The sequence below is a fragment of the Natronobacterium haloterrestre genome, from assembly GCF_900112205.1.
GTDB classification, from domain to species: domain Archaea; phylum Halobacteriota; class Halobacteria; order Halobacteriales; family Natrialbaceae; genus Natronobacterium; species Natronobacterium haloterrestre.
The window spans coordinates 1-86,414 of record NZ_FOKW01000014.1 but is presented as its reverse complement, the minus strand read 5'-3'; the positions used below and the strand labels follow the sequence as shown (position 1 = coordinate 86,414).

The 86,414-nt window shown below is 56.5% G+C and carries 74 protein-coding genes, 13 tRNA genes and 3 pseudogenes; 54 read left to right on the top strand and 36 right to left on the bottom strand.

Annotated elements, in window-relative coordinates; genetic code table 11:
- The first annotated feature begins 91 nt into the window (after positions 1-91).
- The 5 genes from BM113_RS20115 to BM113_RS22055 are packed head-to-tail and all read left to right on the top strand — an operon-like array spanning position 92 to position 10,513.
- Positions 92-1,813: a hypothetical protein gene (locus BM113_RS20115; protein WP_177209238.1), complete on the top strand. Its 1,722-nt coding sequence runs from the start codon at positions 92-94 to the stop codon at positions 1,811-1,813.
- Positions 1,813-2,454 (top strand): DUF7680 family protein, encoded by a 642-nt coding sequence (locus BM113_RS20110; protein WP_089789766.1) that lies wholly within the window; start codon positions 1,813-1,815, stop codon positions 2,452-2,454. Before BM113_RS20115 ends, BM113_RS20110 begins: the two co-directional genes overlap by 1 nt.
- A 4-nt stretch (positions 2,455-2,458) precedes the next feature.
- Positions 2,459-5,350, top strand: a complete 2,892-nt coding sequence (locus BM113_RS20105; RefSeq protein ID WP_089789765.1) for a DUF1156 domain-containing protein — start codon at positions 2,459-2,461, stop codon at positions 5,348-5,350.
- 17 nt (positions 5,351-5,367) lie between these two features.
- Positions 5,368-9,318: a helicase-related protein gene (locus tag BM113_RS20100; protein WP_089789764.1), complete on the top strand. Its 3,951-nt coding sequence runs from the start codon at positions 5,368-5,370 to the stop codon at positions 9,316-9,318.
- A 43-nt stretch (positions 9,319-9,361) separates the two neighbouring features.
- Positions 9,362-10,513 (top strand): PDDEXK family nuclease, encoded by a 1,152-nt coding sequence (locus tag BM113_RS22055; RefSeq protein WP_143095874.1) that lies wholly within the window; start codon positions 9,362-9,364, stop codon positions 10,511-10,513.
- Between the two features lie 53 nt (positions 10,514-10,566).
- On the opposite strand, the gene BM113_RS20090 is transcribed toward BM113_RS22055, so the two are convergent.
- From BM113_RS20090 to BM113_RS22480, 3 genes are all read right to left on the bottom strand, one after another.
- Positions 10,567-11,637 (bottom strand): hypothetical protein, encoded by a 1,071-nt coding sequence (locus BM113_RS20090; RefSeq protein WP_143095873.1) that lies wholly within the window; start codon positions 11,635-11,637, stop codon positions 10,567-10,569.
- A gap of 103 nt (positions 11,638-11,740) precedes the next feature.
- Positions 11,741-12,646: a hypothetical protein gene (locus BM113_RS20085; protein ID WP_089789761.1), complete on the bottom strand. Its 906-nt coding sequence runs from the start codon at positions 12,644-12,646 to the stop codon at positions 11,741-11,743.
- 108 nt (positions 12,647-12,754) lie between these two features.
- A complete protein-coding gene (locus BM113_RS22480; RefSeq protein ID WP_177209237.1) occupies positions 12,755-12,955 on the bottom strand; it encodes a hypothetical protein in 201 nt (66 codons plus the stop codon).
- A gap of 145 nt (positions 12,956-13,100) precedes the next feature.
- Between BM113_RS22480 and BM113_RS20075 the strand changes: the two genes are divergently transcribed.
- The 5 genes from BM113_RS20075 (at position 13,101) to BM113_RS20055 (ending at position 26,548) form a co-directional block, all read left to right on the top strand.
- Entirely contained in the window at positions 13,101-16,289 is a 3,189-nt protein-coding gene (locus tag BM113_RS20075; RefSeq protein WP_177209236.1) for a PD-(D/E)XK nuclease family protein, read from the top strand.
- Positions 16,282-19,929 carry a UvrD-helicase domain-containing protein gene (locus tag BM113_RS20070; RefSeq protein ID WP_089789759.1) on the top strand — a complete coding sequence of 1,216 codons (3,648 nt, stop codon included), beginning with the start codon at positions 16,282-16,284 and terminating at the stop codon, positions 19,927-19,929. Before BM113_RS20075 ends, BM113_RS20070 begins: the two co-directional genes overlap by 8 nt.
- 133 nt (positions 19,930-20,062) lie before the next feature.
- Positions 20,063-24,943, top strand: coding sequence for a sacsin N-terminal ATP-binding-like domain-containing protein (locus tag BM113_RS20065; RefSeq protein ID WP_089789758.1), 4,881 nt, complete (start codon positions 20,063-20,065; stop codon positions 24,941-24,943).
- Positions 24,944-25,247: 304 nt separating this feature from the next.
- Positions 25,248-26,129: a ParA family protein gene (locus BM113_RS20060; RefSeq protein ID WP_089789757.1), complete on the top strand. Its 882-nt coding sequence runs from the start codon at positions 25,248-25,250 to the stop codon at positions 26,127-26,129.
- Positions 26,126-26,548 (top strand): DUF7970 domain-containing protein, encoded by a 423-nt coding sequence (locus BM113_RS20055; RefSeq protein ID WP_089789756.1) that lies wholly within the window; start codon positions 26,126-26,128, stop codon positions 26,546-26,548. Before BM113_RS20060 ends, BM113_RS20055 begins: the two co-directional genes overlap by 4 nt.
- 134 nt (positions 26,549-26,682) lie before the next feature.
- Here BM113_RS20055 and BM113_RS22050 read toward each other — a convergent pair whose 3' ends face one another.
- Positions 26,683-27,033 (bottom strand): hypothetical protein, encoded by a 351-nt coding sequence (locus tag BM113_RS22050; protein ID WP_143095872.1) that lies wholly within the window; start codon positions 27,031-27,033, stop codon positions 26,683-26,685.
- 480 nt (positions 27,034-27,513) lie between these two features.
- Between BM113_RS22050 and BM113_RS20050 the strand changes: the two genes are divergently transcribed.
- From BM113_RS20050 to BM113_RS20035, 4 genes are all read left to right on the top strand, one after another.
- Positions 27,514-28,767 (top strand): tyrosine-type recombinase/integrase, encoded by a 1,254-nt coding sequence (locus BM113_RS20050; RefSeq protein ID WP_089789755.1) that lies wholly within the window; start codon positions 27,514-27,516, stop codon positions 28,765-28,767.
- Between the two features lie 697 nt (positions 28,768-29,464).
- Complete coding sequence (locus BM113_RS20045; RefSeq protein WP_089789754.1) at positions 29,465-30,094, top strand: hypothetical protein; 630 nt, start codon at positions 29,465-29,467, stop codon at positions 30,092-30,094.
- Complete coding sequence (locus tag BM113_RS20040; protein WP_089789753.1) at positions 30,087-30,557, top strand: hypothetical protein; 471 nt, start codon at positions 30,087-30,089, stop codon at positions 30,555-30,557. The genes BM113_RS20045 and BM113_RS20040 overlap by 8 nt, the downstream gene beginning before the upstream one ends.
- A gap of 2 nt (positions 30,558-30,559) precedes the next feature.
- Positions 30,560-32,233 carry a ThiF family adenylyltransferase gene (locus tag BM113_RS20035; RefSeq protein WP_089789752.1) on the top strand — a complete coding sequence of 558 codons (1,674 nt, stop codon included), beginning with the start codon at positions 30,560-30,562 and terminating at the stop codon, positions 32,231-32,233.
- A 153-nt stretch (positions 32,234-32,386) separates the two neighbouring features.
- Here BM113_RS20035 and BM113_RS20030 read toward each other — a convergent pair whose 3' ends face one another.
- From BM113_RS20030 to BM113_RS20020, 3 genes are all read right to left on the bottom strand, one after another.
- Positions 32,387-33,610 (bottom strand): competence protein CoiA family protein, encoded by a 1,224-nt coding sequence (locus BM113_RS20030; protein ID WP_245758126.1) that lies wholly within the window; start codon positions 33,608-33,610, stop codon positions 32,387-32,389.
- Positions 33,611-33,678: 68 nt separating this feature from the next.
- On the bottom strand, positions 33,679-34,542 hold the full coding sequence (locus BM113_RS20025) for a hypothetical protein (RefSeq protein WP_089789751.1): 864 nt from the start codon (positions 34,540-34,542) through the stop codon (positions 33,679-33,681).
- A 222-nt stretch (positions 34,543-34,764) separates the two neighbouring features.
- Complete coding sequence (locus tag BM113_RS20020; protein ID WP_089789750.1) at positions 34,765-35,064, bottom strand: PadR family transcriptional regulator; 300 nt, start codon at positions 35,062-35,064, stop codon at positions 34,765-34,767.
- Between the two features lie 136 nt (positions 35,065-35,200).
- Here BM113_RS20020 and BM113_RS20015 point away from each other — a divergent pair, with 136 nt between their 5' ends.
- The 3 genes from BM113_RS20015 (at position 35,201) to BM113_RS22750 (ending at position 36,003) form a co-directional block, all read left to right on the top strand.
- Positions 35,201-35,368: a DNA-binding protein gene (locus BM113_RS20015; protein WP_004048632.1), complete on the top strand. Its 168-nt coding sequence runs from the start codon at positions 35,201-35,203 to the stop codon at positions 35,366-35,368.
- Between the two features lie 75 nt (positions 35,369-35,443).
- Positions 35,444-35,782, top strand: a complete 339-nt coding sequence (locus BM113_RS20010) for an exodeoxyribonuclease VII large subunit (protein ID WP_245758125.1) — start codon at positions 35,444-35,446, stop codon at positions 35,780-35,782.
- A complete protein-coding gene (locus tag BM113_RS22750; RefSeq protein WP_245758124.1) occupies positions 35,779-36,003 on the top strand; it encodes a hypothetical protein in 225 nt (74 codons plus the stop codon). Before BM113_RS20010 ends, BM113_RS22750 begins: the two co-directional genes overlap by 4 nt.
- A 75-nt stretch (positions 36,004-36,078) precedes the next feature.
- Here the strand turns inward: BM113_RS22750 and BM113_RS20005 are convergent, their stop codons facing one another.
- A complete protein-coding gene (locus BM113_RS20005) occupies positions 36,079-36,534 on the bottom strand; it encodes a MarR family transcriptional regulator (RefSeq protein ID WP_089789771.1) in 456 nt (151 codons plus the stop codon).
- Between the two features lie 324 nt (positions 36,535-36,858).
- The gene (locus tag BM113_RS20000) at positions 36,859-37,212 is read right to left on the bottom strand and encodes a DUF8105 family protein (RefSeq protein ID WP_089789749.1); all 354 of its coding nucleotides are present in this window, start codon (positions 37,210-37,212) and stop codon (positions 36,859-36,861) included.
- A 76-nt stretch (positions 37,213-37,288) separates the two neighbouring features.
- Between BM113_RS20000 and BM113_RS19995 the strand changes: the two genes are divergently transcribed.
- The gene (locus BM113_RS19995; RefSeq protein ID WP_089789748.1) at positions 37,289-37,699 is read left to right on the top strand and encodes an SGNH/GDSL hydrolase family protein; all 411 of its coding nucleotides are present in this window, start codon (positions 37,289-37,291) and stop codon (positions 37,697-37,699) included.
- Positions 37,700-37,821: 122 nt separating this feature from the next.
- On the opposite strand, the gene BM113_RS22745 is transcribed toward BM113_RS19995, so the two are convergent.
- The 8 genes from BM113_RS22745 to BM113_RS19955 all read right to left on the bottom strand — a co-directional run bounded on the left by BM113_RS22745 (position 37,822) and on the right by BM113_RS19955 (position 43,425).
- Positions 37,822-38,865: a hypothetical protein gene (locus tag BM113_RS22745; RefSeq protein WP_177209235.1), complete on the bottom strand. Its 1,044-nt coding sequence runs from the start codon at positions 38,863-38,865 to the stop codon at positions 37,822-37,824.
- A 78-nt stretch (positions 38,866-38,943) separates the two neighbouring features.
- Positions 38,944-39,696, bottom strand: a complete 753-nt coding sequence (locus tag BM113_RS22535) for a hypothetical protein (RefSeq protein ID WP_218149975.1) — start codon at positions 39,694-39,696, stop codon at positions 38,944-38,946.
- Positions 39,693-40,268 (bottom strand): hypothetical protein, encoded by a 576-nt coding sequence (locus tag BM113_RS22470; RefSeq protein ID WP_177209234.1) that lies wholly within the window; start codon positions 40,266-40,268, stop codon positions 39,693-39,695. Before BM113_RS22470 ends, BM113_RS22535 begins: the two co-directional genes overlap by 4 nt.
- Before the next feature lie 260 nt (positions 40,269-40,528).
- Complete coding sequence (locus BM113_RS19975) at positions 40,529-40,951, bottom strand: DUF7344 domain-containing protein (protein WP_089789747.1); 423 nt, start codon at positions 40,949-40,951, stop codon at positions 40,529-40,531.
- Positions 40,951-41,295 (bottom strand): DUF7344 domain-containing protein, encoded by a 345-nt coding sequence (locus BM113_RS19970; RefSeq protein WP_089789768.1) that lies wholly within the window; start codon positions 41,293-41,295, stop codon positions 40,951-40,953. Before BM113_RS19970 ends, BM113_RS19975 begins: the two co-directional genes overlap by 1 nt.
- A 32-nt stretch (positions 41,296-41,327) precedes the next feature.
- A complete protein-coding gene (locus tag BM113_RS19965) occupies positions 41,328-41,639 on the bottom strand; it encodes a hypothetical protein (protein ID WP_089789746.1) in 312 nt (103 codons plus the stop codon).
- 231 nt (positions 41,640-41,870) lie between these two features.
- Entirely contained in the window at positions 41,871-43,070 is a 1,200-nt protein-coding gene (locus BM113_RS19960; protein WP_177209233.1) for a tyrosine-type recombinase/integrase, read from the bottom strand.
- Positions 43,063-43,425 carry a hypothetical protein gene (locus BM113_RS19955; protein ID WP_143095871.1) on the bottom strand — a complete coding sequence of 121 codons (363 nt, stop codon included), beginning with the start codon at positions 43,423-43,425 and terminating at the stop codon, positions 43,063-43,065. Before BM113_RS19955 ends, BM113_RS19960 begins: the two co-directional genes overlap by 8 nt.
- A 390-nt stretch (positions 43,426-43,815) precedes the next feature.
- On the opposite strand from BM113_RS19955, the gene BM113_RS19950 reads away from it, so the two are divergent.
- Both BM113_RS19950 and BM113_RS23130 read left to right on the top strand, forming a co-directional pair.
- Positions 43,816-44,472, top strand: coding sequence for a hypothetical protein (locus BM113_RS19950; RefSeq protein ID WP_007143057.1), 657 nt, complete (start codon positions 43,816-43,818; stop codon positions 44,470-44,472).
- 207 nt (positions 44,473-44,679) lie between these two features.
- Positions 44,680-44,847 carry a DUF7563 family protein gene (locus BM113_RS23130; RefSeq protein ID WP_449406648.1) on the top strand — a complete coding sequence of 56 codons (168 nt, stop codon included), beginning with the start codon at positions 44,680-44,682 and terminating at the stop codon, positions 44,845-44,847.
- A gap of 15 nt (positions 44,848-44,862) precedes the next feature.
- Here BM113_RS23130 and BM113_RS22740 read toward each other — a convergent pair whose 3' ends face one another.
- The 4 genes from BM113_RS22740 to BM113_RS19925 all read right to left on the bottom strand — a co-directional run bounded on the left by BM113_RS22740 (position 44,863) and on the right by BM113_RS19925 (position 48,157).
- Complete coding sequence (locus tag BM113_RS22740) at positions 44,863-46,095, bottom strand: DsbA family oxidoreductase (protein ID WP_245758122.1); 1,233 nt, start codon at positions 46,093-46,095, stop codon at positions 44,863-44,865.
- A 3-nt stretch (positions 46,096-46,098) separates the two neighbouring features.
- Entirely contained in the window at positions 46,099-46,983 is an 885-nt protein-coding gene (locus BM113_RS22735) for a hypothetical protein (protein ID WP_245758121.1), read from the bottom strand.
- A gap of 185 nt (positions 46,984-47,168) precedes the next feature.
- Entirely contained in the window at positions 47,169-47,567 is a 399-nt protein-coding gene (locus tag BM113_RS19930; RefSeq protein WP_089789742.1) for a hypothetical protein, read from the bottom strand.
- Positions 47,564-48,157: a hypothetical protein gene (locus BM113_RS19925; protein WP_143095870.1), complete on the bottom strand. Its 594-nt coding sequence runs from the start codon at positions 48,155-48,157 to the stop codon at positions 47,564-47,566. The genes BM113_RS19930 and BM113_RS19925 overlap by 4 nt, the downstream gene beginning before the upstream one ends.
- A 541-nt stretch (positions 48,158-48,698) precedes the next feature.
- On the opposite strand from BM113_RS19925, the pseudogene BM113_RS23125 reads away from it, so the two are divergent.
- The 4 genes and pseudogenes from BM113_RS23125 to BM113_RS22730 form a co-directional block, all read left to right on the top strand.
- Positions 48,699-48,836: pseudogene (locus BM113_RS23125) on the top strand (DUF7558 family protein); the annotation flags it as partial.
- A gap of 49 nt (positions 48,837-48,885) precedes the next feature.
- Positions 48,886-49,476, top strand: coding sequence for a DUF7437 domain-containing protein (locus BM113_RS19920; protein ID WP_089789740.1), 591 nt, complete (start codon positions 48,886-48,888; stop codon positions 49,474-49,476).
- On the top strand, positions 49,473-49,982 hold the full coding sequence (locus tag BM113_RS19915) for a PIN domain-containing protein (protein ID WP_089789739.1): 510 nt from the start codon (positions 49,473-49,475) through the stop codon (positions 49,980-49,982). The genes BM113_RS19920 and BM113_RS19915 overlap by 4 nt, the downstream gene beginning before the upstream one ends.
- A pseudogene (locus BM113_RS22730) lies at positions 49,973-50,272 on the top strand (DNA-binding protein); the annotation flags it as partial. The gene BM113_RS19915 and the pseudogene BM113_RS22730, both read left to right, overlap by 10 nt.
- A gap of 268 nt (positions 50,273-50,540) precedes the next feature.
- Here BM113_RS22730 and BM113_RS19905 read toward each other — a convergent pair.
- The 3 genes from BM113_RS19905 to BM113_RS19895 form a co-directional block, all read right to left on the bottom strand.
- The gene (locus tag BM113_RS19905) at positions 50,541-51,959 is read right to left on the bottom strand and encodes a DUF5677 domain-containing protein (RefSeq protein ID WP_218149973.1); all 1,419 of its coding nucleotides are present in this window, start codon (positions 51,957-51,959) and stop codon (positions 50,541-50,543) included.
- A gap of 169 nt (positions 51,960-52,128) precedes the next feature.
- Complete coding sequence (locus BM113_RS19900; RefSeq protein ID WP_089789738.1) at positions 52,129-52,803, bottom strand: hypothetical protein; 675 nt, start codon at positions 52,801-52,803, stop codon at positions 52,129-52,131.
- Between the two features lie 77 nt (positions 52,804-52,880).
- Positions 52,881-53,381, bottom strand: a complete 501-nt coding sequence (locus tag BM113_RS19895; RefSeq protein WP_089789737.1) for a hypothetical protein — start codon at positions 53,379-53,381, stop codon at positions 52,881-52,883.
- Positions 53,382-53,539: 158 nt separating this feature from the next.
- Between BM113_RS19895 and BM113_RS19890 the strand changes: the two genes are divergently transcribed.
- Positions 53,540-53,833 carry a hypothetical protein gene (locus BM113_RS19890; RefSeq protein ID WP_143095869.1) on the top strand — a complete coding sequence of 98 codons (294 nt, stop codon included), beginning with the start codon at positions 53,540-53,542 and terminating at the stop codon, positions 53,831-53,833.
- Between the two features lie 16 nt (positions 53,834-53,849).
- Here the strand turns inward: BM113_RS19890 and BM113_RS19885 are convergent, their stop codons facing one another.
- Positions 53,850-54,299 (bottom strand): hypothetical protein, encoded by a 450-nt coding sequence (locus tag BM113_RS19885; RefSeq protein WP_089789735.1) that lies wholly within the window; start codon positions 54,297-54,299, stop codon positions 53,850-53,852.
- A 130-nt stretch (positions 54,300-54,429) separates the two neighbouring features.
- Here BM113_RS19885 and BM113_RS19880 point away from each other — a divergent pair, with 130 nt between their 5' ends.
- The gene (locus tag BM113_RS19880) at positions 54,430-54,708 is read left to right on the top strand and encodes a hypothetical protein (RefSeq protein ID WP_089789734.1); all 279 of its coding nucleotides are present in this window, start codon (positions 54,430-54,432) and stop codon (positions 54,706-54,708) included.
- A 5-nt stretch (positions 54,709-54,713) separates the two neighbouring features.
- Complete coding sequence (locus tag BM113_RS19875) at positions 54,714-55,148, top strand: hypothetical protein (protein WP_143095868.1); 435 nt, start codon at positions 54,714-54,716, stop codon at positions 55,146-55,148.
- 730 nt (positions 55,149-55,878) lie between these two features.
- Here BM113_RS19875 and BM113_RS22465 read toward each other — a convergent pair.
- The gene (locus tag BM113_RS22465) at positions 55,879-56,049 is read right to left on the bottom strand and encodes a hypothetical protein (protein WP_177209232.1); all 171 of its coding nucleotides are present in this window, start codon (positions 56,047-56,049) and stop codon (positions 55,879-55,881) included.
- A gap of 333 nt (positions 56,050-56,382) precedes the next feature.
- Here BM113_RS22465 and BM113_RS19870 point away from each other — a divergent pair, with 333 nt between their 5' ends.
- Complete coding sequence (locus BM113_RS19870) at positions 56,383-57,783, top strand: hypothetical protein (protein ID WP_089789732.1); 1,401 nt, start codon at positions 56,383-56,385, stop codon at positions 57,781-57,783.
- Positions 57,784-57,786: 3 nt separating this feature from the next.
- On the opposite strand, the gene BM113_RS19865 is transcribed toward BM113_RS19870, so the two are convergent.
- Positions 57,787-59,142 carry an ApeA N-terminal domain 1-containing protein gene (locus BM113_RS19865; RefSeq protein ID WP_143095867.1) on the bottom strand — a complete coding sequence of 452 codons (1,356 nt, stop codon included), beginning with the start codon at positions 59,140-59,142 and terminating at the stop codon, positions 57,787-57,789.
- Positions 59,143-59,265: 123 nt separating this feature from the next.
- Here BM113_RS19865 and BM113_RS22045 point away from each other — a divergent pair, with 123 nt between their 5' ends.
- Positions 59,266-59,550, top strand: a complete 285-nt coding sequence (locus BM113_RS22045) for a hypothetical protein (RefSeq protein WP_143095866.1) — start codon at positions 59,266-59,268, stop codon at positions 59,548-59,550.
- A gap of 17 nt (positions 59,551-59,567) precedes the next feature.
- Here BM113_RS22045 and BM113_RS19860 read toward each other — a convergent pair whose 3' ends face one another.
- Entirely contained in the window at positions 59,568-60,371 is an 804-nt protein-coding gene (locus BM113_RS19860) for a DUF6036 family nucleotidyltransferase (RefSeq protein ID WP_089789730.1), read from the bottom strand.
- A complete protein-coding gene (locus BM113_RS19855; protein WP_089789729.1) occupies positions 60,368-61,294 on the bottom strand; it encodes a MarR family transcriptional regulator in 927 nt (308 codons plus the stop codon). The genes BM113_RS19860 and BM113_RS19855 overlap by 4 nt, the downstream gene beginning before the upstream one ends.
- 1,197 nt (positions 61,295-62,491) lie before the next feature.
- Here BM113_RS19855 and BM113_RS19845 point away from each other — a divergent pair.
- Positions 62,492-63,322 (top strand): type IV toxin-antitoxin system AbiEi family antitoxin domain-containing protein, encoded by an 831-nt coding sequence (locus BM113_RS19845; protein WP_089789727.1) that lies wholly within the window; start codon positions 62,492-62,494, stop codon positions 63,320-63,322.
- Between the two features lie 182 nt (positions 63,323-63,504).
- The gene (locus BM113_RS19840; protein WP_089789726.1) at positions 63,505-64,761 is read left to right on the top strand and encodes an RNA-guided endonuclease InsQ/TnpB family protein; all 1,257 of its coding nucleotides are present in this window, start codon (positions 63,505-63,507) and stop codon (positions 64,759-64,761) included.
- Positions 64,762-64,792: 31 nt separating this feature from the next.
- Here BM113_RS19840 and BM113_RS19835 read toward each other — a convergent pair whose 3' ends face one another.
- Positions 64,793-65,281, bottom strand: coding sequence for a winged helix-turn-helix domain-containing protein (locus BM113_RS19835; RefSeq protein WP_049919535.1), 489 nt, complete (start codon positions 65,279-65,281; stop codon positions 64,793-64,795).
- Positions 65,282-65,396: 115 nt separating this feature from the next.
- Between BM113_RS19835 and BM113_RS19830 the strand changes: the two genes are divergently transcribed.
- The 20 genes from BM113_RS19830 (at position 65,397) to BM113_RS19745 (ending at position 74,460) form a co-directional block, all read left to right on the top strand.
- The gene (locus BM113_RS19830; RefSeq protein WP_089789725.1) at positions 65,397-66,197 is read left to right on the top strand and encodes a DUF8170 family protein; all 801 of its coding nucleotides are present in this window, start codon (positions 65,397-65,399) and stop codon (positions 66,195-66,197) included.
- Between the two features lie 712 nt (positions 66,198-66,909).
- Positions 66,910-66,985 (top strand) — tRNA-Gln (locus tag BM113_RS19825).
- Positions 66,986-66,991: 6 nt separating this feature from the next.
- Positions 66,992-67,065: transfer RNA gene (locus BM113_RS19820), tRNA-Asp, on the top strand.
- A gap of 252 nt (positions 67,066-67,317) precedes the next feature.
- Positions 67,318-67,390, top strand: a tRNA-Pro gene (locus BM113_RS19815).
- Positions 67,391-67,394: 4 nt separating this feature from the next.
- Positions 67,395-67,481: transfer RNA gene (locus BM113_RS22460), tRNA-Ser, on the top strand.
- A gap of 547 nt (positions 67,482-68,028) precedes the next feature.
- The gene (locus BM113_RS19810; RefSeq protein ID WP_089789724.1) at positions 68,029-69,246 is read left to right on the top strand and encodes an RNA-guided endonuclease InsQ/TnpB family protein; all 1,218 of its coding nucleotides are present in this window, start codon (positions 68,029-68,031) and stop codon (positions 69,244-69,246) included.
- Between the two features lie 125 nt (positions 69,247-69,371).
- Positions 69,372-69,453 (top strand) — tRNA-Leu (locus tag BM113_RS19805).
- 42 nt (positions 69,454-69,495) lie between these two features.
- Positions 69,496-69,578, top strand: a tRNA-Leu gene (locus BM113_RS19800).
- Positions 69,579-69,582: 4 nt separating this feature from the next.
- A tRNA-Tyr gene (locus BM113_RS19795) sits at positions 69,583-69,654 on the top strand.
- 4 nt (positions 69,655-69,658) lie between these two features.
- Positions 69,659-69,781 (top strand) — tRNA-Thr (locus BM113_RS22455).
- A 34-nt stretch (positions 69,782-69,815) separates the two neighbouring features.
- A tRNA-Glu gene (locus tag BM113_RS19790) sits at positions 69,816-69,888 on the top strand.
- Positions 69,889-69,991: 103 nt separating this feature from the next.
- Positions 69,992-70,062 (top strand) — tRNA-Met (locus BM113_RS19785).
- A gap of 12 nt (positions 70,063-70,074) precedes the next feature.
- The gene (locus tag BM113_RS19780) at positions 70,075-70,479 is read left to right on the top strand and encodes a hypothetical protein (RefSeq protein WP_089789723.1); all 405 of its coding nucleotides are present in this window, start codon (positions 70,075-70,077) and stop codon (positions 70,477-70,479) included.
- 42 nt (positions 70,480-70,521) lie between these two features.
- Positions 70,522-70,597, top strand: a tRNA-Glu gene (locus tag BM113_RS19775).
- Between the two features lie 425 nt (positions 70,598-71,022).
- Positions 71,023-71,097: transfer RNA gene (locus tag BM113_RS19770), tRNA-Arg, on the top strand.
- A 113-nt stretch (positions 71,098-71,210) separates the two neighbouring features.
- Positions 71,211-72,740 (top strand): TROVE domain-containing protein, encoded by a 1,530-nt coding sequence (locus BM113_RS19765; RefSeq protein ID WP_089789722.1) that lies wholly within the window; start codon positions 71,211-71,213, stop codon positions 72,738-72,740.
- Positions 72,741-72,760: 20 nt separating this feature from the next.
- Positions 72,761-72,833 (top strand) — tRNA-Gly (locus tag BM113_RS19760).
- A 59-nt stretch (positions 72,834-72,892) separates the two neighbouring features.
- Positions 72,893-73,186: a hypothetical protein gene (locus BM113_RS19755; protein WP_089789721.1), complete on the top strand. Its 294-nt coding sequence runs from the start codon at positions 72,893-72,895 to the stop codon at positions 73,184-73,186.
- A 71-nt stretch (positions 73,187-73,257) separates the two neighbouring features.
- Positions 73,258-73,932: a MarR family transcriptional regulator gene (locus BM113_RS19750; RefSeq protein WP_089789720.1), complete on the top strand. Its 675-nt coding sequence runs from the start codon at positions 73,258-73,260 to the stop codon at positions 73,930-73,932.
- 204 nt (positions 73,933-74,136) lie between these two features.
- The gene (locus BM113_RS19745) at positions 74,137-74,460 is read left to right on the top strand and encodes a DUF6788 family protein (RefSeq protein WP_089789719.1); all 324 of its coding nucleotides are present in this window, start codon (positions 74,137-74,139) and stop codon (positions 74,458-74,460) included.
- 91 nt (positions 74,461-74,551) lie between these two features.
- On the opposite strand, the gene BM113_RS19740 is transcribed toward BM113_RS19745, so the two are convergent.
- The 5 genes and pseudogenes from BM113_RS19740 to BM113_RS19720 form a co-directional block, all read right to left on the bottom strand.
- On the bottom strand, positions 74,552-75,829 hold the full coding sequence (locus BM113_RS19740) for a Cdc6/Cdc18 family protein (RefSeq protein ID WP_089789718.1): 1,278 nt from the start codon (positions 75,827-75,829) through the stop codon (positions 74,552-74,554).
- Positions 75,830-77,028: 1,199 nt separating this feature from the next.
- Positions 77,029-78,567, bottom strand: a pseudogene (locus BM113_RS19735) (type B DNA-directed DNA polymerase); the annotation flags it as partial.
- Between the two features lie 272 nt (positions 78,568-78,839).
- Entirely contained in the window at positions 78,840-79,217 is a 378-nt protein-coding gene (locus BM113_RS19730) for a hypothetical protein (protein ID WP_089789717.1), read from the bottom strand.
- Positions 79,218-79,249: 32 nt separating this feature from the next.
- Positions 79,250-79,570 carry a DUF8156 family protein gene (locus tag BM113_RS19725; protein WP_089789716.1) on the bottom strand — a complete coding sequence of 107 codons (321 nt, stop codon included), beginning with the start codon at positions 79,568-79,570 and terminating at the stop codon, positions 79,250-79,252.
- Between the two features lie 2 nt (positions 79,571-79,572).
- Positions 79,573-80,412, bottom strand: a complete 840-nt coding sequence (locus tag BM113_RS19720) for a hypothetical protein (RefSeq protein ID WP_089789715.1) — start codon at positions 80,410-80,412, stop codon at positions 79,573-79,575.
- A gap of 1,080 nt (positions 80,413-81,492) precedes the next feature.
- Between BM113_RS19720 and BM113_RS23120 the strand changes: the two genes are divergently transcribed.
- Both BM113_RS23120 and BM113_RS19710 read left to right on the top strand, forming a co-directional pair.
- Positions 81,493-82,338 carry a hypothetical protein gene (locus BM113_RS23120; protein WP_089789714.1) on the top strand — a complete coding sequence of 282 codons (846 nt, stop codon included), beginning with the start codon at positions 81,493-81,495 and terminating at the stop codon, positions 82,336-82,338.
- Positions 82,339-82,974: 636 nt separating this feature from the next.
- Positions 82,975-84,273 (top strand): DUF2971 domain-containing protein, encoded by a 1,299-nt coding sequence (locus tag BM113_RS19710; RefSeq protein ID WP_143095865.1) that lies wholly within the window; start codon positions 82,975-82,977, stop codon positions 84,271-84,273.
- A 101-nt stretch (positions 84,274-84,374) separates the two neighbouring features.
- On the opposite strand, the gene BM113_RS22725 is transcribed toward BM113_RS19710, so the two are convergent.
- A complete protein-coding gene (locus BM113_RS22725; RefSeq protein WP_245758119.1) occupies positions 84,375-85,487 on the bottom strand; it encodes a winged helix-turn-helix domain-containing protein in 1,113 nt (370 codons plus the stop codon).
- 264 nt (positions 85,488-85,751) lie between these two features.
- Here BM113_RS22725 and BM113_RS19700 point away from each other — a divergent pair, with 264 nt between their 5' ends.
- Positions 85,752-86,330, top strand: coding sequence for a DUF8170 family protein (locus BM113_RS19700; RefSeq protein WP_143095864.1), 579 nt, complete (start codon positions 85,752-85,754; stop codon positions 86,328-86,330).
- Positions 86,331-86,414: the final 84 nt, after the last annotated feature.

Below are 86,414 nucleotides of genomic sequence, written 5' to 3'. Positions count from 1 at the left end.
GACGCTCAGAAGATCCACAAGCAACGACCGATCCTTCAAGAACAGCTCGCTACCACCATCCAACCGACCGCTGAGGCTTAGCTAAAGACCAATGGACGTCGCGTGTTACTTCCTCTACGAGGAAGAGCGCCTCCGATTCAAGCAAGAACCAAACCTGATCCGGATCATCGACCAGCGGATCGAGTCTACCCCCGAAGCGAGCGCTCATTCGCGTTTCCAGAACCGTCTCACCTCGAAGGAAATCGGCGATGGTGGCTTCCAGCCGGTGGAGTTCCCTGAATCGCCGGCGGACTTACCGGATACCCCGGATACGCCGAAGCTCGCTGTGATGCATCCGGACACCGCTGCTGTCGAAGACGGCGGCGATACGCCGCCGAACCGGGTGACTCAGCTCTACGAGCAGCAAGCCGCAAAACACGAGGGAGAGACTGAGACGCGAATCTACAAGAACTACGCTCTGTTCCTCGCCCCTGACGCTGATCGAATGGATGCTGCAATCGATGAGGCTCGGCGTCTCGAGGCTATAGAGGCCCTGCTTGATAGCCCTGAACAGAAAGCCGACCTCTCCTCGGAACAAATCGAGGAGCTTCGAGAACGGAGCGACGAGGCACAGCTGATGCTCGGAGAGCTCGTTCGGAACGTCTACCGGCACCTCTACTACCCTGACCGGGACGGGCTTACCCACATCACCATCGGTGCGACCGAATCCAACGGCGGGACGACACTGGTCGACGCTGTCCAGACAACGCTCGAGGATAAGATCGTGAAACGCGACGCCGGCGCTCGTGGGTCGGCTCACGTCCAACAGAAACTCTGGCAGCAGACTCAGGACGCTATGTCCACCGAAGCGCTGGTCAACCAATACGCGAAGAAGCCGGGGCTGGATTACCTCTTCAGCACGAAACCGATTCGAGAGACTGTCTCTTCTCTCGTTAGTGACCACGGGTACGCATACTGGGATGGCGAGTCTGGGACGGCGTACTGGGCCGGGACGACAGAGCCGTCGACGTGGCCACACCCGGAACCGTTCGCGGAATCCCCCGATGTCGAGACCTCGATTCGGGACAGCGAGGTCCAGATCGGAGGCGCCTTCGTCGTTTACCGAGAGATCGACGCGCTCGTCGACGACCACCTCGACGAAATCGACCGGCCAGAACAGACGATTGCCACTTGTGCTGAGTGTGGGGCGGAGGTTGAAAACCCAGAAGGCAGCGAACCCTACTACTGTGAGGAACACCAGTCCGATACGACCTGTCGTTCCTGCGGCAAAGAGGTCGATAGCGAGCAGCTGCTGGACGAACGAGGTCGATGCCAGGAGTGCCAACCCGAGGAATCCTGGGAGGCGAGTAAGAAGATGATGTCCGCTTCACGAGCATTCTCGGAAGTTCGTCGCGATGCGGAATCGAAGGCCGGGACTGACCGGACGCCGCTGATCGAAGAAGTGACAATCCAAGTCGGTGGAGAGGATCCCTTCCAGGCGGCCAAGTTCGTCAGCCAGCGTCCCGGATTCAAAGCCCGTGAGGACGCGGTGACGGTTCGAATGCAGTACGAAACCCGGACTGACGACGGGACGTACAGCGCAGAATTCACGGGGTCACCGAGCCGATTCCGGGACGTGATCGACCAGCCCGGCTCGTTCGGCAATGATCGAGAGACCATCCAGTTCCGCTTCCAGTTTGACGAGCCCGAACCAATTACTGACGAGGGTGACGACCTCCTCGCTGCCCTCGATAATGACCTCGATGCTGGTAACATCGACGTCCGGGTCGAAGGGCGTGGCCCGATTCGAGCGAGCTCGGAGGTGACGGTCTGATGGCGAGTCGCGGTTCGGAACTTGAGACCTCACCCGCCGAGGGAACAGATGAGGACCGGCTGGTTCGCTACGGAACGAGTATGTTCGGTGGCCGCCCGACGTTTACGCTTGTCCGACGAGAGACAGACGGTGGCGGAGAGTGGACACTCCACGAACTACTCCCTCGCGAACAGGCTGAAGCCCGCCGTGATCGTCTGGAGCGGGATGGTCGTTCGTTGAGTATCACACCAGTTGAGGATCTCGTCACGGACATCGCTGGGGACGACCTCCTTTCCAAGCTCGATGGCTGGACGTGGGATGAGTGGGCCGGCGCAAAGGTCGCACGGCTTGACCCGACCCGCGTCCGTGCGCTCCAGGATGTCGTCCGGGAGGCGATTGAAGGCACACCAGGAGATTCATCAGAAGTTCTCACTGGGGGGGCTGGGTTCGTGTTCCTACCCGAAACGGCAGGTGTCCGGCTTGCTGTTGCGTTCCGTGGCGTGAAGCCGATCCAGCGTATCGACCGGATGCGGTCGCTGGCTCGAGGCGTTGCACGGATGAGCGATGAGGAGTGTTACTACTGGTACGCAAAGTGTCGGTCTCCGTCGAGTCCGAACGGCGAAAAGGCCCTTCGAGTGTTGCTGACGGACCACATCAAATAGAACAATGAACGAGAACGAGTCTAACCCGGATGCTGTTGAAGGACAGAATCTTGCAATAGAGGGGAAACTCCCGCTGAAAGCCGTAGGGATAGAGAACCTGAAGGAGGCAAATCCCAAACATATGCCTCCCCATCGCTACCTTCACCCTTGGTTTGCCCGCCGCCCTACACCTGCGGCTAGGTTAGCGACTTTGGCCTCAATCCTCCCAGAAGATGTTGATTCTGATCAAATACTTAGCTGGATTCAAATTGGCCCCAAAGAAGGAATTGAAGGGGATATCTCGGAGTACGTTGAACAAAAGAAAGCTAGTGAGGGCGATAGAAGCGGTTCTCTGGGCGACCATTACGGTTATCCACGTCCATTTACACAATCTCCGAATAAAAAAGAGAGAGATGAAATCCATGAAATACTGGAAGAGACGTGGGATGGTGAACTTCCAACCGTCTTAGACCCTTGTGCGGGTGGAGGTGTAATTCCATACGAGGCGATCAGATACGGTTTGCCGACTAAAGCTAACGAGCTAAACCCCGTTCCATCGGTAATATTACAGGTATTGTTGAATTACGCACCAAGCGTTGGGTCATTAAAAGACGATTTAGAGCGGTGGAGCCAGCGTATTGATAATCTCGCGGAGGAGAGACTGGAACAGTATTTCCCCTCGGAAGGAGAGCATGACTCCGTTGATTCTTATGTCTGCGCTCATGTCGTTACTTGTCCCGATTGTGGGACAGACATACCGTTAGTTTCGAAGTGGTCCATTCGTACCCGAAGGAGTGCAGATACGGTTATCTCTGTTCCTGAAGTGGATGAAGATGGCTCGATTGAGTACGATTGTATCATTGAGCCGACGGAGGAGGAACTAGACGGATTTGATCATAAACAGGGGACAGTTTCTCGAGGTGGTGATGCTGAGTGTCTAAATTGTGGGATAGTCACTGAATCGGAGGATATCGTAGATATGCATCAAGACGGGGAGTTCAGTTATGACATTATCTGCGTCCGTTATATGGACTCCTCTGGTAACTACAGCTTCCGAGCACCTAATGAAGCTGATTATCAAGCTTTAGAGAGCGCTGAAGAACGTATTGAGTCTGATTTTGATCTTGCGTCCTTCTTGACTACTCCTCTACCAGAAGGCGAAAAGACTCGAGAACCACGGGAACATGGGATTCATGAATGGAGAGATATGTTCACTCCACGCCAGCTGGTTTCTCACTATGAGTATTATAGGGCGTTTGAAGATAGGAAAGACGAAATTCAAGAAGAGCATCCGGAAGATGAAGCAGAGGCGCTTCTGACTGTTCTCTCCTTAGTCCCGGGTAAACTCGTTGACTATAATTCCCGCTTTTCACCGTGGCATACTGGGAAAGGATATCCCTCAAACGCAATGGGGGGCAAACACCTGTCCCTTGCTAAATCGTTTGCAGATATCAATATGTCAGTCGGTGGTATGGGGAGCTATCAATCTGCTATTAGGAAAATAATTGAATCTTATGAAGAACTAGTATCTTATCTTCCCGATGATGCTTCTCCCGCGGAACTATCTACGGGTGATGCTGCGAATCTACCTTATCCGGATAACGAGATCGAGGCAGTTGTGATAGATCCTCCCTATTATAGCAGTATCATGTATGCTGAATTATCGGATATGTTCTACGTCTGGATGAAGGAATATTTGGACGACGTCTATCCTGACCAGTTCCAGTCAGATCTCACAAACAAGGATGACGAAGCGGTTGCGAATCCCAGCCGATTTGAAGGTATTGCGGGCGGCTCTGATTCTAAGCGAGAACTAGCAAATAATGAATATGAGCAGAAAATGAGTGAGATATTCTCAGAACTATACCGCGTTCTCAAGCCTGGTGGAGTAATGACCGTGATGTTCACTCATAAAGAAACAGATGCTTGGGACACCCTCACTAAATCCTTAATCAACTCTGGGTTCACAATAACATCAACACACCCGATTTCTAGTGAAATGCCGGCTAGAATCGACACTCAGGATAGCGGATCGGCTGATAGTACTCTGTTGCTTACTGGACGGAAGACTACCCAGGGCTCATCCCCACTTGATAGCGATGTGCCGACTCTTTGGAGCGATGTGCGCGCCGACACAAGGTTAGCCGCGAAAGACGCTGCACGAGACCTTCTTGATTCAGGCCTCTCTCTCACGAAGACTGATGTTATCATTTCTGCATTCGGGCCAACTCTAAAAGTGTACGCTGATGCCTATCCTGTTGTTGATGATCAAGATGAACCAGTACCACCGCGGCGTGCATTAGAGGAAGCGCGTGAAGCGGTGACACAGATTCTTGTCGATGAGTATCTAGAGGGGGAAGGTCTTGGTGAATTGGACGACATTACAGAGTGGTATGTCCTCTCGTGGCTTGTTCACGAGTCAGATACATTCAACTACGACGAGGGGCACCAATTAGGACTCGGGATTGGGGTTGATATCGACGATATCAAGCGATCAACCAAACTCTGGCGAAAGCGCCGAGGAGACATCAAATTGCGCGGTTACGACGATAGAGTTCAGGATATAACTCTCCCAAAAGAGGACCGGTCTAGCCGGAAACCAGTCGATCCAGATGCTATCTCATTCACAATTGCGCTGGATGCGGTTCACGCGGCGATGCATGTTTACGAGAAGCAAGGTGAAGACGTTGCAATTGATTGGCTCAAGGAACGGAATTTCGATACGGATGCTCCGTTCAAAGCCACTTTAAAAGCACTCTTGCAGGTACTCCCCCAGGATCACTCTGAATGGGAAGCTGCTCGCGACCTCGCCTTAGGCCGGACCCACGATGCGCTTGGTCTGGAATTCACCCCCACCGATTTCACTGACCCCTCGGAAAACACCCTAGAACAGAGCGAACTCGGTGACCACGCCTAACTCGAAACCCCTCCAGTATGACTAATCTACGTGACCGCGAGTGGCAGTCGATCTACGAGAGCAAGCCCGAGCAGGGGCGAGCCCACTTAGTCAAGGACTTCTACGAGCCCGCACTGGAACGCAGCCAGCAATACGACCGGATTGCGGGCTACTTCTCCAGTACGGCACTCGCGGCTGCTGCCAACGGCATTCACGCCCTCGTCGAGAACGATGGTGAAATGCGTCTCATCGTCGGCACCGAACTCTATGAGTCAGACCGTCCGGTTCTAGAGACGCTCACCGACCGCCTCGAGGAAAACCTCGAGGACCTCGATGACGAACGTCTGGATGCGAACCTCCGTATTCTCGCGCGTCTCCTCCGCGAGGGCCGGATCCACATCAAGGTCGCCTATCCACGCTCTCCCTCTCACGACTGGGAGATCTTCCATCCGAAAGTTGGACTCTTCCACGATAGCGACGGAAACACGATTTCGTTCGAGGGCAGCGTCAACGAGACGGTCGGCGGCTGGGCTCGCAACTACGAGCGGTTCAAAGTCCACCGTTCGTGGATTCCTGAACAGGCGGACTACGTCGCCGGCGACGAGGAGACCTTTGAGCGACTGTGGAGTGATGAACACCCCTTCGTCGAAGTGTATGACCTCCCCGAGGCGATCGAAGAGGACATCATCGACTGGAAAGCCCCAGACACCGAGACCGATCTCCAAGAAGCGATTCAGATCGCGAACGGTACTGCTCCGCCGACGGAGCGCGACAAAGCGAACATCATTCAGGATGGTCCGCTCTCACCCGGTGGACTCGCACTGGCCGAGGAAGCGAGCACGATCACGCCGTGGCCCCATCAACGAGTTGTCTCGGACACACTCGTCAATACATATCCACAGAGCTTCTTGCTGTGTGACGAGGTGGGGCTCGGGAAGACGATCGAGGCCGGTCTTACACTCTCCCGGCTTGGACTCACCGGGGAGCTTGAAACCGGGCTGTTGCTGGTTCCGGCGAGTCTGCAGCGGCAGTGGCAGGAAGAACTCTGGGAGAAGTTCAACATCAACGCCGTCCGATTCGACCGGGACACAGCGGGCGATCACGTATTCCGAGACGTCCGCGGTCGCGACCACTATCCACCATCGGCAACGGACCTCGACCTCACTGGAGAGCGCGAATGGGCGGACAGCCCCATCTGGCGGTTCCTCTACGAACAACAGTCGACTGATACCGACGCATCGTCGCCGCTGGATGGGCCGACGGTCGTCATTATGTCCTGGCACACGGCTCGTCTCGACGACCGGTGGGATCAGGTCGCTCCCTTAGACCGGGTTTCCGACCGGTCTCGGGACGTCATCCCGGCAAGCTGTCGCGGACGCGACCACGATACGGAAGACCGGATGGGCGTGTGGGACGCCGTCATCGTCGACGAGGCGCACAACGCCCGGCGTGGCAGTAATTTCTACGCTCTTCTCGAACAGCTTCGCGATTATACGCACGCCTACTACCTGCTGACGGCTACCCCGATGCAATTGCACTCTGGCGAACTCTACGACCTGATGCAGTTGCTGGATCTTCCGGGTGGTTGGGATAACCGGGATACCTTCATGGAGTTCTTCGAAACTCGAGACGGCCTGTCGCAGGCCCTCAACGAGGTTCTCGACAACCCGAGTTCAGAGTCCGACGAAGCGGAGGCTTCCTGGGACACGCAAGCCACGCTCGATGGACTGGAACACCAAGACCGGCTCCCGACGGACCGGCCATTCTCCTCAAAAGTCTTCCAGCACCTTGCAGACGAGCTCGAGATCAATGAAGACGGACAGGACCGTGCCATCGCCAAAGAGCGTGTGCTGACCGCGTGCCGGCTCGCACGAGCCTATGGAGACGCCTACGACGGCTACCTCGACCATGTCGACGAGGCGATGGCAGATTATGACATCGACCGCTTTGAGGCGAGCGAGGATACGAAACTCAAACGACTCCTCTATCCTGAAGACGCCGACGAGTGGTTGATGGCGTCCCGCAGCGACCGACAGGACGCACTTGACGAACTTTCCCCGGGCGGTTGGCGAGTCATCCGCGATGTTCTCTCGGAGTCCACACCCGTCGACGCGCTCATCCACCGGAATACACGGGATACACTACGGAAGTACGAGGCGGTCGGTCTCCTCGATACGACCGTCCCGAACCGGAATCCCGAACAACGGAAAATCGAACTCACCGAGGAGACACGGGCGGTCTACGACCAGATCGACGAGTACACACGTGAGTTCTACAAACGAGCCCAACAGACTGACGAAGCCCAAACACGCGCCATCGGGTTCGTGATGACCACGTACCGGCAGCGACTTACTTCGAGTGTCTATGCGATCAGTCAGAGCCTGAAACACCGGCTTGAGACACTCCGGGCGCAACGAACCGTGCTTGCCGGTCGGGAGCGCGCTCGTGACCGGGACTATGGTGATGCGGAGCAGGTCGTCCTCGAAACGCTACAAGACGCAGACCTCGACGACGGGGACGTTCTGGATGAACTCGACGCTAGTAGCGACGACCTGGACCTCTCTGAACTTATCCCGAGCGTAACTGAAGAGGGGAAACAGCTTATCGAGGAAGAAATCGAGGCTCTGGAAGCGTTCGTCAACGACTTAGACTTGGTTGATACAGACCCGAAGATTCAGCAGCTGTACAACGACCTCGACGAGCTGGACCGGGCTGGCCACAACCGGGTGATTGTCTTCACGCAGTACGCGGACACAATGGACTTCATCCGGGACAGTCTCGCGGACCTTCTAGGAGCGACAATCGCGACGTACTCCGGTCGTGGCGGCGAGCTGTACGACCCCGATTCTGAAACTTGGGAGCATGTCGGGAAAGAGCGCGTGAAGCGTGAATTCTCACGTGATGATGGGCAGGTCGATATCCTCGTCTGCACCGACTCCGCGAGTGAGGGGCTAAACCTCCAGGAGTGTGGGGCGCTCATCAATTACGACCTGCCGTGGAATCCGATGCGAGTTGAACAGCGTATCGGTCGGATTGACCGCATCGGCCAACGATTCGACGAGATTCGTATTCTCAACTACAGCTACGAAGATACGGTTGAGACGGACATCTACGATCGCCTTGACGACCGGATTGGGCTCTTCGAAAACGTCGTCGGTGAGATGCAACCCATACTCTCCGGCGTCAGCCAACAGATTCGGGATGCGACCTTGAACGCGGACAGCGCTGACGACCAGTCTGCAGTCGAATCAGCTGACCGCGAGTTCTCTGAAGAACTCGAAGAACGCGATCAGGGCGACCGCGTCGATGTCGGAGAGTCACTCGAGGACGTCGACGACCTCGTCGCTCAGGACGTCGTCGACGAAGCAAAACTTGATGCGTGGCAGTCCTACAGTCACCCGGATCTCGTCGATGTCGGCGAGGAGGAGTACGAGTATCAACCCCCGTTTGAGACACCGAGTCTCCAGTCAGTGTTGGTCGATAACGACGCTCTTGCCGAGGCCGGTGTCGAATTCACCCCGGTTCACGAGATTGACTTCGAGTACGATGACGGGGACTTCGACTTTGCGGACAGTACATATCGCCTCTCAGTAGGTGACGCACCGATTGAGGTCCCGGCCGGGGATGGGGAACAGACGATTGCACAGGCTATTGCGACTGGTGCTGACGAAGTGGCGGTGACGTTCTCTGCTGTATGTGCTGACGAGTTCCCATCGGTTCAGCATCTTTCACCAGGCCATCCACTTCTAGGACAGCTCCTCACAGTACTGCAGGATGTGAGTGAGGATACGTCGCGACTCCAACAGCGAATCGTGACTCGACCCGATCAAGACCAAGAGCCAGTCGTGTGTGCGTGGGGGCGGGACGGCGTGTTTACCCGGATTGCAGGCGATGGGACTGTGGCTGAAAATGGACCGATGGATTCCCTTCCGACGTGGTGTGATCAATTCCTCGATAACCGAGAGAAGTCAACAAGGCAACCACAGTAGCTGGGTAGTTTTGTAAGTATGGACTTCCCAGATGAACCAATAGATGCCAAATACTGCTCTTGAAGCAAATCTCCGCGCTATCGGGGATGGTGCGAGACTGGAACAGTTAGCTGTTGACTTGCTTGGTCGTGAAGGATACGACGTCGATCCAACCGGCGTGAGGGGTCCGGATGGTGGGAGGGACGCACTTCTCGAGCGTTCGGGAAAATCTGGCGTGCTCCACTGTAGCGTGACCTCGAGTAATATCGAGGAGAAGATTCGTTCAGACGCTGAGTCAGCTGCTGACTACCCGGAAGAGTTTGATTTCTTCATATTTGCGACCACCACGGAGATTGCCGGGGTCAAACGGGACCGATTAGAGAACGAGTTGGCGGATACGTACGGCTGGCGCGTCCACATCAAGGATTTTGCCCGATTGAGAAAAGACCTGATGGATATCGACAACCACGATCTCGCCCAAGAACATCTCCATGTTGACCCTCAGAATGCTCTCGACGATCCAGAACAGGATATTGACGAATTATATGAAGCTCAACTCGACCGATTACGGGAACGTCAGCCTCGTCACGGCGAATTAGTTGATGAAGAACCGATTGTGGCGGTCCATGTCATTCCCGTTGAGTCGGTTTCGGATCCTCCTAGAATGATCGCACCCGATCTCCCTGACCCACCAAAATTCCGGTCACGGTCGGCTGGATCAGAAGGTTTCGGTGATTTCGCAATTACAGCTCCGTATACGGAGCTGTCTGAAGGAAAATTTTCCGAGTACGTCTGTTTAGACGGTAATGGGTGGGTAGAAGCTGTAACAACCAAGCTGACTATGGAGCGGAACGGGAGGCACGGGATAGCGTGGTTCATCGATAAAGAGATCGTCTCTCTAATGGATCGACTCCGAGGAATGTACCAGACTGCGGGCATCTATCCGCCGTTGTACGTTTATATCACGATAATCGATGCAGCGAACTATCCGATTGAAAAACCACAACGAGTTGTCGGCCCAGACACCACCCGTCCGATCAGCGAGAATGCCTTCCAATTGAAACGAGTGGAGATTGAAGATTGGGACTCTAATATCGCGCTGGCCCTCCGCGAACCCCTCTATCAGCTCTGGAACCGTATTGGCTGGCGGAACGGTTCGATACACTATTCGCAAAATGAGGATGGTTCTATTGAGTGGGAGCCGTATGAATCATAAACGAGACTGCTGAACCGCGCATCCGCACAAATTCAGTAGAAGAGAAAACGGTTCTATTCTGGTTGTTCTTCGTCAAAACCGAAGAGCTGTGATTTTGCGTGCGTTTCTCCTCTGATGGCTTTTTGTGCTGCTGCAACAGCATCCTGTAGATTACTGTCTCCCTTCAAATGTGAGACCGCCTCTTCAGGAGTAGTCACACCAATTCGATACTCCGCACTGTTTACGTACGAATTGAGTGTCCGAGCCTTCATGATGGAGAATAATAGCTTCTTGCTCAAGACCTCAAAGTCGATATCCATAATTTGCACTCCAAATCGAGAGTGGATTCCGTGGATGAGGTCATTTCTGTACTTCCACGCTTCACGAATCACCTCTTCTTCTTCCGGGGTAAGCAGTGGAGCGATATTGTCGATTTTACCGGAGAATCCGCAGTGCATATACGACTTCTTGATTTCTTTGTCGTTGCCTTGCTCCAGGTGGTATCGGTTTACTAGTTCGACGATTTCTTCGTCGACAATTGAGTACGCCACAAACAGCGGTGCGTACACCGTTTCATAGAACTCGCCCTGTTGAAACGTATCTGAATCATCATTCCAGTACTCATGCCACTCTTCGATTTCGCCGCTCTTCGCGAGGAGATTCAAAATCGCTGCAAACAACCTTGGTGCAATATCTGTTGGGCTGTCCCCGACTCCTCGAGCAGATGGCTCAGAATCGAGGATGGGGAGACTCATCTCGTCCTGATAGGTGATGTTCAGAGTTCGTTCCATCCCCGGTGACAGTCGATACACGGGGAGATATTCATCTGATCCGTATAGGGACCCCACTTTCTCCATTCCGAATTCTTCCTCTACACGACCGAAATTAAGCAATATTTGGACTTTCTGACCGTCATCGAGGGTTGGCAGCTTGGAGAGGGTAGGGATTACTTCGTCGACATTCCGATATCCAGACCCAAGGTGTCTGTATTCCCACCGATTTGTGCCCTCCTTGTTTGTCACATACCGTATGACGTACTCTGTCTCATCGTCACAGATATCTGAATGTGGGACGCGACCGTGTCGGATACCTTCTACGTAGCGTATATCATATCCATCACTGTCCTGTTTGTACTCAATATCCATCGTACTCTACGAATCTATTGTGTAAAAGGGATATAAGCATCCGCCGCATCCCTCCTGTGATCTCTGCTCTCGATAGACATCGGAAGGTTGTGCGGTGGCCGGGTTAGCGTTCCAGTGCTTCTCTGAGGTCACTTCCAGGAGAACCAAAGATGTCGTCGAACTCATCGGGTTGATCCTCTGCAAATGTTCGTAGTTCCTCTCTTGATGTGATCCCGTATTCGAGCGCTAGGTAATCCTTGGTCGCCGCCCCAATTCGAGGGAGTTCGGCGAGATCGTCCTCGTATTCCAGTTGATGCGCTTCCAACCATTTGTGAGACTGTTCAAGGGCTTCCTCGGGAGTGAACGACTCATCAGGTCCCGCTTCGATCGAGCGACCTTTCCGATACCAAGCGTTCCGCTCTGCTTCTGGCGCGTTGCACGTGACTGTAGTACTACCGTCCGGCGCCGGACTGATAGTGAGGTTGAATCGCCCAGCCGAAACCCATCGAACCCGGTTTGAGGACGCCTCTACGAGGTCCCATCCAGTGAACGAGTCCTTTGGATTCAGTTCCTGTAGCGGGCCTGTATCACCGAATGAGCTCCCCGACGAGAAGCCATCGAGATAGTTCGTCGCTATACTGGAGACGATATCACGGTCCACACCGGTGTCTTTGGAGATATCGATCGGATCTGCTGTCCCCAGGAGGTCGTCGACCGTTGTGTATCCTGCGTCAGCAAACGCCACGAGCCGGTCAGGATTCATTAGGTCCTCGTGATGCAGCTGGTCATCAATCCCTGTTTCCTTGAGGTGGTGAAGATACTCTTGGGCGACTGAGTCCTCGAAGCGGACGTTCCCAGCTTCTATTCTGTTCGCTTTGAGCGCTTCGATGAGTGCTGAGAGGGAGTATGAGGATTTGAACAGTGGATTCCACTCTTCCTCGTCATCGTCAAATACCTCTATATCGGTTTCTGGTCTGAAGTAGATGGGCCGATTGGCGTTGGCAAATTCGAGAAGTGAGATTGACACCATTCTCACTGATGGCTGACTGACTCTTAGATTAAATAGATATACCTCTCAAGCGAGGGTCACAATAGAGATATTATTCTGACAGCCAATCCAGTGAATAAGTTCGATCATCTAGCGGATCAGGTCGCCGAGGAATTCGAGGCGCACAGGCAGCCGGACGAATTCAAAGACGTATCGCTTGTCAGTGACAACAACGATCCAGACCGATCCACGCTGATCGTACACGTCGGTAGAGAGGACACCGATACGCTGGCCGATGAGATCGATGCTTTCCTGCAAGAACGGGTTGCTCGAACTCAGCGTGAACGACACTCGGACGCAGATGTCCGGGTGCTAGTGGCCGTCGACTGAGTTCACAGTCCTCTCTGATTTATTTTGGCCGCTCTCGAAAAACCATCCTAAGCTGACAGTCTCGCCAAGAGTGAAGTATAGCCGATATCTTGGTAGGGAGTGTTCGATGGATTCAACGCTTCTCACCGGCCCGAAACACGCCCGGTTGGAACAACGAGCATTTCAGCGGGCTGACGACATAGCCACCGATTCGCTGGGGAGTATTCTCTACATAACGCGGAACGACGCACGTCGGAGTACGGTCGAGGACGGCTGGGCCGCTTCGCACGAACCTCTCCTTCTTCGTGCCGAGACCCTCGACGCGGTCGTTCGTGAGTGGTACGAGCATCTCCACGGCCCTGTTCAACCCCTCTCCGGGCAGTTGAATCGCCGGCTCGCGGAGTACGCGCTTGACAGAACGACAGCCGAAACAGATGGCGCTCTCGCCGGCGAACCGGCCTCAGCCGCTCTCGCAGATTCGTTCAGTAGCCGTTTCTCACTCTTCGATGACGCCGGCGTCCGGACTTCCGAGGCGCTCGCAACGGAGTTTGAGGGCTCAGCCCTCGATGACCGTATCGCAGTAGCTACTGTCGACGCTTACCGCCACTACCAGGACCTCCATGCCGACTACGTCGATGAGTGGGTCTGTACCCGAGGAGAGATGTTCGACGCCGTAGCGACGACAGAGCAGCCATTATCGGATTTCTCTCCGGAGGTTGACGTCGTCGTTCTTTCCGGGTATCACGAGTTCCGCCCCGTCGAACGCCGCTTCATCGAACGCCTCGTTGACGAACTCCCGGTGATTGCACTGCTGCCGCTCCATCAGGATGGTCGGAGCGGAGTCGACGCCGTTGCGGAAGACGCTCTGGAGGTCTACGAAGCGCTCGACTTTGAGATAGTGGAACTCGAGCCGGTCGACCAGTCGGGGCAGACCTTTGCAACGATCACCGAGTCACTCTATCGCCCGAATCCCGACACCGTCCCTGTTCCAAACGCCCTCCGGTGGCGGGAACTCCCGACGCCCGAGCGCGAGATTCGTTTCGTCGCTCGCGAACTCCGAACCGAGTTAGCCGATGGCCATGATCCCGACGATTTGGCTGTCGTCGTCCCGGGAACGGAGGTCTATTCGGGGTATGTTGAGGACACGTTCGATACGTTCGACATTCCGCACGTCACGACTGCTGCCTCACAGCTGAACCGGACGTTCACCGGGAGCGTTGTACACGATCTCCTGAACCTCGCCGAACCCGACCCCCGTGCTGAGGATCTCACGTCCCTGTTAGCGAATCCACTGGTCGACGTCGTCGACACCGATCAGGCCAACGCTGTTACGGCAGCTGCTCGCCGGCGTGACACGGTTTCTGTGTCACCCCTCCTCGATGACGTCGACGACCAAGCGGCGGCACTGATCGAGGAGCTGCTGGCCACGCTAGAGACGCTCCGAACAGACGACGTCGAGGACGCAACCGAGACACTCCGTCGACTGTTAGACGACCGGTTCGACCTAGAGGCGGCGACGGAGGACTACGCCAGCGACGCCGAGCAAGCCGTCGAACAGCGGGCCTACGATCTCGTGGACGAGGTCCTCTCCTCGTTCGAGTCTCTGGCGGCGGTCAGTAGCGACCTTTCCCCATTGGCATTCTTCACCCGTGCGTTCGATGGTGTGCCGATCCGGGTTTCGCAGCGTGCTGCTGGCGGCCACGTCGAAGTGATGGGGTTGCTCGACGCCCGGATGCGCTCGTTCGAGAAGGTTTTTCTCGTGGGACTGACGAGCGAGCACTTCCCGGTGACGCCGGAACGCCCAGCCTTCTTCGAGGAGATGACCGAGGCCCATCCGCGCTTCGCCACCGGCGACGAGCGACTCCGTGGCCGCTATCTCTTCGCGACGCTGCTCGCGAACGTCGACGAACTCACGATCACCACACCAGAGACGGGCGACGACGAGTCCGCAGTCGTCCGGTCGCCGGTCCTCGACGAACTCCAGCGCGTGACCGGCATCGAACCCGAAGACGGCGTCGACGACCGCGTGGGCTCCCGCGAGGACCTGCAGCGGCACGTCGCTGCAACGGCCGACCGGCGTACGGCAGTCAGCCGCGCCGGCGACCGAGGTGACCTCTCCCCCGAACAGACCAAGCGTACGGATCGGGGACTCCACTGTGCGGACAACAGGGGAACAGCTGGCCTCTCCGAACACAACGGCGTGTTAGAACCCGAGACAGTCGATGAGGTATACCCTCCGTCGGAACGAGAACCCTACAGCGCGAGTCGAATCGAACGATACGTCGAGTGTGGGTTCAAGTTCTACGCTGACGAAGTACTCGGAATCGAGGACCCCGATGACGTCGAGGTCGTCCCCACGCCCCTCGAAACTGGGTCGTACGTTCACGATGTCCTCGAACGGTTTTTCGCGGATCTGCAGGACGAGACCGAGGATACTGTCGATCTCACGGACTTCGACCGGGACGGCCTGGCGACGCACCTTCGCGAGATCGCCGTCGAGGAACTCCGGGATGCTGACTTCGAGTACGACGGCCTGTTCTACGAACGGTGGAAGGCGGAGCTGTTCGCGGGCCTGGGTGACGGCGAGAACACCCCTTATGAGGCCGGGAGCAAACCCCACGACGCACCAGAACAGGGATTGTTCGCTACCTTCCTCGACAACGAACTCTCGCGGGACGGCGCCGCCCGCCCACATCTGTTCGAGGTCCCGTTCGGCGAGGGGCTTCCCGACTCAGATGCGGGACCGTTCACGGTTGAGCGACCGGACGGCTCGACCGTCTCGATTCGTGGATACATCGACCGCGTCGACGTGAGTCGGGATAGCGAGCAACCGACACTCACGCTCTACGACTACAAGACTGGGCGAGCACCATATATGACGAAGACCACCGGCGGCACGAAGTTCCAACTTCCCATCTATTTACTTGCAGCCGCCGAGGTCGTCGACGGTGATCTGTTCGAGGAGGGCTCGCTCTCGGCGACGTACTATCAGGTGCGACCCCCCAACGACCTCAAGGTTCCACGCGGGGTTGAGTCGAAGTTCGATTCCGAGGTCGAACTCCGACGTTTCCTGAACGATGTCGTTCCGGAGTGGTTGGGTCAGGTCGACGAGGCGATCGGAAACGGACGGTTCCACACGACGCTTCTGTCGGCCCGTGGAGCGAACTGCCGATACTGTGACTACAGTCGGGCGTGCGATGTCCGCCATCACCGCAAGCGGGAGTTCGTCGACGAGGTCCACGAGGACGACGCTGCGTACGTTCCACTCCGTGTTCGTGACGACGAGGACATCGAGGCGGTGATGAGCGATGACTGAGGAACCCGTGGAGATTCAACTCACAGAAGAACAGGAGGACGCGCTCGTCCAAGGCCGGAACGTCGCGATTACTGCCGGCGCCGGGACGGGGAAGACGACGACGCTCACCGAGCGGTACGTGACAATACTGGCCGAGAACCCGTCGCTCACGCCGGAGAATATCGTCACGATCACCTTCACGCGAAAGGCTGCTGCCGAACTGACCGAGCGCGTTCGTGAGGAGGTGTACGATCGGCTCGAGGCTGTCGACTCACCAGAGGCCTACCACCGTTGGCGAAATGTCCTCGATGACCTAGAGGACGGCTACGTCCACACTATTCACGCGTTCTGTACGCGGCTCTTGCGAGAACGGGCCGTTGAGGCTCCGGTCCCGCTCGGCTTCGCCGTACTCGATGAAGACGGCGCCGCGACACTCCAACGCGAAGTCGTGACGGAGTTCCTCGAACGCAACCAGGACAATGAGGACGTGAAGCTCCTTGCTCAGCTCTGGGGCCGTGACCAGCTGGTCGATGTACTCGCTGGACTACTCGATGAGCGCCCACAGAGCGAGGCGGTCCTCGAGGCGTGGCGTGATGCGGAGGTCGACGAATACGTCGATATCTGCTGGGAGGTTGTCTGTGATCTCGACGCTGCCGACGCTCGACAGACGCTGTATGCGGACGGACTCCTTGAGCAGCTACGCACGGTCGCGGACCGCGTCGACCGTGAGGGTGCTATCGCCGACAATGATGGTCTTCGGGCCTATCGGACCTTTACCGAGGTCCCGACGACACTCCCTGACGACCCCGAGGAAAGCGATCCCCGTGACTGTCAGAGGGCAATCCTCGAGCTGTACGAGGCTTGTGAGAAGAAAAACGGCGGCCTGTACAGCAGTTCGGGGTACGTCGTCGGTGACCGGGACGATTGGAGTGAGTACGGTGACGTCTACGACGACCTGAAGGACACCATCGACGCGGTCATCGCGGCCGTCGAACCGCACGCGGATGCAGTCGAGACGACGCCCGGAGAACTGGAAACGAATAGTGCTCACTACGCGCTCGCTCTAATGCGCGTCTTCAACGATGTCCTCGCAGCCTACACCGACGAGAAGGATCGCCGCGATACGCTTGATTTTCCCGACGTGATCGAGACGACACTCGAGTTCTTGCGAGCTAACGATGCCGTCACGGAGCGGCTTCAAGAGCAGTTTGCGGCCGTGATGGTCGACGAGTTCCAGGACACGGACCCGCGCCAGTGGGAGTTAGTCAAGCTCCTCACGGGTGTCGACGAACAGGCAGCGTCGAACGTCTTCCTGGTCGGCGACGAGAAACAGAGCATCTACGGATTCCGTGGGGCCGACGTGACGACGTTCGGGGATGCGCGCAGAGAACTCCAGACCGTCAACGAGGCCCGTGGGGTTGACGATGTTCTCGACAGCGATGCCGAGAGTCCGACCGCCCTCGAACTCTCCGGGAACTTCCGGACGCTGGACGAGCCGTTGTCGTTCCTGAACGAACTCTTCGAGTACCTGTTCCAGCCGGAAGGTGATACCCATGAACCCTACGAAGCGCCACCGCAGGAGTTGTCCACGCAGCGCGACCAGGTCGAAGACATTGAGGGACTCACCGGCAGCGTTGAGTATCTCGCTGTCCCCGACAACGCCGACACGGCGGCGGAGCTCTTCGGCGATGACCATCCGGTTGCGGAAGGCGCGCTCGACCACACAATCGAGGCCGAGGCGCAAGCGCTCGCTGCTCGACTGACCCACCTATTTGACGATCCGCCGACAGTCCAAGACCCCGACACGGGTGTTCATCGCGACGCTACGCCGGACGATACGGCAATCCTCCTCCGCCGGCGAACCCATCTGGATCGGTATCAACGGGCCCTCGAGGAATACGACGTTCCCTACACTGTCGTCGGTGGCGTCGGGTTCTATGATACACCCGAGGTCCAGGCGCTCACGAACCTGCTTCGAGTACTCGGTGACCCTCAGGACGATGTCTCCCTCTATGGGGTGCTTCGATCACCGCTGTTCGGATTCGCTGATGATCGCCTCGCACCGGCTGTCGCCGAGGCTGATTCAGTGTGGGACGCGCTCGCCAAGACGGACGATCCACAGCTCGCGGACGCGTTTGATCTCCTTACGGAGTGGCGGACTCTTAGCGGCTGTGCGACGCCGTCCGAAGATGGCGTACTCCCGTGGAACCGCCTGCTGTCCCAGGTGATCGACGACACCGGGTATCTGGCGAGTGTGAGTGCTGACGAACGCGGTCAACAGGCCGTCGCGAACGTTGAGAAGTTCCGCGATCAGGTACGCACCTGGAGTGAGAACGGTGTTCACACAGCTGCCGGATTGCTCCATCGTATTGACCGACAGGCCGAGATCGACCCCCGTGAAGGAGAAGCCGACATCCCGGGGGACGTCGAGGGTGTTCGGATCATGACGATCCACTCCGCGAAGGGACTGGAGTTCCCGATTGTCACCGTTCCTGATCTCGGGAGTAGTCTCAACTTCGGGCGGTCCGTCGATGACCATGGATACGTTCGACTCGTCGAGGGCACCGATGACGCGCCGCCAGTTCCGGCTGTCAGTGGTCCGAATCCGGATGATGCGTTCTCGATCGAGAAGACGGCCATCCACGAGTACGCCGACCGACAGTCACGTCCCCAGGAGCGATCGGAGTCGAAGCGACTTCTCTACGTTGCGTGTACACGGACTCGGGATCACCTTTTGCTGTGTGGTACCCACGAGTTTGGATACACCAATGACGGCAACATTGAACTCGGCGAGGTAGCCGCCTTTGAGGAGGCTGACCGATGGCGGGACTGGCTCCAACCCCTGGTGCTTGATGACGACCTTCTCGACCAAGCGATTCACAGCGACCAGGCAGGCGGTCAACTTGGCGCGGCTAGGTATAATGTTCGCACGCCGTTGCGACCGACTGAATGGAAAACTGACGAATCGACCGCGGAATCGACCCCCGAGATAACGATTCCGACACCACCAACTCAATTACCGGCAGTTCGTGTCGCTGCGACGACCCTTGTGAACGGGGTCGCGGCTGCCTCTGAAGACGGGCACACCTACTCGGAAACAACTGAGACAGACTCAACAGGACTGAGTCCGACAACATTTGGGACTGTTGTCCACCGGATCAATGAACTCCAGCCACCGCGAACGGAGTGGGATGATTTGATCTACCGGATCAGTGGGATGGCTGGTGAAGAACCCACGGTTACTGATATTGACGAGGCTATTGCCCACGCCGATGACGCGGTTGCGTTCGTCGACAGCGTTGAGGCTAACGTCACTCTCCAAGAGACCTACGACGAGTACTCCGTTGTTGCCCGACTCGATGATACGCGGATCGTTGGAGACATCGACCGGCTGCTCGTCACTCCCGAGTATTACTATATCATCGACTACAAGACGAATGACTGCTCAGCTACGCCGACTGATGAGTTAGCTGAACACTATCGCCCCCAGATGCTCGCCTATGCGCTCGCGCTCTTCCAACACGATTCCAGTCGAAGGGTTAAAGCATCACTCCGATTCACCGATACCGGCGTCACAGAGGATTTTGAGTGGTCGGTTGACCAGATAAGAGAGATCGAATCAGAACTCCGCTCAATGGTTAAAATGCTCACATCGGGCTGATGGTCATTAATCGGGTAGTGCTTCCGACGGATACAAGAAACACCGAAGGTTGATCTCGTCAGAGACTTGCTTTTCGTTTGTACCGTCGTGATAGCCGGCATTCTTATATAAAGAATTCCTGATATAATAGGTCATGGAAAGTACGCCGCCGTCGGAGGTATCTTTTCTCAACGAATTCCGCAAAGACTCTGTGGATAGCCTTGAGACAAGTCCCCGATTTCTCCATTCCCAATATGAAGAGGAGAGTCAGAATAGCGAGGATTACTCCCGCCGATTCATTTATGAATTGATCCAGAATGCTGACGATGCACTTGGCTCCACAGAAGGGCGCGATGCAGTCGCGAGATTCGAACTAACTGACGACTATCTCTACGTAGCGAACACTGGGCGAAAGATTGAGCAGCGAGATGTCGACTCGCTCTGTACGATGGGTGTTAGCGGCAAATCCGTCGAAGACGGTGAACACGAGACGATCGGACACAAGGGACGCGGATTCACGTCAGTCCTCGAGATCACCGATCGCCCTGCAGTATATTCGACGGGTATCAGTTTCAGGTTCGATCCGGAGAGGAGTGCCGATTGTCTTGAGACCGCGATCGAAAAACGCGATGGGATGACTAAAGACATGGTTCCGGTCCTCTGCCTCCCATTTCCTGTTTCGGAACGGCCAGAAGAAGTTGACCAACTCCTCAACACGGATCACCATCCCTGTGGGTTTCAGACGGTATTTGCACTCGAACTATTCGACGGTGTTCGTGAACAGGTTGAACGTGACCTGCGCAACATCGATAGAGAGCTGCTACTGTTCCTACAAAATGTGGAGAGGCTCGAAGTTGCGATCGGCGACGAGGAGTTCAGCTGGACACTTGATCGCGACAGCAGACAGGTCGACGATGTCAAAGTCACACGAGTCAGTATTAATGGACGTGGAGCGTTGGAGTCAGATGAATCATCTGAACCGACACAGTACGTTGTCTTCCGTCGACCATCACTCAAAATCCCTGAGAGGATTACGAACAAACCTGATGAGACGATAACGCACGCGGAGGTCGGTATCGCACTTCGGTACGTGAGGCGGTCAGATGGCGTCCATCTCCGACCGTTTCAAAGTCGACCGATGTTCCACGTCTTTCTCCCAACAGAGTTGCAGTCCCCAATCCCAGTTCAGATCAACGGTGCGTTCAACACCAACATGTCACGCGAGCAAATACCGCTGGATTTGGACGCTGAAAATCAATATAACGCTTTCCTGCTTGCGTCCGCGCTCGATCTCTTTCCCGATACTGTTCTCCCGCTGGCTCGAGATACGGCGACGACTGCGAGCGATTTGCTCGATTGTTTCTCACTGCCGTGGTCAGAGATACCGGAGAGTGCGCCGTCGTTCGTCCATGAATTCGCAAAGCAACTGCGAGAGATGGTCATGGAGATGGAGTGGCTTCCCACCGTACTCGGTTCAAAATCTCTTGGCGCTACATCCTCACTCGTACCCCCCGCCGACACACGACTTCCACCCGGGAGTGATTCTCATCCCGATCTAGCCCGAGATATCGCGTCTTTGTCTTCGGTCGGACGAGCGGGCAAGACTGGGGCCGTTGACACACATATCCCCCACCAGTCGGTGCTTGATCCAGTCCATCATACGATGCTCAAGCGATTAGGCGTCGAGGTCGTACCAGATACTGACGTTCCAGCAATGCTCGAAGCTGCAGCGGCAGATGTATCGATTCGTTCCTACGAAACCGTCGGCCAGCGTCGTATGGTCGATCCGATAATCGATATCTTACTTCGAGTTTACGAGAGTCACATCGATGAGGAGGCTGATGCGTTCAAAGACGCCTGTGCGAACGCCGAATTGTTCCCGATAGATTCTCCCGATGGGCCAGGCGTCGAACGCGTACAAAAGAACGAAGATCGGTTGTTCCTCCCGCCCGAAGACGGCCCGAGTCACCTGCCCGTCGATAGGTTCCAGTTCTTCGCGAATACGGTATACCGGCCTGACGGCTGGACGGGATCACGTGGGGGCAGTGGCCGATCTGACGACTTCAAGGCAGATCTTCAACAACTCTGGCCACTCGACGAGTTTCGATTCGATACGTTCGCCCAGGGCGTGATTATCCCGAAGCTGCCGAGCCCTGGTCGGACGACGGGTCAGGAGGACGTCGAATCGCTGGAACGACTCGAAGTGCTCGAACTCGTCCAACAACTTGGCGTGGACTCAGTTGATCCTGAGTCACCACTACCGTACGAACAGCGTACCAAAACGGACCTCTTTCCGCTCTGTCGACTTCCGGTCCCTACACGTGAGGGTGGTTGGAAACCGGCGCACAGCGTGTATTTCGGAGCAGCGTGGCAATCTGAGGTCCCAGAACATGGACGGATCGAACCGTTGCTTCAAGCGGCCGACATCGATGCATCGTTTGTCGCTCCGCCGAGCCGATTCATCGACAAGAGCAATGACTCCGTTTCGGAAGACGAGGGAACAGAATCCGACGAGAGCTCCCAATCGCCCGAAACTGCTTGGTGGGAGTTTCTCACTTGGCTTGGCGTCCGCGAGCACGTCCATTTGACACCACTGTTCGGACCAAGTCAACAGCAGTACTATTCCGAGGTCAAGGACTTCACAGCGCCGGACCACCCCTCCGCACTGGATACCGTCGATTCGACTAGATGGCAAGAGTATCGCGAGTATCTTCTCGAATCGCTAGACGAGTATCCTTTCGAGGAGTTCAGTAGTAAGTCCCTTTATAGCCTCCACGGGTTCGAGAACATCGATACGTTCGTCGCAAAAGCGAGAGCGGATGCCTCGTTCGCTGGTCGCCTCTTCAGTCACCTCGAGTGTTGGTGGGAGACGCCACCCGGCGGTGCAACTGATCTCTCGCGGTATTCGGATGTTGTGGTTGGTCTCAACCGCACCAGCTACAGTAACGTCATCGATCGAGGAAACGGCATTCCTACCTCTCAGGAACGACACGCCATCGGACGGAACCTATGGCTCTGGCAGCTCCGATCGCGTCAGTGGATTCCGACTGATAGTGGTTCGTACCGCCCTACAGCGGTCTGGCAGGAGTCACGAGCAACCCAACGCGTAGCACTTCAATTGGGTCGTGACGACCAGATCAACCTCCTCCCCGTGATTACGATCGGTTCAGACGACGACGAGTCAGTACTTGCCGATCAGCTCGGAATCAGATCGGATCTAGACACTGAGCTCCGACCGGAGGACGCTCGTCGCGTCGTTGAGAATCTGGCGACGTTCATCAGAGAACAGTTCCCTGATGACGAACGCTCCGAACGGATCGGCGCAGCGAAGCGCTCCATCCAGACGGTGTATCGGAATCTCACCCGTCGGCTTCCGTCGACACAGCAATCGGTGACAAAACTCTCCGACGAATGGGAGGATGCGCGGGAAACCCTTGCGGAAACAGCAGTCGTCGCAAAGTCTGACAACGGGTTCGATCTTCATCCGGCTTCCGAGACCGTATTTGTTCGTTCGGATAGTGCCTTCCAAGAAGCACGCTCACTGGGGGCACCGACGTTTCTGCTCTCTGAGCGTGATGCGGGGGCATTCGGTGACTGGTTTGGCTTACAGGATTTCACGACTCACCTGGTTCGCGAGATCCAGATGGGCAAAGAGAGCGACGAAACCTCGAAACTACATCGGTGGTTGAGCCGTGCAGCGCCGTATCTACTAGCCCGACTCGAGGCAGACCGACCAGAGCAGGCTGATGACGATCTCCGTGCGCTTCGAACGTTTGTCGATAACGTCTGCGTCGTCGAGGAACTACAGGTCGTCCGCCGTCTCGAACTCGACCATCGGAGTCTCCCCGAAGACGCAACAGCCGTCGAGTTTGTTGATCCAAATGAGGGGGACGAACTCGTCGACATCTATGATGGGACTCACAAGCGACCGCGACCGCTACTGGCACTCCCCGAGGCAGACCATGGCGACAATCTCTGCCGCCGTGCAGCAAAGCTCCTCTGTGACCATGTGGCGTTCCCGAACGTAGAGGCAGTACTCTTGGCAATCCAATCAAGCCGGAACGGAGATCTCGAAAGCTATGCACGATATGCGGATCTCGATGACGAAACAGTCGACCGAAAACAGGCGGCATTCAAGGGTAAATCAGTGTCTTATGGATTCGACGACGTGGATCCTACCACGTTCAGTGGCACGACTTCGTTCGAACAGGAGGTGGCCCACACTGAGAAATCTGACGCAGAACGGGTTTCGGACGATAGTATAGGGGCACCTACGACCGACAGTCAGTCTGAGTCATCGACTGCAACCAGTTCGCCCTCGCAGCTATACGAGGTCGAATCGCTCGCTCTCGAAGGGACCGAAATTCTTGAGGGGGCGGGTGAAAGGCCAGAACCGACTACTGGAACTGATACTGACGATGGGACTGGAGACAGATCGAATGGACGGACGCATAATCAGAGAGCATCACCGAATAGAGCAACTCGAGACGACGAGATCGAATCAGTCGGTACTGATCTGGTAACCGTTTTCGAAGCCCAACGATTGAAGGAATGCTACGATGTGAGCGACCCGGGTCGATATATTTTCGACGTCAGTCAGACATTGCAAACACGAGACCCTGATGACGAATTGCTGGATACAGTACTAACGGATTTGGCAGCTGAAGCCGGTATCTCGAAACGGTATCCTGGCTTCGACCTCCTAATTGTCCATCCAGAAAGCCACGAGGCCGAACGGCTCATTGAGATTAAAGCCAGTACCGGCGACAATGGCCGTGGGTCAATGACGCTCAACGAGTGGCGCACCGCCGAGTGTGATTCTACTCAGCAACGGTATTGGCTATACGTGGTCGGGAACCTGAGTGTCGATGCGGCTGGTGACCCATTTATCCGCCGTATCGAGAATCCAGCGAAAGTACTCTACGCTCGTGAAGAGGCCGAAGAGCGTGTTCAATCCAAAGTTCGTGTCCATACAGCCGATTTTGAGGAGGGAGTCGAAGTCAAAGAGACTCGGTATACTCCAAAGAACGAGTGAGTAGAACACTGTAGTTGAACGGTTCCCTCGAAAGATCAGAACGTAGGGTTCTGTTGAATCGCCATAAGGCGCTGGGGGTGTTCTGTGGAGACTACCTTCTCGCCGAGGTCGTGTTTCTCGACGTATCGAAAGTGCTGATCGGCACTGTTGTTCTTGAGTCGGGCTTCGTTGCGGGCTTCGCCTTCCTCACCTAAGAGATTTAGCTATGGTCCTTATCTAAGAATCTTAGATAACTATCTTAGTTATCTTACTTAGGTAGCTTGCTTGGCAAAGTTACTTATCGGAGAAATTCATCCATGAGAGTATGCTCTCGTATACGGTCTACAGCGAAGCAGGCGGCGTGGGAAAGTCCTCGCTGACGGCGAACCTAGCTGTTGCACACGCTCGAGCCGGCCTTGACGTTCTGGTCGTTCCGCTGGATCCGCAGGACGGTGACCTCAGTCGACTGTTCGGCGTTGACGACGATCGCGCCAATAGTGACGCCGACAATATCGTACGCCATATCGTCCGCAGTCCAAAGGGATCGCTCGCAGACCTCGTCCGAACGGCGGAGGGTGTTGATATCGTCCCGGAACACAACATGCTCTCTGATCTCTCGAGCCACCTTCAGCGCGAGCAGCGGAAAGCGGAGGACTTGGGGGATTCGTACAACATCTACGCCCAGCTGCAACGCGTCCTTCGTGATGCCGATATCGCCGAGAAGTACGACGTATTGATTTGCGATCCGCCGGCTACCGAGTCCGACCATCTCTACAACGCGATCTACGCGACGCGCAACCTCGTGATCCCAGTCGAACCCTCCGCGAAGGGGCGGGCCTCAGTTGAGGGTCTTGAGCAACTTGCGACGAACTTCGGTGACCAGCTGAACATCGAGATTGGTGTACTGGCTGCGGTACCGAACGGGTTCAAGCATACGAACGACCAGGAGGAGTTGATCGACGAGATCGACCTCCCTACACCTGAGGTGATCGGCGACCGGACGTCAATGATGGAGGGGTGCTGGAAGCAGCAGTGTTCGGCCTTCGAGTACGTTCGTAAACATCGCGCGCGCACCCGAGACCACGAAGTCAAGACGTTGGCGCAATTCGACCGGATTGCTCGTTACCTTGAGGACCAGGTCGGTCTCAAGGCACCGAATCCTCCGGAGCCAGGCAGCTTGGAAGACGATGAGGTGATTGAGGCGTGACGGGCTTCAAGGAAGGTGCGAGCGGCGATAATCCGTTTGGTGCTGGCACCGAGGACGACAAAGCCGGAGAAGACGACGTTGACGGGCTCGAGTCAATGGGCTCGTCAGTCGAAGTCGATCCGCAGCCCGATCGCGCGATCGAGCAGCAGGACGGTCGCGACGAGAGCGACTCGAGCCGCAGTGGCCTCCCCTGGATCTACGAGCGCGATAGTATCACGGATGGTCGCGCGAAAACTGTGCAGTTACACTTGCAGGATACAACGCTCGATCGACAGCGCCAAGTCAAGTCCGATGTCGAGGGCGAGCTAGGCGAGTCGGTCAAGAAGGCTGACCTCCGGGAGGCAGCGCTACTTGTCGGCCTCAAGCGAATCGATGATGTCGCGGATCAACTTCGGGAATGGGGCTACGACTTCGAGTAGCGTCTGGCATGTTCAATGTTGACTCGGATCGTCGCTGAGGATGCGCTAGGCGTGCTCGACGGGTGGCTCGAGGATCCGAACGCTACCGCTACGGAGTAACTGACTCGGTGGGAGAAAACGAGGGAGTGCTGTGGTTAGCTAAACAGTGCTGCGCCGCCCAAGACAGCAAGGCCGACTGCGGTGTATGCTGGTGCGTCTTGGACAGCATGGGCCACTGCATTCCCTGTTTCGGGATTGTGCCGATCCATCTCGATCGTGTAGTGATCGTCGAATTCACGGATCTGGAAACTGTCTGTCGGTTCTTGGTCCCTATAGACCGCTTTCGCTCCGTTCGGGAGCGAGAGCAGTGAGCGTTCGAACTCCGGCGGGACGCCGGCGACGAATGCCTTCGGAACCTCAACCTTCGTGTTGTACTTCTGGTCGCGTGCACGACGCTTCGCACTATGCCACGAAGTCGCCGATGCCCTGGTATTGTCGTGGGGCATGGATAGTCATAGGAACTGAAACATAATAAAAGGTCAACCGGGGTCTGACCCGGCTGAGTGGCAACGCTGTCCGGAATCGCCGATTTCCGTGTAATTGTTGATGTACGCTCCGAATTTGAGGCCACTCAGTGCTGATATCGGGTACTAACCGCACGAAATCCTCTCAAGTAGTCGCCGACTCAACCCAAAACTAGCCCATCTTCCGAAACTGTGGCAGAACGAGGACCGAGATTTTGTATAGCGATATACGATATACGTTTTCCTGTAGTGCGGAATTCCGGCGCTAAGAGACTTCAGTTCCTCGAATTCTCCCGATGGGCCGAATACAGAATGTGGTCCTGATTATGCTCGTAATCATGACCACTTTGAAGTACCCCGCCGCCGTCGGTGAAGCACGAATGCTGCAACCGCCTCACGACGGCGCTTCCCCCAGGGTAGAGGCACCGAGACCGGGCCCGCAGGGCGGTGGAGGGCCGGTGAATGCCTGACCGAGCGCTTTCGACACCGCTCGACGACAGCTTCGAGCGCTACCTCCAAGACAAGGGGAAAGGCCGCGGCGGCGACGGTGGGAACTATCGACGTAACGCTGCACGCGAGCTCGAACGGTTCGCCGAGTGGGCCGCCGGCCACCGAGGCGACGACGATTGGACCGGGATCGCCCCCGACGACGTCGACCGCGAGCCGACCTTCGACGATCTCGATGAACGCGTCTTCCGTGAGTACGCTCGGCATCTCGGAGGAGACCGGGGGCTCAAGCAGAACACGGTACAAACCTATTACCGCTATATCTCTGCGTGGTGTGGCTGGTGCGTCAACGAAGGGTATCTCGAGGCGCATTACGCGCAGCGGGCGAGTGCGATGGCGCCGCTACCGGAGGACGACGGCCGCAAGCCCGGCGACCAGCAGGCCTGGACGTCCGAACAGCGCCACGCCCTCACCCGCCACGTCGACGAACAGGCTCGCGAGGCCATCGAGGCGTACACGACACTCCCGGAGGATACTGCCTCCCTCGACAAGGAGCGAGCACGCTACGCCGCATTAAAGTCGGCTCGTGACCGGGCTCTGGTGTTCGTCCTTGCGTACACAGCTGTCCGCGTTGGGGAACTACTCCGGGATCCGAACGACCCGCGACGGCGTGGCGTCCGCTGGGAGGATCTCTCCCTCGACGACGGGAGTATGGACGTCTACCGAAAGAAACAGCAATGGGACGCTGCGAGTCTCCCTGACCCAGTGATTTCTCCGCTGCGAAGCTATCGCCAGCTGATGGACCCACCGACGGAGCGCTGGCCGGTGTTTCCGACGTTCGACCAACGGACGCTCGCAGAACTCATCGAGGAAGAGTTAGCCGAACGAGGGAAACCCCTAGAAGCAATTACTGAGTGCCGCGACGAATACGCCCGTGACCTCCTGCTGGCGCTCGATGAGGACATTCGGCCGACGTCGATCACGACGGACGGAGCACGGTCGGTTCTCCAACGGCTCTCGGAGACCGCAGAGATCGATATCGACCATCCGAAACACGATTATCTTGCTCCGCACGGTGGTCGACGGGGGATGGGGGAGGTACTTGTCCGCGCGTTTGGATACACGGTGGCGGCCCGGTATCTCGATAACTCCGAAGAGATGGTCCGAGAGCGCTACTCGCATATTGAAGCTGGCGAGTTAGGGGATATTGCTACAGAGGCTCTTGAAGAGGTAGGAGATCAGATCGAATTTTCAGCGGAATCAGTTTGATGTCAACTTCTCGTACTCACTGCTCACAAACCGGGGGACTAAAGCAGTGTTTGACGATTCACTTTCGCTGGAAAATACAGTTTAAGTATAGCGATCCCCCTATGCTTTCGAGTGGAAATCGCAAGACTGCGTAGGGGCGGCCGACAGTCTTATTAGCACCTATGCCATATGGATGCCTGCCTACGTAGCGGTGGGGGCTCTATTGCTACCCACCAAACCGCAACGTTCAGCAGCTAAGGCGCTGGTTTTCGACCCGCGGTTGACAGCTCTGTATGGCTGAATACCCCTATTTAAAAAGCTATTCCCAGCGGAGTGAAAGTGGAAATTGCCAGTTCGAAAACCCCCACCCCACGGTTCATATATGCCTGATACGAGAAAGAGGCGAGTATAGTTCCACTCAGCAAAACCCTTTTCAGTGGGGGCCGGCTACACGTTCCTGGGCTGGTTACCCACCGCTACGTAGGCATCCCCCGATCACCGCAATTCTGCGGCAGGGGGACGGCGGGAATCCACCAAGACCGACGAGAGAGCCGGGGTATCCGGCAGTGACTTCCACGGATGTTCGCCCGCCGAGCGGATCCCTGACGGGTACTGAGTGACCACGTGGTCTCGGCCCGTTCATAGATCTGTTCACAGCGGCGAATGTATCATTTCGGTCGGCCCCACGTCGCCGGGCTAAGCGCGACGACCCACAACCATGAGTGAACGCAACACTCCCGCCGACTCCGCAGACGAGCACAGTACGACTACCACGAAGAAAGTTGCCGGCAAAGTCAACCCGGTACAGTCCGCCATCGAGGCTATTGAGGACGACGTCCCGGTCGAGGTCTTCCGTCGACTATCACATATGAAGGAGGCGATCGGAGCCATCAAAATCTGGGCCGACGACGCCGACCCCCACGATACCGACGCGCTCGTGGGCACGAAGACTATCGTCAGCGCAGAGCGTGAGCGTGCGAGGGACATTCGACAGGAGGTTCCCGATGGCAACACCAGCCTCCTTCAGAAGTTCGACAACCTCACGGAGCGTCTGGAGAACCTCGCGGACACTGTCGAACCTCTGGAGTTCAGCACCATTGGCCATGTCGTGTACGTCAATCAGCAGTTTGTCGACCGATACGACGACAGTTCGGTATCCGTCGAAACCATCCTGCTGGACGCCGGCAAGAAGGATCCCGACGAACTCGGGCTTTTCCCGATGGACGGCCTTCTCGGGAACCGTCAGGAAGACCAGGCGTTCCCGGCTGATCGGGATCTGGACCTCGGCGAAAAGAACCGAACGTTCTTCGAGTCGACCAGCGATGGGGGGAAGATCGCGTATGAGTGAGGGCGAGACACCGGAAGACGCTGATCGCGCGGACCTCCGCAATCACCTCAGCGAAAGGTGTCGCGATGCTCTCTCCGAACTGCAGGACGAGCGGCCTGAAGCCGAACTCATTGCGGTCGAAGGCGACTGGGCATGGGTCAGTATCGGGACTGTCAATCCTGCCCACGTCAACGACGTTTTCGACCAGGAAGAGGTCCTCGCTATCCTCCGAATTCCGACCGATTTCCCGAACGGTCGACGGCCCTATGGCATCGTGACGTACCCCTACGTCACGAAGCACGACGGTCAGGAGGTAGACAGCGTACATCGCGACCATGCCAAGGGGCGTCCGGCACGTGAGGCTCTCGACGTCGACGAAGTCGCCCTTTGGAGTTACCGCTGGGAGGACTTCTCGTGGACTGAACCCGCTGACCTCCGGAAAGCTCCTGAGGTCGTGCGGTCTCGCTTCGAAAAGGAGGACTGACTATGCCTCAGGGTACAGCAGCGGATTGGCTGACGGCAGCCGACGCCGACGAGGTCCATCTCGTGTTCCCCCGAGACATCCACGAGGATTTGATGAAGGTGCTCTTTCCGAGTGAAGGCCACCCTTTCTACGGCATGGGCGAGCGTGGTGCGTTCGCCGTTCTCGCAAAGAGTACGGGCAACTATCGTGCGAGTTACATTGTCGAAGACGTGGTCCACCCTGAGTCCAGTGACGACCTCGAGTTGAAGGGGACAGCTTGGGGAGATCGGTCAGAAAGCCGTTCAATCGGGTCGTTGTTTGGGAGTAGCTCTAATGGCGACGTATCGAGCGACGACTCGATTGTCGGCTACGAATTCAGTGAAGCCTACCACGAGCGCGCAATCGAACGTGCCCGCAGCCGTGGTGGCGGGCTCATTCGGATTCATACTCAACCCGGCGGCGTTCGTGAGAGCGGTACCGATACCGCGTCGGCGGCTCGCGTCTACGAGAACGACCGGGATCGTCTCCCCGGCGGCGCTCCGTTCGCTGCTGCCATCACTAATGATGCTGGCGACTGGTCGATGCGTGTCTACGAACCCACGCGCGACCCCAGCGACGGGCCGGAGGTAACGCGCGCTGACCACGTTCGCGTTGTCGGTCCAGCCACTGACGAACCCGCTTTGGAAGTTCGTCCAACCGGCTGGCGAGATGCCGATGCCGATAGTGTAGGTGTTGCTAGTGCTGAGCAGGACTCCACGATCCAGCTCTGGGGGGCAGACGGCCAGGCACGGTTAGCCGACCTTCGCGTCGGCGTCGTGGGCTGTGGTGGCGTCGGGTCGATTCTTGCAGAACACTTAGCTCGTCTAGGCGTTGGTGAACTCGTGTTCGTAGACTTCGACCATCTCGAGAGCGCGAACTTCAACCGCGCACAGGGTGCCCGGCGGATAGACGTTCGGCAAGACCGCCTCAAGACCGAGGTCGCCGAACGTGTTGCCCGTCGAAGTGCGACAGCTGAGAATTTTGAGACGCGGGTCGTCGACGGGAGTGTCGTCGATCAAAACCCCGAGTATGCGGCTGTCCCTGATCTCCTGGATTGTGATCTTATCATGTCAGGAGTCGACGCCGCTCGCCCCCGACAGGTTCTGGACGTGCTCGCTCGCGCTCACTGTATTCCAGTTATTGACGGTGGAAGCCTCCTACACGCCGACGATCAAGGTGTCCTAGAAAAAGAGGCGAAAGTCGAAACGGCGGTCACCGGACCCGGTTGGCCGTGTTTCGAGTGTCAGCGCGTCTGGACCCAGGACGATGTCGACTGGGAGGCCGACCATCCGGAGTTTCGTGGCGAGCGGGGTTACGTGCAGGGTGGGAAGGATCCAGCCGAAGAGGATAGGGATCCGTCGGTTATCGGGGTGAACGCGATTGTCGCTGGCCTGATGCAGCGGCGGTTCCTGGCGATCACGCTGGACGTAGCACGGAAGACCGAGGGTACGCTTCGACTCGGTCTCCGCGATGTGGAGACGAATATGTCGTCTACGTGGGGCTGTGAAGAGGATTGCGAGGCAGCTACAATTGGCGTCGGCGACCGCGAGGAACTCCCTACTGGAACAGACTGGGCAATGCGGTACGAACGCGATGATATGGAGATGCCTGAGCAGAAAACTCGAGATGCAAGCGATCTTGTCGACGATCTTCGTTAACGACAGTAATCCCGGTTCACCATCTCCTATCCCCTGTTCTTGAGGCCAAACTGGAATTATACCGTTCGGCAGATTTTCTTCGAATATGAACCTCGAAGAGATGGTTGATTACCTCGCTTATCGAGTAGATCATCTTGATTGGCCGGCTACCTTTTAGGGCGGAATCCAACTTGTATGGTCCCAGAGGGTTGTCTCGGGAGTCTCCATCGTCGCACCGCACTTGGGGCAGTAATCTTCGATCGCATCCTCGTCGTAGAGATAGTGATCGCACTCGGGAGGGCTGGCTTGGAAATACACGTCGTCCCAGTCGAGATTAGGCTCTCGACCGTAGAGACAGAATGTACTGTGTCCTGACCGCCCTCGATGGTTCGTCACTAACCGAACGGGACAGTACATGCACTCGCGGAGTTCGATTAACGGCTGGTCGGAATGGTTCGTCCAGAGCGTTTCTCGCCGCCCCCATTCGTGAAACCCCTTCGGCCCCCAACAGCGCTCTATCTCAGGTCGTGTCGCAAGCAGCTTCTCCACCTGTGCGGAATGGTACTGGCTTCCTGCCCACTTCCAGAACGGATCTCGGTCGTACTCACGGACAATCGCGTTCTTGAGCGCTTTCAGGGGAAAGTCGGGGCCGTGCTCGTCGCTCGCGGTGTAGGTGTAACTGCCGTCGGGTTCGTGAAGCCGGCGTAGCTCGCAACCCTGGGCAGTACAGATATCGTACGTAATCAGGTCATCCTGTCCGCGGGGATGGGCATAGGGCGGCACGCGCTCCCACGCATGTTCGCCGTCGTAGAGGAGCGCTTGGCAGTTCGTAAATCGGCTAGCTTTGCTCGTTCGTTGGGCGTATCCAGAACCGTCGTCTTGCTCAAATTCGGCACCGATCGTATCGTAGTTGAACGTATCGAGAAGGACTGTTGCCGCGCGTATCCAGACGACCGAGTCCCCAGCGGCCAAATAGTCATGCGTCACCTGATGGACGTCCTTGTCCTCGTGACTGTGCTGTACCTCAACGGCGAGGCCTTCCCCGAAGTAAGGGTTCCAATCGTCAAAGGTTGCGAGTGCGTCGGCCCGGCGTTCGGTCACAGGTGTCGGCACCTCGGCCACGTCGACGTCCACCTCTGTCTCGATGCGGGCGTTTCCTCCGAATTGCTGGTGCAGAGCGACCTCAACACGGGCGACTGCGCGTTCGTGGGTCTCTGACTCGCCGCCATTCGAGCAGCGCTGGCCGGCGTCGGCTGATACGTGGTAGAAGTGTCGAGACTTTCCCGGCGCCGATCGCGGGTACATCGTCCCGCCGCATACCGGACAGGTGACTTCTTCTCCATCGTCGACTATGGCGGGGACGACCGGGCGACCGTCACGACGACCGCGGAAGGGCATACTGGCAAAGAACATCTCGGTAAGCAAATAATCTCTCCCAGCTGTAGGCCAGTACAAGACGGAACAGGTTAGAGCGGGTCCTCGAGTCCGCAGGAGATACACTTCATGCAGCCGTCCTCACGTTCCCAAATGTGGTCGCAGTACTGGGGGTCCGTGGTCGTCATCTCAGAGAAGTCTTCGAACGGATCATTTGAGATGACCTCCTCTCCGTTGTGCTCTTTGAGACGGGCCCCACACCGGCACCGATAGCGGTTTTCTCCTCGCGGCTCCCAGACGTGTTGATGGTCTTCTTTCTTCTCCTCCTTTTCTCGCTGTTCAAACGCTGCTTGAGCAGCTCTGTCAGCAAGATCTGAGCTCGTCTTGATGGTCGACTCATCGTAGATATAGGCATCAACAGCTCTCTCTTTCCAACGCTCAAGCCGACAGTGTTTACAGAAATCCCGGTCATGGAGGTCACTCCCTCCGTATTTCCAGGTGTGATCACAGTCCGGATTCGGGTCGGAGAAAGTTAGGGAGTCACCGTTCACGAACCGCTCTAGATACTCCTCAGGTGGATCTACCTCTGGAGGGTCTGCCCACGAAGCTGCGAAGGCGGTGTCAGCCCGTTTGTCGAATGCGACGACCATCTCCTCAATACGGAATCGGTCGTTCGTAAAATCGTCAGGGCTGGCCCAGTAGACGCTATATCCGGCCGAGAGATAGTCGTGCGTGACCGCGTCGAGATCTTTGTTTTCGTTCGCGTATTGTACCTCAACGATCAATCCACGCCCAAGGTAGTCGTTTGTGTCATCAGCGGGAAATTCGACGAGGGCATCTGCCCGGCGAGAATCAGTAAGCGTCGGCGTATTGGGGACGTCGACGGTGAGCTCGGGTCCGCAACGGGTATATTGGTCAAACCGCTGCCGCAACGCCGAAACTGCGAGGGATTTCATCTTTCGATGCGGATCCGACTCTCCTCCGGAGCAATTGGCCGTCGAATCCCCTGAGCCCGCAGTAACGTGATAGAAATGGCGGGCGCGGCCATCATCAAATGGGCCCCGTGGTCGCATCGTTCCGCCACAGGCTGGACACACGACGTCAGTACCATCCTCTACCTCTTCAGGAAGAACTGTCCCTCCCTCCTCGTCTGTAGAAGACTGTGCGATAAATGGCATCTAGGTCGACGGAGCGACTTCTTCTGCAGACTCGATATATTCGTCTTCCCACTCTCGATGTGCCTCAATTTCGCGGAAGCCTCGTTGCGTTAGCGAGTACAGATTGGTTCGCTTGTCGAGTTCGCCTTTCTTGAGGAGCCCTTTCTCGACGAGGTCGTCGAGATTCGGATAGAGCCGGCCGTGGTTGATCTCCTGTTCGTAGTAGTCGTCGAGTTCGGCCTTTACTGCGAGCCCGTGTGGTTCCTCGAGCCCGGCGATCACGTACAAGATGTCCCGCTGGAACCCAGTTAGATCGTGCATCCGTCCGTTCACTATTTTTGAGGGGTGGCATATGTTCTCTCTGGTGCTCAAAGGCCAATATTCGATACGACGAGGCGAGAACCCTGCGTGAGAACTTCGAACCTTTATATGGTGGACAAGAGAAGTCCGCGATGGAATGTCTGACCTAATCGTCAAAGCAGCCGTGAAGGACGCACTTTCGGACCACAACGTCTCGGCAGATTTCTACGACGCCCTCAACGAAGAGGTCGCCGAACTGCTCGACGACGCCGCAGAGCGTGCCGAGGCCAACGACCGGAAGACGGTCCAGCCCCGCGACCTGTAGGCCTGCGTAACGCAGCCCACCCCGGCACTCGAACGTAGCTTTTTGAGGTTCCTGTTCAGAAGTTAGGAAACGGAGATGGCGGACGCACCGGATACCGAACGGCAGGCGGTCGAACCCGATGCGAGAGAGGTCCTTAGCGTGTCCCAGCTGAACGACCGGATCGCGTCGGTCGTCCAGGACACGCCTGCCCTCAACGGCGTCCGCTGTATCGGAGAGGTCACTGACCTTCACAAGAACAGTACGGCGCTCTACTTCACGCTCACCGACGGCGAGGACGAGCTCCCCTGTATGATCTGGGCGAACCGTTACCGGGAGATGGACGCCGACCTCGAGGACGGGACCGAAGTCATCCTCGAGGGCGATATCGACTACTGGGTCGAAGGTGGGAAAATCGACCTCAAACCGTGGGGGTGATCGTCGTCGGCGACGGCGACCAGGCGGCTGCCGTCGAGCGACTGCGAAGCGAACTCGAAGAGCGTGGCTGGTTCGACGACGACCAGAAACAGCAACCGCCGGCATTCCCGGAGCGGGTCGGCATCGTCACATCCCTCCCGAGAGACGCCCAATACGACATCCAGAGCATGACCATTCCAAAGCCGTCGGTACCGACGTCCGTTACGAACGGTATCTGCTAATTCAACTCCCACTCTTGTCGAGGGTAATCGTGAGAAAACCAGATATTCAGCGCCGAATGGACCATACCGTTGCGCTCACTCCTCTGCGCGGCGGTCTTCGATATCTGCGATGAGGGCTTCTGCTCGTTCTTCTGCAGTTTTGGAGTGCTCACTTGCAGTCTCTGTTCTTTCATCTCGATCGAGACTGGGGACTTCCTGTTCCCAGCCCTGATTGGCGTAGGCGTCGTCAGGTGCTGTCTCAAAGAGTCGAACGGCTGAATCGAGCGACGCAAATCGTTGTTTTAGCTCATCGGCTCGACGCGGATCGATATAATAGATAGTTTCTGCTCGTTCGACGAGCCCGTTCTCGAAGAGGCGAGTCATCGCTTTTGACGTGCTTGCCTCACTGAGGTCTGTTCGGGCTGCAATTTCACTGAGAGTGAAGCCGTACTCATGGTGCTCGACAAGGAAGCTGAGGGCCTCGTACTCGTTCGTATCCGGCTTGACTGGGAACGGGTCGTCATTTGTGAGTTCGTCGACGGGGACTGGCATCCTTACCACTATATGCCACTTGAGGACATTACAGTTTTCGCAGAAGGATACTTCCAGACGGTTTCTGGAGGGGTATCTTTTCTGAGGAACTCGCTACTGTCCAGTGGAGTTCGAAATCAGCTACCGCTCTTTGGAGAATCCAAACTTGTCATGAACGCCGGTCAAATCGACAAAGTAGTTGCTTCCAGGAAAATCGAAGTACTCTGCGAGCAGCGATCCGAATCTAGCTGATTAGGCACTCGCGTCCCAATCGCGCTGCGGGGTTAATGGCCAGCAGCGGGATGGGCATCGTCCTCTCGATGGTACAGCATAAGGAATTGTCACCTACTCCGGAATGACCTCCTCAGTATCGTTTGGCGGTGGCTCCAGCTGTCGCTGTCGGCGAATCTCTGCAAGAGCTTCTTCGAGCGTTGCTACATCATCGATCGCCGCAAGTTCGCCGGTGATCTCGTCAACGAGCGCGGTGCGCTTGGCAGCGGCTTCATTGCCTTCGGTCGTGTCGATCGATTCGACTCGAAGCTGGTGTACTTCGTGCCACCCACAGTTCCAACAGTCCCGTGTAACCTCGACGCGCTCGTCTGGACCGGCCGCAAGAACTGCGTCGGAAAGCGAGGTTGAAAGCGGCTGTTCTGGCCCAACCTTGAGCGTGACAGGGGAACCGCACGCGGGGCAGTCCATAGTCATCGTAGGGTTGCTCGTGTGTTGAAGTTACTGGAGCAGGGAGACTGCTTCACCTACAACCGTTGAGACGCTGGTGACAACGAGACTGTCGTCGAGATTCTCGAGTCGTGCGTTCCGAAAACGACCGAAATCGTCGATTCTGGGTTCGTTCCCGGAAAAAGATCGGAAAAGGAGCCTCGAACTCGCGAGACTGGAGTTCGCTCATGCGTTCCTTGTTCACGGTGGCCTTCTTCAGTGTGGCCTCAACCAGCTTCTCGAGGCGAGTCGTTTCGGACTCGAGCTCGTCGATGCGCTCTTCGAGGGCGGCCGTCTGCTCTTCGAGCCGCCTACGATCGCGCTCGAGGGCGTCGATCCGGCCGTCTTTGCGCTCGAGTGTGACTTCGATCTCGTCGATGCGCTCTTCCAGCGCCTCGAGACGCTCACTAACCTGGTCTGGCAGCTGTACAGTCGGAACTCGGTAGGTGTGATTGACATTGGACGATAGTGGTGTAACTACTGAGCGAGCGCTACTGCTCGAGAGAGAACGCTGATCGACTGGCGTGAAACTCGGGTACGGACGTGTGGCGCGAGCGGAACTCGTACCTTCCCGAGTCTCAATCCAGCGTGTTAGTGGCCGGCAGCGGGATGGGTATCGTCATCCGGGTCGTCGATCGGCTCGTACTCGCAGTCCTTGCCGACCGGCTTGAAACCGGGAACGTAACTGAAGCGTTTGCCCGGTTCTCGCCGGAACAGCCACGGCAGGTCGCCGCGGTTCTCACGTACCCGATACTGGAGTTTCCACTCGTGGAGTTCCGCGGCGGGTTTGGCGACTTTCGGGGTCGGCAACTCGCCGCGTTCGAGGTCCTCGAGCTCGAGGACGCGGACTTCGAGCTCACGGGCGAGGTCTTCCGCTCGCGTGGTCAGTTCGGTCGTATGGCACAGCACGGGCATGGCACGGCAGGCGAAAGCGACCGTACAAAGCCGAAAGATCGTTCCCGGAGTGATGGTGCCGCTCTCCCAGTCCTTGCACTGGGCGACGATCCAGTCGGTCGGTTCCTGCTGTTTCTCCTCGCGGAGGGCGACGACGTCGATCTCGAGGCTGAAGAGCGTCTGGCGAGTTTCGGCTCGGTAGCCCCACCGATGGAGCGCCCGCTGGAGCTGGTACTCGAGCCAGCGACCATCGCCATGACCCCGCCCGTCGACGTGGTCGTAGCCCGCTTCGGTTCTGATGTCGAAATCAGTTGTGAGCTTGCTCTCGGTGTCGACGTCCGGTAGCAGGTCACGCAACGCCGTGACGCTCTCGAGAGCGGTTTCGAATTTGTCTTCGGGCGAGTCGCTGTACCTGTACTCGTCGGGGTGTTCGTCGCGGGCACACTGCAGGAGGCGACCGAGACGGCGCTCGATGTGGGTAAGTGCCTCCTCGTAGTCGTCGAACTCGTCGGGTTCGCGCTTGCAGTCAATTTCGGCTCCCGGATCCGACCCGGGGAGGATCTCTCGGGCCTCTTCGAGCGGTCGTTTGGTCGTATGGAGCAGCCGGCGGGCAGTGTGTCTCTCTTCTGTCGTGATGGTGTTCTCGAAGATGATCGATTCGCGAAGCGACTCGACGGTCTTGATAAGCGGGAGCAACTGTTCGTAGTACTCGTTCGGGATAGGCGTCTCATCAGTTGTCATGGATCTGGTGGGGGGTGGTGGCAGGGCAGTCGGTCGTCGACTCGCCTGTGGTCGGCGTCGTGAGCGCGGAGTGGCGGCTCATGGTGACTGTGATTCCGACTCCGACTCGAGGGAGGCAATCGGGCTCGTGGTGAAGTGCTCTCGGGTGAGCGGCGTTTCAGCGAGGGACGTCAGTGTGGGTTGACCCTGCTGCTGGATGTGGTGGTACAGGTCGTCTTTCGTAACCGTATGCCAGTCCTGGCCGTCTTGCTCTCGGTAGCGAAGTTCGTCGTCGACGGCGACGAGGACCCCTTGTTCAGTTGTGGCAGTGGCATCGAAGACGAGTGCCGGCGGATCAGATCGGTGCCACTGTCCCCGAAGTTGCTCGAGCAGTGTATCGAGTGTCGGGGGACTGGTCGGGGTAGAGTACTGCGATTTAGTGGGGGTACGTATTGCGACGTCTTCGACGGTGGAGCGACCGCACGGTCGCCAGCCTAATCCGTCCCACTCGAGTTTCCGGTACGACCACTGCCCCTCTTCGCTCTTGGGTTCGAAGACGAGGCGGCGAGGCGGTGTCCCGTCAGGGTCCCACTGGAGTGTGATCGTGTCGGATTTACCTGTGGCTGAGTCTGTCTGCTGGTTTCGGAGCGCGAGAAGCACCGGGTCGATCTCCGAGCGAGCGTTGTATAGCTGCTGGAGTATGTCCGTCTGGCAGGAGGTATCAATCTCGTCAGTGGCCGACAGCTCCTCGAGCAGTTCGTGGATTTTGGTGTCGATCTCCTCGAGGGACGTGATGTAGCCCTGCAAGTCATCGGTCGGCGGCTCACTCTCGTGAGGCGATTGGTCCGTCATTGGTCCTCACCCCGCTCGGTTAGAAGTTCGTCGACGGTGTGGCGGCGCTGGTCGGTTGTGATAGTTTTCGAGTCGTCGGTGGAGTTGAGGTTGATCGTGAGTTCCGAGATCGGTTCGCGGCCGGTTTCACGCCACTCTCCATTGCGAATTTCATGGGTGATTCGCCACGCTTCGCCGCCAGTGTCGGGCACGATCGTGATCCGTCGCCGGCGGTTGTTGATCGTCGTGTACTCAAGTGTGAGCTCGAGATCGTGATCGGGTGTGGTGTCGTGGCCGCCGTCGGTTGCGATACGCGGATCGTCGTCGGTATCGACGAACAGGAGTCCGTCTCGGTCGTCTGTCGTCGCGAGGTCGTAGACCCGGACGTCGTCGTTGGGGTCGACCTCGAGTTCGTCTACGACGGTGTGACCGGCGGCGATGCGGGTCCCGTTGTACCGAGTGCACAGCGTGTACTCGGCGAGTGGCTCGGTGGTCTCGGACGGTGGGACGATCGCGACGCCGTCTTCGTGGGTTATAGCGTGGACGGTGTCGGTTGTCCAGTCCTGGTCGCCCAGCGCGGCCCTCGAGATCACAACCCTGCGTTCGGCACTGACAGTGTAAGTCCCGAGGTAGCCACTACCCGTTGGAATGACGTACTCCGAGGGGGCAGTGGTGTTAGTGCCACCGTCGGTGACTAACTCTGGCCCGTCAGAGTGCTCGTCCGACATCGGTCCGATGTAACGGCGATGTCGGACACCGCACTCGGGGCACAGTTCGGAACCGGCATCTCTGTACTCGAGTCCGCGGTCGTTCAGCGCTTGGTCCTTCGGATGCAGTATTCCGTCCCGGCCCATCACGACCTCCTCCTATCAGTATCGCTGATCTCGACTCTCCGGATAGCGAACTCGATCGTCTTCAGTAAACTCCCGAACTCTCGGGTTTGAGTCGTTGTCAAGATCGAACCGGACCGCTTATTCCACTCGACGATGCCGAACTCGTCAAGCACAGGGAGATGATTCTGTCGGAGACCAACCTTCGCTGATTTTCGTGACTGTCGATCGACGCAATCAACGTGACAGCCATTCTCTACGGCAGCGACCTGTTCTGCCAGTTGTTCGTGGGACATGATTCCGGCTCGACCAGAGGCTTCGCTGTCAACCTCGTGGAGGATGTGGATCGTGATTCGGCGGCGTTCGGAGCTGAATAGGTAGAGCACCTCCTCAATGATCCCGCCGGTGTGAATTTCCTCTCGTAGATGGAGAGTGCCTTCCGCCATCACGCATCAGCCTCCGAATCTGGCTTATAGCAGGTGGTCTGCAGCCTGCGGATGTATTCGGCGAGCGGTTCGGTAGCGTCAGTCGCAGCGACGGTCTTCGATCGACTATCGTAGTCGATAGCACCGGCTTCATCGAGGGTATCGAGATGGCTCTGTGTAAGAGAGATATAAACCGATGTCCGTTCGTCGCTGCCGACTTGGCTCGGGTCGATCTCGTTCTCGATCGCCGCAATTTCGATGGCAAGGTCTCCGGCAGTGATTTCCCCCGAGGTTCGCGAAAGCGAGAGGATCACTCGTCGCCGGCGGCTGTTCGAAATCGCATCGAAGGCGGTGTCTGGATCCATCGGGATAGCCAGCGACGTCATCTCGTCGGTCATCAGAGAATCCCCTCAGCGAGTTTCTCTCCGCGACCGGTGAGCAGGACGATGATCGTTCGATCCTCCTCGAGCCACTGGACGTAGTTACCCTGGCGCAGCCACTCGAGGTAGTCGTCGACCTCCTCGAGGAGCCAGCCGCTCTTGCCGGCGATGTCGTTTCGGGTAGAGGGGCCATCGCGTTGGTTTGCGAGCTGGACGATTCGGTGCAGTCGTGGGTCGTTTTCGGGAGTGACGCCTGGCGTCTCGCGACGGTCGCGGTCGCGAGAGACAGAGTTATCACTCCTGACCCTGTCAGTTTTCGTTGCTGTCATAGCTCTGGCAGCACGGCGCTTCCGGCGTCCCAGCGCCGGAGGTCGCTTTCTGGGGCCGTGCTATTCTCTCGTAGTGTCGGGACTACCTTCTATATCCGGTGTGAAAACTCTGGATCTCTAATTCGTCTTCTTCAGTGGCTGTACTGCCAAATCTCGTTTTCATTCTTAGTGACTCGTTAGACTCACTTCACCACACCTCGGTGGCTAAAAATAAACCGAAGAGAACCGGCCTCAGTCGTAGAACTTGGGGCAGACGTCGAGGTAGCGGTCGATGCGGTCGTCAGACCAGTGGGTGTAGTTGTCCATCGTGTCCTCCTCGTCGCCGCGCAGCAGCTTCGTTGTCGTTGCGTGCTGACCCGTACCGGCAGCCTCGAGGCGTTCGTCGATCACAGACGTCGACCAGTGCCTGAAGTAATGCGGATTGATATTGTCGTCGTCGTAGGCTTCGTACCAGTAGCCGAGTTCTTTCGAGTGGCGTCGGATGTTCTGAGCGACTGTCTGCGCGTGAATCCGCTCGCCCCAGTTGTGTGAAACGGTTACGAACAGCGGCGTGTCGGATTCGAGCGGCCCAGGATGTGCGGCAAGCCATCGGAGGAGTAGGTTGACCATCTCCTCATCGAGCGGGATCGTCCTGTCGACGCTCGTTTTGTTCGACGCTGTTGGGACTCGTCCTCGTTCCTCCCAGAGTGCGCCTTCTTCGGGCGCGCTTGGCACGTAGAGGAACGGGCGTTCCTTGTGCCGGAGGGCTTTGTGGACATCCCAGTCACAGGCCGGGTGATCCAGATAGATGTCTTGGAGGTCCGCGTTGATGATGACGCCTCTTCGGATCGTTGTTTTCGCCATCAGAGCTGTGATCGCCTCCCAGAGTGGGTGCTGAAAGGCCTGGATGTAGTCGGCCATCTCGTCGACGGGAATGATCTTCGGGTTGCGTGATGAAGCACTCCCGATGATCTTATCTGCGCCCTCATCGATTGCGAGTTCGATCGGGTTTCCAGACTCCGTAAACCACGAGTGACCGCGTTTCAGGCAGAAGTCGTAGAACTGTCTGATGGTCTTCACGTTGCCTTCTTCAGTGGCTCCTTTGTAATTCGGGTTCGCAGCGAGCGCGCGGAAGTATTCTCGAGCGTCATCGATCGAGAGGTTTTCTGGCCGCATTTCGCCACCAGTGTTCCAGTCAATCTCACTCTCGTGGCGCAGTATTTCTCTGCCGTACTCGCGACGCTTCTCTTCGATCGTCTGATGATCGTCGTCTTCGTAGATGATCCAATCTAACTCGTCGTTGAGCCAACGCTTGAAGAACTCTACCGAGTGTTTGACGGTCCGCTGGGTGCCGTCCGACGAGTGGTTGTGCCGCTTGTGGACGAACCAGTCCAGCGGCGGCCGAGTAGGATCGTTACCGTGGCGGACGGTGCCGTAGTCTGGTTCACTCATCGACCCTAAAGCTGTACCCGTCTTTTTCGACGGGCGAGTCATCGTCTCGGGCTAATTCGAACAGGTAGTTCGAAGCGAACTCCGTGAAAGCGTCCTCGAGGATGGTGTCGAGGTCTTTGTAGTCCTCGTCCAACGCCTCAAGTAGAAGTTGCTCCGGATCGTCAGCACCTTCTACTGTACTCCTGTTCTCGTCGTTCAGTGTCCGTGGGTCGAGTTCGACGATGTTGCTCTCACCAGCAGAGACCATGATTCGGATGTACTCCGCTGCGCTGTTGTACCCCTCAGCGTTGGAGGCACGTTCCCACATTGCCTTCGGCATCGAAACGTAGCGTTGCGTGAATTCTGGCTTCCCCATGATTCTCACGTCCAGTTATACAACTGAACTTGTACTTGCCTAATTGAATTCCATACTTTTAGTTGTTTTTCCGGTAAAGTTAATCAAGTGAGAAACTGGTGTGGTCAGGGGATATCTGTATACTGCAGTTCTCATTTAGTTTCCCGATTTTCAAAATCGCAGGACAGCGATAGGGTATTGAGTTGAGATCGGCATGACGTTCATAGTCTTATCGGGACGGAAAAACGAGAACATGATGCGTATGGCTGATTGAATCGGAGCCCCTCAATACAAGTCAGATTGTATTCGACTGAGTCGGAAACATCAATATACCAATATCAAATATTTCAATTGATTTAGATATTTCGAATGAGCAACAGAAATATAGTATTTCGTTGACCAGTTGGTTGCATGAGCGAACAAACGATTGCTTATATGAATGAACGGGGGAGTGTCACAATCGACTCCGAGATCCGGGATTTACTTGATATCACAGATGGTGATCTCGTTAGACTCTCTGAAATCAAGGTCGTGAAAGTCGAAGACGAAGGAATCGACGTCAAACAGTTGCCGGACGAAACTTGTAGCACTATTTCGCGTATCAACGACCGGGGAGTCGTCAGGATTGACAAGGAGGTGCGAGAGGTACTGGGAATCGACGACAAGAAAGTGAAGCTCAAAATCAGCGGGATCGAAGTGGCCAAGATAGTTAACGAGTCGACCAAGACTCGCAGTGCTATCTCGCTGGTTGCTGTTGCTTCCTGGTACGCGACTGTAGCGGCCTCATGGAGCCGTGCGAAGTCTGTCTTCATGAAGGCTCACCCGGAGATCAAGTATCCGCCAAACAGGTCCACCGCGACAATGATCATCGGAAGCTGGGCACTGATCGCAGCGGTTGCCACTATACTGCTGAGCCAGAACGGCGCAATCGAGAGGCTTGCAGCTGGCGATCCGGTCGAGTGGGCCGGTCTGATCACTGCCCTTGCCTTCGGCGCGATCGTGATGATCCTCTTACTCCCGGATCGCAAGGAAACAGTCCGCAAACTGGCCAACATGCCATCAGAGTAGAGTAACCTCGATTCTTTCCTAACCAACACAAAAGAGGCTCGGAGCTACTGTCTAGTCATCTGGCAGAGAGTCGTGCTTTAGCACCTGTCGCAGTGCCTCAGATACAATAGAAGATCATCAGTAATAACACAAAGCCCTTTCCGAGAACCTCAATACACACCGGTATCTACCCCTCCACAGTTTCCGAAGATTTCACTGGCGAACTGACTGGCCTTACCAAACCTGCGTTGTGATAACTGCGGCCACCACGTCACTGACCAATACAATCGAGTATTCGCTGACAACGACGGCACCCTGCACGCCTGCTCACACTGCCGATCACAGAAAGAAAATGTTCAGAGAAGCAGGAATCGACGAATAAATCTCACCTGCTAAAGGATTGACTCCAAGCTACTCGAGATACCAGAAGCGCTCGCCGCCGGCCTTGAACGACGAAACACTATCCAGATCCTGGAGACGTTGCACCGCCTCCTGACGCTGGATTCCGTAGACCTCCATGACCTCGGGCGTGGCTACAGGACCATGCTCCTCTACGAAGCCCTGCAAGTCCTGAAGACTTTGCTCGTCGATACCCTGGAACGTGAACTGAGTCTTGAAATCCGTGTACCGGACACGGCCATTCTTCGGCACCGGCTTCCCCTGGATCTCCATAAACGTGAACGGAAGCTCGTCACGCTCACCAGACTCCAGTTCCACCTCATCTAAATCGTCCTCGAAACGCTCCCGATCCATCCCGAGATCTGACGCCAGGTCGATCAGGACCTCCCTGTCGTTGATGTCATGGCCAGTTGCAACACCTTGCTGCCACAACGCCCGGATATAATCCTCTCCACGGTACTGCTGGATAGCTGCCTCGAACGCCTTGTTGACCAGGTCCGTGGACTCCGGTGGATCCTCGTCCCAGAACGAAGGATCAACAGGCATACCCAGCTGCTGACCGACGTCTCTCCACTTCTGTTTCTCCTGCTCAGGATCGATCTCTCGGACAGGAGCAGGTTTGTAGAAGACCTCAACGTCTTCGCCGTAGCACTCCTCAACACGTTTCATCACAGGCTGGACGCCCCAGGACATCGCGCTCAACGCATCGACTTCCTGGACCACGACTACTGTCTTATCTTCGTCCTCGTCTTCATCCTCTTCGTCTTCTTTGTCGGCGTCTTCCTCTTCTTCCGTATCCTCTTCAACGTCGTCAGACTCGTCAAAATCGTACTCTTCTTCCGTGTCTTCCTCTGTCTCAGGCTCATTGATGTCGTCTTCCGGCTCCGTTTCCGACTCTTCGAGATCTGGTTCTTCTATCTCCGGTGATTCAGGCTCTGACTCCTCTTCGTCCTCACCCTCTTCAGGATCTTCTTCTTCCGGTGGTTCGACAACAGTACCAGCACCCGTACCGGCACCTGAAGCAGCACCACTAGCGGCACCAGCACCAGCTGCAGCACCTGCGGCACCGGCCGCACCTGCAGCAGCCGCACCGCTATCAGAATCATCGACTTCTTCACCATCTCCGCCGAAATCATCAATACCTGTCTGAGACTGGTCATCTGTCGATCCTCCATCCTGCGAATCATCGTCATCCGACGAACCTCCTCCGCCGCCTCCGCTGTACGAACCAAGGAATACAAACATTGTTCAGTTGTCCTCTTTCTTGTCGCTGAACTCGTTTACAGGCCGCTGCTCCTGACCGTCATTAACTGCAAGCTTGGCCTCCCGATTCTCCTGGAACTCCGGCCACGGATCCTGCGAAAGCCCGTCCCCCGTAGAACAGGCATCTTTCCACTGCCGAAGTCCGGTAGCCCCACGAACACGCGGAGCAAAATCAAACAGGTCGTCCCCCGCAAGCCGTCCAATCAGGAAAATATCCTTCATGTCTATGGCGGCGATGGAGTTCCTGACATGGCTATGTAACACGTTGATCGCGTTCCCGGCATCACCGCCGGTGTATTGGACAGCGTAGAACGCGAACTCCTCGTAATCGAACTCGTTGTATAATTCCCGGTACTCTACGAAGTGCTCGTACTTCCAGCCCTTGTTTGTCGGAATCAATCGGACATCGAAGTCCTGCTCGATAATCTCCTTCTGGAGATCTCTGACATGGCCGATGTATGCCTCGATAGCATTGTCTTGAATCTCCTCGTCCATCCAGTTGTAGCTGTAGACCACGTCGGGAACGTAGATCGCCGGCTGAACCACCTCCAATAAATCCACTACGTCCTGGAAAGTACGCTCGTTCACGTCATCGTCGTGCTCTGTACCGAGGATTAACGGGATATGCCACGGCTCGAGGACCTGGCTTAGGTCTCCGTCCCGCTCAACGACTTCCTCAGCATCCGAGAAGTTGATTACCACGTACTCGACTTCTCTGTTGCCGTCAAGCCACTCCTCGTACTCCTCGTCCGGAAGCTCAATCCGCGGATGAACGCCTCTAACCGGCTCGTAAATCCGGCGAGAATTAACTGCATCGTGCAGAGTTTGCTGCCCTCTACTGAGTTCTCGAGAGTCTGCTTGCGAACTCAAAGTTTGTGCCTCGTCTCCGTTTCGTTCTTTTCAATGGGAGACATGTCAGGTTACGCGCTAACACCACATATAACTATCGTCTAAGATACCGTCTAGGGCCGCCTAAACCCTAGAATCAAGCGATTCGAAGACCCACGGTGTAATCAAGAGACACTGATATATGAATAACAGTTATGTTCATACATCTAAAAAACTCCGGAGAGAAGCATGTACAGGTCGTCCCCTGGTTCGAGTGCGATAACGGAGGTCTCCAAGTGTGCCATCAGCAAGATTGCGACACATGAGACGAGTCCAATGACGATGATTGAGAGAACGAAATTGAACGCTGCATCTCCATCCACGGTTGACCGACCTCCGAACGAGTCGCTGAATACTCGAAGGGCGATTGCAACAGCACCGACAAACCCGCCGCCAGTCAGCGCGAGTGCTGCTGCGCCCATTTCCGATACGCTGTGGAGAACTCCTCCCCACGGCGAACTGGCTGGCACTGTCGACACCGCCCAACCGTAGATGTGGCCGAGGATGATAGCCCACAGGATGACCGCAATCACGCCGGCTGTCCACTCGCAGATATCGTCTATCACGTGTTCTCCTCGCCTCTTGAGATCCACTCTCGAAGGCGACGGTATATAGAGCGACCCCACCCGGGGAGTGCAATTAAGAGGCTCCACGGTTCTTCCTCGTCACCCTCAGATTCGCCGGGTTCTTCCATCCGGGTATCAATGAAGTCGTCAAGTCTTGTTATCTCGTACGAGACTTCCTCTTTGGTATCGTCGGAGAGGTTTTCGGCGAGGACCTTCCGCAGGTGAACCACGGATTTGAACGATAGCTCTCCAAGTGCGTATAGTGCCAGTGCGTCTGTAATCAGCCCTTTGACCCGTTCTGCATCAGTTTGATACAATTCGTCGGGGTCTGCCACCACCACGTCCCATGTAGCATTGACCCGCTCTACCTCTTCGATACTCTGCATTAGGTCACCGTCACGACTCGTGAGCTTCCACATCTCGTCTTCAGCAGGGCCTTCAACGACAATCTCGAGAGTGAATTGTCCAGGTTTCTCGAACGTAGGGTCGAACGTCCACTCGGTCTCAGCTGGGTGAACCTCGTCAGCCAAACCCAGCTCGCCGTTTGCAAATAATTTGACGCCTTTTGGACCGGGTCCGTCGAATTCCACACCGAAATCAATGGACTCCCCTTGCAAGACCATGATACGGTCTTTGTCTGGTGACTTTGCTGGCAAGTTACCAGACAGAGGGATGTGTTACTATTTAAATCTTGAACGGAGGTTCGTGTACGCTGGTCTCGCGCTGGGGAAGTTGCGGAAGTACCGTTCCTCAGACGGTGGTTCTTGGTCAGAGAGGTCACGGCAGGAGTAGAACGGGTCTGGATTACCTCGCACGTAAGCCACTGAAACCCCGTCACAGTAGTCGCACTCATCTGGCGTTTCCTCAACATTCTGGCGGATATGGAAGTCGTCGTACGTCGGGGCGGCGTTGATGGGTGTGGCCCATACAGGCTTTCCGCAGTCTCGACAGGGACTCTAAATCATACACCAACCAGTATATTGAGAGGTTATCGTTGGTCTCGGTCTCTCCTGAACTGTCGCTTTCGGGTCTCGTCACAGGTCTCGAGATCGAACCCTTCCGCCTCGAGATCAAGCGGTTCACGTCGGTAGTGCGTCAGCGAAGAACTGGTACAACGGTCCCTGCTCGATCGCGCTCACACGGTTCCGCATCGAACTGGGGCATCTGGAAGGGCCGTTGCAGTTGTGCGCCCGCTGTAGCCCGGGCGGGCTTGCGACGTACTGGACGCGCGATCTTGAGGAGAATCTCATCGCGACGCCGGCGGAGTGACCCCAACACTCTTTACTGTTTCGCTGTAAACTGTAATCAAGAACGAAGCGTGTCACGCACCTCGAACCGCGCTGACGGCGACGTCGTTCGCGACTTCCTGTCAGTCGCGGACCTGCTGGAAGATCCACAGCTCGCCCAGCTGTACGCGTACCTCGCCCAGGAGGGCGAGGCGACCGTCCAAGACGTGATGGACGACCTCGAGCTCGCCCAGGGGACCGCCTACAGCTACGTCAACCGGTTGGTCGACGCCGGCGTCGTCGACATCACCGACGACGAGCAGCCACGCCGGTACGCCGCCCGGGAGATCGACCTGACCGTGACGACGGCCGCCGGCGACCGCGAGTACACGATCACGCCGGCGCTGATCGACGCCGTCGGCCGCCGCGAGACGGATGCCGACATCGACACCTACATCGACCGGCACGGCGTTGCCGGCCTCGCGACCGCGCTAACCTACGCTGTTGCCCGCGAACGCGGTGATGTGACCCACCGCCTGATGGCCGAGGACCTCGATATCTCGCCACTGGCTGCGGAGATGATCCTGCAGGCGCTCCGGCCCGTCGTCCAGGAGCACTACGAAATCGAGGAGACTGGGGCGGGACTCGACGAGTTGGACATCGGCGATACTGACGACGCGTGAGCTCACTCCACATCGCCGATACCGGCCTGTTCGTCGCGATGGGGCAGCTGTCGAATAGCCGCTACCAGGCTGTTCGACGGTTCGCTCGCCGAAACGACGTCGCCTTTGTCCTGCCCGAACGAGTGTACGAGGAGCTGACCGTCGACGACCCCGACGTCGAGACGCCACCTATCGACGCTGCGATCGACGAAGGTTGGGCGACGGTTGCGGCGCCGTTGGAGTTCTCCGATCCTGTCGTCTCGCGTGTGATGGATGGGGTCCAGCGATACATCGCGAACGCCGACGACCGCCCTGCCGACGAGGTTGAACGGGCAGACGCCGCCCTCGCTGCGCTGGCTGCCCAGCACCTCAGTACGGGGACAGCGACCGAGGTGTACATCTACACAACCGACATCGCGGCCGGCGAGGGGGCCGAGACTGTGCTCGCGAGCGAGGGGTACGGTGACTCGGTGACGTTTGTGAACGGGTTCCAGTTCATTGAGGACCTAGTCGCCGGCAACAGCTGACAGGGGGCACCGTACCCATTGACGCCCTTGAGGACATCGGATCGCAAGGAATCGAGGTGCTCTGGAATAGTGACTCCCCAGCCATCGCTCAAGTTGGCCTCTTCGCAGACGAGAGCGGGCAAACGAAGGTGACGATCTGGGAGAAATCGAATGCCCCCTGGATCGAGGAAGGCGAACGGGCGCGCATCCACGAAGCGGCGAGAAGTTGGTACGTAGGACGCGTCTCACTGGCCGTCACTGGCTGGTCAACTCTTTATTTCCCTGAGCGCGGTCACTGGTGGGAAGCATAGCCAGTCTGAGCAGCCTTCTTTTTGCTGTGTGCCGGACCGACCCAGACCTCGCCACCCTACCCTTCGCTCCGTGATCGCTTCGCTGCGCGCGTAGCCACAACCTCGAGACCCGGTCTGGGATTTATCCCTAAAACCGAGGGAAAGGGTGCGCGACCTGGCGTGTTTGTCCCACCTCACGAGCGTCGATTTCCTCACTTCGGCGCGGAGATGCAGTCATACCTACAGTTTATCGCTGAGGAAATATGTACTTTGGACTGGCTCTACCTGGTTAATCAGAAAAAGCGTCATTGTCTATATCGTACTCTGAGAGATCGATATTTCGGTGTACCCAGATCTCCATTGCAGTATCAACCAGATTTCGGAACGACTCGAATTCCGAATGGGCCTGGACAACTTCATCGACGTCAGGATCAACCGAGTCGCCGCCTTTCACATTGTCAAGGCCAACAGGTAGTGAGTCTTCGAACTCTTCCAGCGAATCGAAGTCCGTGTGTTCCTCGAAGAAGGCCTCGGAGAACAGGTCTGACCGGTTAAGGTGATTCAACGCGATATCTACAATGTCCTGGTTCGCCCATTCCTCAGTAGCCTCTCGGTCGTCCTGTTCAAGAGCTTCGGAGGCATTAGCGAACTCTTGCTCGATATCGTCGACAAGCATCTGCATCCCCATCATATCGGCCACAGACCGGGAATTTACACTCATCATTAACAGATCGGTTGTAACCTGTGCGAGAGAGATCGCCGTGAGTTGACCTGGAAGATTCAGTCCGGCGTTCGAGGGACCTGCAAGCAATACACCTGGCTGTTCGATGTCCTCGTGGCGAATGATTCCTAATCGGTCAAGCGTTCCCTTTGACCCTGCGTGGACGGATTCGCAGGCCAGTCTATAGTACGGATAGAGATGTTCCAAATCAACCTCTTTTCTCATACTCTGGCCGCTGTGTGCTTCAGCTGCCCAGCCAGATCCACGCCCGCCGTCGTCGATGGATTCACCGAACTGGTCTACGAGTTCGTCTTTAATTTCCTCGAGCTCTTCGAGGACTTCGGGTTCAAGGGATTCGACATTGAGGTCGTCTTGGTGCTCTTGGTAGGTCTCAGCGAAGTAATATTCCCAGACGTTGTGGTAGTTGAGGAAGCGTTCTGCTGTGTCTTCGCCGTACTTGGAGATGAATGAAGTGGTGGTAGAGAGTTCGTAGAGTGATCGCCAGCGGGCAAATGCTCCGTCGGCAAATCCGCCTTTCAGCAAGTGGTGGATTTCTAAAGCGACTTGGACAGATCGGGAGTGCAGGTGTAGAAGGGCTTCAATCTGGTAATTGTCTTCCTGCCGGGCTTGGAATCCGTGATTCTGGTTGATTGCTCTGCCGCATTCCATTGACCAGATGATGAGCCGTTCGAGAAGTTCAAGGGGTTCTCCCCATCGTTCCTCAAGTCTCTCCTGGAAGCCTTCGATAGTTTCGTGATACCGTTCCAGACCTTTGTCATTGCTGAGGATCCGTTCGTAGGTGTCCGTAGCAAGCTTCTCAATGGATCCCTCCACGGATTCTTCTACGACATTCTGGATGTCTTCCAGGCTGACATCGTCTAATTCGTCTTCGTCGAGGTTCTCGAGTTGTTCACTAAGTTCGTCTCGGACTGCGTCAATAAGTGGGTCATCAGAGAGGTCGATATCGTCTGTGAAGCCCTCACCCATACTTAGATAGAGTATTGCTCGATTGACTGGTTTAGTCTTCTCCCTCTGGTTGACCGGCAGCTACATAGAAATCGAGAATGTCATTTGAATAGGTATTCCGTTCCGGGCTTTGCGGGACGGGGAGTTCTTGCCAGCCGTCGAGTCCCGTCGTGAGAATCAAGAATGAGGGTTACCAGCGCCAGATTTTGGCTGCCCAACTGTGGTCGGACTCGTTAACTTCTGTCTCCCACCCTTTCTCTTCTAACAAGTCCGGAAGACTATCGAGGTGTGCATCACCGCAGGAGACGACAATAGTATCGTACCCGTTTTCTTTGGAGCTTCTGTGGATTTCCTCCGCCATATCTTGGTCACGGGTTCCAAGCCGTCGTTCCTCAAGGATGATCAAGAAGAAGGAGAACAAAAGCGGTGCCCCGATCACCATCATTGGTTTAACCACTGCTGTGAAGGCGAGGGAGGCAACCGCTGGAGCATCAATAAATGGAAACGGATAGACCGGGACGAACAACCCGGCAGCGAAGACTAAGCCGGAGATAATCCCTGAGCCAAGTATCCAGCTTTTAGGAAATCGGGGGTATAGTTCTGGGAGATCGGTGTCAATTTCGTCGTAGACAGGGATCTCTGCTTTCTCTTTGATGTCCGGTCCGTCGTAGAGCGCTGCTTGCAGCCAGTACAGTGTGAGGGCACCGATCAGGAAGGAGAGGTAGCCGATAGACCAGTTGTCCGGGCTGGCACGGTCTTCTCTCTGTTCCACGAACAATGCATCTGCATCTGCGTCTAAGTGTGAGTCAAGTGATTCTCTGTCCGTAGAAGAGATGTGAAATTCTCCCTGAAATACTGCTTTCATTGACTGCCAAGTGCGTTTCTTTTGAAGGAAGATAATTGGTGTAGGTGGAGAAACGGTTCCAATTCGATCTCTCTGATCTATATGTACTGGATGGCGAAGGTGGATGCAGAGATAACGAACGCCAGGAAGGACAGGAAGATGATCCGGTTGGTCAGCATCTGCTGGCTTTTCGCATCGGCCTTCCTGTAGACCCGTTCTTGAACGGAATACACCCGGTTCAGTTCTCTGGGGAACCATTCCCAGCCGAGTTGGGTCAGTATCTCGCTGACCGCTTTCTCACTTACCTCGTCTCGAGGTATATCAATAAGCTCGTGTAGATGGCCTTCCGGCGACGAGATCACACGCTGTACTTCAAAGAAGTCAGAGGAGAGAGCCGAGAGTTCGTCATTTATTTTGGAGAGCTCGCTGCTCCAGACTCCGGCACTGAGATTGTCCAACCGCTTCTCTAAGGCAATTAGCTGGCTTTCTATTCTGAATATCTCGCTGATGAACTGTATCGTCTGTTCGTGATCGTGATCTCCTGGCGTCCTACTTATGAACCGTTTCGCACGGTCCTCAAAGGAGGTCCCTGAAGCCATTATCAACGAATGGAGAACATTTCCACTAAGTCATTTCCCTCACAATTCCGCTGAGTGAGTAGACCGTCTGTTGGTGGAGTAATCGTATATACGGAGCATGGCACTTTTCAGATAGATATGGGTGAGCAGGGTTCTAAGGTAGAGATGGAGAAAGAGGAGTGGTTCGAGACGACTTGCCGCTTGATGAACAAGGTAGTGGAGCAACAGGGAAGTGTTTCTACCCGCCGACCGATCCGGAAGAACTTGTGAACCGGTTCAAGTCGTATCCCAAGGCAACTCGGATGTACAACAGTCTGCAGGAGTACGTCGAGGACGCCGCCGATTTCTACCGGGAACAGGGTGACCCAGGGGCGGCAGAAATCCTATTAGACGAGACCGAGATACCGGAAGGTCAGAAGAAAACCACGGAAGAGAGGCACGAACTGATTATAGAGAAGGTAGCCGAGACGTGATCTGTGCTGGAATGGGTTACAGCATCGGTTCGTAGTCAGGGAACACCTGCTCTGCTTTCTGGTTGACGGCGTGCGGCGGTTTCACCGGTTTATTGTCGCGGGATACGTAGTACCGTTCTTCGTCGAGCTTCTGGATGTGATAGTCTTCTCCGTCCGCTGTTTCGACCATGACACGTACTTCCTGTTCTTCGACAGTGTCGGAGGTTCCCGGATTGAGATGATGATCGAAGTCAGCCCGGTCGAGGTACGGTTTGATCGTGGCCTGGACGTCTTCGGGGAAGACTCGGCCACTGCTGACCAGCGTGTATCGTCTACCTCTTGCGTTCCGCATTTCCGTTTCCTGGATGATAATGGCGTGTTCGTAGTCGTCTCTGACTTTCTGTAGCTCGTATCCCAAGTTGTCGTCGTCTTCGATTTCTGAGGGAGTTGTTTTGACGAATACGGATTTGATAGTTGCTCCGGTCATCCCTGAGTCACTTAGCCGTAGTTTTTCCAATCGGCGACTATCAAGCTTTGCACGACGGGTATCCTCAAATCTCGGTTTGATCACGCTGTGACGCCGGGATATAACTCAGGTGGAGGATACATTTCGAGGTATGCCCAGCGATGCCGACAGCTTTGAAGACGACTTGGAGAGCTTCAAGGAGTTCGTCGATGACGAGGGCCGCCACTTCTACATAATCCAGTTCGAGGACGGGAGTGGACGCATCTTCAGGAAGCAGCCGAGTGAAGATGAGAACTCGGTAGCTGAGTTCGTTGTTCGAGACCGGTATGCGAAGGAGGGGATGAGAAATATCGCGTCAGCAACTGATTTTGATGTCGATGAGGACGCGAACACACAGCAAAACCTTCGCAACCTGATGGACGGAAAGTAGCGGCTATGGTGGATTTGACTTCGGCACCGGTTCTTGGTTTTCTGGGCGGGATCTTCGGAGGTACCGTTGCTCAGGGATGGGCGTTTCTCCGTCGACGGAAACGGGACTTGGACCGGCTTCGATCAGTGCTGAAGGAGACAAGGGAACTCTCTGAGTCGGACTTGAAGTCGGCGGATAGCGGTCATTCAGAGCTGACTGATGAGGACATCCTGATGCTTATGGAGGAGTTGAAGCAGGCTCGTCTCCAGGCGTCCTACCTTCTCAGAGAGAGTCAGAGGAAGCGAATCGACAAGGTGGAAACTCAGTTCTCTATGATATCACACTCAGCAGGGAACATCAATACGAGTCTGGACAACGGCCAGTTAGCAGAGCGGTTCACTGAGAAGTCAGATGAGGCGTTGGATTCTCTGAAGTGGGGAGCAGTCAAAATCTGGCAGTAATGTTAAAAATCACGTTGTGCAAGTCTTCTCTATGATGATTGTACAACAGCGCACTCTTCGAGGTGTCAGGTAAAATGCCGAGGCACGACGATCCGGTAGTTGATACGGTGCAGAATATCAAGGGATTCTCGCAGCCCACTAAATCGACGAGGAAGACACCTACGTTGATTTCGACGCAGTCTACGAGGAAACCTCTAGCTCGTTCAGTCAGTTCTCTGAGTACCAGTGGAGGTTCAGCTACGAGCTGGACAGCGACTCCCTGGAGGAACCAGTAGAGGATGAGTGGGAGGCTTTCACCGATGCTGGTGAGGACTTTGCCCGTGATACCTACGGGTCGATCGTTGAAGCGGTTGACGAAGAGTTCCCAGAACTGACGGTGGAGTACACCCCGGTTGCGGAAGCCGTGGAATCGTACAGGGAACTGGAAAACCAGTAGCGCTGGTACTCTCCGAGCTGAGTCAGGAAATCACTGACGGGCTTTGGCGGAGGTCAGGTACTCGTAGTCGTGTTCCTCGAGCACCTCGACATCGATGTCTTCCAGTCGGTCAGTCGATACGTAGGTGGTGACAATGTCGTCGCTGCTGACGTGGATATCGTCCCCATCACGTAGTCGAGGTCAGCCAGTTTCTCCACGATGTAGTCAACGCCGGATGCAGACAAAGGCATTTTCTTGACCGTACTGGTGTCCAGTCGGGTGAAACCGTTTTGGGTCCGAGCGGAGAAGAAGAGGTTACTGGTTGCGGATGGCTTTGAAGTAGTTCACGACTGGGCCGCCGAATCCGAAGACTGCAAGCCCGGTAAGCAGGTTTCTCAGCCCAGCTAACCCAAGAATGTCTCCGATGAGGGGGTCAAGGAGGATCGAAAAGTCGAGTAACAGGACGAGATCGACTGCTCCGATCAAGGCAGTGATGCCGAGTACTCAGAGAACATCAGCTGCTGGGACGACTCCGTAGTAGTGGCCGACGGTTAGAGCTGCTACGAGAAATAGCAGGAGCGGTGATACTTCGTCGATACCTCGTGAAATGAGGGTGCTTTTGTCCCCTCGGTAATATCCGACGGCGAACTTCCCTGTTTGCCAGAGATCGCCAAGTAGACTTCCCGACATCCCCTCTTGTCTTACAGTGGTATTTCACGTATCCCTGCATAAGCTTGGGCTGAAAGTGGTCGGAGTCCTTCGGTTCTAACGCTGTTTGCTGGGCGTTTATGACACTGGCTGAGTGAGTACGATTCAACAATGCCGTACATCGAGGATCTCGACGATCTACAGTGGTACCGGGAACACTTCGGTGATATCTGGCAGTCAGCCACTCTCACGTTCTCAAGTGTCGAAGTCGACGGAGTGCAAATCCCGAATGGAGAACTCGAGTTTTCCCGAGTACCTGGCGAGGAGAGTACGGAAGTCCTGTACCGTGAGGGCGCTCTTTCGATCTACAAGGTTAACTCCACCTCTCCCTTCGATCTGCTGGAGCAGATAATCAACGGGGAGATACCCACGGACGAGGGAACAGCTGAGATTGAGAGCGAACTCCGCCGACATAACCCCAGCAATTATTTCCAAGATGGTGTTCGGGAGGGCCGTGTCCGAGAAACCCGTCCCCGGATGGAGGTCAACGCCGCTGTCAGTATCGACATCCCAGAGGACATTGAGGACGGGTACTCCGAGGTAGTCGACGAGTTGGACGATCAGTTGATGCGGGCAGAAGAACCGTACTACGATCTTGGACGCTGCGAAGGCTACTACTTCGACTACATCTTCCGGTCGGACCGTGAGAGCCCGGCCATCCTGTTGTTCGCTGATTCAGGGATGGAGTTCAGCATTGATGACTCAGATATGCTTGAGGTTGTTTCCTCTACAAGCCTGTTCGAGGATTTATTCGTCAGTATGCTTCCCCAGAAGCCGTACGACGAACACAAGGGTTGGCAGATTGAGTTCGATGAGGAACAGTTGGAGTCGATGGAAGATGGCCGGTCACGGTACACCGAGGAGCTGGACCTAGAGGATATCGATGAGCTCTACGCGGTCCTGTATCTTGAGGATGAGATGGTCAATATGGTCGAACACAACACGGGCGATGTAGTCCCAGAGAACCCTCGCTACGAGATTATGCAGGCGTTCGACCAAGACAACAACTTAGAGGGATATCTGGAGGGACACAATGCCGATTACTTCGAGGTAGCGGTGGTGAACGCCTTGAGTACGGCAGGCTGGCTTGTCCAGTGGTACGGGGATGATTCGTTCGTTATCCCCAGTTTCTCCGAAGACGTCCCTGGGGCACGCTACCAAGAGATCGACGTAATCGCTTATCATCCTGAGAACACACAGATCCTCTTCATCGAGTGTACTAACCAAGATATCTCTTCGAAAGAGCAGATCCTGGATCGAACAGAAGCAATCAGCTCCGTGCTCGACGACTATCTCATCCCCACAGACATCGGATTGATCGAGCCTTTGCAAACGGTTCCCTGTGTCGCAACGCCCCAGACACGAGAGGAACTCAATGATGATGTTGTAGAGGAGTTCAAGGAGAAAGGCATCAAGATTCTGAACAGCGAGCGGCTGAAAGCGATCTATGCAGCGAGTCAGGATACCACGGATACGGTGGACGCAGACACCCAGTTCATAGAAGTCATCTAAGGACTATACTTCAACGATACGCTCGACACTGCTGTACTCGTCTGCCAGTATTTCACGACCCTTCTCTTCGTCAACTCCTGCTGTGTCAAGCAGTACAGCGAGAACAATAATTCTCACAAGAATTTCTGCACGGACGATATCTGTTGTAGAGAGATCTTCTGGAAGGCTATGTGCAATAGTATGGCGGACGTTTTTGATCGTACTCAGATTGGAATCAATATCGTACGACTCTGGGAACATTTCCTCGTGTTGCTCAGTAATATCGATCAGTCGATCTCCAATCGAGGGTTCATTCACTATGCTATTGAAGAGACCTTCAGCTCTGTCCCAAGCCGCCACCTTAGGCATTCTTTCCAACGTGACATCCCGAAACCGCTTGTACACCTTCTTACTCATTATCTTCTGACGGTCAGGGAACTTCCTCCGGTGATAGGCCTCGAGAGCAAACATCATCGACATAAATTGAGTGTTGACATACATACTATCGTTGTAGCGGGTGCCGAAATAGTGGTCATGGAGTCTGCTTACCGAACTTTCGCTTTCTAACCACTGGACGACAACTTCCTCAAAAGAGATGTCCTGCAAAGTGAAATTCATCTGCATCTGATTTACATCGTCCTGTTCTCGGTAGTACGGTACCTGCCAGTGCACCGAATGTTTTGAATCAGGATGGCCGAACCGTTCTGAGAAGAGGTTAACGAAGGTCGGGAAGACTGCCTCCCCCACACCGAGGGTAATCAGATTCTGTAATGGCCGGATGTACTGGGATGAGAACTCGTCGAACGTCAGCGGCTCTTCGGGGAAGACAGTGAAGTAGACTCTTCCAAGCTTTCCCTCAATTGCGGCCTTGTTATCCTCGTGAAGATTTAGAATGATATCCTCTTCATCTGTGGAGAGTGAGTCGGAGAGAGCAGGACCGAAGTTCATAGGTCCATCGCCGGGTGTATGTACCCTTCTGATCCCGGTCCACTTGTCAAGATTGTCGAATGAGAATGTGCACTTCCAGTATTTTGACGTGGGGTCAACAAGGGCACCTCGTATGATTGTTCCCACCTGATAGGTCTCAGTGGTGAAGGAAACATCTTTAGAACTCATACTTTCGCCGGTGTACATACAGTTGAGTATGGAGATGTACTCTCCTTCTGTAGATACACCGTGAATGGTTACAGGACCGTCTTCTGTATCGGATTCTTCATCGAGTCTCTCGAAGGTGCTGTGGAAACTTCCGATGAGTTCCAGTTCGCCTCCTTCTTTTGGTGAGAATGATAGAGTTCCAGCGGTAGCAGCGTCGGGTACGATCTCGTCGTCGGCTCTCATACCTTTTAGCCACCACTTTCCTCTCAGACCGATACTGTCCATAACGGCTGATTCTTCTAATAGCGTCAAAAAGGCACTGAAGGGGAACCAACGATAGACATTTTCGACTTCTACAATGGAGATGCTGAGCTTGAAGAGAAAAGAGCTGTTGCTGAAAAAGAAGTCATGACCACAAGCGGCGACGACAGAGTAGCAACAACACAGTACGCAACTTACTCGGATGGTGATGGTGTCCACGCCTCTTACGAGGTCGAGAACGGTACAGTCTACTTCGGAACAATCGACTTTGACACAAGTGAAGAAGTAGACGTTACAGTCAACGTTGACCGAGAAACTGAAGTTGACAAGACTGTTCCAGAGGACGAAGAGTTCGAGCTCGGTACCGCTGAAGATCCACTCATAGCTGAAGAAGACGTAGAGATTGTCGTCGACGGATTGAACACACTTTGAGTAGGGTGGAGACCTTACTACTCCACCGGATTGACTGTGTCGCCTTCTTGGCGTACCCGGTCGAATTTCGCAAGATACGCGACCCTGTCTCGGATTTCATCGATGTCCAGTCCAAGCTCGGCGGCCAGTTCGTCGACGGTCATCGGTTCGTCGACTGCCTGGAGGACTTCGAGCCCCCGGTAGTACCTATTCGTGAGCTCTTGGACGCGGGCCTCGATCGGCGTGGTTACCCCGTACCGCTCCTCGAGTTCGACCAGGGCCTCGTTCGCGAACGTGGCGAACTGATCATCATTCAGGCGTTCGATCTGGGCTTCGAGTTCATCTCGGACGACGTCGTAATCGAGGCCGGCCTGCACGAGCATATTCATGTCCCCAATGTCATCGTCGCGGCCTGCGATCAGTTTGAACAGGAAGATATCCTCGTTGCTGACCAGCCGGACCGTCAGTCGATCCGTGTCGAGGAACGGCTCGCTGCGCTCTTGCATGCCGTCGGTGAGCACAAGCTTATTCGCAACCTGCTGGTTGAAGATGTCGAGGCGACACCCATCGTCGTTCTCGACGCAGCTCGTCGCTCCCAGCGCCCGATAATCTGGATCCAGTGATTGTACTTCCGTATATCCGAGGTCCATCAGGACGGCCCACAGCTGGCCGTACGCGTCGCCATCCGGGACGACCAGGTCGATGTCTTTCGTCGCTCCCTTGAGGTCGCGCAGCGACATCGAGCCACCACCGATCAGGTAAACTGTAAGTAGGGCTGAGAGGCCCTCGGCAATTCGTTGGAATTCGTTCTCGATGTACTCGCGGCCGAATGTTGGTCTCATTGTGGTAGTGGCACCTCGTAGTCAGCCGCCAGCTCCTGGAACTCGTCCCACTCCGGGAGCCGGTCGTCGTCGACCTCGCCGTGGGTCTCGAGGTAGCGGAGCAAGGCGTCGATTTCGGCTTCAAGGCCATACTTCGACGCCTGCTCTCGGAGGTCCGCCTCGTCGACGTCGACGTGGCTGAGCAAGAGGAGACAGTACGAGCGGTGGCGACTGCCGTCGTCGATCAGCAGCGTGTGACAGCAGAGCTCCGCCGGCGAGACTGCGTCGAGGTCCTCGGAGTAGACGTAGTAGCGGTGGCCGGTGAGCAGGAACTGGAGGTCGAAGGCCGCGAACCGAGCGAGGCCGGTTTCGTGGAACGCCTCCGCGTCGATTTCCGTCTCCGTCTGGGCGAGGAATTCGTCGTAGTCCTCCCAGAGAATCGTGCCCTTCGGGGCAACGGCTTCGAGGCGCTGGCGATGCAGATGATGTGCGAGTTCACGGGCGAACTCGTGGAGGCGGTCGAAGTCGGCGTTGAAGTCATAGCGGCCGTCGTCCGTGCCGACGAGACCACGGTCGCGAAACCGCTTGAGGACTCGGTTGACCGTGTTGCGGTAGTTGTCGCTCCGGTCGGCTATCTCGGAAACGGTTCGCGGCTGGTCGATATAGTACAACACCTCGAGCGCCTTGCCGGTCAGCAACTCAGGGAAGTCGATGTGGGAGTGCTGGCGGACGAGGTCCTGGTAGAGCTCAACGGCGCGAGCATCCGACGGGACGACTCGTTTTCGGCGGCCGTCGCGTTCCGTGTAGACGAGCCCCTTCTCGACGAGGTCGGCGACAGCACGAGAGAGGTAGCTCTCGCTGTGGTCGAGTTTCGTCGCTAGCTCAGAGATCATGTCGCCGCGGTCGACCGTGGCGAGGACCTCGAGTTCGATGAGCCGGAGCACGGTGTAACATAATACGAAACATGTATATAAAGAAGTTTCGAGTAGTGTTACAGTCAGCAGGCACGGGAGCCGTCTTCATCGTCTTAACCAACAAACCTATGGGTTCGTGGGCCGTGTTGGTTAACACTCCGTACGAGTCTTTGACTGAGCTCGGACTGTGAACGAGTGTTCCTCAGGATATCGAGAAGATTGGTTGTAGTGCTGCCCCTCTTGTACTGAAATCCCGTCGAGCAATTTTTAGTGTGTTCACCGTCCCGAATTCGTGGGAATCATACGTTTCTTTCGGTGAGGACCAAGAGAGGACAACCATCCAGCGAGGCGTTCCTGACACAGTGCTATTCGTAGCTCGCATCAGTACTCCCCGAATTTGCTCCGCTTACCCCGTGGTCGAACAATTTTATCGAAATCGTGGTAAGCCGGCAGCTCGTCGAGGTACTTTCTACGCTCCCAAATCGTCCCGGCGGGGTTCTCCTGCTATTTGAGCGCGTTATTTCGCCTTGCATATCGCGGTTTTCGTCCAAAGAAAGAGGCGATATGCGGTGTGCGAAGGCCGCCGTCTCTCTCCGGCCGAGGGGCCATCTCTGGAGTCCTGACTTTCAAAATTTATCAGTTTGAGAGAACAGTTTCGTCTACTGAGTCACCGGGACGATTGTCGTCCCAACGACCAGCCCAGGGTATCGAGATCGGGTCCTCGCCAGCCCTGTCTGTGAGTCCGTCTCGTTGGTCCCCGATGTTGATGACGGCGGTGCGTGTGTCCTGAACTATGGATACGCGCACATAGTCTCGCCGGATGATATCGCGTGGGTTCATACCTGTGTCTCGTAGTACCGGCAAGTCAACGCAGTGGGCACGTCAACAAGCCCCTCCACCTTGTTTTTGATTACGATCGGGATTTCGTATCGAATGACTAATTCGACCCCGATCCAATATCCCATCAATAGTTGGACCAGCCAGAAGACGGGGTTGGAAGATACTGCCGACAGAATCATTTTTCCAGTCTTTCACCCCACACACCTTGTAGAATACGTCCACAGGAAGACGTGAGTACTTGCAACATCCGATTTGTTCATTCACAGTCTTCACGGTTCTTAACCAACACATATCTATCGGGTGATTTGTGTTGGTTAAGGAGGCTAAGAGGGATGGGACAAGGATAAAGCAGGCCCAAAATTCATACTCTATGTAAGAAACGCAGGTATGAGTACTATAGAACAATCACAAAATATACGCCAGGGCCTCTCGACTCGAGAAAGTCGACTCCTTGCACGACTCGCTGGCGCGGGTCACCAAATCATCTCCATCGACGACATCGAGACGACGCTGGAGGTCCCCCCGAACACCGCCCGAGAGATTGCCTCCCGGCTCACCGAGAAGGGCTGGCTCGACCGACTGTTTCCCGGCCGATACCTCATCATCCCACTCGCAGCCGGTGAAGAGGGCCTGTACACACCCCACGAGTACCTCATCGCCGCCCACGTCGCCGAGCCGATGTACATCGGCTACTACAGCGCCCTCAGCCACCACGGGCTGACCGAACAAGTACCTCGGACGGTGTACATCGTCACGCCGACCCGAGCGCAAAGCAGGGAGATCCACGGCGTCCCGTACCGCGTCACGACAGTCACCGAGCGGAAATTCTTCGGCTTTGAGCCGACATCGGTCGAGGGCACGACCGTTCAGGTCAGCGACCTGGAGAAGACGCTGGTCGACTGTGCGGACCACCCCGAGTTCTGTGGTGGCCTTCGAGAACTCGCAACCGCGATGCGCACCGCCGACGACCGGGGCTGCGACTGGGACACCGTCGGCGAGTACCTCGAACGCCTCGACAACGGCGCTGCGACCAAGCGGATCGTCTACCTCGCCGACCAGCTCGGCATCGACCTCCCCGCCCGCGAGGAACTCGTTGCGTCGTTCACAAGTGGCTACTCGCTGCTGGACCCGACACGGCCCGACACCGGATCGACCGACAGTACGTATTGCCTCCGAATCAACGTCGAGCCAGCCATGCTGGAGCCCACGGAGTCCTGACCAAGGTACGAAGTCGGCGTACCTTCTCTGCAGCGTCGAGAACGGTGCTGTTCAACTGAAGCGGTAGCGCGGAGTCCCCTTCCTCAAGGAGCGACCGAAGGGTGTGAGTAGTGAGGGGAGGAGCGCGTTCGTATAGGCCACAGAAACTAATATATAAGTAGCCACGAGACTACATTGAATCTGTGGCAGACGACTACGTGCGCCGGACAGCAATCACCCGACTCTCGGTAGATGGTAGGCAACGCGAGTTGCTTGAGGAGACCATCTCTGAGTGGAAGCGTGGTTGCCAGCTCGCCACCGACATGGCGTGGGGCAAGTGCAACGCCAAGAGCGACGTACAGCCCCTCGCCTACGACGACGTGCGTGAGCAAACCGGCCTCGGGAGTCAGCATGCGATTCTCGCCACCCACCAAGCCGCACAAGCCATCACTGGCTGTATCGAACGCCGGTCCAACGGCAAGAAGGTCAGCAACCCGACGTTCACCGCACCCACGGTGAAGTACGACACCCGGACGATGACGCTGTTCGATGACGACACGGTTTCTCTCTCCACGACAGAGAGTCGCGTCCGGTGTTCGCTCGCACTTCCCGATGCCGACGATGGCTACCAACGGCAGTACCTCAACTCTGACGAATGGAGCGTTACAGAAAGTACGCTCACCGCCCGCAACGGCGATTACTTCTTGCACATCGGCTTCCGCCGACACAAGACCGACACCGAACGGAATACCGCCGAGGACGGAACGGTCCTCGGGGTTGACCTCGGTATCAAAAATCTCGCCGTCACCAGCACTGCCTGCTTCTTTAGCGGGCGAGAGTTAACCCATGACCTCCGCGAGTTCGAGAAGGTACGCGCCGGCCTCCAACAGACCGGAACGCGAAGCGCCCACCGGACGCTTGAACAGTCGAGTGGCCGGGAACTTCGCTACGTCCGCGACGTACTTCACCGAGCGTCGAACGCTATCGTAGACGAAGCACTCCGATACGAGTGCGACGTGATCGCGTTCGAGGACCTGACCCACATCCGCGACCGCACGGGTGCGTCGTGGGGCCACAAGTGGGCGTTCCAAACGCTCTACGAGCAAGTAGAGTACAAAGCCGAAGCGAACGGTATCTTGGTGCAGCAGGTGGGTTCGGCGTACACGTCGAAACGGTGCGCCGAGTGTGGCTTCACAGCCGACGAGAATCGCCCGAATCGAACCGATTTCTGCTGTCAGAAGTGCGAGTCGGAAGCGAACGCAGACTACAACGCGGCGAAGAACATCGGTATGCGGTACGTCCGCCGAGGCCAACAGTCGTCCCGGCGGACGGGCAACAGTCAGCTTGCCCTAAAGTCTGGAACGGTGACGCCAAGTGGCGGATTTACCGCCCACCCGGACGGGTTCGAGGTCGAGGACACGGACAAGCCCCACCCTCAACGAGCAAAGTCGTCAGACTGAGCGAAGTAGGGTGGGGTAGTTGACCGACGAACTATGGGTTTGTGCCACCATCGACGGCGTCGAGATCGGGCTCGTCGAACTCGAGGGCTTCCGCGACGGCATCCGGAAGCTCCGGGCGAGGGGCCGATTCGTGGCGCTCGATTTTCTCGGTCTTGCGCGTGTTTTCGTAGAGGGCACGAGCGACCGGAAGGCCACGGAGATACTTGTAGTCGTGGAGGACCTCGACGCCCCGCTCAGTGAATCCGTAGAACTGGGAGGGGAGATCACGTTTCCCCTCACTTGGGTCGTACGTGTAGCGTGCGAGGAGCCCGGCGTCGATCAACGTCTCCAACTGGTCTTTGATGGCCGCCTGACTCTTCCCAGTCATATACTCGAGTTCGGCGAGCGACATCAGATGGGCGGGGTGGCCCAGCAGTTCCTGGATGATGAGATGGCGCGTATCCTGGGACAGCAGCTTGAACAGCCGCTGCTGTTCCGCGAACGGCCCTGCATCGGCCGCGCCAGTGTCGGTTTCGCTCATACGTGATGGTACGAGGGAGGGCGCTATAACAGTTAGGGTTGACCAAGTTGGTTAATTCAGAAAAAATCAAAGTGATTCAGAAGGGATAAGGTGGTGTAGTTTGAATCGGCAGCTAATGACCGACTCAAGCCCGCCGCCGGACGCTGGGGAGATTATGACCGTTGTTCACGAGGCCGTCGGGGGCATCGAACTTGAGCCTGCAGAGAAACGGGAGATCTGGCGGTTCACCCAGCGTGAATTGCCGTATCTCTGGAGTCAGCGGACATCGTATTTCATCCTGGGAAGCTATCGCGACCCCTATATCCGCCGACTTCGCGCCGTCCAGAACGAACTCACGAAGCAGCTCGGTGCCTATCCGTTCATCATGGGTGATCTCCTCGAACTCCCGACTGACCGGCTCAATACGTTCGATATCATGTTTTCGTTGCTCGCGACGTACAGCGACTACATCGTCGGTGTCTTCGAGAAGGAGAGTGGTGGGGAGGCGCCTGAGTTGGGTGAGATCGATGACCGCCCGTATTTCGACAAGTCGTACGTGTTCCCGCGTGATTACGCGTGGGTGACTGACGAGAACCTTGACTCGACACAGCACGTCGTTCAGGCCGCCCTCGAGATTGCGTTCGCAGACGATTTGTCGGCGGATGAAGTCCAATCAAAAGTCGAGTCACTCGTTGACCGCGCCCAAAAGAGGGGTCTCGACATCGACGAACAGGAGATTTGGGGTGTGATCGACGACCGGGCAGAGGAGGGCGAAGCGCCGGCAACGTACAGTTGGGTCCATCTCAACAAGTTCCGCAAATTCGAACTCCACGATCGGTGCTTCCCGTGGACGACAGAGGACGAACTCCGAACTGTGGTTGACGAACTCCCGTCCCCGACGCCACGTCCGGAGTGGGAAGAGGGGGGAGAACGGTGAACTATCTTTCTGCGAGGAGAGAATCCCGCCGTTTACAGTAGACGCCGAACCTAATTTGCGCCGTTGCTGGTAGGGTGGCTATAGTTTCTGTGCGGCCTCCCGGAAACACTCCGTATTGGATCACCCCTTAAGCCGAGAGACAACGCAGGTGGGGAGTATGTTCGGCGCTCAAAAAGCTGAGTATGACATTCGACTGTCCACCACTATGGGTGTGTTACCCACACCCTGACTAATTTTAATACAATTGCCACGATAATCCAGGTTGACGTCCGATACACCCCTCAAACCGAGAGAGTTCAACACGATGATCACCACTCGCCTCACCCCGCGGCGTGCTCGTTCTCGCTTAGCCGCAGGGCCCGTGTTCGGCGAGTGCCTACAAGATCAGCGTGCGAAGAGACCGGGCGCAAACCGCCGGATCCACGTCGGCTTCGAATACGAGAGTTCGACGCAATCCGGCGACGGCCGGACACTCTCACCCGCATAACTCGGCCCCCATACGGACTACCCGTCAGGGATCGGGGAACACGGGATTGCCGCCTGCCTTTGCCCAGTACTCGCTCAGTACACAGCGTGAAGCGAGTGTGGGGTGCCAGGCTCGCGGCTGATTGGTTTCCGTTCGTTCCGATACAGGGGAGAACGGGCTCCGTCCGCGCTGAGCGCACGGAAGTCGTTAGCCAACAGCCCCGCAGCGATAGCTGCGGCTACGCCTAGCCCCGGAGTCTCCGCTGGCGAGGGACGCCGGACTTTGAATCCGGAGGTCGCCGGTTCGATTCCGGCCGGGGCGACTGCATGCCGACGTGGTGTAATCCGGCGAGCATACGGTCCTGTCACGGCCGTGATCCGGGTTCGAATCCCGGCGTCGGCGTGGACGCGTGGATAAACCACGTGGGGATACCCATCGAGGTAGGCAGCCCGTTGGTGCGATCAGCTGGATCGTTCCTACGATGATGGGCCTAGCAGGGTCTGCAACCTACATGAGCCGGTGTGGTATTCCCGGGAACCTCCCGAAGTACGCCCCCGCGATGAGACGCGCAACCACGACTACTCGGTCGCGGTTGCACAGTTGGAAACAGTCGTACAGATAGCGAATCAGCTGCCGAACGCTCGGCAGTCCAGTGAGCCGATGGTCCAGCGGACGACGATCTGTGCCTTGGGCGCACAGGACCGAGGTTCGAATCCGCGTCGGCTCACTGTGCCGCGACTGGGTATTGGGGAACCCAGCGGCCTGCTATGCCGTGGCCGTCTGCTATCGGTCTCCCGGTTCGAATCCGGGTCGCGGCGTCATGACAACGAATGTCTGCCCTGCCTGCGAGGAGGAAGCGTTCCGTCACGTCCCGATCGGTGAAACAACGTCTATCGACACGATTGGAAGCGTGGAAATCTGCGTCACCGAGGACGGCGCATACTTCCACGGAACGAGGTGACCACCATCCATCCCTGCTGTGACTGGATGCTGATGAGCACATTCGCCTCGGTAGTGAGGGTCAGAAGCTGAGTAATGCGCGTCTTCCGGTGTCCCGGTGAGAAACGCGAGGCGGGCTTGTCGGAGCAAGTTCCGACGGAGATGGTGAGACATGCGGATAGGCGACCGCGCTCGGTGTGAAACCGAGAGCCGCGAGGCTTCGGAGTTCGACTCTCCATCTCACCGTTGGCGGGGTTTCCCTAGCTTGGTCAAGGGATTGCGTTGGAACCGCAGCGTCCGCAAGGACACGAGTGTTCAAATTAGATAGCAAGGCGGGTTCCCCGCCCACCGGTGGGCGGGGAGGAAACCAACACCCACTGCCACAAACCACCGATTACTAAGTACCTCATATATCTATTGAAAACCGTGGCGGACGACTACCTGCGACGCACCGCAATCACCCGCCCCATCCTCACCACCGAGCAACAAGATCTGCTTGACGCCACCATCAACGAGTGGCAAGATGCCTGCAACATCAGCAGTCGGATCGGATGGCAAACGGGTGAAACGCGGAAGACATACCTCCAAGACCTCGCCTACGACGAGGTGCTGGAGGAGACGCGTCTCGGGAGCCAACACGCAATCCTCGCCACCCACCAAGCCGCAGCCGCACTCTCCGGCGTCGAAGAAATCAAAGAACTAGACGAGAAATACAAAACCTCGTGTCCGGAGTTCACCGCCACCACGGTGAAATACGACACCCGGACGATGACGCTGTTCGACGACGAAACAGTCTCACTTACAACGGTTGACGACCGCATCCGGTGCGATCTCGCGTTGCCGGACGACGAAGACGGCTACCAACACCAGTACCTCAACGATGAGGACTGGGAGCTCACCGAATCCACGCTTTCTCGGCGTGATGGCGACTACTACCTGCATCTCGGCTTTCGCAAACCGAAGCCCGAGAAACAGGTCGAACAACAGGGCGACGACGAGGACAGGACAGTTCTCGGCGTCGACCTCGGCATCGTCAACATCGCCACAACCTCAACGGCGTACTTCGCGTCCGGCAGAGAAGTCAGACATCGACACCGGGAGTTCGAGCGGATTCGAAGCAGTCTCCAACAGACCGGTACGCAGTCCGCACACCGCACCATCCAGCAGATGAGCGGCAGAGAGTCCCGCTACGTTCGGGATGTCCTGCATCGCGTGGCCAACGACATTATCGAAGAAGCGTTGAATCACGACTGTGAATACATTGCATTCGAGAATCTGACCCACATCAGAGACCGTGTGCCGCCGGTCAAAGAGTTCCACCAGTGGGCGCATCGGCAACTCGTTGATCTCGTGGAGTACAAGTCCGAGACGGAAGGCATCTGCGTAGAGTACGTCGATCCGGAGAATACGAGTCGTCGGTGTCCCGAATGTGGACACACGAGTAAAGGGAACCGCGTAACACAGGCAGAGTTTGAGTGCGAGAGGTGTGATACGACAGCGAACGCGGACTATGTTGGAGCGAAGAATATTGGGTGGCGGTATGTCCGTCGCGGCCTACAGTCGTCGCGGCGGACGGGCGACAGTCAACTCGCCCTGAAGTCAGGAACGGTGACGCCGAACCGGGGCTTTGTCTCGTCCGACTAACTATGGTCGGCAGAGGCCGAGTTCACTGACAAGCCCCGCGCCACCGTGCGCGGGGCAGTTGACATCGCTCTCCCGCCGCTGCGTGCCGAAGTGATTCGCAGAGTCGCCGGCGATTCTCGAATTGCGCCGCCATGCCAGAGTGGTCGAACGGACACGGTCGAGACCCGTGTGGTTAGTCCTTCCCAGGTTCGAATCCTGGTGGCGGCATCCGGCCATCGTGCCGGGAGACAATTCTCGCTTCACCGTTACGTCGCCGTACTCAAGTGGTCAACGAGAAGCGGCTCAGACCCGCTGGCGTAGGTCCTTCCGAGGTTCGAATCCTCGCGGCGACATTTTCTCCCTGTGGTCTAGCGGCTACGATACCTCCCTGTAGAGGAGGAGACGCACGTTCGAGTCGTGCCGGGGAGACTGCGGGACGGTGGAAGAGCCTGGCATTCACACACACTCACCGAGTTTTCACCGGAGACCCGGTGCGAGAGAGTTCCTTCATCTCACTTGTAACGAGAACACGCAGGTTCGAATCCTGCCCGTCCCACTGGCCGACGACCCGTTCCAGACGAGGCCAACCCGCTCCAGTGGAGTAGCGGCCAAACTCACGGCCCTCTCACGGCCGAGCCCCCGGTTCGAATCCGGGCTGGAGCATTCTCCAACAGTCCGAGACCTCTCACTTCCAGCCGACGAGACTGAGGGACGGACAGCTGTGGAGAACTGAGAGATGCCCATGAGTGAGTTCCGAATTGTGTGCTGCGGGATAGGATAATGGCAGTCCACGGGGCTCATATCCCCGAGGCCCAGGTTCGACTCCTGGTCCCGCAATGGAGGACAACAATGGGACTATTCGATACAGTCGAACTCTACGACGACGTCCACCTGCCAGAGTACCCCGAAGGGATTACTCCTGCCGAGGATGTCGACTGGCAGACGAAAGGCATCGATCGACCGATCATGACCACATTTCGGATTACGGCGGACGGTCGGCTCCTCGAAGAGGAGTGGCACACCGAAGCGGTCCCGCCGGAAGACCGGCCATACGCGAGCCGTGACGACGTCGACGAGGACGATTTTCGCTACATGGCCGGCAGTCGGAACCGAGTCCACGACGGCTGGATCGAACGAGACGACTACCACGGCCGCTTCAAGCTCAAACACTCCTTCGAGGGTCTCGAGACACTCGTCACGTATCAAGTAACGTTCACGCACGGGCAACTCGAGGGCTTCGAACGGCTGCAGTGACCCGTGCGTGCCCACACCTCGGTGCTTGATTTACTCTCCAGCGCTCCCGGAGTCTCCGTTGGCGAGAGACGCCAGTTTTTCAAACTGGAGGCCAGGGGTTCGATTCCCCTCGGGAGCAGTCGGGGAGGCTGGCCCTGACAGCGTTTTTCCGTGTCTGACATAGCGGGCAGCCACGGATCCGTGACGCTGTCACGGTCAGCGTTCCCCAAGCGTGTGGTCGTCGAGGTGGTGCGTTTCTTCGCCCGCAAAGCACACCAACGGGAGTCATAGCCCGTCGCACCACCAGTTGCTCGACCGCACGTGGCGACCGTCGAGTCGGAGCGTTGCTTCGCCAGGAACTCGCAGGTTCAAATCCTGTCGGTGGCACAACCCATCGAGAACATCCCGGACAAAGAGCGTACGAGAGGACGCTCGACACCGGTCCCGCTCCGACAGTTTTCCGGTCGTCGTGTCGCCAGTGGCCGTCGATCTGGAGCGCTACGTCGATGGCACATTACGGGTTCGAATCCCGTCGTTCGCTCCAGAAATTGTCCGGCCACTCGTGTTCCCGTAGCTCAGTCAGGACAGAGCACCGGCCTTCGAAGCCGGGTGTCGCACGTTCGAATCGTGCCGGGAACGTCCAGCCGAGCGATGCGAGGCTGGTTCGGGAAGTTTCTCTCCCGAGACTCGCTGCTCACAGAGCTTGTGGGCAGCTACGATCGGAGTCGCCTGTTGCGGCTCCGGGTGATAGGATGGAATTCAACACGCCAAAGCAAACGGTCGCGGAGGCAACGCGGACCACCAACTACGAGGGTGGCGAAGCGTTCGAGCCTGCCGACCCCCGACTCGCACTGTACAAGCGCACGATCAACCAGCTGCTGGAGGGCTCGTTCTACGAGACCGATGACGAACAGCTCGCTGCTGTCGTTCGCCAGTTCGATGCCGCCGCAAACGAGGACCCGGAGTTCGTCCTGAAGCTCGCGGCCTATGCGCGCCAGGAGCTCTACTTGCGGGACATCCCACAAGTGCTACTCGTACTGGCAGCCAACGACGACCGATTCAAGGACGACTCCCCCGAGTCGCTCATCCGCGAATGGGCGCCGGCGATCATCCAGCGGATGGACGAGACGGCCACCGCGCTCGCGGTCCACGATCAGCTGTTCGGCGGGACTGCGCCGTGGCCGCTTCGACGCGGGATCGAGGACGCGCTGGTTGAAATGGCCGACGCCTACACGCTGGGCAAGTACGAGCTGTCGCGGCGCGAGGTGACGCTGCACGACGTCTTCAACCGCGTCCACCCCACGCCCATCGACGCCGAGCAGGAAGCGCTCTTCGAGCGGTTCATGCGTGGTGGCCTCGACGACTATCCCGACGTCGACCCGTTGCCGGCGCCGAACACGTGGGAGACGGTTATCTCCGAGCGCGGCAACACCCAAGCCGCCTGGGAACTGCTCATCGAGGACGACGAGTACACGCTGCCCATCTTCGCGTCGATCCGGAACCTCCGGAATATGCTCGAAGCCGGCGTTCCGGAGGACACCGTCGTGGATCACCTCGACCTGGAGGCCGTCCGCCACGCGCCGCTGTACCCGTTCCGGTACTACCAGGCCTACACCGCGCTGCAAGACGCGGATGTCCAGGCACCGACGGTCGAGCAGTGGCTCGAAGACGCAATTGATGTCGCGGTCGAGACGGTGCCTGGCGGATTCGGCGATACCTTTGTCGCGGTCGACCTGTCGGGATCGATGGATCAGCCGCTGTCCGCGAACAGCACGCTCCGACTGAAGGAGATCGGTGCGTTGTTCGGTGCGATCCTGGCCAACCAGGGTGCTGACGTCGGCGGGTTCGGCGACGACTTCCAGACCGTTCCGATGCACGTCGACACGCCAGTCCTGCAGCGCCAAGCGGCGGTGTTGGCGATCGACGAGGATGTCGGAAACTCGACGAACGGCTGGAGGGCGATCAAGCACCTCCACGACCGAGGGGATGCTGTTGAACGCATCGTCGTCTTCACCGATATGCAGATCTGGGACAACACGCCGTTCACGGCCCGCGATTCCCAGACGGTCAAAGACGCGTTCGATGCGTATCGAGACGAGGTGTCTGCGGACACCGCGCTGTATCTCGTCGATCTCGCGGCCTACGGCGACCTGGTGACGCCAGAAGGCTACGAGAACGTCTACAACATCTCGGGATGGTCGGAGAACGTCCTCTCGTTCATCGAACACGCCGAGAATCCGAAACAGATCATCGATGAGATCGAGGCGTTCGAGCCGACCTAGCCCAGTTCGGATTTGAGGATGCGCGAGTGGTGGAGTTCGGAAACACGCGGTCGTGCCACGACCGAGACGGACGTTCGAATCGTCCCTCGCGCACTCGGAGTACAGTTGTCGAACATCTGGCCCGTGAGACGCGCCTCAACGGAGATGATAATATGGCAGTATCCAATACCACTGACCTAGACTCGACGACAATTGCCGTCGTGACGATTCGAATCCCCTGCGGCGCGGATGGGGACCTCGTCACTGACGCTGAGAAGCGTCTCTCGCGGCCCGAAACTATCGATGACGTCACGATTGACGAACTGGATAGTATCGAGCCACAGCTGTCGGCAACACTCATTACCGTCGAAATTACGGTCCGGTGGGCTACGGCGATTGGCGAGGAGGAAGTCAGAGACAGACTGGCTGGTGTCTCGGGACTTGAGTCAGTCAGACGGATTGCATAGGCCGTTCAGAACGGCATAGCCGAAAGTGTAGTGATCTATTTGACTGTTACCATGATATTGGTAATTATTAGATGTACGAACCGTTTGATGAGACGGCTGTTAGAGTGTTGCTCGCGGTCAATCCTGGGGATTCGATCCGAACGGTAGCCCAACATCTCCACACCCCCTACGAAACGGTTCGACAAGCAGTCAATCAACTAGAGGATGCAGGGTATCTTCGATATGATGATGGACTGTTCGTGACCGACGATCGCGTCCGTAAGGCGGCACGAGACCTGCTGGCCACGAGTGACGCCGTGAATCCACCGTCCATCGAAGAGGCGTACGTACTCCCACAGTTCGGTGACTGGCTCTTCGCCTTTACACAGGTGGACGCCGTCTACGTGTGGACTCAGGGCGGCTACCAGGTTGGTCGCGAGCCCGGCGACTACCCGCTCTTTCTTGCCGTCCTTGAGGAGGATGTCGACGCTTGGCAGCGTTTTTTCGAACGATTTGGAATCCCGACAGGATTTGAGCGTCGACCGGAGGACTCGTTTGAAGGCCCTCTCCAAGTCGTCTTCGACGAGCGTTCCATGCTCGACCCCGACCACGTCGAAGGATATCCAGTCATCTCTCGGCGCGAGACGATAGCGTTCATGCGGGAGCATTATGCGACGTTTCAGTCGGCACTTGCTATGCTCAATCGTATGTACGACGATCTCGATCTCGACGTTTCCTACCGTGAGTCAGAAAGAGAATGCTCGTGAGTTTCACAGCAGCAATTGAATTATCGACCTCCTCCACGGTGAGGTTTAATTGATTGCCGTTGGTTTGACATCGACAGCGTTCCCGGGTTGCTATTTTTGAATAGTTTTCTATTCATACTCTTCAGTCCGTGACGGGACGATATCTCATTAACCAACAAATCTATGCCAATACGCATTTTGTTGGTTAACACGAGGCGACCGCTGATGTCCTACGAGCCACCGACGCCGCCGGCGGAACTCCCGACGGATATCGTTAACACACTCAACGGCTACTCGCCGGACCAGCTCCAGCACGTCGCACGCTACGCCGAGGAACTGGCAGAACACAAAGCTCGCGAAGCGCGTCTCGAGGAAGAATCGGAGGACGACGAAATCGACGAGCGGCCAGACGATCTTCCGGACGACGTCCCGTCGAAGGCTACGATTACGATCAAGGAGATCAACGACAACCGCTACTACTACTGGCAGTGGCGGGAAGGTGACAGAGTGAAGTCGAAGTACAAGAGTCCAGTTAATCCAGACGAGTAATCGAAGCAGATACACACCCACCCACCCCACGTGCCCGACGTGTCGAGAGATACACTCGTGACCAGGGGTGTGGTCAGCGACCGAAACGGGACTAGCCCAAGTCTTCCAACCGGCTGTCCCGGAGGACAGATTTCAGCACGATACCGGTATCCTGAACCAGCCGGTGCTCGAGATAACTGCCTTCACCCCGGCCACCCCCGGTCCGAGTTGATTCAACGACACCGAGGAACGCCTGCTCTTTCAACAGCTCGTAGACGCGGTGCTCGCTGAGAGTCTTCGCATCAGCCTTCTCTGTCGTCGCTTGATACCGTTCGTAAATCCGGTTGGTAGAGAATCCATCCTCGTTCGGATTCTCTTCGGTGAGCAGCGCGAGAGAATAGAGGATGAATTTAACCTGTGTCGTCGATCCACGGAGAAGCTCCTCGAACCGATCGATTTCAGCCCACTCCTGGGCATCGCGAACGTGTTCCTCAACGACCGTCTCGACGTTTTCTCGCTCGGCAAGCTCGCCAGCATGACGAAGAATCTCGATTGCCTTTCTGGCGTCACCGTGTTCCTGAGCGGCTAATGCCGCCGTCAGCGGAATTACATCGTCCGAGAGAACACCATCGTGGAACGCGTCCCGTCGGTGCTTCATTATCTCGCGCAGCTGATTCGCGTCGTAGGGTTGGAACACGAACTCTTCCTCGCGAAGACTGGACTTGACGCGCTCGTTCAGCTGGTCGCGATACTCGATCTTGTTGCTGACTGCGATGACGCCCAGGTGGCAATCAGCTTTCCCCGATTCGCGAGCCCGTGAGAGCTGCATAAGAATATCATCGTCATCGAGTCGGTCCACCTCGTCGAGAATGATAATGACTGACTCGTAGGCAGTATCCAGAATCTCCCAGAGATAGTCGTAGTATTCACCGCTGCCAATCCCTGCGCGTGGAATATCGAAGTCAGTCTCGTCCGTCTCGTTGAGTGAACGTGTCACCGTCCTCGCGACGCGTGTCTGTGTGTTATGCTGCGCGCAGTCGACGTAGACCGTCCCCACGGACACACCGTTCGATTCCGCGGCTCGCCGAGCTCGTTCAGTGACGTGACGGGCAACGAGTGACTTCCCGGTTCCCGTTTTGCCGTAAATAATCACGTTGTTGGGCGGATCGCCACGAACGATTGGCCTGAGTTCAGCAGCCACGGCCTTGATCTCGCCATCTCGGCCGACGATACGTCCGCTTTCAGGGACGTGGCCAACCTTCAGCAGCTCCTTGCGAGCGAAAATGTTGGCTCGGTCGGGGTCGTCTTCATCAAAGTCGAAGAGGGGATCGTCAGCGGGATCCTCGTAGCGGCCGTCGAAGTCAGAGAGTTGGGACGGTTCCTCAGCCATCAATATCAGACATCGCGGATGGGACCTACTTAATGATTTGGCTACCTCGACAAGAGTGTAAATCGGGCTATGGTCGTCTTCTGATGTTTTGTCGCTGGCGTATCATCCTCACAAAGGGTCGAGTCGGTCCCGAGTGAAATCGGATTCGGAGCGAGAGTTACCGACGCAGACCGGCACCCCCAATCCAGAGTGAAAACGCCAGACTGGAGCGGGTTTGACACACCCCTGGTCAAGAGTGAATAGTCCTCCATCCGGGAGCAGCGTACTTGGTTGAGACGACACCCCCTGTCCAGAGTGTATCTCCCGAACCGGGTAATCAATCATATCTATGAGAGGACACATCGGCCCTGGGCGTCTGATGCACGGCAGACACCCCTCGTCCAGAGTGAAAGCGCCGGTGTGACGAGCTGGAATGGAGTGTGAACCTCGAGTGATGGTGTCGAGCGTTGCTCGGCACCCCCAATCAAGAGTGAAGACGCAGATCAGATCTCCAGCCGAAGCAAAGCAGGGTACAATCGGAACTGTCGGGATTGGGCCTCCTGATTCCGGTTGACGAGGAAGGTCGGGAGATACTAATCCGATTTCGGCTTTGGTGCCGCTTCGCTGGTTGGCGAATAGTCAGAATGACGATTGTTCCTTCAACGTCTCATAATACACGGACGACGGAATCGAACCCCCACACCCCTCGTCCAGAGTGAAACGCTACGAGAGTCCCACAGTTCACCGGGTGGAAACCACACGACGAGTCGGCTGGGAAGTACTGAAATCACAAGACGTGAGGCGTGTATCCCTCTAACAGCGGTCGTCACACAGTCGAAGATCCTCTAAACATACCAATCTTCATAGTATTACCTAGAGGCTTTATTACTACCCACTTCCTACCATCCCCCAAGTGCATTCAGCACAAAGAAAAGGACGAAGGCGGCATTCGTCTGGGTGTTTTCGAACCGCTGCTCGTGTTCGCTGTTCCATTTCTTCCGTTTTCTCCCGTTTCAGGCAGTCTTTCCGTGATTCTTGCTGATATCCTCCCACAAGAACCCCCGTTTCCCGTGGACCTCACCCCACACCTCTGGTCGGTTTTCACTCTGGACGAGGGGTGTGTGGACGAGGGGTGTGTGGACGAGGTATTCTCTCCAGCTCCCTTCCGTGTCTCCACTCAGAATTAACCAACAAATCACTCGACACCTCGATAGTGTTGGTTAACATCTCTCAATCTCGGTGAGGGCGGCCAGGTCCGTTTCCCGAGTTTCCGCGATCTCGCGTTGAATCTCCGTCCGATCCCAGCCAAGCGGTGCCAGCACACTCTCGACAGCTCTGACGAGTTGCGTCTCGTAGTACGACGCATCGTACGACTCCGTCTCTTCGTGAGCCAACGCGACCCGCTCTCGCGAACTCTTCTCGTCGTCGACGACCACGTACTCGATGTCCTGTCCCGGGTGGATGGCGAGGTCCTGGTCGCGAGCCCGCTTTAGCGCCGCCACGTTCTGTGTGTTCTGCGTGTACCCTTCCAGCGGCTTGGAGACACGATTCCGTTCGACGAGCTGCTTGACCGGCACCGTCCCAGCGTGGAGGCGACTGATCGCGTCCTGAAGACAGTCAAGTACGGCATCCGGGGATCGAGTCGCGTCGAGCCGTTCGAGACAATCCCGCTGGACGTCCTCGATGAACGATGGGGTCGAGCGCTGCCGAGCTTCGATACCACGTATCTTGAATTCGTCGTGGCCGGCGACCTTCCCGAAGTATTTCGTCAACGCACCAGCGTCGCTCTCGCGCTGCGGCACAAACGCCACCCAGTCGTAGTGGGCTTCGTGTTCGAGCCGAATCTCAACACGTTCCGTGATCTCCGTCGTGAGCGTCTCGAGGTCCTCGCGGTACTCGTCGTCGAGGTCGGGGTCCGGCGTCACCCAGATGGAGTCGACGATGCCGTGGACGACGCGCCAGCCGCCAGCTTCCAGCCGTTGTTTCGCCGTTAGTAGGATCTCGCGAGCAAACGCGTTGATCGCTTCGTGGCACTCGATGCGGCCGAATTTCGCGTTGCTGAACCCTTGATAGCCGAAGCAGGCGACGAGGATCCACTTCAGCGCTCCCGAACGCCCCTCGAGTTCCGCCAGCCGGTCCTCATCGGGGTTGTCCCGTTCCTTCTCGCGACGGATGGCCGCCTTGATCTCGTCGCGAGCGTCGATGATCGGCTGCAGCACGTCGACGAGGTTGCCCTGGTCGTCGCAGATCGAGTACCCGAGACCGGGGACATCCTCGCGGTCGCTGTGGCAGCTACACCGGATGACGTCCGGCGAGACGTTCCGGGTACAGATGATGTTCGGGTACAACGAGGAGAAGTCGAGTTCGTGGACGTTCTCGTGGAAGCCGACCTCCGGCGCGAAGATGAAGCCGCCACGGTCGGCGTCGTGGAGCGTCCCCATCGGCTTGTAAAACTCGTGGCGCCAGGAGTTCCACGGAACGAGGACGCCGCGGTCGTGGGCCTCACAGATCTGGATCGCCGTGAGCACGTTCCCGATCGACGCCCACGCGAGCTCCTGGACGGGCTTTTTCGAGCGCGACACGAGGTCGAGGACGCCGTCGAGGTTCGTCTCTCCGTAGAAGAACGTGTTCGACTCGTCGATGATCGCCCGGCCGGGCACGTTGTACCGCGCCGGTGAGTGGCCGACGCGGCCGTAGCTCGAGTACGTCGACCGGCTCGCGAGCTGCTGGTAGTCGACGTCCGGCCACCGACTCAGCGAGATTTTCTATTTGTCACCCTCCAGTATAGGCACGCCAACGTGCGCTCACCCGATAATTGACAGTGTGTCGCTTCCGAAGTTCAGGGAATCTGTGTGACACGGCTGCGAAAGGCTTGGAATGCGAATTTGGCTCTTTCCAACCATCTTCCGTAAACATTTCCAGGGCGCTGGTTCCTCTTCCCCGCTATCTTAACCAACAAAACCAACGCAGCCTACGAGATGTTGGTTAAGTCTACTGATCACGGAACTGAGGTGCTATATTCGATACGGATTCACTCGAGAACCTCGAGATCCTCGAATCCCAAGGCATGGAGAGTATAGTGACCAGGACTATCTTCGATCAGCTGTTTGAATGTCAGCTGAAGCGTGTTCTCCTGGTCCATCCGATGTACAGTTTTCAACACGACGTGATCAGGCGGCACGATCTCGTCAGGTGCATCGAGACGCACTGTCCGATGAAATTCGATATGTCGGACCTCATCTCCCTTCCGGGGATCCTTTCTCTCTTCATGTACACTTCCGACGGAGGTCTCCCACGGATTCGGAAACGCTACACCACCAGCCTCAACCGGACCGTCCCCGGTAAGGTGGATCCGAATTCGATCACCCGATTCCAAATCGTTGATTCTCTGGAAGCGATCCGTTGCCATACGAAGGGGCTAGTATCCCGTCATAAAAACCATCAGTGCAACCCATCCTCTGTGGAACCCGTCTCGGAGAGTTGCTGTCGATTGTTCCTCTCATTGAGTGCGTTTTCGAGTTCAGCGAGGCGGTCTTCGTGTTCATCGAGTCGGGTTTCCTGTTCGAGATCGATGCTGAGCAGCGCCGGCAGTAGCGGGTTCTGGTGGTTCAACAGCCCACTCGCGTCGGCGTGCTCGCGGGCATACTCGAACAGTCGGTCGAATCGCGGCTGGTCGCGACGCCGCAGTGCCCGGCGGAACTCCGCCCAGCGCTCTTCGATGGCCCGGAGCGCATCCCGGTACGTCGGGTTTGTGCGCCCCATCGCTATCGACCTCCTGTCCCGGTCGCGGTCCACGCATCGAGTAAGGGGTCCGCGGTGGCCGACACTGTCTCACCGTCTACTGTGACGCCCGTCCCGACACCCTCTGGGGTCGGCGTCGACGGCGCCGGAGTTGTCGGTTCCACGCCGACCTCTGTGGCGCGCGCCGCGAGCAACTGCCGCCAGTACGCGAACGTCGTCTGGTAGTACGCGCCGTCGTCGACGGGATAGACGAGCGTCTCGAAGTCCTCGCCGACGACCCGTGCCCCCATCCGGGTCTGCTCGCACTCCAGGTGGTGGTTGGCGACCGTCGCGACTGATTCGGTGAATTCGTTTCGTTCGTTTCGCGTAACGAGCACCGGGATGTCGTACCCATCGGCGTAGGTCGCCAACCGGGCGAGAGTTCGGGCCTGGAGGGTTTTCGCGTGAGTCTCGCCGAGGGTATCGTCGGCGCGGTACTGGGCGTCGGCGGCCGGCGCGACGATGAGGGCGGGTGTGTGGGTCGACGTGTCCTCGTCACGACCTGGCGCCCCTCGACCGGCCGCCCGGGCGTCGGCGGTGGACATCTGGATTACCTTATTCGCCGCTGACGGGAGATCACAGACGGCGCCGTAGTGCTGGTAGGCGGTAAATCCGCGTGCGACGTGGATTCGGTTGAGCAACCGTTGACTTGGCGCGATCTGAGCGAGTGTCGTCGTCGTCGCGTGACCATTTGCGTCGACCCAGAAGGCGGGCCCGTCGTGCAGGAGGAGATGATCGAGCACGAGCGATTGTAGGATCGGAACGCCGCGGTCGCCCTCGATGTCGAGCAACGTGACCCTGTCCTCGAGAGAGGGGAGAAACATCCCGTCTGCGGTCGAATCGGCTTGGTCAGCGAGCGTTCGTCGATTACGATCAGCATCTCGGATTGGCTGATTCACTGTCAACCGGTTCGGCGTCGAATGATTGGGCATAATCGAGTAGTCGTCGTCGGTCCCGATAAGCCGCGGCGTGGCGTTTCCACGTTTCAGGAAAGGGGCGAGACTAGCGTGTACCTCGACTCTGTCACTCGAATTCTCCGATTGATAGCTTGTTTCCGAGAACGGTTCCAGAATTCGACTGGTCAATCCTAATATTATTAACCAACATTCCACCTTCCTCGGCGACAAGTGTTGGTTAAGTACGGTCACCGATGACGACGTTCCTGCTCTCTGTTGTCGCAGCTGCACCGCAAGGTCGCGTCGTCTAATATCTCGAGATCGCGTTCGCGCTCATCGATAACGACTGCAACAACACCGAGTGTTGCCTTACAGAGCGCTTTCTGATTTCCAAACCAGGAAAGATCGGGGTCCTGAACGACGCTGATAATCTTATGGCGTTCATGCGATGCCAGAGGCAATGCTGAACAGATTGCCTGCGGGATTCGCTTTTTGTCTCTCCGGCTCTCACGAACGCTGTGTTTACCATCTGACTGATGTCGACCCTCGTGTAACTCTCAGAGTCGTTCGGCTTTCGAATCATCAGCCTCTTCGTCACCGATACGTGTTGCCATCGAACTCTCATACCCAGCGCTGAACAAGAAGCCGTGTTCAGTTCCGCCAGTATCGTCAGATAACGCATTGATGCTGTCATCGTACCGAGTTCTTCCTGGCGGTGTCATCCGACTATGGTAGCCTTTCATCCGTTGATCCTCGTTCTCGATTATACGAGAGCTATAATTTTAACATATTGGTACAATATGTCCGATTCTAAGAAATCTAAATTTGGAAATCCTGGGTGAAACTGGTTACTCGAACCTATTTCGAGGACCTAGAATATGCCCACTGTGTATAAGACAATAGTAATATAGAGAATAGGGTGGAAAACAATTAAGTTCAGACAGCTCCTTTGTTGAAGTAGGCCGTTGGGAATGCGACGTTGTCTGGTAAGAGCCCGCTCACAGTGCCGTGAACGCCTACTTCTCGAACAGTGCCCGGACTCACGCCGAGGAACTGCTACCTGTAGTGATTGAGAAACCATCACACTACACGATGAGTACCAACGATTCCGACGACACTGACCGACTCGAACAGTATATCCGCGACGAAAAGGGCCATCTCGACAGTTGCGAGAGCATGGTCGAGCTCGCGAATTGGCTCTACGCGAACGAGTATTTCGAGACCAACGACCGCGAGATACCCACGAGCGATCTCAAGGAGATCCTCGGCGACCGGCTCGAATACGGTGTGAACACACTCCTTGACCATCTCGAAGGTATCAACGTCGTTGACGAAGTCTCACAAGGGGGCGGTCGGTTCATTCTACATGAGCGGACTGGACGGGCATTCTTCGACCCGAACAACAGAGAGATGCTGCCACTCCTCGAAGAAGAGATCTCACGGTTTCTTGAGGACTTGCACGAGCAAGAAAGCCAAGCGCCGGAGTCCGAAGACGCTGGCGACGACAAGACTCAGTCGATCGCTGACGGCGGAGAAATCGAAGACGCCGATTCAGATGAAACCGACGAGACGGATGCTGGCGGCGAGAAGGAGCCCGACGATGTGCCAACAACGCTTCGCGAAGTCGCCGCAGCTGCACTAGACGTCGAGGTACCGCTCGAGGACGCGCTCACGAACCCCACGGACCATATCGAGCGGATCATCCGATTCGACGACGTGGTTACGGCAGTCATCGAGAGCGACGAAGTGGGCCGCGGACGTGCGTACGAGCCGATGGGGTGGCGCAACGCTGCTAATAAGTGGGTGCTAACGATGACGGCGAAAGCACGCAAAGAGAACGAATCGTTGTCGTAATCGGTTATTACCAGTAATCAGTGTCGATCAGTTAGTAGTCAATTCATTCTGCACAGCCGAATAGAGGAAGTCCTCTACATCCCGGTACGTTGGATCGTTTGCGACTTTCTCATCGATTCGTTCACACAGCTCGCTGGGTACTTTGAGCTGTCTATCACCGGCTTGTTCCTCACGTAATCCCTCACGATCGATGTCGAAGGCGTTGCATCATAGTGGGCACTAAACGTGGCGTTCGCTGCCTCAAGATCTTCTGCAGCCGCGGGGACGTTTGGTGCTGACTCGGACTCGTTGACCACCGCCCGAAGACCGTACTTCTTGTACCCCCGCACATCGTCGACGAAGTCCAGTACCCCTCGACAGAAGCTGTCTGTCTGTTGGGGGCGTCGTAACCGAGGCCCGCCATCCCAGCCACCGCACGCTCATTAAGGATTGCGTAGGTGTCCGACGTGAGGACGTGGAGGAGCTCGGTCGCAGTAGCCCAGCCGAAGCCGTCGAGTTCTATAGGGATTGTTGTAGGAGTCCATAGTTTCCGTGGAACAAACTGGGACACAGTGACAAAAGACGGGCCCGAAACCCTTCGGTTGGCTACGACAATCCCTATAACACATCCTCGAGCAAGTCCATGTCCTCGAGTGCTTGCTCGACTGCGGTGGCAACCTCCTCGGGCGTCTGATTGCCGAACACGATATCGTCGACGTAGTAGTCGATACTGCGGTGGGGCTCGGTCGCCCAGAAGCCGTCGTGGGCGACCAGCGCCGTGAATGCGTCGCGTATCGGGTTCTCGAGGAATGCTATAGCCAGTCAGAGAAACGAGATATTCGCAAACGAGATTCGGAGCCCAGTTATTTTGTGATGGTCAGAAAGATTGTGGATATGGATTACCTCGATGCAGTCATTGAGGCGACAGGTGAACACGATAGCGCACTACGGGAGATTCTCCAAGAGGATCACGACGAAGAGGAAATTCGAGAGTTTCTTTCTGATGAAATCCGTTCGAAAACTCGTCGCGATTTCGTCGCTTCCCGACTCGAACAAACCGTAGAGAACACAACTACAGCCCCAGATTTGGGCGATTCGCCGGAGCTGCCCGAGGGATCCGATGAGGAACCTATTCTGGTTCGTAAATACCTTGATCTCTCGAAATTCGTTTCGTTACTACAGGACGGGATTTGGTTCAGCCGACTCGACAATTTCGACGATGACTACGAAGGGGGAGTCTCCGATAAAACGGTCCGACATCGGTTTGATCAGTGGGAGTACCTCGAATTTGAAGATGATCCACCGCCGTATGATCTGCGGCAGGTGTACGCCGCAGAAGACGAAATCCTTCGGAAGCAGTCTTTCGTATCCTGTTGGCGGTACGGTGGAGAGGAGTCGGCTGTCTTCTGGAATGCATACATCAACGATGGAAATGGAGTTGCCGTCGAGACAACCCTGGATACGCTTTCGTCAGCAACGGACCGGGCTGATCGGGAGGTACTGATCGGGAAAGTCAACTACAAAGAATACAAGGGAAGCGACGAGCGTTTCGCAGCAAATGGCGTCGACCGGGTATTCCACAAGCGTATCGCCTTCGGGGATGAGAAAGAGTTGCGCCTCCTAGCGAGACAGGAGCTCAACGATCTGGATCTGGAGGTGAGTGAAACGGGGGATATCGATATGGAACTCGATGCGGATCCAGGCTTCAATCTAAAAGTCGATATAGAAGACCTGATCGAGCGCATTATCCTCCCGCCCGATATCAACGATCGTCAGCTGACGCAAGTCGTCCAGCTAATGGAATATCACGAAATCACGGCAGAGATCTGGCGGTCGATGTTAGATGTGAACCCCGGTACGACGTCCCCAATACAGATGACGGGCGATGATGCTGGGGAGATTGCTCGGGATGATATGAGATACGCTCGACTCGTGGACAAGTCCAAGTACAGGTAGATCAAGGAAAACCACACAGCTGTTCGGCAAATAGTGGTCTGGTCTCGGCCTCGTAAGACTGCTATTGGAAGTGGTATAGAAAATTCTATAGGTATAGATTGCTATCCTTCCACACTAAGACCGTTCTCAGCTAGAGCCATTCCAAACTCGGAGAGTCGATAGCGGTAGGCAGGGTTTCGGAAGATGACTCGCCCATAACCATCTCCCTTATCGATGTCTTCACTCTCTTCAATCGCGTCAACAGCTTGGTTCAGTTTTGCTAGTCGATCCCCTTCACGGAGATAGGACTCAACATCTTCCTGTGGGATCTCAAATTCTTCAGCTAAGATTGATCGGATCGTTCGACCAGCGCCGTCCGCGATAACGACCCGATCCCCAGGCTGTCCGTCATCCATAGGCACAATCCGATCGTCCATATGGGCCACCATATGGTCGATGAGACGCTCGATTTCCACATCAAGCGTCTCCTCAACCTCACCGTTGATTATCTGATCCCGTCGTTCGCTGATTACGTACGTCGACGGACCAGGTGGCTGGAACTCTTCGAGGATGTCGAGATCAACAAGATGGTTCAGCACCGTTCGTGACGAATACTCGAATGCCAGCTGTTCCGCGATTTCGTTTCGAGTCAGACCCTCGTGGTCAGGCCCGATCCCGTCCTCATGCAGAGCAGTAGCTACAGAAACCTGGTCACCGACGCTGTGAGTGTTCGCTTTCTGGTCTCGAATGTAGGCAGCAAGCGCATTGCTACCGGTCAGTTCCTCATCCACACTCTCATCCCCCGGGCGTGGGGCCTGCGCGTATTTTTCGATCTTATCCGTCGTTTCCAACATCTCGAACATATCCTGCAACGTACCCTCAGCCCCAAGCAGTCCCACCTCCTCCAATAGGTCGCGACCGACATCGGTGAGACCGTAGAAGCGCCACGGCAAATCGCGCTTACGTTGGTCCTTCGGAAGCGTCCGCTCCGCCACGATCCCATGCTCGATCAGCACCTCGAGATGTTCGCGGATGGTGCTCTTGCTTTTGCTCGGATTCACGTAGTCGAGCTCTTTGAGCGTGGGAAGCTGCTGCGGATGGGAGAGAATATTCTGAATCAGGACAAACCGGGTCTCTTGCGTAACAACGTTCAGGCGCTGTCGCTGGTTTTCAACCGTACTGTCGATTGCATCGGTCGTATCGGGCTGATCCCGATGCGTCGTGTTGTGGGCCATGGTTTTGAGGGACAGCTACAGTCGATTTGGTATCTGCTGTAGCTATCGCTGTGGTGTCGTACTCCCGTCCCTGACAGAGGATGGGAGCGGCGAAGTACCGGTCTGAGACAGGTTATCCGACCGGTATCGATCGGTGCTGGTTGTGTTGCTTGTGTTCACGCTAGTATATAGTCGCCGGCGCTATAAATGCTTCGGCGTTAACCACATTGGTGTAGACCGCTGTGGTCGAAAGAGTTTTAATTCGGGCGTGCGAATGAGATGGTAATGCCGGACGGCTCCTCAGAGAGCGACCTCGAGGCCCGAGCTCAACGGCACCACTACAGGTCGTTAACGCCGGAGGAGTACGAGGGTCTCAATCACTTTCGAGCCGACTGGGCGGATATCGCCGCAGAGGCCGATAATCGATTTTTCATTTTAGGGAGTTTCGCTGAGAGCGACGTCGATCGCGTGAACCAGCTCAAGTACCATATTAACCGAGAGACGGGCGACGATGCTGTCGCCTACAGGATGGATGATTTCCTCCCCGATACCGATCTCGTCCTTCACCCGATTCTCAAATTCAAGCTCATCGCCGACGACTCACACCACATCCTCGGTATCTGCGAACACGACCAAGGCGGCGCACTCATCGAACACGGACTCCTGATCGAATCGCGGTCGTATATCGACAAAACCCATATCCTGAAGCGAACCTACCCACCCGAGCGCGAGAAAGAGCAGTACAGCTGGATGCAGACCTTCGGCGTCTTCGAGATCTTCGAGTATTACGACCAGTTCTACGAGTGGGAAACAGTGCCAGAATACGAACAGCAGATTGAGGACCTCGTCGAGGTGCTTTGTTGAATAGCTTCTGAATGGTAGTTAGAGAGGCTCACAGAGCTTTTCTATGTTGATGATGGCGAACATGAGGACAATTTCACGGAACTG

What these genes read in the sequence shown, in the direction of transcription:
- BM113_RS20115 (WP_177209238.1), top strand. Translation starts at nt 92, where the DNA reads ATGGACGTCGCGTGTTACTTCCTCTACGAGGAAGAGCGCCTCCGATTC.
- BM113_RS20110 (WP_089789766.1), top strand. Translation starts at nt 1,813, where the DNA reads ATGGCGAGTCGCGGTTCGGAACTTGAGACCTCACCCGCCGAGGGAACA.
- BM113_RS20105 (WP_089789765.1), top strand. Translation starts at nt 2,459, where the DNA reads ATGAACGAGAACGAGTCTAACCCGGATGCTGTTGAAGGACAGAATCTT.
- BM113_RS20100 (WP_089789764.1), top strand. Translation starts at nt 5,368, where the DNA reads ATGACTAATCTACGTGACCGCGAGTGGCAGTCGATCTACGAGAGCAAG.
- BM113_RS22055 (WP_143095874.1), top strand. Translation starts at nt 9,362, where the DNA reads ATGCCAAATACTGCTCTTGAAGCAAATCTCCGCGCTATCGGGGATGGT.
- BM113_RS20090 (WP_143095873.1), bottom strand. Translation starts at nt 11,637, where the DNA reads ATGGATATTGAGTACAAACAGGACAGTGATGGATATGATATACGCTAC.
- BM113_RS20085 (WP_089789761.1), bottom strand. Translation starts at nt 12,646, where the DNA reads ATGGTGTCAATCTCACTTCTCGAATTTGCCAACGCCAATCGGCCCATC.
- BM113_RS20075 (WP_177209236.1), top strand. Translation starts at nt 13,101, where the DNA reads ATGGATTCAACGCTTCTCACCGGCCCGAAACACGCCCGGTTGGAACAA.
- BM113_RS20070 (WP_089789759.1), top strand. Translation starts at nt 16,282, where the DNA reads ATGACTGAGGAACCCGTGGAGATTCAACTCACAGAAGAACAGGAGGAC.
- BM113_RS20065 (WP_089789758.1), top strand. Translation starts at nt 20,063, where the DNA reads ATGGAAAGTACGCCGCCGTCGGAGGTATCTTTTCTCAACGAATTCCGC.
- BM113_RS20060 (WP_089789757.1), top strand. Translation starts at nt 25,248, where the DNA reads ATGCTCTCGTATACGGTCTACAGCGAAGCAGGCGGCGTGGGAAAGTCC.
- BM113_RS22050 (WP_143095872.1), bottom strand. Translation starts at nt 27,033, where the DNA reads ATGCCCCACGACAATACCAGGGCATCGGCGACTTCGTGGCATAGTGCG.
- BM113_RS20050 (WP_089789755.1), top strand. Translation starts at nt 27,514, where the DNA reads ATGCCTGACCGAGCGCTTTCGACACCGCTCGACGACAGCTTCGAGCGC.
- BM113_RS20045 (WP_089789754.1), top strand. Translation starts at nt 29,465, where the DNA reads ATGAGTGAACGCAACACTCCCGCCGACTCCGCAGACGAGCACAGTACG.
- BM113_RS20040 (WP_089789753.1), top strand. Translation starts at nt 30,087, where the DNA reads ATGAGTGAGGGCGAGACACCGGAAGACGCTGATCGCGCGGACCTCCGC.
- BM113_RS20035 (WP_089789752.1), top strand. Translation starts at nt 30,560, where the DNA reads ATGCCTCAGGGTACAGCAGCGGATTGGCTGACGGCAGCCGACGCCGAC.
- BM113_RS20030 (WP_245758126.1), bottom strand. Translation starts at nt 33,610, where the DNA reads ATGCCCTTCCGCGGTCGTCGTGACGGTCGCCCGGTCGTCCCCGCCATA.
- BM113_RS20025 (WP_089789751.1), bottom strand. Translation starts at nt 34,542, where the DNA reads ATGAAATCCCTCGCAGTTTCGGCGTTGCGGCAGCGGTTTGACCAATAT.
- BM113_RS20020 (WP_089789750.1), bottom strand. Translation starts at nt 35,064, where the DNA reads ATGCACGATCTAACTGGGTTCCAGCGGGACATCTTGTACGTGATCGCC.
- BM113_RS20015 (WP_004048632.1), top strand. Translation starts at nt 35,201, where the DNA reads ATGTCTGACCTAATCGTCAAAGCAGCCGTGAAGGACGCACTTTCGGAC.
- BM113_RS20010 (WP_245758125.1), top strand. Translation starts at nt 35,444, where the DNA reads ATGGCGGACGCACCGGATACCGAACGGCAGGCGGTCGAACCCGATGCG.
- BM113_RS20005 (WP_089789771.1), bottom strand. Translation starts at nt 36,534, where the DNA reads ATGCCAGTCCCCGTCGACGAACTCACAAATGACGACCCGTTCCCAGTC.
- BM113_RS20000 (WP_089789749.1), bottom strand. Translation starts at nt 37,212, where the DNA reads ATGGACTGCCCCGCGTGCGGTTCCCCTGTCACGCTCAAGGTTGGGCCA.
- BM113_RS22745 (WP_177209235.1), bottom strand. Translation starts at nt 38,865, where the DNA reads ATGACAACTGATGAGACGCCTATCCCGAACGAGTACTACGAACAGTTG.
- BM113_RS22535 (WP_218149975.1), bottom strand. Translation starts at nt 39,696, where the DNA reads ATGACGGACCAATCGCCTCACGAGAGTGAGCCGCCGACCGATGACTTG.
- BM113_RS19975 (WP_089789747.1), bottom strand. Translation starts at nt 40,951, where the DNA reads ATGGCGGAAGGCACTCTCCATCTACGAGAGGAAATTCACACCGGCGGG.
- BM113_RS19970 (WP_089789768.1), bottom strand. Translation starts at nt 41,295, where the DNA reads ATGGATCCAGACACCGCCTTCGATGCGATTTCGAACAGCCGCCGGCGA.
- BM113_RS19965 (WP_089789746.1), bottom strand. Translation starts at nt 41,639, where the DNA reads ATGACAGCAACGAAAACTGACAGGGTCAGGAGTGATAACTCTGTCTCT.
- BM113_RS19960 (WP_177209233.1), bottom strand. Translation starts at nt 43,070, where the DNA reads ATGAGTGAACCAGACTACGGCACCGTCCGCCACGGTAACGATCCTACT.
- BM113_RS19955 (WP_143095871.1), bottom strand. Translation starts at nt 43,425, where the DNA reads ATGGGGAAGCCAGAATTCACGCAACGCTACGTTTCGATGCCGAAGGCA.
- BM113_RS19950 (WP_007143057.1), top strand. Translation starts at nt 43,816, where the DNA reads ATGAGCGAACAAACGATTGCTTATATGAATGAACGGGGGAGTGTCACA.
- BM113_RS22740 (WP_245758122.1), bottom strand. Translation starts at nt 46,095, where the DNA reads ATGTTTGTATTCCTTGGTTCGTACAGCGGAGGCGGCGGAGGAGGTTCG.
- BM113_RS19905 (WP_218149973.1), bottom strand. Translation starts at nt 51,959, where the DNA reads ATGGGTGAGGGCTTCACAGACGATATCGACCTCTCTGATGACCCACTT.
- BM113_RS19900 (WP_089789738.1), bottom strand. Translation starts at nt 52,803, where the DNA reads ATGAAAGCAGTATTTCAGGGAGAATTTCACATCTCTTCTACGGACAGA.
- BM113_RS19895 (WP_089789737.1), bottom strand. Translation starts at nt 53,381, where the DNA reads ATGGCTTCAGGGACCTCCTTTGAGGACCGTGCGAAACGGTTCATAAGT.
- BM113_RS19885 (WP_089789735.1), bottom strand. Translation starts at nt 54,299, where the DNA reads ATGACCGGAGCAACTATCAAATCCGTATTCGTCAAAACAACTCCCTCA.
- BM113_RS19880 (WP_089789734.1), top strand. Translation starts at nt 54,430, where the DNA reads ATGCCCAGCGATGCCGACAGCTTTGAAGACGACTTGGAGAGCTTCAAG.
- BM113_RS19875 (WP_143095868.1), top strand. Translation starts at nt 54,714, where the DNA reads ATGGTGGATTTGACTTCGGCACCGGTTCTTGGTTTTCTGGGCGGGATC.
- BM113_RS19870 (WP_089789732.1), top strand. Translation starts at nt 56,383, where the DNA reads ATGCCGTACATCGAGGATCTCGACGATCTACAGTGGTACCGGGAACAC.
- BM113_RS19865 (WP_143095867.1), bottom strand. Translation starts at nt 59,142, where the DNA reads ATGGACAGTATCGGTCTGAGAGGAAAGTGGTGGCTAAAAGGTATGAGA.
- BM113_RS22045 (WP_143095866.1), top strand. Translation starts at nt 59,266, where the DNA reads ATGACCACAAGCGGCGACGACAGAGTAGCAACAACACAGTACGCAACT.
- BM113_RS19860 (WP_089789730.1), bottom strand. Translation starts at nt 60,371, where the DNA reads ATGAGACCAACATTCGGCCGCGAGTACATCGAGAACGAATTCCAACGA.
- BM113_RS19845 (WP_089789727.1), top strand. Translation starts at nt 62,492, where the DNA reads ATGAGTACTATAGAACAATCACAAAATATACGCCAGGGCCTCTCGACT.
- BM113_RS19835 (WP_049919535.1), bottom strand. Translation starts at nt 65,281, where the DNA reads ATGAGCGAAACCGACACTGGCGCGGCCGATGCAGGGCCGTTCGCGGAA.
- BM113_RS19830 (WP_089789725.1), top strand. Translation starts at nt 65,397, where the DNA reads ATGACCGACTCAAGCCCGCCGCCGGACGCTGGGGAGATTATGACCGTT.
- BM113_RS19780 (WP_089789723.1), top strand. Translation starts at nt 70,075, where the DNA reads ATGGGACTATTCGATACAGTCGAACTCTACGACGACGTCCACCTGCCA.
- BM113_RS19765 (WP_089789722.1), top strand. Translation starts at nt 71,211, where the DNA reads ATGGAATTCAACACGCCAAAGCAAACGGTCGCGGAGGCAACGCGGACC.
- BM113_RS19755 (WP_089789721.1), top strand. Translation starts at nt 72,893, where the DNA reads ATGGCAGTATCCAATACCACTGACCTAGACTCGACGACAATTGCCGTC.
- BM113_RS19750 (WP_089789720.1), top strand. Translation starts at nt 73,258, where the DNA reads ATGTACGAACCGTTTGATGAGACGGCTGTTAGAGTGTTGCTCGCGGTC.
- BM113_RS19745 (WP_089789719.1), top strand. Translation starts at nt 74,137, where the DNA reads ATGTCCTACGAGCCACCGACGCCGCCGGCGGAACTCCCGACGGATATC.
- BM113_RS19740 (WP_089789718.1), bottom strand. Translation starts at nt 75,829, where the DNA reads ATGGCTGAGGAACCGTCCCAACTCTCTGACTTCGACGGCCGCTACGAG.
- BM113_RS19730 (WP_089789717.1), bottom strand. Translation starts at nt 79,217, where the DNA reads ATGGCAACGGATCGCTTCCAGAGAATCAACGATTTGGAATCGGGTGAT.
- BM113_RS19725 (WP_089789716.1), bottom strand. Translation starts at nt 79,570, where the DNA reads ATGGGGCGCACAAACCCGACGTACCGGGATGCGCTCCGGGCCATCGAA.
- BM113_RS19720 (WP_089789715.1), bottom strand. Translation starts at nt 80,412, where the DNA reads ATGTTTCTCCCCTCTCTCGAGGACAGGGTCACGTTGCTCGACATCGAG.
- BM113_RS22725 (WP_245758119.1), bottom strand. Translation starts at nt 85,487, where the DNA reads ATGGCCCACAACACGACGCATCGGGATCAGCCCGATACGACCGATGCA.
- BM113_RS19700 (WP_143095864.1), top strand. Translation starts at nt 85,752, where the DNA reads ATGCCGGACGGCTCCTCAGAGAGCGACCTCGAGGCCCGAGCTCAACGG.